Here is a 114,102-nt window from a genome sequence, read left to right on the forward strand (position 1 = left end):
TCAAAAGCCACTATGGGACGAGGTTTTCGCCGGGCTGCTCCGCACAGGCCATCCTTGGCCTGGCTGCGCACGGCCCGCCTCCCTGCGGGCCGCCCTCCGGGGCGTCAGGGCGTTCTCGCAAGTTCGATGCGGCGCCAAGCTATTCACGGCAACAGCAACAGCAACAGCAACAGCAACAGCAACAGCAACAGCAACGGCAACAGCAAAGGCAACAGCAGGCGCTGCATCGCGGCGGGTGGGGGAAGAGCGGCGCAAGCCGGGAACAACGCACAGGTGCGCGCGGGCGTCGCGACCGAAGCCCGGGCAACCGGTCGCTTCCGGCGGTGCCCGGATCGCCAGTCTGGCGGCCGGCGCGGCATTTCGCCTCTGCGGCAGCCGCGACTCGCGCCGCTCCTATCAAAGCCATCCCAGTCCGGTCGCGTCGCCACGGGTCCGACCGTCCGTCGGCTGGTCCTTGAAAACTAATTAATCACTGAATTAAATATGGCGCATGGACCCGTCAGCCCCCAAGCCGCGCGGACGACCGCGCAAGACCGCCGCCGTGCGCCGCGCCCCCGGGCGGCCGGCGGCGGCGGACAATCCCGACCTGCGCGAGCGCCTGCTCGACGCGGCGATCGCCTGTTACGCCCGCCAGGGCATCGCCGCGACCTCGTTGCGCGCGATCGCCGCCGAAGCCGGGGTCAACCCGGCGCTGCTGCATTACTACTTCGGCGACAAGGAGCAGCTGCAACAGGCGGTAGTCGGCGAGCGCCTGCTGCCGGTGTTCATGAGCCTGCGCGGAAGCGCGGCCGGCGAGGGCGACGTGTTCGACCTGATCGGCGGCTTCGTCGCCGGCATGGGCCGGATCGTCGCCGCGCATCCCTGGCTGCCGTCGCTGTGGGTGCGCGAAGTGCTGTGCGAGGGCGGGGCGCTGCGCGAAAGCGTGCTGTTCCAGCAAATCGCGCCGGCCTTGCCGAAGATGATGGCGGCGCGCTTCGCCCAGGCCCAGGCCGAGGGCAAGATCAACCCCGATCTCGACCCGCGCCTGCTGATGGTCAGCCTGATCGGCCTGACCCTGTTCCCGGCGGCGAGCGCGCCGATCTGGCGCCATCTGTTCGATGCCGACGATCTCGATCTGGACCGGCAACGCCGGCACGCATTGGCCCTGCTCGATCGCGGACTGCAACCATGACCACTCGCCCGATTTCCCGAACCGTCATGGCGCGCGTGTTGACCGCGTTGACCGTCTTGCTGATCGCCGGTTGCGGCGAGCGCGCGCCGCAGGCGCTGGGCACCCTGGAGTGGGACCGGGTCACGCTGCCGGCACCGGTCGCCGAGAAAGTGGTGCGGATCGATGTGCGCGAAGGCCAGCGCGTGCGCGCCGGCGCGCGCTTGCTGCAACTGGAAGCCGATCGCAGCCGGGCCCAGGCCGAGGCGGCGCAGGCGCAGGCGCAGCAATCGGCCGATGCGCTGGCCGAACTGGAGGCTGGCGCGCGCAGCGAAAGCATCGAACAAGCGCGCGCGAACGTCGCCGCGGCGCAGGCGCAGGCGCGCGACGCGGCAGCCTATTACGCGCGGGTGCAGCCGCTGGGCCGGCAGCGCCTGATCGCCGCGGCCGAGGTCGATCGTGCCCGCGCCGCCGCCGGCAATGCCCAGGCGCAGGTGCGCGTGGCGCAGGCGGCACTGCTCGAACTCGAGCACGGCACCCGCCGCGAACGCATCGCCCAGGGCCGCGCGGCGCTCGCCGCCGCGCAGGCCCAGGCCGCGACGCAGGCGATCAGCCTGACCAAGCTCGAGGTGCTGGCGCCGCGCGACGGCGTGGTCGACAGCCTGCCGTACAAGCTCGGCGATCAGGCCCCGGTCGGCGCGCCGCTGGCGGTGATGCTGGTCGGCGAGCGTCCTTATGCGCGGGTCTACGTGCCCGAGACGATCCGCGCCGATGTCCGCGTCGGCGGCAATGCGCGGATCCGCATCGAAGGCCGCGAGCGCGCCTGGACCGGCCGCGTGCGGATGATCCGCAGCGAGCCCAGTTTCACGCCGTACTACGCGCTCACCGGCGAGGACGCGGCGCGCCTGAGCTATCTGGCCGAAGTGGAGTTCACCGAGGCCGATGCGGTCGCGCTGCCGGCCGGGCTGCCGGTGCGGGTCGAGTTCGCGCGATGAGCGCGCTGCCCGAAAGCGCTGCGTGGGTCATCCGCGCACGCGGCATGAGCAAACAGTTCGGCACGCTGCGCGCGGTCGACCGGGTCGACCTGAGCGTGCCTCGCGCCTGCGTGTACGGCTTCCTGGGCCCGAACGGCTCCGGCAAGTCGACCACCATCCGCATGCTGTGCGGCCTGTTGACTCCCAGCGAAGGCGAGATCGAAGTGCTGGGGCTGAAGATCCCGGCCCAGGCCGAGGCGTTGCGCCGGCGGATCGGCTACATGACCCAGAAGTTCTCGCTGTTCGAAGACCTCAGCGTGCGCGAGAACCTGGAATTCCTGGCCGCGGTGCAGGAGTTGCCGCGCGAGCGCGCGCGCAAGCGCGTCGACGAGCTGATCGAGCAATACCACTTCGGCGACCGCCAGAAGCAACTCGCCGGCACCATGAGCGGGGGGCAGAAGCAACGCCTGGCCCTGGCCGGCGCCGTGATCCACGAGCCCGAGCTGCTGTTCCTCGACGAACCCACCAGCGCGGTCGATCCGGAATCGCGACGCGACTTCTGGGAGAAGCTGTTCGAGCTCGCCGACGCCGGCACCACCTTGCTGGTTTCGACCCATTACATGGACGAAGCCGAGCGCTGCCATCGCCTGGCCATTCTCGACCGCGGCGTGCTGGTCGCCGACGGCACCCCGGCCGAACTCGCCGGCCAGCTCGACGGCCGCGCGGTCGAAGTGCTGGCGGCGCAGCCGCGCAGGGCGCAGCGGGTGTTGGTCGATCTCGACGGCGTGCTCAGCGTGGCGCAGGTCGGCAATGCCCTGCGCGTGTTGCTGGCCGATGCGCGGGTCGGCGAACGCGTGCTGCGCGACGCCCTGCGCGCGGCCGGCCTGGAGGCCGAGGTCGGCCGGGCCAAACCCAATCTCGAAGACGTGTTCGTTTCGGCCACCCGCGGCCGCGAGCGGCGCGCGGCGGACGCGGAGAGCGGATCATGAATCTGCGGCGGCTGTGGGCGATCGTGCTCAAGGAGGTCCGGCAATTGCGCCGCGACCGCATCACCCTGGCGATGATCGTGATGATTCCGGTCGGGCAGCTGGTGTTGTTCGGCTACGCGATCAACCTCAATCCGCGCGGGCTCACCGCGGCGGTCGCCGATCAGTCGGGCACCGCCGGCTCGCGCGCGGTGGTCATGGACATGGTCGCGACCGGGGTCATCCGGCCGGTGGCGACGGCCGGCACTCCCGAGCAGCTCATGGCGATGCTGCGTCGCGGCGAGATCAGCGTCGGCGTCAGCGTGCCGGCGGATTTCGAGCGGCGGCGCATCGACGGCCGCGAAGCGGTGCAGGTGCTGGTCGACGGCAGCGACACGGTGGTGCAGAGCGCGGCGGTGCAACTGGCGCAATTGCCGATCGACGGCGTGGCCGCGCCACGCAAGGCCGCGCCGATCGGCGTGGTGTCGTTCTACAACCCGGAGCGGCGCTCGCCGGTCAACATCGTGCCGGGCCTGATCGGCGTGATCCTGACCATGACCATGGTCATGTTCACCTCGGTGGCGATCGTGCGCGAGCGCGAGCGCGGCAACATGGAACTGCTGATCACCACCCCGGTCAGCCGCACCGAACTGATGGTCGGCAAGGTGTTGCCGTACGCGTTGATCGGGCTGATCCAGACCACGGTGGTGATCCTGCTCGGGCTGTGGCTGTTCCAGGTGCCGATCCGCGGCAGCGTGCTCGACGTCTACCTGGCGGCGATCCTGCTGATCCTGGCCAATCTGACCCTGGGCCTGATGATCTCGACCAAGGCCGCTTCGCAGTTCCAGGCCATGCAGATGACGGTGTTCATCCTGTTGCCGTCGATCCTGCTGTCGGGCTTCATGTTTCCCTACGCGGGCATGCCGCGGGTCGCGCAGTGGTTGGCCGAAGTGCTGCCGATGACCCATTTCCTACGCTTGATCCGCGGGGTGATGCTGCGCGGCGCCAGCCTGTGGGAGCTGTGGCAGGACGTGCTCTACCTGGTCGGGTTCATCGCGACGATGATGAGCCTGGCGGTGGCGCGGTTCCGCAAGCGCCTGGACTGAGCGTCGTCGCCGCGACCGCCGCGCGTGCGTCGTCGCGCGCTCGCCGAAAGCCGAGGTGCGCTGCCGCCCGCGCGGCGGCAAGCGACGATCACGCGGCGCCGATGACGATTGTCACGGCCGCGTAATTCCGTGATTGTCAATCCGGATTTGGTTGTGTTTCCAATGGAAAACGCGTCGCCGATCAAATTCCGGCGCCGGCGTCGCCCCTAGCATCGCTGCCGAACAGCCAGCCTTGGGGGCCTGCAATGAAATCGACACTTCTGCGCGCGGCGCGGATGGGCGCATCGTCGCGCCTGTTGCTAGCGCTGGGCATCTTCATCGCCTTGCGCGGCGTCACGCCGATGCCCGACCACTACGGGCCGTACCCCGGCGCGCCGGATGCGCTGCAACTGCGCAGCGACCGCGACGCGATCGGCGCTGCGCCTGCGGCGCGGTTCGCCGACATTCCAGCGACCGACGGCGAAGCCGCGCGCTTCCTCGCCCAGGCCACGTTCGGACCGACCCGCGAGGACATCGACCGGCTCAAGCAGATCGGCTACACCGCCTGGATCAACGAGCAGATCGGCTTCCCGGTGTCTTCGCAATTGACGTTCCTCAAGAACGCCAGGGCGCGCCGACCCGACGACTACAGCCGCGATTGGCGGCTGGACGCGTGGTTCGTCAACGCCGTCGGCGGCAAAGACCCGATCAAGCCGACCCAGATCGTGCACCGCGATCAACTGCGCCAGCGGGTGGCGTTCGCGCTCAGCCAGATCATGGTGGTGTCCGATGCGACCTCCGATCCGCTGTATCACGCAACGTATGGGATGACCCATTACTACGACACCTTGGCCCGCGATGCGTTCGGCAACTACCGCACCTTGCTCGAGGACGTGACGCTGCATCCGGTGATGGGCATCTATCTGTCGATGCTGCAGAACCGGAAGCCCGATCCGGTCAACAACATCCGTCCCGACGAGAACTTCGCGCGCGAAGTGATGCAGTTGTTCAGCGTCGGCCTGGTCCAGCTCAATCAAGACGGAACGCCGCTGCTCGATGCGCAGCAGCAGCCCATCCCGACCTACGGCCAGGACACCGTCAGGGGGTTCGCCCACGTGTTCACCGGCTGGACCTTCAAGGGCTGCCAGGCCGAAGGCTCGTTCGACTGCTATTTCTACGACATCACCGCGCCGGCCTGGGTGTCGCCGATGGAGAACCATGCGGCGTACCACGCCTCGGCGCAGGAGAAGCAGTTGCTGCTGTATCCCGGCGTGAGCCTGCCGGCCGGCAAGCTCGCCGCCGGCGGCAGCGGCCGTAGCGACCTGAGCGCGGCGCTGGACAATATCTTCAATCATCCCAACGTGGGGCCGTTCATCGGCAAGCAGTTGATCCAGCGGCTGGTGACCAGCAATCCCAGCCCGGCCTACGTCGGCCGCGTCGCGGCGGCGTTCAACGACAACGGCCAGGGCGTGCGCGGCGACCTGCGCGCGGTGGTCAGCGCGATTTTGCTCGATCCCGAAGCGCGCGATCTGGCCGCGCAACCGGCGCATTTCGGCAAGGTGCGCGAGCCGATCCTGCGCCTGACCCATCTGTGGCGCGCGCTCAAGGGCAAGTCCAAGAGCGGGCACACCGAGGAGTTCTGGAGCGTCGACAACTACCTCGGCCAGGTGCCGATGTATGCGCCGTCGGTGTTCAACTTCTTCAGCCCGCGCTACAGCCCCAACGGCGAGCCGCAGAGTCTGGGGCTGGTGGCGCCGGAACTGCAGTTGGCGACCGATTACATGATGCCGGCCAACGAAAGCTATCTGATGAGGAAGATTTTCGACGCCTACGTCGGCAATCCGGAAGGCATCGGCAACGACGAGGTGGCGATCGACCTCAGCGCGGAGGTCGCGGTTGCGCACGACATTCCCGCGTTGATCGCGCGTTACGACGCGCTGTTCCTGTCGGGGCAGATGAGCGACCGGATGAAGCAAGTGCTGACCCAGCGGTTGACCGCCATGCCGGCCAATACCACCGCGGCCAAGCGCCTGCGGGTGCAGGAGGCGTTGTACCTGATCGTCAACTCGCCCGATTACATCGTGCAGAAGTAAGCCGGAATACGGAGATAGCACCCATGAAACGTCGGCAATTCCTGACCAACACGATCTGCGCCGCGCTCGGCGGCGCCGGCCTGTATTCCGCGCTCGGCAATCTGCGCTTGGCGCAGGCGGCCGCCAACGCTTACGGCCCGTCGCGCTTCGACGATTACAAGGCTCTGGTCTGCGTGTTCCTGTTCGGCGGAAACGATTCGTTGAACATGATCGTGCCGCGCGACGACGGCCACTATCAACAGTACCGCGCCGCGCGCGCTACCTTGGCGGTCGAACAGGACCGGCTGCTGCCCCTGGTCGCGCGCGCCGGCGGCGGCGCTTCGGACGGCGCGGAGTACGGCTTGCAGGCCTGCACCACCGAGGATGACCCGGTCGGCATGGGCGGCCTGCAAGGCTTGTTCAACAGCGGGCAAGCGGCGGTGCTGGGCAATGTCGGTACCCTGATCCGGCCGACCAGCAAGGCCGACTACCTCAATCAAAGGGTCGAATTGCCGCCGCAGCTGTTCTCGCACAACGATCAGCAACAGTATTGGCAGGGCTCGCGTACCGGCGAGGGCCGCGGTTTCGGTTGGGCCGGGCACATCGCCGACCTGCTGCGCGACGCCAATCCCGATGCCTTCATCCCGATGTCGGTGTCGTTGAACTTCGAAAGCATCCTGCAGCGCGCGAGCCAGTCCAGCCAGTACGTGATCGGCAACGACGGTCCGCGCCAGTTCAGCCGCTTCGAGTGGGACGACGACAGCCGCCGCGCTTTTCTGGAGCTGATGGCGCCCGGCGCGCAGCCGCACGTGTTCGGGCGCAGTTACGCCGGCGCGTTCCGGCGCGCGCGCGAGAACGCTTCGGCGGTGGCGATGGCGCTGGAGGCCTCCGCGCCGTTGCAGACCGCGTTTCCGGACACCGATCTGGGCAGCCAGTTGCGGATGGTGGCGCGGCTGATCAAGGTGCGCGAGGTGCTGGGCTTGAAGCGGCAGGTGTTTTTCGTGTCGATGGGCGGATTCGACCACCACGACAGTCTGCTCGGCGATCAGCCCGGCTTGCTGGCGCGGCTGTCGCAGGCGATGACCGCGTTCCACGCGGCCACCGGCGAGCTCGGCGTGGCCGACAAGGTCACCGCGTTCACCGCCTCGGATTTCGGCCGCACCTTGTCCTCCAACGGCGACGGCTCAGATCACGGCTGGGGCGGGCATCACTTCATCGTCGGCGGCGCGGTGCGCGGCGGGCGATTCTTCGGCACCATGCCGACCCTGATCAACGGCGGCGCCGACGACGCCGGCTGGGGCCAGATCATTCCGACCACCTCGGTAGACCAGTACGGGGCGACCTTGGCCCGGTGGTTCGGAGTGGGCGACAGTGAGCTGGATCTGATCTTCCCGAACTTGGGCAACTTCAACTCGCGCGATCTTGGATTCATGGCCTAGCCGGTCCGGCGCGCGCGCAGTCGCGCGCCGCGGATCTTTTCGGGTGCAAACGCTGGTAAGAGCGCGCTCCGCTTTGCTGCGGCGGAGCCGGGTATTCGCAGGCCAGGGCCGTCAGCGATTTCGTTGCGGTCCATCATCCCGACGAAAGAGGAAATCCGCCGACTTCAAGCGTTCTCGCGCGAACGGCCCTGGATTCCCGCTTTCGCGGGAATGACGGGCTGTAGGCAAGGGCGCGACGATGTTGGAGGCGGCCAGGATCGCGACGTGGCTGTCAGACGCGCGACGAAAAGGCGGCCAGGGTGCGATGAAGGCCGATGGCGAGATAAGGGGGTAAGAGCGAGGCAGGAGGGAGATAAGCGGGAGTTGTGCAGCCTTCGCGACGCGACCCTCCACCGCTTTCGCGATTCCCCATCACGCTTTCAACGAATCCCCAATCCCCAATCCCCGCCTCACAACGGCCGATACATCACGAACACATCCACCAGCCCCAGGCTGGCATGGCGGAACGCGCCGGGCACGCGGCCGACGATCTCGAAGCCGTGCTTGAGCCACAGATTGACCGCGGCGGCGTTGCTGCTGACCACGTAGTTGAACTGCATCGCGGCGAAGCCGGCCTGGCTGGCCTGGGCCAGCGAGTGCGCGCACAGGGCGGCGCCGATGCCCTGGCCCCAATAGCGTTCGGCGACCATGTAGCTGGCGTTGGCGATGTGGTCGCCGCGGCCGGCGTAGTTGGGGCCGAGCTTGTAGCAACCCAGCACCTCGCCGTCGTCGCCCTCGGCGACGAAGCTGCGGTAGGGCGGGCTGGTCCACATCTCCCGCGCCCGCTCCATCGACAGTTCGGCGGGGTAGTTGTAGCTCTCGCCGCGGGCCAGCACCTCGCGGAAGATCGGCCAGACGCGTTCGAATTCGTCCGGGCCGATTTCGCGGATGTTGAAGTCGCGATCCATGCGCAGGTCTCCGGATGCGGGTCAGGCGGCGCCGGCGTCCTGGTCGGTGACCACCCGGCCGCGCAGCGAGTTGGACATGGCCTCGGTGATCAGCACGTCGACGAACCGGCCGATCAGCCGCGGCGGGGCGGGGAAGTTCACCGAGCGCATGTTCTCGGTCTTGCCGGTGAGCTCGTTGGGGTTCTTGCGCGAGGGGCCTTCGACCAGCACCGTCTGCACGCTGCCGACCATGGCCTGGGAAATCTTCGCCGCATTGGCGTTGATCGCCGCCTGCAGGCGCGACAGGCGCGCGTGCTTCTCCTCGCTGGAGACGGTGTCTTCCAGGTCCGCGGCCGGGGTGCCCGGGCGGCGCGAATAGATGAACGAGAACGACTGGTCGAAGCCGACGTCCTCGATCAGCTTCATGGTCTTCTCGAAGTCGGCCTCGGTCTCGCCGGGGAAGCCGACGATGAAGTCCGAGGAGATCGAGATGTTCGGGCGCACCGCGCGCAGCTTGCGGATCTTCTGCTTGAACTCCAGCGCGGTGTAGCCGCGCTTCATCGCCGCCAGGATGCGGTCGCTGCCGGCCTGCACCGGCAGGTGCAGGTAGTCGGCCAGCTGCGGCACGTCGCGGTAGGCCTCGACCAGCGAGTCGCTGAACTCCAGCGGGTGCGAGGTGGTGAAGCGGATCCGGTCGATGCCGTCGATCTGGGCGATGGTGCGGATCAGCAGGCCGAGATCGGCGACCTCCGCCGAGGCGGCGCCGTCCTCGCCGGCCATCGGCCCGCGGTAGGCGTTGACGTTCTGGCCGAGCAGGTTGATCTCGCGCACGCCCTGGCCGGCGAGCTGGGCGACTTCGACCAGCACGTCCTCGAACGGCCGGCTGACTTCCTCGCCGCGGGTATAGGGCACCACGCAGAACGAGCAGTACTTGCTGCAGCCTTCCATGATCGAGACGAAGGCGCTGGGGCCTTCGGCGCGCGGCTCGGGCAGGCGGTCGAACTTCTCGATCTCCGGGAAGCTGATGTCGACCTGGGGCAGGCCGGTCTCGCGCTTGGCGCGGATCAGCTCGGGCAGGCGGTGCAGGGTCTGCGGGCCGAACACCAGATCCACGTGCGGAGCGCGCTTGACGATCGCCGCGCCCTCCTGCGAGGCGACGCAGCCGCCGACGCCGATGATGACCGGGCGCCCGCCCTGCTTGAGCTGCTTCCAGCGGCCGAGCTGGCTGAACACCTTCTCCTGGGCCTTCTCGCGGATCGAGCAGGTGTTGATCAGGATGACGTCGGCCTCGGCGGCGTCCTGGGTGAGCTCCAGGCCTTCGCTGGCGGCGAGCACGTCGGCCATCTTGGCCGAGTCGTACTCGTTCATCTGGCAGCCGTGGGTCTCGATGAACAGTTTCTTGGCGCCGGGCGTGGACGGCCGGGCGGCGCCCGCGGCGGGCGCCGTGGGCAGGGGGTGCAGGTCGGTCATGGTTCGGTCCGGGGAGGGCGGCGGTTAATCCGCGCCGGAAGGGGGCGACAGTGTAGCCGCAACCGGGGCCCGGCGGGCCCTGTCCGCGCCGCCGGTCACGTTTCAGTATCAAAGACTTGGCAGTGAGGGCGCGGCAGAGGACACTCGCCGCCATGAGGGGGAGCTCACTACTGTTGGGGATGGCTTGCCTGCTGGCCGTGGCGCCGGCCGTGGCCGGTACCGTCTGGCGCTGCGAGAACGCCGCCGGCGAGCGCAGCTACGTCAGCAAGAAGCCCAAGGGCCAGACCTGCGTGGTCGCCAGCCAATACACCAGCCGCGCCAGCCGGCCGCGCAACCCGGCCCCGGCGCCGTACGCGCCGCCGCCGGCCGCCAGCGTCGCTGCGCTCGGCGCGCCGGCCACGGTCAACAACAACCCGCCGGCGACCTACAGCGGGGCCGCGGCGATGATGACCGCGGCCGGGCTCAAGACCGCCGCGCCGGCCGCCGCCGCCGCGACCGCAGGCGCTGCCAACGCGATCGCGCCGGTGACGCCGCCGCCGGCGCCGGCCGCGCCGCAGGCGCCGCCGACCCGGTTGGTGCAAGGCCAGGTCTACTCCTATATCCAGGACGGCGTGCGCCACTACACCAGCAAGCGGCCGAAGGGGCTGGCCAGCGCCACCGCGGTGCGCACCATCCGCTATTCCTTCATCGAGACCTGCTTCGCCTGCGCGGCCCGGCCGGGGGTCAACTTCGGCACCCTGCGCCTGAACACCGAGGCCTACTCGAACGAGATCGCCGCCGCGGCGCGCCAGCACGGGGTCGAAGAGGCGATCGTGCGCGCCATCATCCACGCCGAGTCGGCCTATAACCCGAACGCGATGTCGCGGGTCGGCGCGCAGGGGCTGATGCAGTTGATGCCGGCCACCGCGCGCCGCTTCGGAGTCGCCAATGCCTTCGACGCCGGCCAGAACATCCAGGGCGGCGTGCAGTACCTGGCGTGGTTGCTGAAGCGCTTCAACGGCAACCTGACCCTGGCCGCGGCCGGCTACAACGCCGGCGAGGGCGCGGTCGACAAGTACAAGGGCGTGCCCCCGTACAGCGAGACCCAGCGCTACGTGCAGCGGGTCGGCGTGCTGGCCGAGCGTTATCGCGCCGCGGCGACCCTGGCGCGTTGAGCCCGTCCGGCGCCGGGGAGGCGCCGCGGCGGTAGCCTGGAAAGAGTCGTTTTTCGCTTGTTTTACCGCGTTTCCTGTCGCGGTCGCGGCGTCCGTCGGGCGTCGCCCAGGCAGGGCGCGGACGCGCGGGTGCGGGCGGTCCGGTTTTTTGCAATAGGGCCGATTGTCGCGCCCTTAACGGTTCCGCTACACTTCCCTGTCTTTTGAGCCGCCAGCCTTCCGCCAGTGGTACAAGTAGTCGCTCCTGGTGCAGGTCTTCGCGGCGTAACTTCGAACTGCAGCTTTGCGGAGTGCCGGATGGCCAACCAAGGGGTCCACGATCCTATCAACACGGGCCGCCGTCGGTTCCTGACGGCGACCACGGCAGTGGTCGGCGCGGTCGGGGCCGGCTTTGCGGCGGTGCCTTTCATCAAGTCCTGGAATCCGAGCGCGCGCGCCAAGCTCGCGGGCGCTCCGGTGACGGCCGACATCAGCGCCCTGGCCGAGGGCCAGCGGCTGATCCTTGAGTGGCGCGGCCAGCCGATCTGGATCGTCAAGCGCTCCAAGGCGATCCTCGACGCGTTGCCGACCCTGGATCCGCACCTGCGCGATCCCAAGTCGGACAACAAGGACCAGCAGCCCGACTACATCAAGGGCGAGCTGCGTTCGATCAAGCCGGACATCTCGGTCCTGGTCGGCCTGTGCACCCACCTGGGCTGTTCGCCGGAAATGAAGGCCGAGATCCGCCCCGAACCGTTCGATCCGGAATGGAAGGGCGGCTACTTCTGCCCCTGCCACAAGTCGCGCTTCGACATGGCCGGGCGCGTGTTCCAGGGCGTGCCGGCGCCGATCAACCTGCTGGTGCCGCCGCATCACTACGAGAACGACACCACGATCGTGATCGGCGTTGACCCGAAGGGAGCGGCGTAAGCCATGGCCAACATCCTCACCCGCACCGCCAACAACGTGTTCGACTGGGTCACCGCCCGCGCGCCCGGCATGATGCCGGTCTACCGCAAGCACATGACCGAGTACTACGCGCCGAAGAATTTCAATCTTTGGTACTACTTCGGCTCGCTCGCCCTGCTGGTGCTGGTCAACCAGATCGTCACCGGCATCTTCCTGACGATGCACTTCAAGCCGAGCGCGACCGAGGCCTTCGCTTCGGTCGAGTACATCATGCGCGACGTGGAATGGGGCTGGCTGATCCGGTACATGCATTCCACCGGCGCCTCGCTGTTCTTCATCGTCGTCTACCTGCACATGTTCCGCGGCCTGATGTACGGCTCGTACCAGAAGCCGCGCGAGCTGGTGTGGATCCTGGGCATGTTCATCTATCTGGTGCTGATGGCCGAAGCCTTCATGGGCTACGTGCTGCCGTGGGGCCAGATGTCGTTCTGGGGCGCCAAGGTCATCATCTCGCTGTTCGGCGCGATCCCGGTGATCGGCAACGGCCTGACCGAGTGGATCATGGGCGACTACCTGCCCGGCGACGCCACCCTCAACCGCTTCTTCGCCCTGCACGTGATCGCGCTGCCGCTGGTGCTGCTGCTGCTGGTCGTGCTGCACCTGGGCGCGCTGCACGAGGTCGGCTCCAACAATCCCGACGGCGTCGACATCAAGTACGGCCCGAAGGGCAACCGCTGGGACGCGAACAAGCCGGCCGACGGCATTCCGTTCCACCCGTACTACACGGTCAAGGACCTGGTCGGGGTCGGCTTCTTCCTGATCATCGCCGCCTTCATCATCTTCTTCGCCCCGGCCTTCGGCGGCTGGTTCCTCGAGCACGACAACTTCACCGAGGCCAACCGCCTGGTGACGCCGGAGCACATCAAGCCGGTGTGGTACTACACGCCGTACTACGCGATGCTGCGCGTGATCCCGGACAAGCTCGGCGGCGTGATCGTGATGTTCGCGGCGATCGCGATCCTGTTCCTGGTGCCGTGGCTGGACCGCAGCAAGGTCAAGTCGCACCGCTACCGCGGCTGGATCACCAAGCTGATGCTCGCCGTGCTGGCGGTGTGCTTCCTGTGGCTGGGCAAGATCGGCGCCGGCCCCGGCACCGATCCGGTCGAGACCATCATCGGCCGCGTGCTGACCTTCCTGTACTTCGTTTTCTTCATCACCATGCCGCTGTGGACCAAGCTGGACAAGACCAAGCCGGTGCCGGAACGGGTGACGATGCATGACTAACCACGCTATGCAGGTCCCTCTGCAAGAGCCCGCACGCCCGCGTGCGGACTTTCCGAATAGCCAGCCCTTCAAGAAGAACCGCATCGTGAAGAAGCTCGCCACCTTCGCCGCCGGCCTGCTCGTGTCGGCCACCGCCTTCGCCTCCGGCGGCGGCGACCTGATGCAGTCGGGCACCGACCTCAGCGACCGCGCCTCGCTGCAGCGCGGCGCCCAGCTGTACATGAACTACTGCTCCGGCTGCCATTCGCTGAAGTACCTGCGCTATTCGCGCATGGCCGAGGATCTGGGCCTGAGCGAAGAGGAGGTCATGAAGAACCTCAACTTCACCGGCGCCAAGTTCGGCGAGCACATCCAGGTCAACCTGACCGAGGCGCACGCCAACCAGTGGTTCGGCAAGATGCCGCCGGACCTGAGCCTGATCACCCGCGTGCGCGGCAGCGATTGGGTCTACACCTACCTGAATTCGTTCTACCTCGACGAGTCGCGGCCGCTGGGCTGGAACAACAAGCTGTTCCCGAACGCCTCGATGCCGAACCCGCTGTGGGAGCTGCAAGGGCTGCAGCACGCCGAGTTCGGCGAACCCGACAAGACCACCGGCGAACGTCCGGTGCATGCGCTCAAGGTCGTTCAGCCCGGCTCGCTCGACGAGCAGGGCTTCAAGACCGCGGTGCGCGACATCACCACATTCCTCGAGTACGCCGGCGAACCGGCCGCGCTCAAGCGCCAGAGCATCGGCGTTTGGGTGATCCTGTTCCTGGCGTTGTTCACCTTCATCGCGTATCTGTTGAAGACCGAGTACTGGCGCGACGTGGAACACTGATCCCAGTCCAGCGAGAAGCCCGGGCCGCAAGGCGCGGGCTTTTCCGTTTGCGGGGGGCGGCCGGGGAGCCGCCGGTCCGGAGGCGGACGAGGGCGGAACGAAGCGCGGACTCGAGGCCGTGACGACCTTCCACAGCGGGTGGAGGGCGTCTTGCGACTGGCGGATTCCGGTCGCTGGAGAGGTCGATGATGGCGGCGAGCCCCCGTATGCGTAATGCCCTGACTCTGTTTTCGTCCACCGATTGCGTCCTGTGCCATCGCGTCCGCCTGGTGCTGGCGGCCAAGGGCGTGAACTACGACCTGATACCGGTCGACCCGCAGAATCCGCCGGAAGACCTCGTCGACCTCAATCCCTATCACTCGGTGCCGACCCTGGTCGAGCGCGACCTGGTCCTGTACGCGGCCAGCGTGGTCAGCGAATACCTGGACGAGCGCTATCCGCACCCGCCGCTGATGCCGGTCGACCCGCTGTCCCGCGCCCGCCTGCGCCTGGCCATGCTGCGCCTGGAGCACGACTGGGTGCCGCAGGTGCAGGCGATTCAGATGGGCAACAAAGTCCAGGCCGAGGCCGCGCGCAAGCGGCTCAAGGAACTGCTGACCGCCTCGGTGCCGCTGTTCAAGGCCAGCAAGTTCTTCCTCAACCCCGAGATGAGCCTGGCCGATTGCGCCATGGCGCCGATCATCTGGCGCCTGCCTTCTCTGGACGTGGCCCTGCCGAAGGACGGCAAGGCGATCGAGGACTACGGCAACCGGATCTTCCGCAGCCCCGGGTTCAGCCGCAGTCTGACCGACCAGGAACGGCGCTTGCGCGATCTGCCGACCTGAGTTTCAGCGCCACGGCGTGGGCGCGCCGAGGTGCCGGATCCGGGGCTTCGGCGCGGACGCCTCGTCGCGCATGCCGGCATGGGGCTAAAATGCCGGCATGACCGAAAGCAGCTCGACGATGACCAGCCACCGCCCCTACCTGCTGCGGGCGCTGTACGAGTGGATCGCCGACAACGGCATGACCCCGCATCTGCTGGTCGATGCGACCCGCCCGGCGGTGCAGGTGCCCAGCCACGCGGTCAAGGACGGCAAGATCGTCCTCAACGTCGCCGCGCGCGCGGTCTCGCACCTGGAAATGGGCAACGACGTGATCCGTTTCAGCGCCCGCTTCGGCGGCGTCAGCCATCCGGTATCGGTACCGGTCGGCGCGGTGCTGGCGATCTACGCCCGCGAAACCGGGCAGGGCATGGCCCTGCCGGAAGACGTCGGCATGGAAGAGGCGGGCCTGGAGGACGAGGCCGGCGAAACCGCGACCCCGCCCCTGACCGCGGTCCCCAACGACCCCAACGACGGCGGCGACGACGACGGCCCGCAGACCCCCACGCCGCGCCGCGGCGGACACCTGCGCATCGTCAAGTAAGCGGCCGCGCACCTTGCGCATGGGGTAGGAGCGGCGCAAGCCGCGACCGCCATGCCCCCGTTCTCGCGTCGCCGTCTTCAGCCGCTGTCGTAGGAGCGGCGTGAGCCGCGACCACCGAAGCGCTGAACGATGCTCGCCTGCGTCAAGAATTGCGCCGATCGGCATGAGCGCGCACAGCCCTCGCATGGCCGGACTTCGGGCAACCGCGCTGGCGTACGTCGCTGCGGTTGTCGCGGCTCACGCCGCTCCTACAGGTGGCTGGCGCTCAGTGCAGCGACGCCGGTTCGCGCGCGACCGGTCCGCTGAACGCGACCAGGCGGCCGTCGCGCAGCACCAGGCGGCCGACGTGGCGGTCTTCGCCGTCGATCGAATAGTCGAAACGGAAGGTGCGCTCGAAGCCGAGCCAGCCGCTTTCGCGCCGGATCAGGCGCAGGCCGACGGCGTGCACGCTCTGGTCCAGCCATTGCACGCCAGCGGCGCGGCAGGCGTCGCGGCCGACCGCCTCGGCGCGCTCCGCGGCGGCGCGGCCGGCGCTCCAGAAAGCGAAGGCGGCGGCGCCGAAGATCATCAGCAGGATCAGGGTAGGCATGATGGCGCAGTGGTGGCGGCGGCGAAGGGCAAAGCCAAGGGGCTCAGGCCGGCGGCGGACCGAGTTTCAGCGAAAGGTCGATCGCGCGCACATGCTTGGTCAGGCCGCCGATCGAAATGCAGTCGACCCCGTCCTCGGCGATCGCGCGCAGGCCTTCCAGGTCCACGCCGCCGGAGACTTCCAGCGGGATCCGCCCGCCATAGGGCTCGGCGCGGGCGATGCGCACGGCTTCGCGCCGGGTCGCGGCGTCGAAGTCGTCGATCAAGATCCGGTCGCAGCCCTGGTCCAGGGCTTCGCGCAGCTGCGCCAGAGTCTCGACCTCGACGATCAGCGGCAGCTGCGGATAACGGTCGCGCGCGCCGTGGATCGCCGCGGTCAGCGAGCCGGCCGCGCGGACGTGGTTTTCCTTGAGCATGACGGCGTCGTACAGGCCGATGCGGTGGTTGACTCCGCCGCCGACCCGGACCGCGTACTTCTGCGCCAGGCGCAGGCCGGGCAGGGTTTTGCGGGTGTCGAGGATGCGAGTGCCGGTGCCGCGCACCGCCTCGACGTAGCGGGCGGTGACCGTGGCGGTGCCGGACAGGGTCTGGAGGAAGTTCAGCGAGGCGCGCTCGGCGCTGACCAGGGCGCGGGCGCGGCCCTGCAGGGTCGCCAGCACCGTGCCCTTGGCGACCCGGTCGCCCTCGGCCACGCGCCAGTCGATCACGACCTCGGGGTCGAGCGCGCGGTGGCAGGCGTCGAACCAGGGCCGGCCGCAGACCACCGCGTCTTCCTTGCACAGCAGGTAGGCGCTGTCGGCGGCGTCGGGCAGCAGCGAGGCGGTGACGTCGCCCGGGCCGAGGTCCTCGGCCAGGGCGTCGGCGACGTCGGCCTCGATCTCGCCCGCCGGCGGCGGGGTCAGGTCGCGCTCGGGCGCGTTCATGCGGCCGGCAGGCCGTCGATCTGGGCCGCGGCGATGGCGTTCTCCGCGTCCAGCAGCGGGATGCCGTCGTCGACGATGTAGACGATCTTGCGGTCGCGGGTGACCAGGGCCTCGCGCAGGGTCTGGGACTGGGCGTCGCCGCTGCCGCGGACCACCGCGCCGGCGGCGATCGCCGCGTTCAACGCCTGCAGGCCGCGGCTGTCCAGGGGCAGCAGGGGCTGGCGGGTGGTGGGGCAAACGAGCAGGTCGAGCAATTTGCGATCCATACGGTGCGATGCCGGTACGACGGGACAGGGCGTTAGAATACGTCTTTGCGCCAAGGCACGTCCCATGTCCCCAGCCCAGAGTTCCGCCCCCTCGTCCGCTCCGCCGCCGCTGGTCGGCATCGTCATGGGCTCGCGCTCGGACTGGGAGACCATGCAGCACGCCGCCGCCAAGCTGGAGGCGCTCGGCGTCCCGCACGAGGTCCGGGTGGTCTCGGCCCATCGCACTCCGGACGTGTTGTTCGACTACGCCGACACCGCCGCCGCGCGCGGCCTGCGCGCGATCATCGCCGGCGCTGGCGGCGCCGCCCACCTGCCGGGCATGCTCGCGGCCAAGACCGCGGTGCCGGTGCTCGGCGTGCCGGTGCAGTCCAAGGCGCTCAACGGCATGGACTCGCTGCTGTCGATCGTGCAGATGCCGGCCGGCATTCCGGTGGCGACCTTCGCCATCGGCAACGCCGGCGCGGCCAACGCCGGCCTGTTCGCGGCCGCCTTGCTGGCCGCCGAGTATCCGGCGATCGGCGCGGCGCTGAGCGCGTTCCGCGCTCGCCAGACCGACGACGTGCTGGCCAACGACGACCCGCGCCGATGACCACCGTCGGCATCCTCGGGGGCGGGCAACTGGCCCGCATGCTGGCCCTGTCGGGCGCGCCGCTGGGCCTGCGTTTCCTGGTCCTGGACAACACCGCCGACGCCTGCGCCGGCCAGTTCGCGCCGATGGTGGTGGGCGACTACACCGACCAGCCGGCGCTGGACGAGTTCGCGTCCAAGATCGATGTGGCGACCTTCGATTTCGAGAACGTCCCGGCCGAATCGGCGCATTGGCTGGCCGAGCGCCGGCCGGTGTTCCCGAGCCCGCGCGCGCTGGCCGTGGCCCAGGACCGCCTGGCCGAAAAAACCCTGTTCCGCGAACTCGGCATTCCGGTGCCGGACTTCGCCCCGATCGACACCCGCGAGCAGCTCGCCGCGGCGGTGGAGCGGATCGGCACGCCCTGCATCCTCAAGACCCGCCGCCTGGGCTACGACGGCAAGGGCCAGTTCCGGATCAAGGCTCCGGCCGACCTGGACGCCGCCTGGGACGCGTTGGGCGCGCAAGCCGACAAGGTCGGTTTGATACTGGAAGGCTTCGTGCGCTTCGAGCGCGAGCTGTCGGTGGTCGCGGTGCGCGGCCGCGACGGCGAATTCCGCGCCTGGCCGATCACCGAGAACTGGCACGTCGACGGCGTGCTGTCGGCCAGCCTGGCGCCGGCGCGGGTCGACGACGAACTGGCCGCGACCGCGATCGCCCACGCCCGCAAGCTGGCGCAGGCGCTGGACTACGTCGGCGTGTTCGCGTTGGAGCTGTTCTGCCGCGACGGCGTGCTGCTGGCCAACGAACTCGCCCCGCGCGTGCACAACTCCGGCCACTGGACCATCGAAGGCAGCGAGACCTCGCAGTTCCAGAACCATCTGCGCGCGGTGCTGGGGCTGCCGCTGGGCGACACCCGCATGCTCGGCCACGCCTGCATGCTCAACTGGATCGGCGCGATGCCCGAGGCCGCGCCGGTGCTGGCCGAAGCCGGCGGGCACTGGCACGACTACGGCAAGTCCGCGCGCGACGGGCGCAAGGTCGGCCACGCCACCTTGCGCGCCGACGACCCGGCCGAACTGGCCGCGGCGCTGCGCCGGGTCGGTGTCGCGCTCGGTCGCCAGGCGCAGGTCGAGCCGGTGATTCTTGCCTTGGCCTGAGGCCAAGGCGGGATTAGGGATTGGGGATTGGTCAGAGCGGTGCTGCGCACTCGTGCGCCAGGCACCGTTAAACGCGCTTTTGCTTCGACGATTTCCTAATCCCTAATCCCCATTCCCAGCCCCCCGCAACTTGGCCTCGAGCAGGGGCGTGGCGCGGATCGACTTGGCTTCGGAATAGGCGCGCGCTGCGCCGGCGGTGTCGCCTTGCGCCTTCAGCACATCGCCTTGCAGCGACAAGCCTTCGCGTCGGGTCGCCGGGATCGACTGCAGCTTGACCGACAACTCGCGCACTGCCGGCGTGGCGGCGACGGCGGGTGCGGTCACGGCCGGCGCGACGACCACCGGGTCGCGCCGCGATTCGGAAGGCGGAGCGGTGTCGGGCCGCGGCGCGGTGCCGGCCGGGCGTTCGCGCGGCTGCAGCTGCGGCTGTAGTTTCGGCGCCACCGGCACGTCGTCGCGGCCGGACTGGGCCGAGATCTGCGCGGCGACCTGCTTGACCGCGATCGACTTGGCCGTGCCCGGGTAGCGTTGCTCGACTGTGTGCAGGGCGGCCACCGAAGAATCCAGCATGCCCAGTTCGGACAGGGTGTCGGCGGCGGCGACCCAGCGCGCGCCGGCCGGCAGGTCCGGGCGTTCGGCGGCGATCGAGGCCTGCGCGGCCTCGGCCACGGCCTGCCACTTGGCCTGATCGGGCAGGTCCTGGAAGGCGACGCCGCCATCGGCCGATTCGATCCGGGCATTGATCGCCTCGGCGGTGGCTTCCAGCCGCTGCGTCTTGGCCGTCTGCGCCGCGGCCAGGTCCGGGATCCGCACCACCACCGTGCGTTCGGGCAGCGAAGCCAGCTGCAGGGTGAAGCGGTACTCCGCCTGCGGCACGCCGTAGACGAACAGGCGCAGGTCCTCGCGACCTCCGGCCGGAATCAATTTGGGCGTGGTTTCCGGCGAGATCCACAGCTTGGAATTCTGCGGCAGGGCGATGCGATAGCTTTGGCTGGTCGCGCTTTTGTTGATCAGGCCGGCGTGGTTGAGGTCGTCGGCGCGCTGCAGCACGTAGCTCCAGCCGTCGGCCTCGGGCACGAAATCGGGCGTGTCCCAGGCCGAGGCCTCCAGTCGCGGCAGCGCATAGCGGCGCAAGGCGTTCACCAGTTTGACCACCGACTCGTGCTCCTGTCGGTCGGGTTTGACGATGCTGATGTGGTCGGCGCCGGCGATGCCGGGTGGGGCTTCGTCGCAGAAGCGGGTGGCGCTGGTCCATTTCACGATCATCTGGCCGTGGGTGGTCACGGTTTCGTAGGCGCAGATCACTTTCGGCGCCCGGCCGGCGGCCTTCAGCCCGGTCCAGTCGTCGCTGAGCTGCTTGAGGTAGTCGTTGCCGTCGGCCGGCAGCATCTGCCGGATCGCGTTGTTCTGGACCACGTATTTGGCGATGCGGGTGATGTCCGAGCCTTCCTGGGGCGTGGCGTAGAACATCAGCAGCGGCACCTTGGCGCTGAGCTCCGGATGCGAGATCAGCTCGCGCATCGCCACCAGCCCGCCCATGCTGTGGGCGACGAACACCACCGTGTCGTAGTCGGTCACGCCGTGGTACTGCAGGTACTCGTGCAGCTTGAGCGAGGCCTCGCGGATGTCCTGCGAGCCCTGGCCGAACATGCGCGAGGTGAAACCGAACGCGTAGGTGTCGACTTTGTCGCCGACCCCGGGCGCGCTGCCGAGCAAGTCGAAGAAGCGCGCGCCGTTGGCGTGGGTCCAGGTGCCGAGGGTATCGCCGAAGATGCCGTGGACGAACACCACCGCGATCTTGGCGTGCGGTTGGGCTTGGCGGATCCAGCGCGGATCGGTGGTGTTGGCCGGCGCTTCGGCGGCCTGGGTCTGCCCGTCGGGGCCGGGCGCGGGTTCGGGGCCGGGGCAGCCGGCCAGTCCCAGGGCCAGCGCCGCGGCCGGGCCGGCGGCGAAGCCGTGGTGCGCCAGCGACAGCGCGGCGGTCCGGACCCTGCGGCCGATGCAGCTCGTGCGGCCGATGCTGTTCATACGTCCGGGCTCCTGCGGCGGCGATGCGTGCATATCCAGCAACGCAACGGCGGCGCGGAACCGGTCTGGCGGCGGGTGGGCGCTAAAAAAAAAGACGGCCGGGTCGCCCCGGCCGTCCCGATGCTGCGGACCGCGCGCGCTTACTTCAGGTTGGCGGCGACGAAGTCCCAGTTGACCAGGTTCCAGAACGCCTCGACGTACTTCGGGCGGGCGTTGCGGTAGTCGATGTAGTAGGCGTGTTCCCACACGTCGCAGGTCAGCAGGGCGGTGTCTTCGCCGGTCAGCGGGGTGGCCGCGTTCGGGGTGCTGACCAGGCCCAGCGAGCCGTCCGGACGCTGCACCAGCCAGGCCCAGCCGGAACCGAAGGTGCCGATGGCGGTCTTGGTGAATTCTTCCTTGAACTTGGCGAAATCGCCGAAGGCTTTGTTGATCAGCTCGGCCAGCTTGCCGGTCGGCTCGCCGCCGCCCTTGGGCGAGAGGCAGTTCCAGTAGAAGGTGTGGTTCCAGATCTGGGCGGCGTTGTTGAACATGCCGCCCTGCGACTTCTTGATGATCTCTTCCAGCGACAGCGAGGCGAACTCGGTGCCTTCGATCATCTTGTTGAGATTGTCGACGTAGGCCTTGTGGTGCTTGCCGTAGTGGAAGTCGATGGTCTCGGCCGAGATGGTGGGTTCCAGCGCGGTGCGGTCGTAGGGCAGGGCAGGCAATTCGATGGCCATTGGCGGGCTCCAAGAGTCGAGGGGGCTGGCTAGCGGGGGGCGCCGCGGCCGGCGTTCCGGTCCCGGGACAATGGAGTTCCCGGACGGCCGCCTGTGCGACGCCTTGAAGGCTTACAATTCATATTCTATCCCCACGCCGGGTTGCCGAACCGTCAAAGTCGGCAACCCGCCCTCGCAGGAGCAGTACCCATGTCCGTGATGGAACGGATCCAGGCCGAAGTCGAAGCCCATCCGATCGTGTTGTTCATGAAGGGCACCGCGCAGTTCCCGATGTGCGGCTTCTCCAGCCGCGCCGTGCAGGCGCTCAAGGCCGCGGGCGCGACCTCGCTGCACACGGTCAATGTGCTCGAGGATCCGGAGATCCGCGCCAATCTGCCGCGCTACTCCAACTGGCCGACCTTCCCGCAATTGTTCATCCACGGCGAACTGATCGGCGGTTGCGACATCACCCTGGAGCTGTACGAGTCGGGCGAACTGGCGCGAATGATCAGCGAGACCCAGTCGCAGTGAGTTCCAGCGCTGCCAGCTCCGCGCCGGCGCCGGCCCTCGCCGGGCGGGTCGTGCTCGTCACCGGGGCCGCCGGCGGTCTCGGCGCGGCCGCATCGGCCGCCTGCGCGCAGGCCGGCGCGACCGTGGTCCTGCTCGGCCGCAAGCCGGCCAAGTTGAACCGCGTCTACGACGCCCTGGCCAAGCTCGGCCCCGAGCCGCTGCTGTATCCGCTGGACCTGGAAGGCACGCAGCCGGACGACTATGCCGAGATGGCGGCGCGGATCGAAGCCGAACTCGGCCGGCTGGACGGCGTGCTGCACTGCGCCGCCGACTTCGCCGGCCTGACGCCCTTGATGCAGACCGACCCGGCCGCGTTCGCGCGCGCCGTACACGTGAACCTGACCGCGCCCTGGTGGCTGTCGCAGGCCTGCTTGCCGCTGCTGGCGCGGGCCGAGGATGCGGCGCTGGTGTTCGCCGTCGACGACCCGCAGCGGGTCGGCCAGGCCTATTGGGGCGGCTACGGCGCCGCCCAGCACGGATTGGCGGCGCTGGTCGGCATGCTCCATGCCGAACTCGGCAACTCCCCGGTGCGCGTGTCCGGCCTGCGTCCCGGGCCGATGCGCACGCCGTTGCGCGCCCGCGCCTACGTGGAAGAGAGCGACCGCGCCGCGCGCGAGCCGGCGGCCTACGCGGCCGCGGCGGTGACCCTGCTGTCGCCGGCCGGCGCCGCGCACCGCGGCCGGATCTGGACGCCGACGCCATGACCGTCGCCTCGGCCGCGCTGCTGCTTTTCATCATCCTCGACCCGCTGGGCAACATCCCGGTGTTCCTCAGCCTGCTGCGCGGGCTGCCGCCCAAGCGCCAGCGCATCGTCCTGGCGCGCGAGCTGCTGATCGCGCTGGCCGTGCTGATGATGTTCCTGTGGGGCGGCAAGTACGCGCTGGAGCTGATGCACCTGCGCCAGGAGTCGGTGTCGATCGCTGGCGGCATCGTCCTGTTCCTGATCGGCATCCGCATGATCTTCCCGCCGCCGGAAGGGCTGATGGGCGAACTGCCCGACGGCGAGCCCTTCATCGTGCCGATGGCGATTCCGCTGGTGGCCGGCCCCTCGGGCATGGCCGCGGTGATGCTGATGGGCAGCAACGACCCCTCGCGCCTGGGCGACTGGAGCCTGGCGCTGATGATCGCCTGGGGCGCGACCGCGGCGATCCTGTTCTCGGCCACCTTGCTGTACAAGCTGCTGGGCCGCCGCGCCCTGATCGCGATCGAACGCCTGATGGGCATGCTGCTGGTGGCGATCTCGGTGCAGATGTTCCTCGACGGGCTCGGCACCTATCTGCAGATCTCGCCGCCCTGAGGCGGCGGGGCGGATGCGCGGGCGAGGCCCGGCAGTGCGCGCGATTCGGTGGCTCTCTCGGCCCATTCCAACGTGGCGCGCTGACCGCTCCCGGCCGCTGGGCGGCTCCAGGGGGCGGTCCGCGGCGCGGTGCTAAGTCCCCGCCGCGACTGGTTTCTTTGCCCGGATTTGCGGTTTTTCCCCGAACTTTGCGGCACTTGCCGGTTCAGCTTTGACCGCGGTCACCGTGTGACAAGGCATGAACTGCGTCACGTCCCTGTCACACTCCCCTCCTAGCCTGTTAAACTGCTGTTAACCCGACGGCGACGTACTGTGCCGCCGCCCGGGTAGGGGCTAGCCAGAAGAACCTCAGGGCCCGGCCTGCGGCGCAAAGCCGCGCCGGCCCGAAACTCCGCCACGCATTCCACGTACCGAGGCCATAGTAATGACCCATCGCAACCGCGTCCGCACGTCCAAGCTCACGCTTGGTCTGCTCGCCGTCCTCGCCACTGCGCCGGTATTCGCGCAGAGCACCTCCGCCGGCATCGCCGGTCGCGTCCTCGGTGCCGACGGCCAGCCCGTCACCGGCGCCGAAGTGACCATCACCCACACCGAGTCGGGCACGGTCAGCCGCGCCGTCACCGGTGCCGACGGTCGCTACAACGCACGCGGTCTGCGCGTCGGCGGTCCGTACACGGTCGTCATCAACAAGGAAGGCGCGGGCACTGCGAGCCAGGACGGCGTCTACCTCAACCTCGACAAGGTCAACGAAGTCGACGTCGCGCTGAACAATTCGGTCACCACCCTCGACGCCGTGCAGGCGATCGCCGCGGGCGGTTCGGAAGTGTTCTCCTCGACCAAGATGGGCGCCGGTTCGACCATCACCCGCGAACAGCTGGAGTCGATGCCGACCATCAACCGCAACCTGCAGGACTTCGTCCGCCTCGACCCGCGCGTCGTGCTGACCGACAAGTCCCGCAACGAGATCTCGGTCGGCGGCCAGAACCCGCGCTACAACGTGATCCGCGTCGACGGCATCAGCACCAACGACTCGTTCGGCCTCGGCGGCAACGGCCTGCCGACGCCGCGCCAGCCGTTCTCGATGGACGTGGTCGACGAAGTCTCGGTCGACGTCGCCAACTACGACGTGACCATCTCCGGCGGCACCGGCGGCGTGATCAACGCCGTGACCAAGTCGGGCACCAACGAATTCCACGGCTCGCTGTACGGCGTGTACCGCGACAACGACTGGTCGGGCAAGAACCAGAACGACGTGCGTCCGCAGTTGTTCGACAGCGAGTCGACCTACGGCGGCACCTTCGGCGGCCCGCTGGTCAAGGACAAGCTGTTCTTCTTCGTCAACTACGAGAAGTACACCGGCAAGGAAGTCTTCACCGGCAACTCCAGCTTCGGTCCTCCGGGCTCGGGCGCCAACAACATCGTCAATATCACCCAGGCGCAGATCGACGACGTCATCAACACCTCGAAGAGCGTCTACGGCTTCGATCCGGGCGACCTGAGCCTGCCCTCGCTGGACACCAAGAGCGAGGAATACGGCATCAAGTTCGACTGGAACATCAACGACCAGCACCGCGCCAACTTCCGCTACGCCAAGAGCGAGCAGAGCACCGCGTTCCTGCAGGGCTTCGGCACCAACTCGCTGGCGTTGAACTCGTACCACTACATCAACGACTTCGAGTTCAAGACCTACACCGCGCAGCTGTTCAGCGACTGGACCGACGTGTTCTCGACCGAAGCCAAGGTCTCCTACCGCGACTACTCGGCCGTGCGCAGCCCGCGCTTCGACCTGCCGGCGATCGCGGTCCGCTTCGGCAGCAACACCCTGAACCTGGGCACCGAAGAGAACACCCACGCCAACGTCCTCGAGACCAAGACCTGGAACGCGTTCTTCGCCGGCAACCTGTTCCTGGGCGACCACACCGTCAAGTTCGGCGCCGACTACGAGTCGAACGAGGTCTACAACCTGTTCGGCCGCCGCGTCAACGGCGTCTACACCTTCAACAGCCCGGCCGACTACCGCGCCGGCCGTTCCAGCCGCTACCAGCTGTTCTACCCGGCCGGCGGCCAGCTCGACAACATGGCCGCCGAGTTCACCCAGAAGAACCTCGGCCTGTTCGTGCAGGACACCTGGGCGGTCAACGACAAGCTGAGCCTGACCTTCGGCATCCGCTACGACCGCGCCATGGTCGACGACAAGCCGACGTTCAACCCGGCCGCTTCGGCGCTGTTCGGCGTGCGCAACGACAACAACATCGACGGCACCGACATGTGGGCGCCGCGCTTCGGCTTCAATTACACCTTCGACAGCGAGCGCCCGACCCAGCTGCGCGGCGGCATCGGCCTGTTCCGCGGCGGCACTCCGACCGTGTGGCTGGCCAACCCGTACTCGAACAACGGCCTGTCCTACACCGACTACGTGTTCACCAACGGCATCAACGGCTTCAGCCCGAACCCGGATGCGCAGCTCGGCCTGGTCAACGCCGCCGGCGGCGCCGCCGGCGCGACCCAGTCGGTGGACTTCATCGAGAAGGACCTGAACCTGCCGTCGGTGTGGAAGGCCAACCTGGCGTTCGAAACCGAGCTGCCGTGGTACGGCATCGTCGCCAGCGCCGAAACCGTCGTGACCTCGGTCAACGACGCCCTGTACTACCAGCAGCTCAACCTCGGTGCGGCGACCAAGACCGGCCAGGACGGCCGCAACATCTACTGGGACGCCAACGGCCTGGCCGCGACCAGCTGGAACGCCGAAGGCGTGGCCTGCCTGCGCGAAACCGGCCTCAACGGTTCGTCGTGCACCAACAGCCGCACCAACGCCCGCGCCCGCCGCGCGACCGCCTATAACGACGCGATCATCGCCCGTCAGACCAGCAAGGGCGAAAGCCAGCAGTTCACCCTGTCGCTGAGCAAGCCGTTCAACAACAGCGACTGGTCGTGGAGCGTCGCCTACACCTACACCCACGCCGACGAAGTCAGCCCGCTGACCAGCTCGACCTCGAGCTCGCAGCTCGGCAACGTCGCCGTGTTCCAGGCCAACGAAGAAGTCGCCGCCCGCTCCAGCTACGAGATCCGCGACCGCTTCACCGCGGCGATCAACTGGAAGCACGCGTTCTTCGGCGACAACAAGACCACCGTGTCGCTGTTCTACGAAGGCCGCTCGGGCCGTCCGTACAGCTACGCCTTCGACAACGACGCCAACGGCGACGGCCGCTTCAACGACCTGCTGTACATCCCCAAGGGCCCGGGCGACGTGCTGTTCCGCAACGCGGCCGAAGAGGCGGCGTTCTGGGAGTTCTTCAACAACGACGAGTACATGCGCAGCCATGCCGGCCAGGTGGCCCAGCGCAATGCCGTCCGCGGCAAGTGGGTCAACCAGTTCGACCTGCACATCGCCCAGGAATTCCCGGGCTTCTGGGAAGGCCACAAGGCCGAGCTCGCGCTCGACATCCTCAACGTCGGCAACCTGCTGAACAAGGATTGGGGCCGGGTCGAAGAAGTCGCCTTCCCGGGCATGCGCGGCATCGTCGACTACGGCGGCGTGGACCCGGCGACCGGCAAGTACGTCTACCGCTTCACCAAGCCGGATCCGGAGCAGATCTACGACGAGAAGGGCATCTCGCGCTGGGCGGCTCAGCTGAGCTTCCACTACCGCTTCTGATTCTTGCGGTATCTGGCGAAAACCGAGAACGGCCGGGGCGATGCCCCGGCCGTTTTCTTTTTTATGGGGCCGCCGATTTCGCGGCCGGGCAGGGTGGGGCGGCACGGCCGCGGACCGGTCCGGCCGGGGGCGCGGCCTCCGCAGTCCCGCGGACAAGCTGCTAGAGTCCTTTCCCACTAATCGATGAAAACGCAGAGAAAAACGCAATGACCGCAACCCCCGCCACGGCCGTCCTGCCGACGGTCAACGCCCGCATCTACCCCAAGGGCGGACTCGACGTCCTGTCCCGCGACGAGGTCGCGCGCCTGCGCGACGCGTCCACCGGCATGCACGACCTGCTGCGCCGCTGCGCCCTGGCCGTGCTGACCAGCGGCAGCGCTTCCGACGACCCGCGCGCCGCGCGCGAGCTCTACCCCGACTTCGACATCGAGGTCCACCAGCAGGACCGCGGCGTGCGCATCGACCTGCGCCACGCCCCGGCCATGGCCTTCGTCGACGGCGAGATCATCCGCGGCGTCGCCGAGCTGCTGTTCGCGGTGGTCCGCGACCTGGCCTATACCGCGATCGAGCTCGGCAAGGGCGGCGGCCGCGACCTGGGCAGCAGCGACGGCCTCACCGACTCGGTGTTCGGCCTGCTGCGCAACGCCCGCATCCTGCACCCGGCCGACCCCAACCTGGTGGTCTGCTGGGGCGGCCACTCCATCTCGCGCGACGAGTACATCTACACCAAGCAGGTCGGCTACGAGCTGGGCCTGCGCGGCCTGGACATCTGCACCGGCTGCGGCCCGGGCGCGATGAAGGGGCCGATGAAGGGCGCGACGATCGCCCACGCCAAGCAGCGCCGCCGCAACATGCGTTACATCGGCATCACCGAGCCGGGCATCATCGCCGCCGAGTCGCCGAACCCGATCGTCAACCACCTGGTGATCATGCCGGACATCGAGAAGCGCCTGGAGGCCTTCGTCCGCATGGGCCACGGCATCATCGTGTTCCCGGGCGGCGTCGGCACCGCCGAGGAAATCCTGTACCTGCTCGGCATCCTGCTGCGCGAGGAGAACGCCGAACTGCCGTTCCCGTTGATCCTGACCGGCCCGACCGCGTCGGCGCCGTATTTCGAGCAGATCGACAAGTTCCTGCGCCTGACCCTGGGCGAGGCGGCGACCTCGCGCTACGAAATCATCGTCGGCGACCCGGAGCAGGTGGCCAAGCGCATGAGCAGCGGCATCCGCCGGGTGCGCGAGTACCGCATCGAGCAGAAGGACTCGTTCTTCTTCAACTGGTCGGTCGACATCCCGCTGGAGTTCCAGAAGCCGTTCGTGCCGACCCACGAGGCCATGGCCGCGCTGGACCTGCACCACGGCCGCAAGCCGCACGAGCTGGCCGCCGACCTGCGCCGGGCGTTTTCCGGCATCGTCGCCGGTAATGTCAAGGAAGACGGCATGCGCCGGATCGAGGAGTTCGGCCCGTTCGAAATCCACGGCGATCCGGACATGATGCAGTCGCTGGATGCGCTGCTGCGGGCCTTCGTCGAACAGCGGCGGATGAAGATCGCCGGCGAGTACCGCCCCTGCTATCGCGTGGTCACCTGAACGGGTATCATGCCGGGCTCCGGCGTCGGCGCTTCGTTTCTCACTCGAGTGTTGACGCCGGGCCGTTCAATAAGCATCATATGCAGCCCCGCCCGAATAGCTCAGCCGGTTAGAGCACTTGACTGTTAATCAGGGGGTCGTTGGTTCGAGTCCAACTTCGGGCGCCATATTCAAAAAAGCCTCGCAGCGATGCGGGGCTTTTTTCTTTTTGGGATTGGGGATTGGGGATTGGGGATTGGTTTGGTGGGAGGACGGTTTCGTTCGTGCCGGGCAGGCGATGACTAAGGCGGGGCCGTGCGGCAACCCGAATCCCCAATCCTCGATCCGCGCAATCGCCGCGTGCGGCGCAGCGGACGGTGCCGGTCGACCCTCCGGACGTGACGCTGGTCGGAATATTTTTCCCCCTCGGACCATTGGCCGACCCAGCCCGACCGCTCGTCGGTGTGGCGGGTTTTCCAAGTAATTCCGACTGTTAGCATCGTCGCTGTCCTCTGGGGAAGAGAACCGCACATGCGCCGTGCCGCCGGCTTCACGCTGATCGAGCTGATGGTGACGATCGGGATCGCCGCGATCCTGCTCGCCCTGGCTCTGCCGAGTTTTACCGAATCCATCCGGTCCAACCGGGTGTCGACCGCGACCAACCAAATGCTGGCGACGTTCAATCTCGCTCGCGCCGAGGCCTTGCGCAGCAAGAGCCAGGCCTGGGTTTGCCCGAGCAACCCGACTCGTGACGACTGCGGGGCGGAATGGAAGGACGGCATGCTCGTATGGACCGACGAGAACGGCGACGGCAATCGCAATAAGACGACCGAAGTCAAGCGAGTGATCGAGCCGCTGGACGGGGTCACCCTCAGCTTTCCGGACACGACGCCGATCGGTTTCGACGACCGCGGCCGCGCGATCCAGAAGTCGGGAAACACCGTCACGGTCAGAAGTTTCAACTTCTCCATGAAGGCGGATACCTGCAAGCCCGGCGCCTACAACGTGCGCTCGTTCGACATCAATCGCATCGGTCGCGTCAGCGTGACCAAGGGAGCCTGCCCATGAGCCGTCGACCTGCCCGTCGGCCTGTGTCCGCCCGAGCGCAGCGCGGCCTCAGCCTCATCGAAGTCCTGATCGCGGTGTTGGTCATGGGTCTGGGGCTGCTCGGCCTGGCGATGCTGCAGGCGACCAACCTGCGCCTGTCGCAGAGCGCCAACCAGCGCACCATCGCCACCAACCTGTCCAGCGACCTGCTCGACGACATTCGCTCCAACCGCCTGCTGGCGGCCAAGTACGGCGGCACCTACAACGCCTCGTCGGCGGCGGCGAACGCCAGCTGCGCGCGGATCAACAAGCTGACCCCGGACGATCGCAAGGCGGCGTTCACCTGCCGCATGCGTCAGGCATTGGGCGAGTCGGCGGTAGCGACGGTGGTCGTCAACGCCAATAAGACGGTCAGAATCGAGATCGTGTGGGACGACGATAAGCGCTGGAGCTCGCTTCCCGGCGCCGGCACCAAATTCGAAATGGAGAGCGCGCTGTGAGCCGACGACTGCAACAAGGCTTGTCACTGATCGAGTTGATGGTGGCATTGCTGTTGAGCGGCCTGCTGCTGTTGGGCTTGGTCGAGATCTTCAGCGCTTCGCGGGCGTCTTATCAGATGGCGCAGGGCTTGGCGCGTACGCAGGAAAGCTCGCGTTTCGCGATCGATGCGCTGCAGCGCGACGCGCGCATGAGCGGTCATTTCGGCTGTGTCTCCGATCAGGCCCACTTCTATGCCGGCAACGGCATGTTCGGCGAACTGTTCCTGTCTGATCGCAGCAACTACACGACCGTTCCAGCTGCACGCGAGGCGCTGCGGTTCGACTATTCGGTCCGCGGCTACGAGGCGCGCAACACCGGTCCCGCCGATACCGTAAGTTTGATCGCGGATCCCGTCGTAGGCAGCGCAGCGGACTGGGTGCCCGCGGTGCAGAATGATTTTTTCAATTCATTGGATCCAAGGCCGATCCGCGGCAGCGATCTCTTGGTGCTGCGTGTCCTTTCGCCGGAAAGCGCGGAAGTGATCGGCTTCACCACAGGCAACCCGGCGACGATCCGGGTCAATCCGGGCCAGACCCAGTGGGGCTCGTTGACGCGCGCAGTAGCCACGCCCGGTTTGTTCGGCATCGCCGACTGCCGCTCGGTCGTGCTGTTCCAGGCCAGCGCCGTCGCCGATGTCAGCGGCGCCAAGGTTCTCACCGTGCGGACCACGGGCGTCAACCAGATCGCCTTCGACGGATCCGACACCTTCGCATCGGGTCAGGCCCGTCTGTACCGCGCTGACAGCTACCTCTATTACATCGGTCTCAAGAAGAACGCCGTCGATTTCACCGGAAAGGCAATTCCTACGCTGTATCGGGCTCGGTTCGATGCCGCTCCGGGTACGGACACTATCGCGGTGGCGTCCGAGGAAATCGTCGAGGGTGTGGAAAATATGCAGCTGCTGTTCGCCCAGGACATGGTCACCGACCCGACCCAGCCGCCGACTGGCGTGATCGATGCGGTGCGCACGGCGGCCAATCTGCTGCCGGCCAGCGACAGCAGCGGCGGCTGGCAACGCGTCGGCGGCATGCAGGTCGGCTTGCTGATCCGCAGCACCGACCCGGCTTCGGCGCAGCAACGAACCGCGGCTACGCGTTCGCTCGGGACCCAGTTGACCTTGCCGGACGACCAGCGCTATCGCACTGTGTACGAAACCAGTATCGCTTTGCGCAACCGGCTGTACGGAAACTGAGGCCTGCCATGAATATCATCCGTACCCGTTCGTATCCCAAGTTCCAGCGCAGTCAGCGCGGAGTGGTGCTGTACGTCGCCTTGATCATGTTGATCTTGCTGGCGCTGCTGGGCATTACCGCGATGCAGGTCACCGGTCTGCAAGAGCGTATGACGGCCAGCTATCGCTCTACCAATATGGCATTCCAGAATGCCGAAGGCCGCGCCCGCGGTAAGGAAAGCGATTTGCAGCGCCAGGTCCAGAGCGGCGGCGCCGAGGCCATCGACCTGGATGAGTCGGTCTGCACCGCCGGCTTCGACCCGTCGGGTTGGGCGGAAAAGCTCAAGTACGCCAACCCGCTACCGGCCAAGCTCAGTTATACGCGCCGCATCGACGAGTGCGTCTCCGGCGGCAGCGGTATCGGCATGGGCACCGCACCGGTCAGCGAGAACACCAATCTGATCTTCCAGGTCACGGCCTACGCCGTGGACCGCGGCGCGAACCCGGGTTCGGACGCCGTCATCGACACCATTTTCGTGCCCTGAGGGTAACGTCATGACTTCCCCGCGCATCTATCTACTCGCGCCGTTGGCGCTGGCGGTCGCCGCCGGCGGCTATTGGCTGTACAACGCCAACGCGATCCAGGCCGGCGGCTCGCTGGCGCAGACGCCGTTGAACTCGAGCGTGACCGTGCCGCCCGCGTTCGTCATGGCGGTCGACAACTCCGGTTCGATGACCTTCCAGACCCTGTTCCCGGGCAAGGACGGCGCGGCATTCTGGGAAGAGGACGCCGCTTCCACCAACGGCTTCTTCATCGGCACTGGCGTCAACGCGCGGCCGCGCACCCAGAACGACAGCAAGGATCTAGAGAACTTCCACCACACCATTCCGTCGAACGACTATCGTATCGGCGACAATCGCTATGCGATTCCGCCGATCGATAATTTCGGCTTCGCGCGATCGCCCGACGTGAATCCGGCCTACTTCAATCCAAACATCACCTACTCACCCTGGAAACGGCCGAACGCATCCAACGAAATCGTCGATTATCCTCAGGCCAGCATCGCTGATACCCGAGTCGATCCGGACAAAGCGTCACCGACGATCAGCCTTGCGAGTAATTGGCGCATGAACGGGGGCGATAACCTGTTCATGGTGCCCAAGGGGGCGGTCCTGCCCAAGGATACGGTGTATTACTCCGACGGCAATTGCGGTGGGCTGCGCGGCGGCAGCTGGCGCACGCTCAACAGCGCGACCACAGTCAGCGACTATTGCGAGATCTCCATCGAGTACTATCCGGCGACGTTCTACCTCAAGTCCGCTACCGCCGGCTCCGCCTGGGGCTATACCGCGACGCCGACATTGGCCAAGAACGCGTGCGGCAATGGCTGCGACCTCTATAAATACGAGATCAAACCCGGCAATTATTCCACTGGGAAATACGCCGTTGCGATCCAGAATTTCGCCAACTGGTTCAGTTTCTACGGCAATCGCAACCGCGCGATGAAGGCGGCGCTGACCTTGTCGCTCGAGCGCACCGAGAAGATGCGCGTCGGCATGTTCACGATTAATCCGACCAGCTACGGCGACGTGACTATGCGGGATATGTCGGTGGCGGCCGAGAAAGCGGCGCTCTATAACGAAAAGCTGCTGACCTTGAACGCGAGCGGCGGCACGCCCAACCGCTTCGCTGTGGAGCATATCGGCAAGCAGTTCCTGCGCACCGACGCCGGCGCGCCGGTGAAGTACGCCTGTCAGATCAACGCCGGCATGCTGTTCACCGACGGCTACAGCAACGGCGGGGGACCCGCGGTCGGCTCGCAGGACGCCGACATGCCCGCGCCGCTCGCCGATGGGCACCCCAATACGCTCGCCGATACCGCTGCGCTGTACTACAAGACGACGCTGCGCAGCGACCTCGGCCTGGGCAAGGTGCCGGTTCCGGAGGCCTGCAATACCACCCCGAACGACCCCCGGCTGGACTGCCGCAAAGACCCGCACATGAACTTCTACGGGGTCACCCTCGGAGCTCGCGGCGACATTTACGGCGTGACCTACAATCCGGTCACCAACACCCCGGATCCTTACACCCCGGCGGGCTATCCGGCTTGGCGTGCTCTTCAGAACGATGCTCCCAGCACCGTCGACGAGATCTGGCACGCGACCATGAACGCGCGCGGCAAGTACATCAACGCCACGACCCCTTCGGACATCACTTCGGCGATGCGCGAGATCCTGGCCTCGGTCGGCGGCGGCGCCACTCCGTCGGGCACCATCGGCCTGGTCGGCGCGCGCGTGGGCTCCAACACCTTGTCGGTCGAGCCGATCTACGAGTCGGCCAACAACGGTACCGACTGGTTCAGCCGGCTGACTGCGTATACGGCGGTCAACGATCCGGTCGCCGGGACCATCACCTTTACCCAGAAGTGGGAGGCCGCTTCCCAAATCACGGATGCGGGCCGTACGGTCCGGTTCGGCAAGACCACGGCCGGCAGCGTCAAGCCGACCGTAGGCGATTTCACCGCCACTGCGCTCGGCGCCACCGACGCGGCAGTGCAGACGGCGTTGTGCAGCGACGCGCTGCAGAACTGCGCCGGCAAGTTCAACCGCATCGACGGCGGCGTGACCGGCGCCGAAGCGGTGGCCTATCTGCGCGGCAGCCGGGCCCACGACGGCGGCAAACTGCGCAAGCGCACCACGCTGCTCGGCGACATCGTCAATTCGACTCCGATCGTCTCCTCCAAGGGCGACGACTACGGCTATCGCGGCCTGCGCAGCGCCGACGGCCTGACTCCGGACGTGCTGAACTACGCCAACTATCTCAACACCAAGCGCACCAGTCGCAAGACCTTCGTCTATGTCGGCGCCAACGACGGCATGTTCCATGCCTTCGACGGCGACAGCGGCAAGGAGCAGTTCGCCTACATCCCGGCGACCTCGGTCGGGCACATGGGCAATCTGTTGTTCCCGTACCGCGCCGCCGATCGCAACGATCAGGTGTTCCAGCATCGCTACTTCGTCGATGGCCTGGTCACGGTCTCTGACGCCCACGACGGGAGCGCCTGGAAGACGGTGCTGGCCGCCAGCGTCGGCGCCGGTGGCAAGGGCGTGTTCGCGCTCGACGTGACCAGCCAGACCGCGCTGAACGTGCTGTGGGAAGTGAACGACATGTCCGGCGACGCCAACGGCGCCAAGGACATCGGCAGCGTGCTGGGCAAGATCGCCATCGTTCCGGTCAAGGAAGCCGGCGGCGCGATCAAGTGGAAGGCCATTTTCGGCAACGGCTACGACAGCGCGAACGGCAAGGCCGTGTTGTTCCTGGTCGATATCGCCGACGGCAAGGTCACTCGCATCACCGCTCAGGAAACCACCGGCACGCTGCCGACCCGGACCAAGAACGGCCTCGGTAACGTGGTGGTGATCGACCGCTACCAGGGCACCAGCGCCACTCAGGTCCGCGACGGCTTCGCCGACACGGTCTATGCCGGCGACCTCAACGGCGCGGTGTGGAAGTTCGACTTGCGCAACAACACGGTCGGCTTCGGCGGCCAGCCGCTGTTCATCGCCCGCTACAACGACAACTACAGCCTGCGTCAGCCGATTCTCGGCGGCCTGGAAGCGACCACGGTCGGCAACGACGTGATGGTGCTGTTCGGCACCGGCAGCTTCTCGTTCACCGAAGATCCCAGCGACAAGGCGATGCAGAGCGTGTACGGCATCATCGACAAGGGTGCGGTCATCGCCGGCCGCAACGAGCTGCAGGCCCAGTACATCAACCAGGAAGTCGACACTACGGGCGCCGTGCTGCGCTATGTCGACGGCGGACGCCTGGACGCGACCAAGAAGGGCTGGTTCATCAACCTCGGCGTCGACACGGCCAAGAACGGCAACCCGGTTGCGACCGGCGAGCGCTTCATCGGCAATCCGCGCCTGCAGAACGGCATCCTGTTCTTCCCGACCTACGACCCGAACAGCACCGACGGCTGCTCGACCGACGGCAACAACTGGCTGTACGGCCTGGACGCCTTGAGCGGTTCGGCCGGCCTGTCCAACGGGCGCATCGGCTCGGCCACCGGCAATCGCTTCGGCGACAAGGTCGGCGCGGTCAAGCTCAAGCGCCAGGGCAGCGGCACCGGTACGGCGCCGGTGAAGGACGTGGCCGTGGTGGCGACGCCGAAGACCGATATCCTGCCGGTTACGGCGACCGACGAAGAGATCGCCAAGGCGGTCGCGGCCAAGTGCTCGGTGATGGTGCAGACTTCGGGCTCGCAGCCGATCTATCTGCCGCGGCCGTGCGGACGCCAGTCCTGGCGCCAGATCCGATAACAGGGGACCGACATGACGTCTTACCGAAACCGTTCGATCGCGCGCCTGAGCCGGGGCTTCACCCTGATGGAGCTCATGGCGGTGGTGGCGATCGTGGCCATCCTGGTCGGCATCGCCGTGCCGACCTACCAAGACAGCGTGCGCAAGAGCCGGCGCGGCCAGGCCAAGTCGGACCTAGCCGAGGCGGCACAGGCGATGGAGCGTTACTACACCATCAACAACACCTACGTCGGCGCCAACCTGAGCGCGATCTACCACAATCCCCCGCAGTCGCCGAAGGACGGCACCGCGCAGTACACGATTTCCTTCGACGGCGCGGTCACCGCAAACCGCTTCGTGCTGCAGGCGGTGCCGAGCGCTTCGACCGGGCAGGACAAGGACAAGTGCGGGACCATGAATTTGTCCAATACCGGCGTGAAGGGACCGGCCTCGCTTCCGGCGGAGTGCTGGAACAAGTAACTCCTCGCGCTGCCTGCCAGGGGCGCCGCGGCCAGGCCCGCTCCGGATCGGAGCGGGCCTGGCCGTTTTGGGGCGGGAGGAGGGCGTCTGGCGACGCTGCCAGGCGCTCATCTCACCCGTTGAGACCGGGTTGGCTACACTGGTCGACTCCCCCGCGTTCGGATCGCACGATGGACGACACCGCCCAGTCCCCCGGCTTCCAGCTGGTCGCGCCGTATTCGCCGGCCGGCGACCAGCCGCAGGCGATCGAGCGCCTGGTCCAGGGCTTCGAGAACGGCCTGGCCCACCAGACCCTGCTGGGGGTGACCGGCTCGGGCAAGACCTACACCATCGCCAACGTGGTCCAGCAGGTGCAGAAGCCGACCATCGTGATGGCGCCGAACAAGACCCTGGCGGCGCAGCTGTACGGCGAGTTCAAGGCCTTCTTCCCGCACAACGCGGTCGAGTACTTCGTCAGCTACTACGACTACTACCAGCCCGAGGCCTACGTGCCGTCGAGCGACACCTTCATCGAGAAGGACAGCTCGGTCAACGAGCACATCGAGCAGATGCGCCTGTCGGCGACCAAGGCCCTGCTGGAGCGGCGCGACGCGATCATCGTCTGCACGGTCTCGGCGATCTACGGCCTGGGCGACCCGAACGAGTACTTCCGCATGGTCCTGCACATGGTGCGCGGCGAGCGCATCGACCAGCGCGAGCTGATCCGCCGCCTGACCGAGATGCAGTACACCCGCAACGACACCGAGCTGCGCCGTGCCACCTACCGGGTGCGCGGCGAGGTGATCGACGTGCACCCGGCCGAAAGCGACGCCGAGGCGCTGCGGATCGAGTTGTTCGACGGCGAGATCGAGCAGCTGACCCTGTTCGACCCGCTGACCGGCGAAACCCTCAACAAGGTGCCGCGCTACACGATCTACCCGGGCTCGCACTACGTCACTACCCGCCGCACCGTGCTCGACGCCATCGACACGATCAAGGAGGAATTGCGCGAGCGCCTGGAACAGCTGTACGCGCAGAACAAGCTGGTCGAGGCCCAGCGCCTGGCCCAGCGCACCCAGTTCGACCTGGAGATGCTGGCCGAGGTCGGCTACTGCAACGGCATCGAGAACTACTCGCGCCACCTGACCGGGCACATGCCCGGCGAGCCGCCGCCGTGCCTGTTCGACTACCTGCCGCCGGACGCGTTGCTGGTGGTCGACGAATCGCATGTCACCGTGCCGCAGATCGGCGCGATGTTCAAAGGCGACCGCTCGCGCAAGGAAACCCTGGTCGAGTTCGGCTTCCGCCTGCCGTCGGCGTTGGACAACCGGCCACTGCGGTTCGAGGAGTGGGAGGGGCGTTCGCCGCGCTCGATCTTCGTTTCGGCCACGCCGGGGCCGTACGAACTGCGCCATTCGGAAGGGCAGATCACCGAGCTGGTGGTGCGTCCGACCGGCCTGATCGACCCGCAGGTCGAGATCCGTCCGGTCGCGACCCAGGTCGACGACGTGCTCGGCGAAATCCGCGAGCGCGTGGCGATGGGCGACCGCGTACTGATCACCACCCTGACCAAGCGCATGGCCGAGAACCTGACCGAGTACCTCGGCGAGCACGGGGTCAAGGTGCGTTATCTGCACTCGGACGTGGATACGGTCGAGCGGGTGGAAATCATCCGCGACCTGCGCCTGGGCAAGTTCGACGTGCTGGTCGGCATCAACCTGCTGCGCGAGGGCCTGGACATGCCCGAGGTGTCCCTGGTGGCGATCCTCGACGCCGACAAGGAGGGCTTCCTGCGTTCGACCGGCTCGCTGATCCAGACCATCGGCCGCGCCGCGCGCAACTTGCGCGGCAAGGCGATCCTGTACGCCGACCGGATCACCAACTCGATGCAGAAGGCGATCGAGGAGACCGACCGCCGCCGCAGCAAGCAGGTCGAATACAACCAGGCTCACGGCATCACCCCGAAGTCGGTGACCAAGGCGGTGGTCGACATCATGGAAGGCGCCCGCGTCGACCCCGAAGCGCTCAAGGCCCGCGGCAAGGGGCGCAAGCTGGCCGAGGAAGCCGCCGACTACGCCGCGCTCAGTCCGGCCCAGTTCGCGGCCCGGATCAAGCAGTTGGAGCAGCAGATGTACCAACACGCGCGCGACCTGGAGTTCGAACAGGCGGCGGCGGTGCGCGACGAATTGCGCAAGCTCAAGGACGCCGGTTTCGCGGCCTGAGCGCCGCCGGGCGCCCACCGGAGCGGCGCGGAGCCGGTGGGAGCGGGGCGTTAAGAGGGCTTGTCGCCCGTTTTGGGCTGGGCTACACTACGCGCCCTCGCCGGGGTGTTGATCGAAAAATACGGCGACGGGCGGTTAGCTCAGCGGTAGAGCACTACCTTGACATGGTAGGGGTCACAGGTTCGAACCCTGTACCGCCCACCAATTTGTTACGGCAACGGCGGATCTCGCAAGAGGTGCGCCGTTTTCGTTTGTCCGCAACGCGCCGTTCGGGCGCAGGTTCTGCGTTGCCGTCGTTGAGGCGTTGGCGCCTTCGCGCGATGCGGCCGAGGGCGTATCCGGCATCGATAGGGTCGCGGCCGCGCGTCGTGCGTTCGTGTCGGGACGGCGGCGCAACCGATCGCCGCGATCGCTGCCGTGCGCATCGCCGATGCGCGCCGTGACCGCCGCGCGCAGGCCGTCCAGGCGGCGGCCGAAGCCGCTGTGGTCCGATGCGGGCCGACAGCCTGGGGCGCCGCCGCGGCCTGGCAGACCGTCCGGCGGCGCGATTGCGGGCGGCGTCGCGGCATTCGCGCAGAACCCGCACTCGGTCGCAGAACCAAGCGCGAAATGAACGTGCTTAACGCCGCACAAGTCGGTTTGATTGCCGATTTTGCCTTGCTGAATTTGCCGCTCCTGGCGAATTCAACTGCATGTCGCTGCGAAGAAAAATCCGCGCTCGGCGTCGCGCGGGCGCATCCGGGCGCGCAAATCGCCGCTTGCTGGCGCGGCCGCGCTTGCGGATGCTGGTTTTGCGGCGATCCGCCGCCTTGCTAAAGGAGTAGTGGGCAATGAGCGAACAAACCCGCCTGATCGGCCGCATGGTCGCGATCGAGTCCGAGCAGATGGAAGGCGCCGCGCAGGATGCGGCGTTCGTGGCGGCGACGACCTATCGCCGTACCAGCCCGTTCGGCGAGATCGATTCGGCCGACAACGGCGACCAGATCCCGTAATCCGGCAGCCCGGATTGCGCAGGGGAAAACGGGCCGGGAGGCACTGCCTCCCGGCCCGCTTGTTTTCGCCGGACGCTCGGCCCGCCGGCGCTCATTCGCGCATCTGGTAGGCCTGCGGCAGGGGCACGTGGCGCTGCGCGTCCGGCTCGGCCTCGCCGCGTTCGCCGCGCGATTCCCAGTAGTCGCGATAGCGGTAAGCCGGCTCGCGCCAGTCGTAGACGAAGGCCGTGTCGCGGCTGCGGATGAACCGGACCGCGCAATCCAGCAGCTGCAGGCCGGGGTTGATCGCCTCCAGCCACATGAACTGTCCCATCTCGTTGACTTCGAGAAAGACGTAGCGGCCGTCGCGGGTGACCACGATGTCGATGCAGCCGAACACCAGCCCCATCCGCGCCATCGCCTGCAGGCAGCGCGCTTCGACCGCTTCGGGCAGCGCGTAGCGCTCGCAGCCCATGTGCTCGTCGAAGTCGTTGGCGCGCCAGTCGGTGAGGTACTGGCCCTCGCGCTGGGAATGCAGGCGCGCGGCGATCACGGTGCGCCCCATCACCGTCACCCGCAGCTCGTAGGCCTTGTCCAGCAACGGCTGGTAGATGCCCGGCGCGTTCGACAGGGCCGCGTCCTGACGCAGCAATTCGTCGGTCAACGGAGTGGTGAACGTGCCCCAGACCTTGTCGTCGCTGATCCAGGAGGCGGCGGTGATCGGCTTGTAGATCGCGCGGCCGCCATGCTCGCGGTAAAAGGCGCGGATCGCCTCGGGATCGTTGGAGATCAGCGTCGGCGGGGTGTCCAGCCCGACCGCGGCGGCGTGGTGCAATTGCACCGCCTTGCGGTCGGCCAGCGACTTGGCCTGCACCGGATTGATCCAGAAGCGCTCGCGCTGCGCATCGAGCAGATTGATCGCCGCGCGCACGAACTCGGTGGATTCGCGCTGGGCGAACAGGACGTCGGCCGGATGCAACTGCGCCGAGGCCTCGGGTTGATACCAGCGGCGCAACCACACCGTATCGACGTCGGCGGTGTCGAAGTCGCAGCCGTGGCGCAGGCAGTGCAGGCAGATCGAGCCGGTGCCGCCGCCGGTGCGCAGGCTGACGCCGTGCTTCTGCGGATAGTCGTGGGTGTACCAGACGTGCACGCGTTCGCCTTCGTTCTCCAACGCCCAGGCCACCGAGCGGGCGTGGATGTCCCACGGATCGGAGACAATCAATGTCGTCATGTGCGCTTCCTTCAGTCGGTGAGGGCGGGAGTCGGGATCGGTTCGGGAGCGTCGGCATCCGCGGCGCTGGCGTCGTCCGCGTCGTGCGCGGGCGCGCCGCGCTGCTGCATCGCCCACAGCGCCGCGTAGCGGCCGCCGGCGGCGAGCAACCCGGCGTGGTCGCCGCGCTCGACGATGCGGCCGGCGTCCAGCACCACGATCTGGTCGGCATCGATCACGGTCGACAGGCGATGGGCGATCACCAGCGCGGTGCGGCCCTGCGCGGCCTGGCGCAATTCGCGCTGGATCTCGCTCTCGGTGTGCGCGTCCAGCGCCGAGGTGGCTTCGTCGAAGATCAGGATCGCCGGCCGCTTGAGCAGAGTGCGGGCGATGGCGATGCGCTGTTTCTCGCCGCCGGAGAGCTTCAGCCCGCGCTCGCCCACGCCGGTGTCGTAGCCTTGCGGCAGGGCCTGGATGAAGTCGTGGATGCGCGCGGCGCGCGCGGCCTCCAGGATCTCCTCGCGGCTGGCGTCGGGGCGGCCGTAGGCGATGTTGTAGTACAACGATTCGTTGAACAGCACGGTGTCCTGCGGCACCACGCCGATGCGCTGCCGCAGCGAATCGACGGCCACCTCGCGCAGATCCTGGCCGTCGACCAGCACCCGTCCGCCGTCCGGGTCGTAGTGGCGGTACAGCAGCCGCGCCAGGGTCGATTTGCCGGCGCCGGTGCTGCCCACCACCGCCAGAGTGCGGCCGCTGGGGATGGTCAGGTCGATGCCGGCGAGGATCTCGCGTTCGCCGTAGCGGAAACGCACGTCCTCGAACCGTACCTCGCCGCCGGCCACGCGCAGCGGCGGGGCGCCGGGCCGGTCGCGCACCTCCACCGGTTCGTCGAGCAGGGCGAACATCCGCTCCAGGTTGGCCAGCATTTGCTTGCCTTCGCGGTAGATCACGCCCAGGTAGCTCAGCGGCGCGGCCATCTGCAGCAGGTAGGCGTTGACCAGGACCAGGTCGCCCAGGCTCATGCGGCCGTCGGCCACGCCGGCGGCGGCGCGCCACAGCAGCGCGGTCAGGCCCACGGCGATGATCGCCGCCTGGCCGATGCCCATCAGCGACGCCGCCTTCAGGCTCTTGACCGCGGTGTCTTCCAGCTCGCGCAGGCGCTGGTCGAAGCGACGGGCTTCGAAGGCTTCGTTGTTGAAGTACTTGACGGTTTCGTAGTTGAGCAGCGAATCCACCGAGCCGGCGCTGGCCTCGGTATTGGCCTGGTTCATTTGCCGGTACCAGCGCAGCCGCCATTCGGTCATGCGGTAGGTGAAGGCCAGATACGTCGCCAGCGTTGCCAAGGTGATCGCGGCGAAGGACAAGTCGTAGCCGGCGACCAGGATGGCGACGATCAGCGCCAGCTCGACCAGGGTCGGCACCACCATGTAGAGCAGGGTGTCGAGCAGTTCGGAGATCGAGCCCATGCCGCGCTCCAGGTCGCGGCCGACCGCGCCGGTGCGGCGGTCGAGGTGGAAGCGCAGGCTCAGCGCGTGCAGGTGCGCGAACACGCGCAGGCCGACCTCGCGCGAACTGCGCGCCAGCACCCGCGCGAAGATGATCGTGCGCAGTTCCTGCAACAGCGAGGAGGCCAGCCGCAGCGCGCCGTAGGCCATCAGCAGCGCGGCCGGCACGGTCAACGCGGTCGGCTGCTGGCCGAGCGCGTCGATCAGTTGCTTGAGCAGCAGCGGCAGTCCTACCAGGGCCAGCTTGGTGCCCAGCACCAGCGCCAGGCCCAGCAGGACCCGGCCGCGGTAGTGCCACAGCGTCGGCAGCAGCCGCCGCAGCACGGCCAGGGCGGAGCCGCTGGCGGTCGGCGCGGCGGAGGAGGGGGCGGCGTCGCTCATCGGCCGCCGCGGTGCGAGCGCAGAGGGCGGGCATCGGCGCGGCGCGGAAGCCCCCGAGCCGCCCGATCGCGACGATCGCCGGTTCGGGGGGCGCCACGGCGGGCGGACCGCCCAAGGCTTCGGCCGCCGGCGGAAACCGGTGCCGAAGCTGCTCCGCAGCCGCGCGCAGCGCGGCCGGCTTCCCTGATTTCCATCACGTCCCCACGCAGATGGCGTCCTTGAAGCGCACACGGTACCGCAGCCGCGCGCGATTCCCATGTGCGCCCCGTCGCGGTCTCGCGGGCGACGGACGGTTGACTTGGCCCCGTCCCGTCCCCAACTATTACCGGCGACGACGCGGCATCCGGCCGCGTCCGCGACAGAAGGTGGCCCGCGCCAACCCGCCGGCCGAGCGTGCGACATGGACACTACCCGCGCCCATCGCTGACCCCGCGCAGGCCCCGCTCACGCAGGCGCCCTCGCGGCGCTTTTTTCTTGTCCGAAGCACCGGATTCCCCGATTTTCCCGCAGCGGCGGCGTCATCCGCGACCGCGCTCCCGCCCCGACTATCCGGCTGGGGCGCGATGCTCCACGCCGCCCCTGTGAGCCAGATTTCCAAGCCTACGAAGCCATGATCGCCATTACCCTTCCCGACGGCAGCCGCCGCGAATTCGACCACCCCGTTTCGGTCATGGAGGTCGCCGCCTCGATCGGCGCCGGCCTGGCCAAGGCCACCGTCGCCGGCGAAGTCGACGGCAAGCTGGTCGATGCCAGCGACCGCATCGACCACGACGCCAAGCTGCGCATCATCACCCCCAAGGACCCCGAGGGCGTCGAGATCATCCGCCACTCCTGCGCCCACCTGGTCGGCCACGCGGTCAAGCAGCTGTACCCGACCGCGAAGATGGTGATCGGCCCGGTGATCGACGAGGGCTTTTATTACGACATCTGGTACGAGCGCCCGTTCACTCCGGACGACCTGGCCGCGATCGAGAAGCGCATGGTCGAGCTGATCGACAAGGACTACGACGTGATCAAGAAGGTCACGCCGCGCGACGAGGTGATCGCGGTGTTCGCCTCGCGCGGCGAGGACTACAAGCTGCGCCTGGTCGAGGACATGCCCGACGAGAAGGCGATGGGCCTGTACTACCACGAGGAATACGTCGACATGTGCCGCGGCCCGCACGTGCCGAACACGCGTTTCCTCAAGGCCTTCAAGCTGACCCGCATCTCCGGCGCGTACTGGCGCGGCGACTCCAAGAACGAGCAGCTGCAGCGCGTCTACGGCACCGCCTGGGCCGACAAGAAGCAGCTGTCCGCCTACATCCAGCGCATCGAGGAAGCCGAGAAGCGCGACCACCGCAAGATCGGCAAGCAGCAGGACCTGTTCCACCTGCAGGAAGAGGCGCCGGGCCTGGTGTTCTGGCACCCCAAGGGCTGGTCGATCTGGCAGGTGGTCGAGCAGTACATGCGCCGGGTCTACCGCGACAGCGGCTATGGCGAAGTGCGTTGCCCGCAGATCCTGGACGTGTCGCTGTGGCAGAAGTCCGGCCACTGGGACAACTACAAGGAGAACATGTTCTTCACCGAGTCGGAGAAGCGCACCTACGCGGTCAAGCCGATGAACTGCCCGGGCCATGTGCAGGTGTTCAACCAGGGCCTGCACAGCTATCGCGACCTGCCGATCCGCTACGGCGAGTTCGGCTCCTGCCATCGCAACGAGCCTTCCGGCGCGTTGCACGGCATCTTGCGCGTGCGCGGTTTCACCCAGGACGACGGCCACATCTTCTGCCTGGAAGACCAGATCGAGTCCGAGGTCACCGCCTTCCACCGCCAGGCCCTGGCGGTCTACGCCGACTTCGGCTTCGAAGACATCCAGATCAAGATCGCCCTGCGCCCCGAGTCGCGCCTGGGCGACGACGCCACCTGGGACAAGGCCGAGGCCGCGCTGCGCAGCGCCCTGTCGGCCTGCGGGGTGGAGTGGCAGGAGCTGCCGGGCGAGGGCGCCTTCTACGGCCCCAAGATCGAGTACCACCTCAAAGACGCGATCGGCCGCACCTGGCAGTTGGGCACCATGCAGGTCGACTTCATGATGCCGGGCCGGCTCGGCGCCGAGTACGTGGACGAGAACAGCCAGCGCCGCACCCCGGTCATGCTGCACCGGGCCATCGTCGGCTCGATGGAGCGCTTCATCGGCATCCTGATCGAGCACCACGCCGGCCAGTTCCCGGCCTGGCTGGCCCCGGTCCAGGCGGTGGCGATGAACATCACCGACGCCCAGGGCGATTATGTGGAGGACGTCCGGAAACTCCTTGCAAATCAAGGGTTCCGGGTTGAGGCCGATTTGCGGAACGAAAAAATCGGCTATAAGATTCGCGAGCACACGCTGCAGCGCGTGCCGTACCTGCTCGTGGCCGGCGACCGCGAGAAGGAAAATGGCATGATCGCGGTGCGGACGCGGGGTGGGGAAGACCTGGGGACGATGACCGTCGCCGAGTTCGCCTCGCGTTTGAAGGCCGAGAAGGCCGGCTAAAGCCGCGCGCAGCCCGTATACCCCGTCCCGGCACGAGCCCGGGACGGCCTGAGCCACCTTGGAGATCCAACAATCAGTACCCCCGAGAAGCCGAATCGAAAGAACCAGGAAATCCGCGTACCGCGCGTGCGCGTGATCGGCAGCGATGGCGAGATGATCGGCGTGCTCACGCGCGACGAAGCCCTGCGCATGGCCGAAGAGGAAGACCTGGATCTGGTCGAAATCCAGCCGAATGCCGATCCGCCGGTCTGCAAGATCATGGATTTCGGCAAATTCCGCTTCGAGCAGCAGAAAAAGGCCAACGAGGCCAAGAAGAAGCAGAAGCAGGTCGAGATCAAGGAGCTCAAGTTCCGTCCCGTCACCGACGAGGGCGACTACCAGATCAAGCTGCGCAACATGCGCCGCTTCCTGGAAGAGGGCGACAAGGTCAAGGTCAACATCCGTTTCCGCGGCCGCGAAATGAGCCACCAGGAGCTCGGTCGCGAGATGGCGGCGCGGATCGAGGCCGACCTGGGCGAGGACATCGTGGTCGAATCGCGTCCGCGCCTGGAAGGGCGGCAGATGGTCATGATGATCGCCCCGAAGAAGAAGCAGTAAGCGCCCGGCCCCGGTGCGGGGCGGGCCCGCGCGCCGCCGGGGCGACCCGGCGGGCGGCGCCAATCGACTGATTTCCTTCGAAATATTTGCAAGCCCGGCGCCCAGGCCGCATACTATGCGGCCCGGTTCGCCGGGTTTGTTGTATGCAAGTTCACGGACCTGTCGTGGATTCGTTTCAGATCAACGACTTACAAGCCGGCAAGGGCAGGACGGAAAGAGTGGCCGGGCGCGTCAGCGCCGCAAGCCACCGCCCAGGCCAGTGACATAAACCTCCGAAAGGACATCGCAATGCCCAAGATCAAGACCAATCGGGCGGCGGCCAAGCGCTTCCGGAAGACCGCTTCCGGCAAGTACAAGTGCGGCCACGCCAACAAGAGCCACATCCTCACCAAGAAGGCGACCAAGCGGAAGCGCAACCTGCGGCAGACGAACCATGTTCGCGCCGAGGACGCCGGCCGTCTGGACCGCATGCTTCCGTATTTGTGAGGAGACTGAAAAATGGCACGAGTTAAGCGTGGTGTTACGGCGCGTCGCCGTCACAAGAAAATCCTGAAGCAGGCCAAGGGCTACTACAACGCCCGCCGCAAGGTCTTCCGCGTCGCCAAGCAGGCGGTGACGAAGGCCCTGCAGTACGCCTACATCGGTCGTAAGCAGAAGAAGCGCAATTTCCGTTCGCTGTGGATCACCCGCATCAACGCGGCGGCCCGCATCAACGGCCTGAGCTACAGCCGTTTCATCAACGGCCTGCTGAAGGCCGGCATCACCCTCGACCGTAAGGTGCTGGCGGACATCGCCGTGCACGACGCGAAGGGTTTTGCGGCGCTGGCGGAAAAGGCGAAGAGCGCGCTCGCGGCTTAAGGCGGATCCCTCCGCAAGAGCCCGCACCTGCGCGTGCGGACTTTTCACGGGGAACCTAAGGCATGGGGAAGGGCGCAAGTCCTTCCCCATTGTCGTTTCTGGGCCCGGCGAACCGGGCGGTTCGAGGAGCGGGCGATGAAGGGATGCGCAGGACGCGGTCTGCGGACGCTGGCGTTGCTGGGGTGGGCGTGGGGTGCGATGGCGGCGTCGGCGCGGGAGACCGGTGCGGGCGAGACCGCGACACTGGAGCGCTACGCCGCGGTGATGCTCGCCAGGGGCCGCAACGAGCAGTGCAAGGTGCTGGACGAATCGCGCACCGGCCAGTTCGACGACGACGTCATGGCGATCACCAAGCAGTTGCAGAAGCGGGTTCCGGCCCAGCGACTGCTCGGCGTGGTGCTCAACGCGACGGTCGCGACCGAAGCTCCGGAATCGGCGGCGGGCTGCGACGAGGCGACCAGACGATCGGTCGAAGCGGGCAGCGAAGAGGCGAGGGCCTGGGCGGAACAGCTTCGCCGGGGCCGATCGCGAGGCAATTCAACGCAAGGCAAGTGAAAGGAAACCTGAGCACATGGCGCAGATCGAGCAACTGACGCAGCACGCGCTGGCCGACATCGCGGCGGCCGATTCTCCCGACGCCATCGAAGCGCTGCGCGTGGCCCTGCTCGGCAAGTCCGGCAGCGTCACCGCCCAGCTCAAGCAGCTCGGCGCGCTGCCGGCCGAGGAGCGCAAGGCCGCCGGCGAGGCGATCAACAAGGCCCGCGACGCGCTGACCGAAGCGCTGGCTCAGCGCAAGAGCGCCCTCGACGCTGCCGCGCTGGACGCGCGCCTGGCCGCCGAAACCATCGACGTGACCCTGCCCGGCATCGACGCGGAGCGCGGCGGCCTGCACCCGGTCAGCCGGACCATGGAACGCATGGCCGACATCTTCGGCCGGCTCGGCTTCGAACTGGCCGACGGCCCGGAGATCGAGGACGACTGGCACAACTTCGAAGCGCTGAACTTCCCCCCGCACCACCCGGCGCGGGCGATGCACGACACCTTCTACTTCGCGCCCGACGGCGCCGGCGTGGCGCGCCTGCTGCGCACCCACACCTCGGGCATGCAAGTGCGCTACATGCTGCAGAACAAGCCGCCGCTGCGCATGATCGCGCTGGGCAAGGTGTACCGCAGCGACAGCGACCAGACCCACACGCCGATGTTCCACCAGTGCGAAGGCCTGCTGATCGACGAGCATTCCAGCTTCGCCGACCTCAAGGGCACCCTGGCCGAATTCGTGCGCGCCTTCTTCGAGCGCGATTTCGAGATGCGCTTCCGCCCCAGCTACTTCCCCTTCACCGAACCCTCGGCCGAAGTCGACATCGCCTGGCAGCAGGCCGACGGCAGCACCCGCTGGCTGGAAGTGCTGGGCTGCGGCATGGTCCATCCGAACGTGCTGCGCAATGTGGGCATCGATCCGGAGCGTTACACCGGCTATGCCTTCGGCATGGGCGTGGAGCGCCTGACCATGCTGCGCTACGGCGTCGACGACCTGCGCAGCTTCTTCGAGAACGACGTGCGGTTCCTCAGGCAGTTCGCCTGAGGCGGGGAGTCGGGATTGGGGATTCGGGATTCGCACAGCGGATCCGTCCCTTTCCCGAGTCCTGCTCTGCAAATCCCGAATCCCGAATCCCAAATCCCGGCTCCCCATGAAATTCAGCGAAAACTGGCTGCGCCAGCACGTCCCGACCTCCGTTTCGCGCGAGCAGCTCGCCGCGACGCTGACCGCGATCGGGCTGGAAGTCGAAGAAGTCGTCGCGCTCGGCGAGTCCCTGCAGGGCGTGGTCGTGGCGCGCATCGTTTCCGCCGAGCGGCACCCCGAGGCCGACCGCCTGCAGATCTGCCAGGTCGAGACCGGGCAAGGCACGGTGCAGATCGTCTGCGGCGCGCCGAACGCGCGCGCCGGGCTGATCGCGCCGCTGGCCACGGTCGGCGCGCAGTTGCCGGGCGGAATCGCGATCAAGGCGGCCAAGCTGCGCGGGGTCGAGTCCTTCGGCATGTTGTGTTCGGCCAAGGAACTGGGCGTCGACCCGGATGCCTCCGGCCTGCTCGAACTGCCGGCCGACGCGCCGGTCGGCACGCCGCTGGCGCAGTACCTGGGCCTGCCGGACGCCAGCATCGAAATCAAGCTGACCCCTAACCGCGCCGACTGCTTCAGCGTGCGCGGCATCGCCTACGACGTCGCCGCCGCCACCGGCGCCAGCGTCGCAGCGCTGGACATCGCCGCGGTGCCGGCCGTCAGCGCCGAGACCCTGGCGGTCGAGCTCGATGCCGGCGCCGATGCGCCGCGCTACTGCGGCCGGGTCATCGAAGGCGTCGACGCGAGCGCGCCGACTCCGGTATGGATGGCCGAACGCCTGCGCCGCAGCGGCGTGCGTCCGGTCTCGCTGCTGGTCGACGTCACCCAGTACGTGATGCTCGAGATCGGTCAGCCCATGCACGCCTTCGACCGCGACACCTTGCAGGGCCCGGTCGGCGTGCGCCGCGCCCGCGCCGGCGAGGCGACCAAGTTGCTCAACGGCCAGGACGTGACGCTGGACGAACAGTTCCTGGCGATCGTCGACGGCCGCGGCGCCGCGCAGCGGGTGGTCGCGCTCGGCGGCATCATGGGCGGCTACGACACCCGCGTCACCGACGCCACCCGCAACGTGTTCCTCGAGGCCGCGCACTTCGCCCCGGCGGCGATCATCGGCCGCGGCCGCAAGCTCGGCCTGCACACCGACGCCGGCCATCGCTTCGAGCGCGGCGTCGATCCGGAACTGCCGCGCACCGCGGTCGAGTACGCGACCCGGCTGATCCTCGACATCGCCGGCGGCGTGCCCGGCCCGGTGGTCGAATCGGCCCTGCCGGACCACCTGCCGCAGCCGCATCCGGTCGCGCTGCGCCGCGCCCGCCTGGCGCGAGTGCTGGGGCTGACCGTCGCCGACGCCGAGGTCGAACGCATCCTCGGCGCGCTCGGCCTCAAGCTCGAGCGCAGCGAGGACGGCTGGCGGGTGACTCCGCCGAGCCGCCGCTTCGACATCGCGATCGAAGAGGACCTGATCGAAGAGATCGCCCGCATCCACGGCTACGACAAGATCCCGACCACCTTGCCGGGCGGCGCCGCGCGCCTGATCGCGCCCAGCGAGGGCCGGGTCGACGCGGTCACCGTGCGCCGCCAACTGGCCGCGCGCGACTGCCTGGAGGCGATCAACTACGCCTTCGTCGACGCCGCCTGGCTGAGCCTGTGGCAGGCCGAGGCCGGCGCGGTGCCGCTGGCCAACCCGCTCAGCGCCGAGCTCGGGATCATGCGCACCTCGCTGCTGCCCGGCCTGGTCGCCGCGTTGGCACGCAATGCCGCGCGCCAGCAGGGGCGGGTGCGGCTGTTCGAACTCGGCAACGTGTTCCATGCCGGCGACGCTGCGGCGGCGCCGGTCGAGACCCAGCGCGTCGCCGTCGCGGTCTGCGGCACCGCCAGCGCCGAGCAATGGGCGGTGCCGGCGCGCGCGGTCGGTTTCCACGACCTGCGCGGCGACCTGGACAGCCTGGCTGCCTGCGCCGGCGCGAGCCTGGAGTACCGTCCGAGCCGGCCAGCCTGGGCCCACCCGGGCCGCTCGGCCGACGTGTGGCGGGTCGACGGCGGGCAAGAGCGCCGCCTGGGCTGGATCGGCCAGCTGCACCCGCGCCTGCAGCGTGCCCTGGACCTGGACCAGGACGTGATCGCGTTCGAGCTCGACCTGGCCCCGCTGAGCGAGCGCGCCCTGCCGCGCGCCGGCGGCCTGTCGCGCTTCCCCTCGGTGCGCCGCGACCGCGCGTTCATCGTCGCCGACAGCGTCTCCTGGGGCGCTGTTCAGGCGACCGTGCGGGCGGCCGCCGGCCCCAGCCTGCGGGAATTGGTCCTGTTCGACCGTTACCAGGGCAAGGGCGTGGAAACCGGATTCAAGAGTCTCGCTATGGGCTTGATTCTGCAGGATGAATCGCGCACCCTGACCGATCGGGAGGTCGATGCGGTGGTGGCCGAAGTCACCGCGGCGGTCGAGCGCGAACACGGCGCGAAACTGCGCGCCTGAGCGATTGGATCGGCGTCCCGCCCCGGGCGTTGCGCAGAGGACACAATGGCACTTACCAAAGCGGAAATGGCGGAGCGGTTGTTCGACGAAGTCGGACTGAACAAGCGCGAGGCCAAGGAATTCGTCGACGCGTTCTTCGACGCGTTGCGCGAAGCGCTGGAGCAGGGCCGCCAGGTCAAACTGTCGGGCTTCGGCAATTTCGATCTGCGTCGCAAAAACCAGCGGCCGGGGCGCAATCCGAAGACCGGCGAAGAGATCCCGATTTCGGCGCGGACGGTGGTGACCTTCCGTCCGGGCCAGAAGCTGAAGGAACGCGTCGAAGCGTACAGCGGAGGGGAGCATGCTTGATCCGGGCAGCAATCGCGAACTGCCGCCGATTCCGGCGAAGCGCTACTTCACCATCGGCGAGGTCAGCGAGCTGTGCGACGTCAAGCCGCATGTACTGCGTTACTGGGAAACCGAATTCCCCACCCTCAACCCGGTCAAGCGTCGCGGCAACCGCCGCTACTACCAGCGCCACGAAGTGCTGATGGTGCGGCAGATTCGCGGCCTGCTGTACGAACAGGGCTACACCATCGGCGGCGCGCGCCTGCGCCTGGAAGGCGAGGCGGCCAAGGACGAGTCGGCGCTGAGCTCGCAGATCGTCAAGCAGGTGCGGATGGAGCTGGAAGAGGTGCTGCAGCTGCTGCGGCGCTGAAGCGCCGGGAATCGGGATTTGGGATTTGGGATTGGCAGAGCGGGGCCGTGGCGCTTCGACTCATCCCGAATCCCCAATCCCACCGCTTTACGGCTATACTTGCCGCCCCGCTCGCCACGAGCGGTACATCGCAACACACGTCGGGGCGTAGCGCAGCCTGGTAGCGCATCTGCCTGGGGGGCAGAGGGTCGTCGGTTCGAATCCGGCCGTCCCGACCATTCGATGTTGCGGAACACAGGGGCCATGCCAGTCGCTCGAAAATGAGCCGGCTCGCGCAGGCGGGCCTGATCCCGAAGCGGCGGCATCGCGCCCCGGAGCCTCGCCATATCTTTCCTGTCTTGTTCGAACGGCCTCGCGCGTGCATCGCCGAAGCCTGGTTGCCGCGTGGCGCCCCGGGGAAATCAGAGCGGCCCCGCGCTCAGGCTCCGCACGATTCGCGCACGATCAGTTCGACCGGCAGGCGTTCGGAATGGGGCTTTTTGCCTTCATGCGCCAACAAGGCCTTCGCGACCAGCAATCGGCCCGCTTTGACCGGGTCCTGGCGGAGGGTGGTGAGCGAAGGGTGGGTATAGGCAGAAATTTCGATGTCGTCGTAGCCGACCACGGCGACGTCGTCCGGCACCCGCAGGCCGTGTTTGGCCAGTGAGCGCATGGCGCCGATGGCCAGCATGTCGCTGGCTGCCACGATCCCGTCCAGCGCAGTGCCGCGCTGGAGCAGGGTGTCGACGGCCTCGGCGGCGACATCGGGGCGCAGGCTGGAGCGCAGGTGCAGATCGGGAATCGGCTTGAGCGAAGCGCGCTCCAGGGCGGCCAGGTAGCCCTGGTGGCGTTGGCTCAGCTCCATGGTCTGCAGGCCGCCCAGGAAGGCGATGCGTCTTCTGCCCAGGCGCAACAAATGCTCGGTGGCGCGCTGGCCGCCTCTGAGGTTGTCCGAGCCGACGCAGCAATAGGACTGATCCTCCAGTTCGGCGCCCCAGACCACGAACGGGAATCCGTCGCGCGCCAACTGGTTCAGCATCGGGTGCAGTTGCTGCTGGCCAAGAACGATCATCACTTCCGAACCGTTGGACTCGAGCAGTTCGTTGAATGAGCGGGCATCGGCCGGCACGGAGTGACTGACCGAGAAGTCCAGGCCGCGTTCGCGCATCGCCTTGGCGATGCCGCCCAGCAGGCCGAGGCTGAAAGGATTGATCGGTTCGGTCGGCAGTTCGTTCGATGGCGCCATGACCACCTTGAGCGGGGCCGCGCCGGGGCGGGGCATCGCGCGCGACCGGCGTCGGCCCGGCGTGTTGTAGCGGGCGTTCTCGGCCAGGCCGAGGATCAACTGGCGGGTGTCGGCATTGACCCGCGCGCCGCCGTTTAGGGCCCGCGATACCGTGGAAATCGACACGCCCGCCTGCTTGGCGATGTCTTCGAGCCGAAGTTTCCTTTGCCGCTGCTTCGCGTCGTCTGGCTGGGTCAAGGCAGGGACCTCCGAAGCGAGGGCGCCGGTGCGGGGCGATGACGAGCGTTCGGCGGCGTTGCCCGCCACCGCCGGCCGATGCGCCCGAAATCCCAGGCGCAGGCGTCACCGGCCGGCCGAATGTGTGCGTTTTCCCTAGCCGCTTCGCCGTTGCCGAAGCGCCGGCACCGCCGGTTCGCGCAAGTTCGTTGTGCGGATGCAGCAATACCCGTCGGTACCACCGGGCATCGAACAGGGCCTGCCGTCCGCGCGGGCGAGGGCATCGTCCTCGACCGCCGGGGCGACTGTCGGTGCGGGTCGGGCGCTGCCCGGCGATGCCATCGGACGGGTGTGCAGTGTTCGCCGGGGCCTGCGAAACGGGCGCCGCCTCGCTCCAAGCGATTGATCGGGCTGGGGAAGCGCTGATGCACGCCGAGGCTCCTGCAACGTCTGGTCGGGGCGAAGTGCGAGGGATGCCGGGTCGAGTCTGGACTGTTTCCGATGCAATTGCATGGAGTTTGCAGGGCACGACGGCCGTTGCAACAAATGTGACAACAGTTTGAGCAAACTATCATGCAAAAACACATTAATTTGCAGCAATTGCAAGTCACAAATCAGCTGGCCTAGTGTCCGCCGCCGGGAGCGCTGCCCTGTCGGCAGCAGGAGGCAACACCGATGAGCGAGACACCGAAGCGGGCGCCACTGACGTCCGCCTGCCTGTTGGTCATCGCATTGATGAGCCAACGGGCCAATGCCCAAGCGCCGTCCGCCGACTCCGTCGCGCCGCAGGCGCCCGAGCCGGCTCCGACTCAGGCAGTGACCGATCTCGATCGGATCCAGGTAGTCGGCATCCGCGGCAGTCTGGAGCGCTCTTCGGACCGCAAGCGCGACGAAAAATCGATCACCGACACCATCAGCGCCGAGGATGTCGGCAAATTTCCCGACGCCAACATCGCAGACGCGCTGCAGCGCGTCACCGGCGTGCAGATCGGGCGAACCACCGGTGGCGAAGGGCGCTTTGTCTCGATTCGCGGTCTGAACAGCCAGTTCAATCTGACGACGTTCAACGGCCGCGTGCTCGCTACCGACAACGCCGGGCGGGATTTCAGCTTCGACGTGATGCCCGCGGAAGTCCTGAATCGGGTCACGGTGTACAAGTCGCCCACCGCATCGCAACCGGACGGCAGCATCGGCGGCCTGGTCGAATTGTCGACCTTCGATCCCTTGTCGCGGCCCGGCCGGCACTTCAGCGGCTCGGTCAGCGCCCTCCACGACGATGCTTCGTCGTCGACCACGCCGCGGCTGGGCTTCATCGGCAGCGATACCTTCCGGGACAACACCGTCGGCGTGTTCGGCGGGTTGTACTACTACAAGCGCAAGTGGCGTTCCGATACGTTCGAAAGCTTCGCGCGCAGCACCGAGACCACCGACGCCAACGGCGACGGCGTCCGCAGCGATCAGGCCGACGGTCGCGGCGCCTTCCCCGGCATCATCTCCTATCAGGTCAAGACCGGCGACCGCGAGCGGCTGAGCTGGGTGGGCGGATTGACCTGGCGGCCGAACGACCGCCTGAAGACCACGCTGGACGCGTTTTATTCGCGCTACGAGACGCCCGAGACCAACTACTCGTACAACGTCAACTTCTACAGCAACGACGGCTGGGGGCGCTTCGCCAACGCGACCCTGGCGCCGTGGAACGGCGGGGGCGTCAACCGCCACTTGATCACGTCCTTCGATCTGGACGATACGCCGCTCGAAATCGGTACCGACAGCAAAGAGCGCAGCGTCGATCTGTACCAGGTCGGCTGGAACACCCGGTTCCAAGCGACCGACAAGCTCGCGGCCACGTTCGACCTCGCCTACTCGGTCGCGGACCGGCCGAACTCAGGCAAGGACTACTTCACGGTCGCCGGGGTCAATGGCGGCCGTTATCGCTACCAGGCGGCCAGCCCGGTGCCGAGCGTCACCTGCGTCTTGCCGGACGGCCGCAGCTGCCTGGACGTGAGCAACGACGAAATCGGCCTGCATTTCATGGAGCAGAAGGGCGAGTCGACTCGCGACGAAGCCATTTCGGCGCGCGCGGACTTCGACTACGTGACCTACCTGGGCGACGTCATGGCGACGCTGGAGGGCGGGTTGTTCTACGCCAATCGGGAAAAGGACAAGAAATTCTTCGCGTCCCCCAGCGGTTGCGGCTACTGCGGCTTCGGCGACACGCTGGGAGAGGCCGGCGTGCGCGCGACGACGGCCTTTCCCGACGGCGGATATCGCGCGGGCCTGGTCGGCGGCCGCAATCGCTGGCCGGCGCTGGACGCCGCGGCCCTGTTCCAGGCGGCGGTCAAGCTGCGCGGGCAGGAATACTTCGATTCGACTATCGCCGCCAAGCTGCGCGAACGCGCTTCGTCGTCGATCGAGGAGGATCAGTACGGCGGCTATGTGCAGGCGAACTTCAGCGGCGACCGCTGGGACGGCAATGTCGGCTTGCGCTACGTCCGCACCGACATGACCTCCAAGGGGCACAGCCAGGAGCTGTTGGCCCTGGAACCGATTCCGAACAGCACCAACTACCGGCCGACCTTCTCCGACGTGCATCCGGTCAGCGTCGATCACAACTACGACGATTGGCTGCCGTCGGCCAATTTCACTTATCGCTTCAACGACAACCTGCAACTGCGCGCAGCCGCGTCGCGGGCGATTACCCGGCCGACGTTCACCCAACTCGGCGTGGATGTGAACTACGAGATCAACAGCTATCCGCCCCGGGTCACCCGGAACGGCAACCCGGAGTTGGAGGCGATCCGTTCCGATGCGTTCGATCTGTCGCTGGAGTGGTATGGCGACGAGGGCGCGGCCGCGTCGGTGGCCCTGTTCCACAAGCGGATCGACGGCTTCGTCACCATGGGGCTGTTCCCGGAAACGATCCTGGGCCAGACTTTCCAGGTGACCGCGCCGCTGAACGGAGATACCGCCCAGTTGACCGGGCTGGAGGCGGCCTACCAGTACATGCACCCCAGCGGCTTTGGCGGTCAGATCAATTACACCTATGTGGACAGCACCGCCGACGTCACCGTCAACGGCGTGCGCAAAACCACGACGCTGGACGGCGTGTCCAGGAATACGCTCAACCTGCAGGCGATCTACGAAAAAGGGCCGATCGCCGCGCGCCTGTCCTATTCGTATCGGGACAAGTACGTTTCCTGCGCGGTCTGCGGCCCCGTCAACACGCCGGCCACCACGGCCGCTTCGGGATTCCTGGACCTCAGCGCAAGCTACGCCTTCAACGACAAGGTCACCGGCTTCTTGCAGGTCTACAACTTGACCGAGGAAGTGCAGCATACCTACGCCTTGGACGAACGTTTCACCACCTTCTACGAACCGTTCGCCCGCCGTTTCGAACTCGGGGTTCGGGTGAGCTTCTGATCGATTCACGGAGCCGACATCAGATGAAATTCCTGTCTTGCAAGTGCGTGCATGGCCGAACGGCGGGGAACTCGCTGTTTTTGTTGCTGTTCGCGATGGCGGCGCAACCGGCGAGCGCGCGCGCGGAAGCGGCGGCGAAGATCGAATCGCCCGACGGCAGCCTGCAGGTGAGCGTGACGGTCGACGAGGATCGGCTGCACTACCGCGTCGATCGCCGCGGAAAACCGATCCTGGACGAATCGCGTTTGGGCATGCTGCTGGGCAGCGGTCGCCTGGAGCGGAACCTGGCGCTGGTGTCGAAGAGCACCCGCCGGCACGACGATACCTGGGAGCAGCCGTGGGGCGAACGACAGTTCGTCCGCGACCGGTACAACGAGCTGAGGCTGACGATCGGCGAGACGATCGGAGCGAAGCGCCGGTTCGACGTGGTGTTCCGGGTATATGAGGACGGACTCGGGTTCCGCTACGAGTTTCCGGAATCCGCACAGGCGCCGGTCGTGATCGATGAGGAGCTCACCGAGTTCAATCTCGCCGCCGATGCGACGGCCTGGTGGATACCGGCCGGAGAATGGAATCGCGAGGAGTACCTCTACCATCGCACGCCCATCGAGCAGGTCGGCTTCGCGCAAACGCCGATCACCATGAAACTGGCCGACGGTACCCATGTCTCGATTCACGAGGCGGCCCTGGTCGACTATTCGGGCATGAATCTGGTTCGCGTCGATGGGCGAAAATTGCGCAGCGCGCTGACGCCGGGCTCGGGCCAGGCCGGAAAGGTCGTGCGGCAAGCTCCGTTCCATACGCCGTGGCGGACGCTGCAAGTGGCCGACGACGCCGGCGGCCTGGTCGATTCCAGCCTGATCCTCAATCTCAACGAGCCCAACCGGATCGGCGATGTGTCGTGGTTCAAGCCGATGAAGTACGCAGGCGTCTGGTGGGAAATGCACCTGGACACCAAGACCTGGGGATCGGGTCCTCGCCACGGAGCGAACAACGAGAACGTGATGCGCCATATCGATTTCGCGGCGCGCAACGGCTTCGGCGGCGTGCTCGTGGAGGGGTGGAACGTCGGCTGGGACGGGCATTGGTTCGGCGACGGAGGCGAGTTCGATTTCACCCGTTCCTATCCCGACTTCGATCTGGACAAGCTGGCCGGCTATGCCCAGGCCAAGGGAGTGCAGTTGATCGGCCATCACGAAACGGCCGGCAACGCCGCGCGTTACGAATCCCAGTTGGACGCGGCGATGGACCTGTACCGACGCGTGGGGGTGCATGCGGTCAAGACCGGCTACGTAGCGGATGCGGGAGGCGCTAGGGTGCGCGGCGACGACGGTCGGGTTCGTTTCGCCTGGCACGAAAGCCAGGCGATGGCGCGCCACCATCTGAAGGTGGTGGCCGCGGCGGCCGAGCGCGGCATCGCCATCAATGCGCATGAGCCGATCAAGAGCACCGGCCTGCGGCGCACCTATCCGAACTGGATATCCAACGAAGGCGCGCGCGGCATGGAATACAACGCTTGGGGGCGTCCGCCCAATCCGCCCGAGCACGAGGCCAATCTGGTGTTTACCCGTCTGCTGGCCGGGCCGATGGACTTCACGCCGGGTATCTTGAGCCTGACCGGCGCCAAAGGCAGGCCGATCCAAAGCACCCTGGCCAAGCAGCTTGCCTTGTATGTGGTGATCTACAGCCCGATTCAGATGGTGCCCGACCTGCCGGAGAACTACGAGCGCTATCCGGAAGCGTTCCAGTTCATCAAGGACGTGGCGGTGGATTGGTCCGACAGCAAGGTGGTCAACGGCGAGGTCGGCGATTACGTCACCGTCGTCCGCAAGGCGCGCGGCGGCGAGGACTGGTTCCTCGGCAGCGTTTCCGACGAGCACGCGCGCAATCTGGCCGTGCCATTGGGCTTTCTCGACCCGGACCGGACCTATCGCGCGGAAATCTACCGCGACGGCGAGGGCGCCGACTGGCAGGGCGATCGCTTCGCCTTCGCCCGCGATACCCGCGAGGTGCGACGCGGCGACGTGTTGACGCTGCGGCTCGCGCCGGGCGGCGGGCAGGCGATCCGCTTCGTCCCGGTCGGGCGCCGATGACGTCGGCGAGCCTGCTTTTGGCGGATATCGGCGGCACGAATGCGCGATTCGCCTTGTCCGCTCCGGAGTCGGTGCAGGCCTATCGGGACGACAGCGTGCGCGAGTACGCCGTGGCCGACTTTCCCTCGCTGGAGCATGCGGCCCGGCATTTTCTCGCGCAGGCGGGCGCGCACGCCGGCGCGGGCGTGTTCGCCGTGGCGGGGCGGGTGGATCGGGATGAAGCGCGGATCACCAATCACCCCTGGGTGATCTCGGCGGAACGGGCCCGCGCCGTGCTGGGGCTCGAACGCCTGGAACTGATCAACGACTTCACCGCGCAGGCGATGGCGATCCGGCTGTACGGCGCGGAGGATGTCAGCGCGATCGGTGCGGCGGGGTGGAGCGCCGTCCATTCGCGTCAGAGCGGGGACTACGCCGTCATCGGGCCGGGCACGGGCCTGGGCGTCGGCGGTCTGAGCATGCGCGACGGACAATGCCGCGCCTTGCAGAGCGAGGGCGGTCACGCAGGATTCGCCCCGTGCAATGCCGAGGAAGCGCGCATTCTCGAACAGTTGTCGGTCGAATTCGGCCGGGTGTCGAACGAGCGCCTGTTGTCGGGGCCGGGACTGGTCAATATCCATCGTGCGTTGAGTCGGATGGAGCGGGCAGATCCGGAACCGTTGCGACCGTCCGACATCACGGCGATGGCGGCGGACGGCGACCCTCGCTGCCGACGGGCGATCGAGGTGTTCTGTGCGGTTTTCGGTGCGGTCGCCGGCGACCTGGTGCTGACCTTGGGAGCCTGGGACGGCGTCTTCCTCGCCGGGGGCTTGGTGCCGAGATTGCTGCCGGCCTTCCGCAGCTCCGGCTTTCGGCAGCGCTTCGAGCACAAGGGGCGGTTTTCCGCGGCAATGGCGAACGTGCCCGTCCTGGCGGTCATGCATCCGCACGCCGGTCTGCTCGGCGCCGCGAGCTATGCGCGCCATGAGGCGTAGCCGGAGGCCGCGGCCGCGACGATGCAGGGATCGGCGCCAGCGGGGGAGCGGCTTACGTTTTGTCGGTTCGGCGCGATAATCGATCGCGTCGCGATTGGCCGACGCTGTCCGGTTAGAGGGACGCCATGCCTGTGGCTTATCTCCGCAGTCTCACCGGGCGCGCGCGCCACCCCGGTGCCGACCGTCAACTGGCGGGTTATCTGGCCTTCGTTGCCGGTGCGGTGAATGCGGGAGGATTTCTGGCCGTCCAGCAATACACCTCGCACATGACCGGGATCGTGTCGGGCATGGCCGATAATCTCGCCTTGGGCCGGTTGGCGTTGGTGGCGAGCGGCTTGGCCGCGGTGCTGGCCTTTCTCGCCGGGGCCGCCTGCTCGGCGATGTTGATCCACTGGGGACGCCGACGCGGCCTGCATAGCGAGTACGCCTTGCCGTTGATGGGCGAGGCGGGGCTGTTGCTGGCCTTCGGCGTGGCCGGCAGCCGCTTGCACGCCACGCAATGGGTGTTCGTTTCGGCGACCGCGACCCTGCTGTGTTTCGTGATGGGGCTGCAGAACGCGATGATCACCAAGCTATCGCGCGCGGAAATCCGCACCACCCACGTCACCGGTCTCATCACCGATCTGGGCATCGAGTTGGGCAAATCCGCCTACTGGAACCGGCGCGAAGCGACGCCGCCGGTGCGCGCCGACCGGCGCCGCTTGTGGCTGCTGGCGCGGTTGGTCGGATTGTTCTTCGCAGGCGGCGTGCTGGGTGCGCTGGGCTTCGCCCACCTCGGGTTCGCCGCGACCGTGCCGCTGGCGGCGCTGCTGTGTCTGCTGGCGTTGGTGCCGGTGCTGGACGACCTGCGCGCGCGTTTCTGAGCCGGCGAGCCGGCGAGCCGGGGCCGGGTCCCGGGGCCGGCCCCGGCTCGCGCGCCGAGTCCGGCACGGCCTTCGGCCTCCCATCGCTGCCCATCGGCGCGCCGTAGAGCCGCGCCGAGCGGTGGCTCGTGCTTGAGAAAGGGCGGGTGCCGACCGCATCCAGGGTCGCAGGGCCGGCACTTGCCAAATATTGAACGTCGTACAAATATATTCGAAGTTCAATATTTGGCCGATCCATGAACGCCTCTCTCCCAGCGCCCGATCCGGGCCGACGCGAACGCAAGCGCCAGCAGACCCTCGACCACCTGGCCGCCACTGCGTTCGGCCTGTTCGAACGCGAGGGCTATGAGGCGGTGACGATGGAGCAGATCGCCGTCGCGGCCGACGTGGCCAAGGGCACGCTCTACAACCATTTCCCGGTCAAGGAGGCGCTGCTGGCGCATCAGTTCCATGGCGAACTGGCGCAGGCCATGGAGGGGCTGGCGGCGAGCCTGGCCGAGCCGGACGACTTCGCCCGCCGGCTGGCGCGCTGGCTGCAGGCTTCGGTGCCTTGGTACGAGCGCCGCCGGGCGTATCTGTCGCCGTACCTGCGTTACCGCTTCCTGGCCGTCGAGGCCGCCTCGCGGCGGCGCGATGGCGAAGAGCGCAGCGGTCTGGAGCGGTTGTTCCGCGCCCTGATCCTGGCAGGACAGGCGAGCGGCGAGTTGCGCCGCGACCTGCCCGCCGAGCATTTCGCCGACCTGCTCCAGCACTTGTACCTCGGCGCGCTGATGCGCTGGCTGGCGGCGCCGGCCGACGGCGCGGCGCCACCCGCCTTGCAGGACGAATTCGGCGCGATCGTCGAGCTGTTCGTGGATGGCGCGGCGCAGCCTGTGCAGACGCGCGCATGAACGCGCCTGCCGCCGTGCTGGACTGGAGCGAGGCGGCCGCGGCCGGAGCGGCCGTGGCCGGCGGCAAGGGCTGGCAGCTCGGGCGCATGGCCCGGCTGGGCATCGCGGTGCCCTCCGGCTTCGTGATCGCCGCCGCGGCCAGCCGCGATCGTGCGCCGGGCGATCCCGTCGATGCGGCGTTGCGCGCGCGGCTGGCCGAGGAACTGGCCCGGCGCGGCTGGCTCGAGCGCGCGCTGGCGGTGCGCTCCTCGGCGCCCCAGGAGGATTCGACGCAGGCTTCGTTTGCCGGTATCCACCGATCCTGCCTCAACGTGCTTGGCCTGGACGCGTTGGCGCGGGCCGTGGCCGAGGTCTGGGATTCGGCTCGCACGCCGGCCGCGCGCGCTTACCGCGAGCGTTTCGGCCTCGACGGCGAAGACACGGCGATGGCGGTGGTGGTCATGCCGCTGCTGCCGGCGCTGGCCTCGGGCGTGGTCTTCACCCGCGACCCGCGTTCGGGGCGCGAGGACCGCGTTGCGGTCAACGCGCATTGGGGCCTGGGCGAGGCCCTGGTCGGCGGCCAGGCCGACGTCGACGAGTACCTGCTGCACTACGATCGCATCGAGCAACGTGTCTCGCCGCTGCAGCGGCGGATCGGCGCCAAGCGCCACTACACCCGCGCCCGCGCCGAAGGCGGCACCGAACTGGCCGACACGCCCGCCGAGCAGGGCGCGCAGGCGGTGCTGACGCCCGAGCAGTCGCAACAGGTCGCGTCCCTGGCCATGGACGCGGCGCGCGCGCTCGACTTCGCCCGGCCGCACTACGATGTGGAGTGGGTCTGGGACGGCGCGCGGGTGTGGATCGTGCAGGCGCGGCCGATCACCGCCGGCGCGCGCCACACCTATCCCGCGTTGCGCACGCAAGCGGCGCTGTGGACTCGCGGCAACACCCGCGAAATCCTGCCCGAGCCGCTGTCGGCGATGGACTGGTCGATCTATGCCGTGGCCGCCGACCGCATGCTCACCGCCGGCTACGAACTCGGCGGTTACCCCGTGCTGGATGGCGTGCCGCATGCGGGGCTGCATCACGGGCGGGTCTATCTGGAGGCCTCGCTGATCCAGTGGGAAGGCTACGACGCTTACGGCATCGCCCCGGCGGCGATCAACGCCTTGATCGGCGGCCGCCTGCCCGAGATCGCCGTGCCGGCGCCGGGCTGGCGCGACCGTCTGCGCCGGGGCGCTCGCCTGTTGAGATATCTGCGCCGTTCCGCGGCGCGCCGCCGCCGCGCCGGGCGCGATGTCGCCGCCGCGCTGGCCTGCGCGAAACGGTGGCGCGAGCAAGACCTGAGCCAGGGCGATCGCGCCTTGGCCCTGCGTCTGCGCGAGCACACCGAGCAGGTGCGCCGGGCCGACGAATTGTTCTTCCTGCAGGGCTCGGCCGGCGGCAGCCTCGCCGGTCTGGTCGACTTGATCGAGAAGTACTGCCCGGGCGAAGGGCAGGCCTTGGCGGCGGCCTTGCTGGCCGGCGGCGAGCCGAGCACGACCGCGCGCCAGGGCTACGAGTTGATGGCGCTGGCGGCGACCGCCGCGGCCGAGCCGACCGTTCTGGCCTGGCTGCGCAACGGCGGGCGGGACGATGCGGCCTGGCGCGAAGCCTTGCCGCAGGACAGCGCGTTCCGCAGCGAATTCGCGGCGTTTCTCGATCGCTACGGCCATCGCGCGGTCGCCGAGAGTTATCTGCGTCGTGCGCGTTGGCGTGAGCAGCCGCGGTATCTGTTCGAACAGATCCTGGCCCTGCTCGGCAGCGATGCCGAAGCGCTGCGCCGGCGCCAGCGCGAGGCCGGCGCGTCGGCGCGGCAACGCCTGCGCGGGCGCTTGCCGGCCTGGCAACGGCCGGCGCTGAACTATCTTTTGCGTAGCGCCGCGCGCGACAGCAACCAGCGCGAGGCCGCGCGCAGCGCGTTGATGGCGTATTTCGAAGCGTTGCGCCGGTTGGCGCTGAAGTTGGGCGAGCGCGCCTGCGAGCGCGGCGCGCTGGAGCGGGCCGAGGACGCGTTCGAACTCGACGCCGAGGAATGGTGCGCGCTCGCCGATGGCCGGCTCGCACCGGCGCACGCGCGGATGCGGGCGCTGAGCCGGCGCGAGCTGCGTGGGCGGCAGGCGCGGCAGGCCGAACTCGAACTGGTGGTCGAACACGGCAGCGCGCCCGAGCTGTCGCACGAGCCGGCGCGCGTTGCGGCGGGCGAGGGCGATTGGAGCGGAACGCCGATCGGCGCCGGCCGCGCGCGCGGCCGCGCGCGGATCGTGCGCGACCCGCGCGAAGGCGCGGCGCTGGCGGCGGGCGAGATCCTGGTGGCGCCGAGCACCGACCCGGCGTGGACGCCGCTGTTCCTGCGCGCGGCGGCGTTGGTCATGGAGACCGGCGGCTATCTTTCGCACGGCGCGATCGTCGCGCGCGAATTCGGCATTCCGGCGGTGGCCAACCTGCCCGGCGTGTTGGCGGGCCTGGTCGACGGCGAGGAAATCGAGGTCGACGGCGACCGTGGCCTGGTGCGTCGGCTGCGCGCCTGAGCGCGCAGCCGCTCACGCGTGGGCGTCGTCGTTCAAGGGTCCTCGACCGTGTAGCCCTGGGCGCGCAGCTTGTCGAGCAGGCCGCCGCTTTCCAGCAGATCCGACACCGGCAGGGTGGCGAAGGTGCTGCGGTTCTCGGCCAGCGAATCCAATGCGCGTTCCAGCCAGGTCGCGGCGACGCGTTCGCGCAGGTCGGCGAAGCCCAGGCGATGGGCGACGCCGGTCGCGGCCAGTGCTTCCATGCAGGTGCGGTACTGGTCGCCCTGCGGCAGGCTGCGCAACGCGGCGATGTCGCCGATCGCCCAGGCGTTGCCGCGCGCGCGCATCGATTCCAGGTCGCCCTCGATCCGGCTCAGGGTCTTGGCGAAACACTCGCGATCGTCCAGCGCGCTGGCGCCGAATTCCTTCAGCGCCGCCTTGGGGTCGGCGATCTTGAGCGCGACCCGTGCCTCCAGCACCGGCACGCCGTGGCGCTTGGCGGCCTGGTCGACCACCGGCTTGACCACGCCCTTCAGGCTCATGCCCGAGCGCTCGATCGCCGCTTCGTAGAGTTCCTGCGCGGCGAAGATCGGCCGCCACTTCTCCACCCCGCCGTCGCGGCCGATGTAGCGCGCCTTCAGCGCCGACCAGCGTGCGTACAGGTCGGCCGGGACGACGTCCTGCAGGGTCTTGCCGTCGGGATTCTTGCGCGCCTTCAGCGCGGTCGGAATCAACATCATCGTGCGCAGCATGCCCAGGTCGGTATCGAAATTGACCGAGGGCGGAGCGATCACCGCCTGCGACTCGGCGATCGCCGCCTCGACGTCGCGCGACAGCCAGGTCATGTTCTTGGGCAACGGGCTGACCGTGCCGAGGATCCACAGCACGTGGCCGCCGCGCACCACTTTCCACATGCCGGGCCCGGGCTGTTCGCCGGTGACGACCAGGGTGTCCAGGTCGCGGATTGTGTCGGCCGCCGGCGCGGCCGTCTGCGCCGGGACGACGCTCGGGGCCAGGGCCAACAGCAGCAGGGCGAACAGGGAACGGCGCATGCGAAGCGCTCCGGGGGATGAGGGACGCGGCGAAAGCGGATCGTAGCCGGTCGTGGGCGCGACCGGTGTGGCGATCTGTAACCGGACCGGGCCGGCAAGATCGACTGCGTCCAGGAACGCACATCCGGGTCTCGCCGCCGCTGCCGCGGTTTGCAAATGAGAACTATTGCCAATTAGACTGAAGCCTCGCCCGCTCCGCATCGCCCAAACGTCACCCCGCCGCGATCGCCGTTATGGGCGCGGGTGGACGCCCTGCCCAGCGCCATGACCGACACCCTAGCCAATCCGGCCCCGCCGCGCGCGCGCAAGCCGCGCCCGGCCTTGTCCTGGCGCTACCGCGGCGCGGTCGCGGCGCGCGCTTTCGCGGCGATCGTCATCGGCTATTTTTTCGCTTACGCCAGCACCGCCTTGCTCAGCGTGGCCCTGCCGTTTCCGCGCGTCGACCGGGTGGTCGCGGCCAGCCTGCTGAGTTTCTTCGTCTGGTGCGGCGTGGCGATGTACGCCTTCGCCGCGCGCAGCGCCTGGCGCGCCTGCTGGGCGCCGGCGCTGGCGACGGCCGTGCTGTTGTGGGCGGCCAAGCTGTGCGGCGCCGCGGCCCTGTTCCCCGGCTCCGCCGTGCCGCCCACGTGAGGCCACCGAGATGAAAAACAGCTTCTCCCAGGCCATGGCCTGGCTGCACACCTGGGCCGGACTGCTGATCGGCTGGCTGTTGTTCGTGATCTTCGTCGGCGGCACCATCGCCTGTTTCGACAAGGAACTGACCTACTGGATGCAGCCTTCGCTGCACGGCCAGGAGCGCGCGCCGACCGCGCCGGCGCCCAGCCTGCAGGGCGCGGTCGAGCGATTGCAGAAGATCGCCAAGCCGCATCCGCACGCCTACTACGTGACCTTGCCCGGCGAGCGCAGCAAGACTCTGGACGCCGGCGTGTACTACGACGCCGGCGATCCGGACCTGATCAGCCTGGATCCGGTCACCGGCAAGAAAGTGCCGGAAACCGCCGGCGGCGAATTCTTCTTCACCCTGCACTTCAACCTGCATTCGCCGACCTGGGGCATGTACATCGTCGGCCTGGCCGGCATGTTCATGCTGATCGCGATCCTGACCGGCATCGTGATCCACAAACGCATCTTCAAGGATTTCTTCACCTTCCGGCCCCGGGCCGGCGGCCAGCGCGCCTGGCTCGACGGGCACAACCTTACCGGCGTGCTCGGCCTGCCGTTCCACCTGATGATCGCCTACACCGGCGTGGCGATCTTCGTCGCCAATTACATGCCGGCCGGGCTGTTCGCCGCCTACGAAGGCAACGCCGAGACGTTCTACGCCGAAGCCGCCGACAGCTACGAGCGCGCGGAAACCGGCAAGCCGCTGACGGCGATCTACCCGATCGACCGCCTGGTCGACGACGCGCGCCGGCGCCTGGGCCAGCCGCTGACCTGGGTCAGCGTGCATCATCCCGACGACACCAGCGCGACCATCTCCTTCGGCGGCGACCACAGCCGCGACGTGGCCTGGAATTTCGACCAGGTGTTCTACGACGCCAACGACGGCAAGCTGCTGCACGAGACCGGCGCCTTCGGGCCCGGCTACAAGGCCTACACCTTCCTCGGCGGCATGCACATGGCGCAGTGGGGCGGCAGTGCGTTGCGCTGGCTGTACTTCGTCATGGGTCTCGCCGGTTGCGTGATGATCGCCAGCGGCATGCAGGTCTGGGTCGGCAAGCGGGCGAAGAAGATCGCCGAGGCCGGTCGCTTGTCGGGCTATGGTCTGGTGCAGGCGTTGAACCTCGGCGTGGTCGGCGGCATGCCCTTGGCCAGCGCGGCGATGGTGATCGCCAACCGGATGATTCCGGCCGATGCGCTGGCGCGTTCGAAGGCCGAGATCAGCGTGTTCTGCGCGGTGTGGATCGCGGCGACGCTGTACGCGGCGATTCCGGCGGTGCACAAGCGCGGCTGGACGCAATTCTTCGCGCTCAACGCGGTCGCGTTCGCGCTGATTCCGCTGGTCAACTTCGCCACCGCGCCGCGCAGTCACCTGCTGGCGACGATCGGCCGCGGCGAATGGACGCTGGCGGCGGTCGACCTGACCGCGGTGGCGCTGGCGGCCGGGTTCGCGTTGCTGGCGCGCCACGGTCTGCTCAAGGCGCGCCGTCCGGCGCAGGCGGCGTCGCGGCGCGAACGCGTCGCCGAGCCGGCGTTGGCGGATCGCTGAGGAGCGCGCGCATGCTGTGGCTGGGATTGAGTCTGGGCGTGGCCGCGTGGTGCCTGCTGAGCCGGGGGCTGGAAAAACACCATCGTCAGGTATCGAGCGCGGCGTTCGTGCCCGCGCGTGCCCGCGTCCTGCGCGCGTCGGGTTGGGCGCTGCTGGCGCTGATGTTCGCCGTGCTGGTCTACGAGCGCGGCTGGGCGCAGGGGCCGATCTTCTGGTTCGCTGCGATGATCGTGTCGGCGCTGGCGTGGACGTTGCTGATGACGATGGCGCCGAAGGCGAGCGCGAAGATCGCGGTGGCCGCGCTGTTGAGCGCGTTCGCGGCCATGCCGTTCTGGGCCGGGTGAGCGGGGCGGCGTTGTAGCCGCAGTGCCGCGGTCGCGGTTCGCGCCGTTCCCGCCCAGGAGAAACGTTGCGGCCGAAGCTTCCGCCGCAGCGATACTGGCAATAACCGAGCGCTGCCTGCGCTCCCGAAACGAAAACGCCCGGCGCGAGCCGGGCGTTTTGCATCGAAGCCGGCGCGGGACTCAGCCCGCCGCCGACTGCGCCGGCACCGCGGCCAGCAGCGGCCAACGCTTGAGCACGCTGGCGCGGATCGAGCTCGCGTCGAGGCCGGCCTCGGCGAGCAACTGTTCGCGGCTGGCGTGATGCTGGAACTCGTCCGGCAGGCCCAGGTGCAGCACCGGCAGCACGATGCCTTCGGCGGACAACAGCTCGGCCACGCCGCTGCCGGCGCCGCCGGCGACGACGTTGTCTTCCAGGGTGACGAAGCCGTCGTGGGTCTTGGCCAGTTCCAGAATCAGTTCGCGGTCCAGCGGCTTGACGAAACGCATGTTGACCACGGTCAGGCCGAGTTCGGCGCCGACCTGTTCGGCTGCCGGCACGATCGCGCCGAAGGCGAGCAGGGCGATGCGCGCGCCCTGGCGGCGCAGTTCGGCCTTGCCGATCGGCAGCACGTCCAGGTTCGGCTGGATCGCCGCGCCGGGGCCGGTGCCGCGCGGATAACGCACCGCGGCCGGGCCCTCGTAGCGATGGCCGGTGCTGAGCATCTTGCGGCACTCGTCCTCGTCGGCCGGCGCCATCACCACCATGTTCGGCACGCAACGCAGGTAGGACAGGTCCAGGTTGCCGGCGTGGGTGGCGCCGTCGGGGCCGACCACGCCGCCGCGGTCGATCGCGAACAGCACGTCGAGATTCTGGATCGCGACGTCGTGCACCAGTTGGTCGTAGCCGCGCTGCAGGAAGGTCGAGTAGATCGCGACCACCGGCTTGGCGCCTTCGCAGGCCATGCCCGCGGCCAGGGTCACCGCGTGCTGCTCGGCGATGGCGACGTCGAAGTAGCGCTGCGGGTACTCCTTGCTGAAACGCACCAGGCCCGAGCCTTCGCGCATCGCCGGGGTGATCCCGAGCAGACGCTCGTCGGCGGCGGCCATGTCGCACAGCCACTCGCTGAAAACATCGGTATAGGTCGGCTTCTTGGCGCCGGCCTTGGCGACCAGGCCCTTCTCCGGGTCGAACGGTCCGACCGCGTGGTAGCCGATCTGGTCGTCTTCGGCCAGTTCGTAGCCTTTGCCCTTGGTGGTGATGATGTGCAGCAGCTGCGGGCCCTTGAGGCCCTTCAGCGTTTTCATCGCATGCAGCAGCGCGGGCAGGTCGTGGCCGTCGATCGGGCCGGTGTAGTGGAAGCCGACTTCCTCGAAGAAGGTCGAGGGCACGAACATGCCCTTCCAATGCTCTTCCCAGCGGCGCACGAACTTCGCCGCCGGCTTGCGCTTGTCGCCGAGCAGCTTCTTGCCGCCCTCGCGGATCGCGTTGAGCGTACGGCTGCTGGTCAGGCGGCCGAGCATCTTGGTCACGCCGCCGACGTTCTCGGAGATCGACATCTGGTTGTCGTTGAGGATCACCAGAACGTTGGGCTCCGGGTCCAGGCCGCCGGCATGCGCCAGCGCTTCGAACGCCATGCCGGCGGTCATCGCGCCGTCGCCGATCACCGCCACCACCTTGCGCTCGTCGCCGAGGCGGTCGAGCGCGATCGCCATGCCCAGCGCAGCCGAGATCGAGGTCGAGCTGTGGCCGACGCCGAAGGTGTCGTACTCGGATTCGTCGCGCTTGGGGAACGGCGCGACGCCGTCCTTCTGCTTGACCGTGTGGATGCTGTCGCGGCGGCCGGTGAGGATCTTGTGCGGATAACTTTGGTGACCCACGTCCCAGACCAGTCGGTCGCGCGGCGTTTCGTACAGCCAGTGCAGGGCGACGGTGAGTTCGATCACGCCCAGACCGGCGCCGAAATGGCCGCCGACCAGGGCGACCTGCTCGATCAGGTAGGCACGCAGTTCCTGCGCGATGGCCGGCAATTCCTCTTCGGGAAAGCGGCGCAGGTCGGCGGGAACCTGGATGCGGGAAAGACGCGGGTAGCGCTGCGAATCGATCATCACGACCATCTGGCGTTCAGCTAGTCGGTCATTGTCCCGCCCCCGTGTGAGGCGAGCAAGAAGCGTGACTCCCCGCATTCAGGCGGGATCGCCCGAATACGTGCGTATACGCCGCGTTTTGCGTTGCCGATCGCGGCGAACGGAACTGCGACCCCGTGCCGCAGCGGTTCAGCGGCCGCGCAGGCGGCCGAACAGGCCGCCGGACTTGGCGCCTTCGGCCGGCGCCGGATCGCCTTCGGCCTCGGCGAAACCGGTGGCCAGGTTGGCGTTGATGAAATCGGCCACTTCGGCTTCGCTGACGCCGCTGGCTTCGGCGATCTCGGCCAGGTGCGCCGGCGCCTTCATCATCACCGTGGCGATGCGGAAGTGCTTGGGGTACTCGCGTTCGGTCTGCGGCCACTTGGTCATGCGATAGCGGCGCTGCGGATCGTAGCCGGGCGCGAGGCGGCCGCGGCCGGCAAGCAGGTTGCCGAACCAGACCAGGCGCGACAGCGGCATCGCCGCGCCGGCCTGGGTCGCGGCCGCCTGCCATTGCGCGGCGGGCACGGTCTCGAAATCGGTTGCGGCGAAGCCGCGTTCGAACAGCTCGACGAGCGGCTTGAGCGCCGCCGGACCGTGATACTTGCGTTCGTCGGCGTCGATCAACAGCGCTTGGCCGCCGCGGTTCAGGCGCACCAGGCCGCGCAGGCGGCCCGGCATCAGCCAATCGAGCAGGCCGTCGCCGCTGGCGGTGATGCTGGGCACCGCGGAGGGAACCGCCGGCGGAACCACGGGCGCGGCCGCGATCGGCGCCGGCGCGGCATCGGCCGCCGGTGCGGTGGGCGCGGAAGCCGCGGCAGCGACCGGCTCCGCGGGCGCCGGGACGACCGTTGTCGGTGCAGCGCTCGCCGCTGCGGTCGGCGCGGACGCCGCCGGTGCTTGCGCGGCGCGGATCTGGGCGCGGTCGGCTTCGAGCAGTTCGACCACCGCCTCGGGCAGGGCGGCGGTGGGATCGGTGCGCGGCTGGTGCGGAATGTCGACCGGGGCGGGCGTCGGGGCGGCCGCGGGCAGGGACTGGCCGCTCTGCACCGCGATCTCGCCGAGCAGCAGCCGTACCGAATCGGTGTTCACCGGATGGGAGAGCAGGAAGTCGGCCTGGGTGCGCTGTGCGGCGGTCAGCGCGATCACCGACTTGCCCGAGGCATGCAGGCGCAGCCAGCTCATCGGCCCGTACATGCTGTCCATGTCGACCACGACGAAATCGGCCTGCTGCTCGGGCACCAGCGACCAGTGCCCGCCCAGTTGGGCGTTGGCGACCTTGAACGCGGTCTGCAACGCAGACTCCGTCGCCGGGTCCATTCCGGTCAGGCCGAGGGTCAAAGGCATGGTCGTTTCCGCATCAGAATCAAGCGAGAAGTGTTGCGGACTGCACGAGTCACCGTCAACGCGACGTGATGCGTCGATAAGGCGCCTTTTTGGGCAGAAAGACGGGGTTTTCAGCGCGATACTGCGAACTTCGTCACGAAGATCGGGGTGTGGCGTTCGCCCTGGCTCGCGACGCCGACGGCGAAAGCGGGTACACGCGCACGAGCCGGGGGCAAAAGGTGCTGCGGCATCGGGCCCCGGGGCGTGCCGCGACCGTCGGGCCAGGGGGTTGCGGTGCGGGGGCTCCGATCGCGGCGTCGCAAGCGCGGCGTCGAACGGGCGGCGTCGAACGGGCGGACGGCGGAGCGGCCCGAACCTTTCGTCCGTCCCCCACGCCGGCCTGCCACTGCAGGACGAGGCCGGACCGCGACGCGCGTTCGCCCCGCGTTCGCGTGCGTCGCTGTCCGCTGTCCGCGGACCGGGCGACGGATGCTGGGCGTTCGTCTTCGCGCCGCTGCGAGGCCACGTCCGCGCCTGCTATCGGGCGCGCGCGGTGCCGGTCGCGCCGATGCTTCAGTTCGCCAGGTGCGAACGCTTGGGCAACTGGTTTTTCAGGAACGCCATCTGGTCGGCGAGGATGTTGCGGTTCGACAGGATCAGATGCTCGACCCAGCTCGGCCGGTACGGCACCGCCAGCAGCGGCATGCCGGCCTGTTGCGGCGTGCGGTTGCCCTTGCGCGAGTTGCAGCCGAAGCACGCGGCGACCACGTTCTCCCAAAGGTCGCGGCCGCCCTTGGACACCGGCACGACGTGATCGCGGGTCAGGTGCGGTCGATGGAAATCCTGGCCGCAGTACATGCACAGATGGCCGTCGCGGGCGAACAGGGCGGCGTTGGTCAGCGCCGGCGTCGGATCCAGCGCGCCAGGACGGGCGTGGCCGCGCGCGGCGACGATCGGATGCAGGGCCAGCACGCTGCGCTCGCCGGTCAGGCGGTTGATGCCGCCGTGCACTTCCAGGCAGGGATCGCCGAGGGTCCAGGCGACGGCGCCGCGGGCGTAGAGGCAACTGGCGGTCTGCCAGTTCATCCAGTCCAGCACCCGGCCGTGCGCGTCGAGCGACAGCAGTCGCACCGAGCTCAGACGTTCGAGGGCGTTGCGTGGGACGGCGCGGGGGCCGGGCCACGGCGAGTATTGGTCGGCGACACCGGAGGCATCCGGCTCACGCTGCAGCATGTCAGCGTGGGTTCCGGTTCGGACCAGGCGGATCTTCGCTCTATCGGTCTCCATCGGGAAACCAGCTTATACCCGTTTGATGACGAATTTGGTAGCGGCGCGCGAAATCGCGCGCCGCCGACCGCTCGCGACCGCCCGAGCGCCGGCGGTCGGATCGTCGCCGCCGGCGCCGGCGCGCGATGCGCGACCGGCGCGGACCGGCGGGGGCGGCTCAGGCGTCGAACGCCTCCGCGTCGAGCGCGGTCAGGGTCTCGACGCTGGCGCCGATCGCCGCGGCGTGGCCTTCGCAACGCGGCAGCAGGCGGGCGAAGAAGAAGCGCGCGGTTTCGCGTTTGCCGGCCTTGAAGCGTTCCGACTGCGCCGAAGCTTCGCTGGCGGCGACGCTGCGCGCCCACCAATAGGCCAGCGACACGTAGCCGGAGTACATCAGGTAGTCGTAGGCGGCGGCGCCGACCTCGTCCGGATTGGCCATCGCGCGCTTGCCGACCGACATCGTCAGCTGCTGCCACTGCGCCGCCTTGGCGCGCAGCGGGGCGACGAACTCGGCCACTGCGGCGTTGCCTTCGTGCTCGGCGCAGAAGCGTTCGATCCGCTCCAGCATCAGCTTCAGTCCCGCGCCCTGCAACTGCATGACCTTGCGCCCGAGCAGGTCCAGCGCCTGGATGCCGGTGGTGCCTTCGTACAAGGTGGTAATGCGTGCGTCGCGGGCGAGCTGCTCCATGCCGTGCTCGGCGATATAGCCGTGGCCGCCGAAGCACTGCAGCGCGTGGTAGGTGCATTCCACGCCCCACTCCGTCAGGCAGGCCTTGACGATCGGGGTCATGAAGCCGATCAGCGCATCGGCGTCGGCGCGTTCTTTTTCGTCGCCGCTGGCATGGGCGAGGTCGACCAGCAGGGCGGCGTCGTAACCCATTACCCGGCCGCCTTCGACCAGCGCCTTGCAGGTCAGCAGCATGCGCCGCACGTCCGGGTGGACGATGATCGGGTCGGCGGCGAGTTCGGGGAACTTGGCGCCCGACAGCGCGCGCATCTGCAGGCGTTCGCGCGCATAGCGCAGCGCGTTCTGCAGTGCGCGGTCGGACAGGCCCAGGCCCTGCAGGCCGACCGCGAGGCGGGCGGTGTTCATCATGGTGAACATCGCCATCAGGCCCTTGTGCGGCTGGCCGATCAGATAGCCCTGGGCGCCGTCGAAATTCATCACGCAGGTGGCCGAGGCATGGATGCCCATCTTGTGTTCGAGGCTGCCGCAGCGCACTGCGTTGGCCTCGCCCAGGCGGCCGTCGCGCGCGACCTTGACCTTGGGCACGATGAACAAGGAAATGCCCTTGCTGCCGGCCGGCGCGTCCGGCAGGCGCGCCAACACCAGGTGGATGATGTTGTCGGTGAAGTCGTGTTCGCCGGCGGTGATGAAGATCTTGGTGCCGGTGATCGCATAGCTGCCGTCGGCCTGCGGCTCGGCGCGGGTCTTGAGCAGGCCCAGGTCGGTGCCGCAGTGCGGCTCGGTCAGGCACATGGTGCCGGTCCAGCGGCCTTCGACCAGCGGCTTGAGGAACACCTCCTGCTGCCATTCCTCGCCGTGGTGCAGCAAGGCCTCGGTGGCGCCGTGCGAGAGCAGCGGAAAATTGCCCCAGGCCAGGTTGGCGGCGTCGATCATTTCCTTCAGCGGCACGCCGGCCGCGTGCGGCAGGCCCTGGCCGCCGAAGCGGGTGTCGGCGGTGAGGCCGGACCAACCGCCTTCGACGTACTGCGCGTAGGCCTGCTTGAAGCCCGGCGGAGTGGTCACCGCGCCGCTGGCCTTGTCGTGGCTGCAGCCGATCTGGTCGCCGACGCTGTTGAGCGGCGCGAGTACGGTCTCGGTGAAACGCGCGCCTTCTTCGAGCACGGCGTCGAGCACGTCGCGGCTGGCGTCGGTGTAGCCGAGGCGCTGGAACGCGGCTTCGGCACCGAGCACGTCGAACAGGGCGAAACGCATGTCGGCGAGGGGGGCTTTGTAGGTGCTCATGGGCGGGGATTCGGGATTGGGGATTAGGGATTCGCAGCGGCGGAGCGGGGCGGGATCGAAGGCGGGACGCAGCGGCGCCGTGCGCCTCTACGAATCCCCAATCCCGAATCCCGGCTGTCAGCGCATCACGCCGGGCAAGCCCGGCGCGGGGCTCAACGCGCTGCTGCGTTCGATGGCGAAGGTGCGCTGCTTGGTCTCGTCGGGCGTGGCCACGACGTCGCCCTTGAGGCTGTAGGCGAGGCTGCGGCCGCCGGCGAGGGCGTCGGCGACGGCGATCTTGGCGGTGCCGGACGGGGTCAGGTCGACTTTGACGACGTCGGCCGATTCGGGCCCGATCGACAGGGCGGGCTGGGCCTGCAGTTGGCCGGCGCTTTCTTCGCCGAGCTTGAGCTGCAGGTCGAAACGGTCGAAGCGCATGGGGATGCTGCTGAAGTTCTCCAGCCGCACTTCGACCGTCCAACTGCCGTTGGCGCGTACGGTCAGCTGCTGAATGCGCGCGGCGGGCTCGGAGACGCGCCGCACCGGGCCGGTCGAGCAGCTGGCCAGCAACGCGGCGGCCAGGGTCAGGCCGATCGTAAGGCCGATCGTACGCATCCGGGGCCGTGCTTTCATTCCGCCGCTCCACAGGGTTGGGACCGCGAGGATACTACGGCGAATGGTGGCCCCGGCAGGGGCGCGCCGGGTGAGGTTCGCGCGGACAGGCGCGGCTCAGGCCGGTTCGCCGGGAGCATGGCGGCGGCCGGCCGGGCAAGCGCGCCGATCCCGGGGCGGGGCGGTCCGGAGGCGTTCGACCGGGCGGATCGGCCGCGACGGATCGGCTTGAGCGCGCAGGGGCGAGCGGGCATCGCTGTGCGGGCGATTCCGGCCTGATCACCGCGCGATCATCAAGGGCCGCGCACGGACCGGCCGCCGAAGGCCGATGCAGTGCGCGTCGCGAACGCGGTTCAGTGCGATGCGGCGGTCGCGGAGTCGAGCGCAACGGTGTGCGTCGCGGAAGAGTCCGCAGGCGGTGCGGGGCGTGACGATGGGCGTGCGGGTGCGGCGACGCGTACGGCCGTGCCGCGCGTCGCCGCATCGGCCGTGCCGGCGGGGTGCGCAGGAGTCGGGAACGCCAGCGAGGAGGCGGTGGGCGCAGAAGGGCGCGCAGAAGAAGGCGCCACCGTCTGCGCCAGGCATGCCAGCGCGGAGACGGTGGCCAGCACCAGGAGGTAGCGCGGCAGCGCGCGGAGCGAATCCTGCATCCACGTCGCCGCCCTCATGCGCGGACCCCGCACGTCCTGTGCGGCGTCGGCCGACCGGCCGTCCTGGCCATCGGCGCGAAATCCGTTTCGCCGTGCATGCACGCTTCCTCGGCACTTGCAATGAAGACACCCCGGCTCCGCTGGCTCACCTGCTCGAGGGTGACGGCCTTTTTCCTTTGCAGAGCGGCATCCGTGTCATCGCATCGACCGTGCTGCCGGGGCCTGCATAGATTGCCGCCGCGGCCGGGGCCAAACAGTCGGCCGAAGGCGCGGCCGGCTGTAGGAATTTTCTGACCCCCGGTCACGCTTCGCGGCTCGACCCGGTCGCATCGCGCGGCTGCGCGCGTACTCGCACTCGCCGTTGCGGCGGCGACACGATGTGTTCGCGCGGGCTCATTGCGCGGCGTCGTCGCGCGGCACCGCGCCGGCGTTGCGCAACTCCTGTTGCGCCTGCTTGATTGCCTTGACGTCGAGCGGAAGGATGCGGCCGATGAAGCAGGGCATCTTGATCGACGGCGTGCCGAGCGCGGTGACCTTGTCGAAGCGCGCGTGCACGCGGCCCATCTGATTGCTGACGCTGATCGCCGAGGCGAACGCGAGGTCGCTGCAAGGCCCGCGCAGCTCCAGCAGGTAGGCCTGGTTGGGACGCGTCCACACCGCCAGCGCACTGTCGCCGAGCGGCGTCCAACCGTTGAGCGTGCCGAAGTACTGGAAGCTGTCGACCGGCGCGCCGGCGTGGGCGCGGTACAGCGCCAGGCGCTGCGCGTCGTCCAGTTTCGGGGTGGAGGCGCAGCCGGCCAGTGCCGCGGCGACAAGGACGGCGGTGAGCAGGGTTTTCATGAGCACTCCTCGACGGCGCGGGCCGTTCTGGCGGGACTGCGCGCATCATGCGCCCGCGGACAGGCGCGCAGTGCGAACCGGTGCCGATATCGTTCAGCGCGGGGGAGACTTGCCAGATCCGATTTGCGTCCGTATCATGCCGCCTCTCTCGCGGGACACCGCGAACGGCCGGGTAGCTCAGTTGGTAGAGCAGGGGATTGAAAATCCCCGTGTCGGGGGTTCGATTCCCTCCCCGGCCACCATTTGTAAACGAAGGGCCCGACCGCAAGGTCGGGCCCTTCGTTTTTGCGCAGGCCGATTCGCGCATGTCGAGTTATTGCCGCGACGACAGGCGCAGGTAGGAGAAATCCGACCCTCCGGCGGGGTGCCGGCCGACTGCGTCGGCTCCGGCGCTGGGGCAGCCTGGATGGGCTGGCAGCGTGCGTCCCTCCCCAGTTACGCGCACGCCACGGGTTTTCAGGGACCGAAGGCCCGCCAGCATCTTTGCCGATATTGCCGTTTGGCGGCTGGCCGGGCGCGAAGGTGCGCAACTCTGTGATTCTGCGGATTGGCGCAAAGACGCGCGGCGGGGGCGCTCTATGCTCGGCGCATCTTCAAAGGAGTGCAGGCCATGACCCGTACGATCGCTTCGCTGCTGCTGTTGGTCCTCAGCTCGGCCGCGATGGCGCAAACCGTCGCTTTCGGCAACAAGGTGATCGTGGTCGGCGACAGTGTCGGCCGCCTGGAGCAGGTGGCGGGCAAGCCGGCCAAGATCGTGCCGATCCAGAACAAGTTCGGCGCCAACGTCGCCGAGCGCTACGAGTACTACGTCGGCAGCAAGACCGTGCTGGTCACCGTCCGCGATGGCCGGGTGATCGACGTGATGGAATTGTTCTAAGCCGGCGCAACGCCCGCTGCCGCAACTGCCAGCGGCGGCGGGCCACGGTGTTCGAGCCCGTCGCCCGAGCCACCGCTTTTCCCCATCCCCGATCTCTAATCCCCAATCCCGGCGCACCGCACGGCGTTGCGCCTACTGCACCGTGCAGGTCATCTGGACGGTCACCGTGGCGCCGTTGGCGAGCGCGCCGAGGGCAACGCCGCTTTCCAACTGCGCCAGGCTCAGCCCGGCCGGGCAGGCCGCACCGGTGCAGCTCGGCGCTGCGGTGCAGCTCAGGCCCTGGCGGCTGGCCGCCGGGTCGCGCAGGATCGCGCCGGCGACCGCGTCCGGGCCGTTGTTGGTGACGACGATGGTGTAGATGGTCGACGCGCCGCGGGAAACGGTGTTGACGCCATTGGTCTTGGTGATGGCCAAGTCCGCCAGCGGCGCGCGAGTGTTGCTGAAGGTGCAGGTCAGATCGTCGCCGGCGGCCGCGGTGAGGCTGAAGCTGGTGCCGGCGCCGCTCGGCGTCTGGCCCCCGGCCAGCGCGTTGCTGCAGCTGTAGGCGCTGGCGTAGTTGTTGAGGTTGGCGCCGGCCGCGCCGGTTTCGGACAGGGTGTAGGCCGCGCCGACGCTGCCGTTGAGCAAGGCCTCGCCGGTCGCGATGGTGCCGCTGCCGGTGGTGGTGACGCCGACCGGCCCGCCGGTGCCGGCGATGTTCAAGTCGAATTGGTCGGCGGCGACGAAACGCCCCAGCGGCAGCGCCTTGCGCAGGCGCAGGATCGGCTGTTTCTGGAACACCAGCGGCCCGCTGGCGGTGTCGTTGGCGGTATTGAAGTCGTTGTTGGTCGCGTCCGCGTCGCCGTCGGGCACGCTGCGGCCCAGTGCGGCCCAGTGCGGCATTGGCGGTGTACGTGCCGCTGAGCGTGGGCGAATTGACCGTGACCGGAATGGTGAAGCTGACCGTGCCGCCGTTGCTGCCGGGCGCGCTAGATCCGGCCAGAGGAGTCGGATTCAGTGCGCAGGTGACGACGCTATTGCCGGCGCTGGCGACGCAGTTGGCCGGCAGGGTGCCGGCGGTCCAGCCCGCCGGAAGGGTCGCGACCACGGTGAAGCCGTCGTCGCCGTCGGTGGCGCCGGGGCCGACATTGGTCGCGGTCAGGACGATGTTCTGCAACTGGCCGTAGTTGCTGTAGGCCGGCGTCGGCGTGCTCAGCGTCACCGCGATGTCGGGCAGGCCGGTGACGGCCAGCGTGCACGAGGCGTCTTGTTCGTTGCTCAGCGTGGTGCCGGTGAGGCAGGTGCCGGTGGTGACGTAGGTATTGGCGGCGATGCCGGCCGGACGTTGGCTGATCGCGGCGCGGTAGTTGCCGCCGGGCAGCACGTAGATCTCGCTCGCGGTTTGTACGGTCGAGGTGTTGGACGCGGCGCTGGCATGCGGGGTGCGGCCGGCGCCGGTGGTGCCGGCGCCGTTGTCGAGCAGGGTGCTGCCCTGGGTCAGGTTGACCTGCCAGCCCGTGCCGCCGAGGGTCTTGTTCCAGGCGAAATCGGCGAAGCTCAGGATCGCCGAATGGCGCGCTTGCAACAGGGTGCCGCAATAGACGTTGATGCCGTCGTAGCCTTCGCCGCCGGCCTGCATGAACAAGCCCGAGACCAGGGTCGTGGCGGTGTTGGCGCAGAACGGACCGCGCGAGACGTGGGCCGGTTGCCCGGACATGGTTTCGCGTACGCCGACCTCGATGCTGGTCGAGGTGCCGGTGGTCATCCGCACCCACGAGTTCGCGTCCAGGGTCAGCGGCCGGCAGACCAGGTTCAGCGACGAGGACCACGGCGGGTACTGGCCGTTGGACCATTCGCGGTCCCAGCCGCCAAATTGGTGCACCAGCTGGTTGGAGGGACAGTAATTGGTGACTTCGGTGCCCGGCAGAGCGTAGGTGCCCGACAGCACGTCCGGGCTGCCGTTGGCGTTGCGGTTGACCACGTTGACGGTGCTGCCGTCGGTGGTGATGCCGCCGCAGTACAGGCCGACCCGGTTGGTCATGCCGCGGGTCGAGGTGAGCCCCGCGCTCATCGATTTGTCGCGATGGTAGGCGCCGCGAACGATGGTGCCGGCGGGGCATTGCAGCGCTCCGGAGCCGGGATCGCCTTTGTTGGTGCCGATGGTGCCGGTCGGGGTGGCGCCGGCCTGCACGCCGATGCCGGCCTGCGCATGGACGGGACGGGGAACGCTGGCGAACAGGGCGAGCAGGCAGAGGGCGGGGGCGAGGTGTTTGGCCGTCATGAAGTCCGGGGTTCCATCCGACGGGAGCGGAAGCCGCTCGGCAGGGTGAAAAAGCGTGAGCTGAATCGTGCAAAAAATGTGCCAAAATTCACAATTTTCGAAGAGTGTGCCCCGATGAGCGTTGATCCCAGGCGCTGAGCCCGGCCGGCCACGACTGGGACAGACAAAAAAGGTCAGTTTTTGCCCCTGGCGCTGTAATCGGTTCCCGATCGCGGCCACTCGGCGCCGATTGGCGCAGGTCCCCTTAGACGGGCAGATTTGCCTAAACAGGACGAGCCCGGTGCATCGGGCGAGGTCATGGCGTCGCCCGGCGGCGAAAGTTGACAGCCGCGCGCAAGGCGCACTACGGTGCCCGTCCCCGTATTCCGCCGACCGGCGGTCCAGAGGGAACCATGTCTGAGCGTGTAGCCATCCGCTGATCCCTTCGCCCGGCGAAGGTGGGTCGACGCGTCGAAAGCGGTTCGTCGTTCGCGCCTTGCGAACGCGCGCGGTCGCGTCCGTTCCGGCGACTACCGACAGACGTCCATGCTCTTATCGATTCGACGGCGATGCGCGCGATGCGCAGCCGTCCGCGGCGCGTGCCGCCATTGCCGTCGCCGCATCCGGCGCGCGCCGTTCGCGCCGCGATCGGCGTTTGCGTTGCCGATGCCGCGACGCGCATTCCTCGCGCTCCCGCGCTGGCCGTCCGGGCGCGCCGCCTGGTGGCCGCGCGTATCCGCGTCCGGTTCCGGCATCAGGCCGGACCTTGTCTTGCCTCGCATCCCACGGAGGCCTTCATGCTCAGTTTGATGATGTTTTCCCGTGTGCCGCCGTACGCCCCGCCATCGCAGACGCCCATGCGCATCCAGCCGCAAACCCGCGAACACGAAGCGCAGATCGACGCATTGACCCGGGCCGCGTTCGGCGGCGCTGGCGAGGCCGCGCTGATCGGGCGCCTGCACGCCGACGGTCTGGTGCGGCTGTCGCTGGTCGCGCTCGACGACAGGGCGCGGGTGATCGGCCACGCGCTGTTCACCGCGCTCGCGGTGCGGGTCGATGGGCGCCCGGTCGACGCGCTGTGCCTGGCGCCGGTGTCGGTGCTGCCGGCGTGGCAGCGGCGCGGCGTCGGCGGGCGGCTGATCCGCGCCGGCCTGGCGCAGCTGGCCGAAGCCGGTTTCGAAGCGGTGGTGGTGCTCGGTCACGCCGACTACTACCCGCGCTTCGGCTTCGACGCCGCGCTGGCCGCGAAACTGGCCGCGCCGTTCTCGGGCGAATGCTTCATGGCCCTGGAACTGCGCCCCGGCGCCCTGGCCGGCGAGCGCGGCTCGGTGACCTACCCGCCGGCGTTCGGGCTGTGAAGCAGGAACGAGTGCGGAGGAGTAAGTAATGAGTTGTGAGCAAATCGGGCGCGACGCCGCTTTCGCTCGCTACGGGCTCCTCTTCGCCCGCTCCTGAGCCGAGCGTGGAGAGGTGCGGAGCGAGCAACGCCCGCGATGCCGCTTTGGCTGGCCGCTCGCTGCACTCGGCTATTCCTAGCCTTCAGGCACGAACCCTGCGGGCTTCTCCGCGCCGCCGCCGAACAGGAACTTTTCCATCTCGCCCTCGAGGAAGGCGCGATGCTTGGGGTCCAGCGGCGACAGCCGGTTCTCGTTGATCAGCATGGTCTGGTGGGCCAGCCAGGCGGCCCAGCCGGCCTTGCCGATATGGGCGAACACGCGCTTGCCCAGTTCGCCGGGCCAGGGCACGAAGTCCAGGCCTTCGGTGTCGCGGCGTTCGTATTCGCAGAAAACGGTGCGGCTCATGTCGTTGGGTCCCGGGAGAAAGCGGTGCGGCGCTCAGGCCGCTTCGATCAGTTTGCGGATCGGCGCGGGAATGCCGAGTGCGGCCAATTCGGCGCGCGCGAACCAGCGCAGATCGTCATTGTCGCCGACCCGGCCGCGCAGGGCGATGCCGCGCCAGCGCCGCGGCCACAGGTCGAGTTTGTAGTGGCTGAAAGCGTGCGCGACCGCCGGCAAGGCCTCGCCGGCGGCGAAATCGCCGCGTACATGGGCCTCGAACCACTGCTGCGCGCCGGCGGTTTCCTCACTTTGCGGCAGCGTCCACAGTCCGGCCCAGATGCCGCTCGGCGGACGCCGCTGCAGCAGCACCCGGCCGTCCGCGTCGAGCAACCACAACACCTGCGCTTGGCGTTGCGGTACCGCCTTGCCGGGCTTGGGCGTCGGCAGTTCGGCGACCCGGCCTTCGATGCGGGCGACGCAGTCGTGCTGCAGCGGGCACAGGATGCAAGATGGGTCGGCGCGCGTGCACAAGGTCGCGCCGAGATCCATCTGCGCCTGGGTGTAGTCGACCATGCGCGTCTGCGGCAGGTGCGATTCGGCCAGCGTCCACAACTGCCGCTCGATCGCCGGCAGGCCCGGATAACCGTCGATGCCGTGGTAGCGGCTGAGCACGCGTTTGACGTTGCCGTCGAGGATCGCGTGGCGATCGTCCCAGGCCTGGGCCAGGATCGCCGCGGCGGTGCTGCGGCCGATGCCGGGCAGGGCGGTCAGCGCGTCGATATCGCGCGGCAGTTCGCCGCCGTGGCGTTCGACGCAGAGCTTGGCCGCCGCGTGCAGATTGCGCGCGCGGGCGTAGTAGCCCAGGCCTGACCACAGGCCGAGCACGGTGTCGAGTTCGGCTGCGGCCAGGTCGGGCAGGCTCGGCAGCGCGGAGACGAAGCGTTCGAAATACGGCGCCGCGGTCTTGACCTGGGTCTGTTGCAGCATGATTTCCGACAGCCACACGCGGTACGGCGTGCGCGGGTGCTGCCAGGGCAGGTCGTGGCGGCCGCTGACGTCGAACCACGCCAGCAGGCGGGCGGCGAAGGCGTCGGCGGTGGCTGGGTCGGGCGGTGCGGTCATCGGTTCGGCGGGGCGGCGTTGGCGGTCGGTTCGCGGGTTGGGGCGGGGGCTGAGTCGGTGGGCGGCGGATCGTCCTCGATCTCGATCCGCACGCCTTCGAGCACCGCGCCGGAGACTTCGACCCGCGGCGTGTGCAGTCGCCCTTGCAGCGGCGGCAGCAGCGAGCCTTGCGCGCCGGCATCGACCCACTCCAGCACTTCGGGCAAGCGGAAGCGGCCGTCGAACACGGTCGCGTCGCGTTGCAGGCGCAGCGCGGCGGTCGCGGAGAAATCGGCCGGGCCGGCGTAATCGAGCGCGAACGGCAGCGGCGAGCGCGACTGCCCCAGCGGCGGCGGCAGCGTCGGCCAGGCCTGCGGCCATTCGGCCAGGCGGCCTTGCAACTGCAGTTCCAACTGCTGCGCATAGGCGAAGCGGCCGGTGCCGTCGAGGTGGGGCACCGCGTCGCGGCCGCGCAGCGCGGCGCCCAGCGGCGCCAGACTCAGGCGGCCGTCGCGGTAACGCAGCGGGCCGGCCAGGCCGAACACGAACGGCAGATCGGTGGCGCCGGCGCGATAGCGCGCCTGCGCGCCCAGGCGCAGCCGGTCCAGGCCGAGGCCGTCGTCGCCGGCGTGCAGGCGACCGCCGGCGACGGTGCGCATCGGCAGGCGCCAGTCGTGCGCGACCACGTCGACCCGGCCGGCCAGACCGAGCCCGCGCCCGGCGGCCGGACGCTGCAGGGTCGCCGCAAGCGAGAACGGAATCCGCAGCGGCGCGGCGACGACTTCGCCGTCGAGCCGGCCGCGCAGCGGTCGTGCGGGGTGCAAGACCGGCAGATCGATCGCGATGCGTTCCACCGACCAGCCGGCGCCGATCACCCGGCCGCGCTCGACCCGCGCGCCGCGGCTCAGGCTCGGCAGCCGCAGTGGGCCGGGCGAGGGCGGCCGCGACTCCAGCCAGCGTTGCAGCGCGGCCAGGTCGAATTGCGGCGCATCGAGTTCGACCCGTTCGACGTCGAGCACCGCGCCGGCGGCGCGGATCGTGCTCCAGGGCAGCGACAGGTAGACGCGCTCGGCGCGCAGCAGCGGCGTCGCCGCGCCGGGTTGGCGCGCGACCAGGCCGCGCACCTCCAGCATCGGCGTGCCGCGCAACCGGTATTCGCTGGCGCCGGAGGCGCTGAGCTCCAGGCCGAGCGATTGGCCGACGCGATCGAGCAGGATCGCGCTGACCTGGCTGGGCTGCGACACCCAGCTCAGCGCCAGCACCATGACCAGCACCGCGCCGGCGGCGACGAGCACGCGCCTGCGCCAGCGTCGTCGTTCGGGGACGGCGGTCTCCGGCGGCGCGGACATGGGCGCGGCCGCGCCTCAGCCGCCGAGCGTTTCGGGCAGCAGGGCGTCGACGAAGGCTTCGGCGTCGAACACGCGCAGATCTTCCGGGCGCTCGCCGATGCCGGCGAAGCGGATCGGAATGCCGAATTCGCGCGCCAGGGCGAACACCACGCCGCCCTTGGCGGTGCCGTCCAGCTTGGTCACCACCAGGCCGGTGACGCCGACCGCGGCGTGGAACTGGCGCAGCTGCGACAGCGCGTTCTGGCCGGTGGTGCCGTCGATCACCATCAGCACTTCGTGCGGCGCGGTCGGGTCGACCTTGCCGAGCACGCGGCGGATTTTGCCCAGCTCGGCCATCAGCCCTTGCTGGGTGTGCAGGCGTCCGGCGGTGTCGGCGATCAGCACCTGGGTGCCGCGCGCCTTGGCCGCCTGCAAGGCGTCGAAGGCGACCGAAGCGGCGTCGGCGTTCTGGCCCTGGGCCACCACCGGCACGCCGTTGCGTTCGCCCCAGGCTTGCAGTTGGGCGACCGCGGCGGCGCGGAAGGTGTCGCCGGCGGCCAGCATCAGCGACCGGTTTTCGTCGCGGAAGCGCTTGGCCAGCTTGCCGATGGTGGTGGTCTTGCCGACGCCGTTGACGCCGACGGTCAGCAGCACGAAGGGCTTGGCCTGGGAGTCGATCTGCAGCGGCTTGGCGACCGGCTGCAGCAGCGCGATGAGTTCTGTGCGCAGCGCCGCGAGCAGGGCGTTGGCGTCGGCGAACTCGCGCGACTTCATCCGCTTGCGCAGACCTTCGACCAACTGGGTGGTGGCGGTTACGCCGACGTCGGCGGTGATCAGCGCGGTCTCGATCTCGTCGAGCAGGTCGTCGTCCAGGCGCGGATTGCGCGAGAACAGACCGCCGAAGCTGCGCGCGAACACGCTGCCGCGCAGGCGTTCGCGCCAGCCGGGCTTGCCGGGTGCGGCGGCGGGCTTGTCGACGTAGTCCAGCGCGGCGGGCGCGCTCGGCGCCGGTGCGGCCGGCAGCGGCACCTCGTCGTCGCGGAGCGGCGGCTCGACCTCCAGGGCCGCGGCGACGACTTCGGCCGGGATGGGCGGTTCGGCGGCGCGAGCCGCCGGTGCGGTGGGCGAACCGATCGCCGGCGTTGCTAGCGGGGTCGCCTGGATGGCGGCTTGCTCGGCCGGGGCCGGGCCGGCCGGCGGCGCTTCGGCGGCCGGCGTTACCGCCGCCGGCGCGGGTTCGGCCGCGACCGGTTCGGTCGCGCGCGGCTGGGCGCCCGGGAACGCGGCGGCCAGTTCCTCGGTGCTGTAGCGGCGCTCGGACGCGGCGGTGTCGGGCTTCTTGCGGCGGAAAAAACTGACCATGAGACGGAAAGTGGGGGCATGCGCGAGAATTGCCACATGCTAGCACCGGCCCGCAAACCCTCCCGATGAAGAATTCCCGCCGCGGCCCGCGCGTTCCGCCTCCGTCCGCCGTCGCCGGCGCGGCCCCGCCCGGTCGTCCCGTCGGCGCCAAGGCCACAACCGGCAAAGTCCGGATCATCGGCGGACGCTGGCGCGGCACCCGCCTGGCGGTGGCCGATTCGCCCGGCCTGCGCCCGACCTCGGACCGGGTCCGCGAGACGCTGTTCAACTGGCTGATGCCGATGCTGCCGGGCGCGCGCGTGCTCGACCTGTTCGCCGGCAGCGGCGCGCTCGGCCTGGAAGCGCTGTCGCGCGGCGCCGCCGCGGCGGTGCTGGTCGAGCGCGACCCGGCCCTGGCCGCGCAACTGCGCGCGCTGAGCGAGCGCCTGCCGGGAGGCGAGGCGGCCCACGTGGTCCAGGCCGACGCCTTGGCCTGGCTGGCGTCGCAGCCGGTCGCGTCTGCGGGCGCGCCGGGCTTCGATCTGGCCTTCGTCGATCCGCCGTTCGCGGCCGGCTTGTGGGATCGGGTCTGGCCGGCATTGTTGCCGGTCCTGGCGCCGTCGGCCTGGCTGTACGCCGAGGCGCCGCCGGACGCGCCGATCCGCCTGCCGGCCGACTGGGACCTGCATCGCGAAGGCGGCACCCGCGAGGTGCGCTACGCCTTGTACCGCCGCCGCCCGGCCTGACCCCGTCGCGCGGCCGGCTGCTACACTGCGCCGCAACCGGCGGGGCGGCTTCCCGCTTTCCCTCATTCCTGCAGCGAACGACCAACGAATGAGCTCCGCCCGCAACCGCGTCGCCGTCTATCCCGGCACCTTCGATCCGATCACCAACGGCCACGTCGACCTGGTCGACCGCGCCGCGCCGCTGTTCGAACGCTTGGTCATCGGCGTGGCCGAGAGCCCGGGCAAGGGCCCGGCGCTGCCGCTGGACGTGCGCGTCGAACTGGCCCGCCAGGCGGTGTCGCACCACTCGCACGTCGAGGTGCGCGGCTTCAATTCGCTGCTGGCCCATTTCGTCGCCGAGGTCGGCGGCGGGGTGCTGCTGCGCGGCCTGCGCGCGGTGTCCGACTTCGAATACGAATTCCAGCTGGCGAGCATGAACCGTCACCTGATCCCCGAGGTCGAGACCCTGTTCCTGACCCCGGCCGAGCAGTACGGCTTCATTTCCTCCTCGCTGGTGCGCGAAATCGCCCGCCTCGGCGGCGACGTTTCCGGCTTCGTGCCGCCGGCGGTGGACGCGGCGCTGCGGGCCGAGTGGCAACGCAAGCACCATTGACCTCCCAACACGTCACACCAAAGCCAATACCTAAGGGGCATACGATGAAGACTTCCTCCCGCCTGCTGCTGATCGCCTGCCTGGCGCTGCCGTTCGTGGCCGCGTGCCAGAAAGAGGAGAAGAAGGAGGTCGCCGCCGAGGCCGCGCCGCTGCCGGCGCCGAAGACCAACGACGAGAACGCCTGGAACGCGTATCTGACCGACGTGGTCAAGCGCAACCTGGACGGCATCAGCGGCAGCACCTACGTCTACGTCCTGCCGGCGCCGGATTCGCCGACCTTCCAGCGCGACTACGACCTGATGCTGGAAAAGGCCCAGGTCGACATGTCGCGCGGCATCCTCGAGGGCAACCTGGTCGCGTTCGGCTCGCCGAGCTCGGCCAAGACCGCCGACCTGGCCGTGGCCTCGTTCGCCAAGGTCGACCCGGCGACGATGAAGGGCGTGAAGTTCATCTTCATCGGCGACGCCGTCGACAACGAGCGCGTCAAGGCCGCCGTGACCCCGGCCGGCGTCAACTACGTCTTCGCCGAAGTGAAGTAAGCCGCAGCGTCCGCGCGCTGCCGCAGCATCGGTTCGGGCCGCGTTCGCGGCCCGAATCGTTTGCGCACCGCATCGCGGCCAATGCGCCGAGGCCGGCGCGGGCCGGCGCCGATCTACAGCGTCCCGGCCGCCGGCTATGCCGGGCCCGCGCCGGGGCCTACACTGGGCTCCCGACCGGCACAGGCAATCGCGCCCTCCGCCGGACTTTCCCGCCATGTCGCTCAAGATCAACGAACTCTGCGTCAACTGCGACGTCTGCGAGCCGGCCTGCCCGAACCAGGCCATCGCCCAGGGCGAGACCATCTATGTGATCGATCCGGCGCGCTGCACCGAGTGCGTCGGCCACTACGACGAGCCGCAATGCGTGGTCGTCTGTCCGGTCGAGTGCATCGACAAGGACCCGGAACACCCCGAATCCGAGCTGCAGTTGCTAGAGAAACTGCGGCGTCTACAACAGGAGTAAACCCGATGCGCAAGGCGATGCGGCCGCGAGCCGGTTCGACGTTCCCCTGGTTGCTGGCCTCGCTGCTGCTGCTCGCCGCGCCCGCCTTCGCGCAGGACGCCGCGCCGGCGCCCGCATCGGCCGCCGCGCCGGCCGACAGCGCGCGCCGCTTCGCCCATCCGCCCGGCACCGCGATCGCCAGCGCGCATTCGCTGTCGACCCAGGCCGGGCTGGAGATCGTGCGCGCCGGCGGCAACGCCTTCGACGCGGCGATCGCCGTGTCGGCGGCGTTGTCGGTGGTCGAACCGATCAGCTCCGGCATCGGCGGCGGCGGTTTCTTCCTGCTGCACGAAGCCAAGAGCGGCCGCGACATCTTCGTCGACGCGCGCGAGACCGCGCCGGCCGCGGCGACGCCGGCCGCGTACCTGGACGCCAAAGGCGAGCTCAATCGCGACCGCGCCACCAACGGCCCGTGGTCGGCCGGCATTCCCGGCTTGCCGGCGGCGCTGGTCCACCTGGCGCAGAAGTACGGCAAGTTGCCGCTGAAGACTTCGCTGGCGCCGGCGATCCGCATCGCCCGCGAAGGCTTCCCGGTGTATGCGCGGCTGGAGAAGGGCTATGCCGGCCGGCGCGAGGTGATGGAGCGCTACCGCGGCACCCGCGCAGTGTTCCTCGCCGACGGCACGCCGCCGAAGGAAGGCGAGGTCCTCAAGCAGCCGGACCTGGCGCATACGCTGGAACTGCTGGCGGCCAAGGGCTTCGACGGCTTCTACCGCGGCGAAGTCGGCGCCAAGCTGCTCAAGGCGGTGAAGGAAGAGGGCGGCCAATGGCGCGCCGACGAGCTGTCCGGCTACAAGGTGGTCGAACGCGAACCGCTGCGGCTGAAGTACCGCGGCTGGGACATCGTCACCGCACCGCCGCCGTCCTCCGGCGGAGTGGCGATGGCCGAAATCCTGCAGATGCTGCAGGGCTGGGATCTGGCCAAGCTCGATCCGGCCCATCGCACCCACCTCATCGTCGAGGCCATGCGCCGCGCGTATCGCGACCGCACCATCTACCTGGGCGATCCGGATTTCGTGAAGGTGCCGCTGGCGCGGCTGACCAGCGCCGATTACGCCGCCGGCCTGCGCGCCACCATCCATCCCGAAAAGGCCACTCCCAGCGACCTGTTGTCGGGCCAGCCGGCGCCGCTGGAAGACGAGGAAACCACTCACTTCTCGATCATCGACGGCGAGGGCAACCGGGTCTCGGCGACCCAGACCGTGAACCTGCTGTACGGCTCGGGCATGGTCGCGCCGGGCACCGGCGTGCTGCTCAACAACGAGATGGACGATTTCGCCCTGCGCCCGGGTACGCCCAACGCCTTCGGCGTGATGGGCTTCGCCGCCAACGCGCCGGAACCGGGCAAGCGCATGCTCAGCTCGATGACTCCGAGCTTCCTGGAGTCGGCGGAGAAGGTGATCGCGGTCGGCGCCCCGGGCGGCAGCCGGATCATCACCCAGGTGCTGCTGGCGGTGCTGGCCTACGACGCCGGGCTGGCGCCGCAGCAGGTCGCGGCGCAACCGCGCATCCACCACCAGTGGTTCCCCGACGCGATCTCGGCCGAGGCCGGCGCGCTCGACGCCGCCACCGTGGCCAAGCTGCAGGCGATGGGGCACAAGGTCAACGCCGGCGAGTCCCACTGGGGCAATCTGCAGACGGTGATGTGGGACCGGCGCGACAACACCCTGTCCGGCGGCACCGATCCGCGCAATCCGGTCGGCCAGGCCGATGTGCTGCTGAGCGATCGCTGAGCGGCTTGCCGCCGCCGCGATGGCGCGGCGGCCGGGCGGCGCGGTAGATTGCCGCGCAACGGCGACGGCCATCACATAGTCAGGAGCGCAAGGTGAGCGGGGACAGGGACGAGGACAAGCGTTGGTATACCCGGGTGCCGGCGATCTCGATCGCCCTGGTCGCATTCCTCGTCGCTCTCACCACCTTGATCAACAACGTCCGCGAGATCGGCGGCTTCAAGGAAAAGCTGGCCGCTGCGCCGACGCCCGCGGCCCAGCCGGCGGTAACGGCGACGCCCGCGCCCGCCAAGCCGCAGGCGCCTTCGCGCTACACCGTGCTGCTGACCCTGCAACGGATCGAAGTCGTCAACGACGGCACCAACGGCAGCACCGCCTGGACCTTCGACGTCAGCGCCGGCGGCGAGGATCTATTCGAACTGCCGGCACGCGACTACAGCGACGCCGACGACGCCCGCATCGTCAGCCCGCGCACCAGCGATCCGTCGATGGGCCAGGTGGTGCTGGTGCCGGGCCAGGAAATGCCGGTCAAGATCAGCGGCCGCTCCGCCGGCCTGATCCTCAAGGCCCACGCCAGCGGCAGCGCGACCTTGCGCGCCGGCCAGAACCTGCCGCCGGTGCGCGTGCTGGCCGGCGACAACGGCCGCGACGGCGAGTTCATCTTCCATTTCGCGACGACTACGACGCCGCAGTAAAGCCGGGATTGGGGATTGGGGATTGGGGATTGGGGATTGGCAAAGCTGCGGCATTCCGCTTTTGCGAATCCCCAATCCCCAATCCCCAATCTCCGCTGCACCGGCTCCATTCCCGATTCACGCATTGAAGCCTAGAATCTAGCTTTCTCAGCCGACGCCCGAACGGGCGGTGCAGCCATGAAACTCTGGTCGATCCTGGGCAATTCGCAGAAGCTCGACGGCGGTGCGATGTTCGGCAACGCGCCGCGCGCGATGTGGGCGAAGTGGTCGCCGCCCGACGAGGCCAACCGCATCGAACTGGCGTGCCGGGCGCTGCTGGCGACGCCGCTGGCCGGCAAGACGGTGTTGTTCGAGGCCGGCATCGGCGCCTTTTTCGAGCCCAAGCTGCGCGAGCGATACGGCGTGGTCGAAGAGCGCCACGTGCTGATCGATTCGTTGGCCGCGGCCGGTTTCGCGCCGGAAGACATCGACGTGGTGGTGCTGTCGCATCTGCACTTCGACCACGCCGGCGGCCTGCTGGCGCCGTGGGCCGAAGGCCAGGCGCCGCGGCTGCTGTTCCCGAACGCGCATTACCTGGTCGGCCGCGAGCATTACCGGCGCGCGCTGCAACCGCATCCGCGCGACCGCGCCAGCTTCATTCCGGAATTGCCGGGCCTGCTGGAAGCCACCGGCCGATTGGAGTTGGTCGAGGGCGCGCATTCCAAGCTGCTCGGCGACCGCGTGCGTTTCCACTACAGCGACGGCCACACACCGGGGCTGATGCTGGCCGAGATCGTCGGCCCGGAACTCGTCGACGGCCAGCCGCACGGCGGCGTGGTGTTCTGCGCCGACCTGATCCCCGGCCGGCCCTGGGTGCACGTGCCGATCACGATGGGCTACGACCGCAACGCCGAGCTGTTGATCGACGAGAAGAAGGCCTTTCTGAGCGACAAGCTGGCGCGCAACGTGCATCTGTTCTTCACCCACGATCCGGGGTGCGCCCTGGCCCAGGTGGTGCGCGACGACAAGGGCAAGTTCGGCACCGCGCACGAAGTCGCCGAATTGCAGGCGAGGGCGCTGGCGGCATGACGCTGGCGCGCGCGCGCAGCCGAGGATGGGCCATCGCGCTGTTCGCGCTGGCCGGCCTCGCCTTCGCCGCGCAGGCCCGGGCGCAACCGGCCGAAGACGCCGAGCCCTTGGGCGAGCCGGTCGCCGGCAAGCGCGTGGTCGATCGCGATTTCGGCGTCGAGACGCGTCAGTTCGGCCTGGATCGCCGGGTCGAGATGTATCAGTGGCGATTCACCGGCAAGGGCTACGAACGAGTCTGGAACGCCGCGCCGATCGATTCGGCCGGATTCGCTCCGGGCCACGTCAATCCGGCGCGCATGCCGCTGGAAAACAAGCGTTGGTGGGCGCAGGACGCGACCCTGGACGGCAGGCCGATCCAGGTCGACGTGCTGCGCACGATCGGCGAGTGGCGGGTGTTCCGGCCCAATTTCAGCCGTTTGCCGGCCAATCTGGCGGCGACCTTCCAGCCCGAGGGCGACGGCCTGGGCAGTGCGGAGAATCCGCTGGACCCGCAGATCGGCGATTTGCGGGTGAGTTGGCGCGAACTGCGTCTGCCGGCGCTGGAAGGCAAGCTGGAGCTGCGCGACGGCCGCTGGCGGCTGTTGCCGGAAGCCGCCGCCGCCGCTTTGGCGGCCGCGCCGGCACGCACGGCGCCGGCGGCGAACGCGAACGCGGCGCCGGGCGGATGGTCGCCGGGCTGGTTCGCGGTCGCGGTCGGCTTCGCGCTATTGCTGTTGTATCGCCTGCGGCAACGGCGCCGGCGCAAAGCGCGGTAGGCCGGCGGCCATCGCGCGCCGCGAGCGCTTGCCCGCGGCGCGGCCGGTTCAGGCGTAGTGCTTGGTGCCGAATATCTTGTCGCCGGCGTCGCCCAGGCCGGGCAGGATGTAGCCGACTTCGTTGAGGCGCTCGTCGACCGAGGCGGTGTAGACCTCCACGTCCGGGTGGCGCGCTTCCAGCGCCTTCAAGCCTTCCGGCGCGGCGACCAGGAACAGGCCCTTGATGCGCTTGCAGCCGGCGGCCTTGAGCAGGTCGACGGTGGCGATCAGGCTGCCGCCGGTGGCGAGCATCGGATCGAGGATCAGCGCGGTGCGTTCTTCCATGCGGCCGGTGAGCTTCTCGTAATAGCCGACCGGTTGCAGCGTCTCTTCGTCGCGCTGCAGGCCGACCACGCCGACCTTGGCCGCCGGGATCAGTTCCAGCACGCCCGGCAGCATGCCCAGGCCGGCGCGCAGGATCGGCACCAGGGTGACCTTGGCGCCCTTGATTCGGCGCGTGGCGACGGGGCCGGCCCAGCCTTCGACGACCGCCTCTTCGGTTTCCAGATCGGCGGTGGCTTCGTAAGTGAGCAGGGTCGCGACTTCCGAGGCGAGCTCGCGGAACGACTTGGTGCTGTTGTCGGCGCGGCGCATCAGGCCGAGTTTGTGCTGGACCAGGGGATGGCGGACTTCGACGATTTTCATGGCGGCCTCAAACGGTGGCGGGCGGCGATTGTCGCCGCACAGGATTGATGGTTGCGGGGCGGGGCGCAAGCGCGGCGCGGGCCGCCGCAAGCGTGCGCGCTCGCTGCGATGGAAAAGAGCGGCGTCGCGAGGCGCCGCAGCGGCCTGGCGTTCGCTTTCGCTGGTGCGGGCGAAGAGCGGTTCCGCGCCGTTGCCGAAGCCGGCCTCCGGCGTCGGTTCGTGGGGCGCGGCGGGTTCAGTCCGCGATGGCGTAGAGGTTGTCGCCGTCGGCGAGGGCCTGGGCGACGAACAACGATAGCCGGCGGATGTCGGCGGGATCGGTGAACCGGGCCTGCAGCCGCGTCAGTTCCGCCTGCAGAACCGGCAGTTCGGCGGACGACCATGCCGCGTCGGCCCCGTAGTCGCGCAGCCGGAGCAGCAGCGGATAGGCTTCGTGCGGCAACGCCCGGGCCATCAGCTGCCTGTGGAACAGCAGCTCGATGGCGAACGATTTGCGCGAGGTGAGCGCCTCGCGCTCGTGCCGGGCCTGGACCAGATCGAGCGTCATGGAGAGCGGGCCGGACCGCGGCGTCGCCGCAGCCGAAGCGCGTCCGGCCTCACGCCGTGCGGACGTAGCGGATCTCGATCCCGTCGCTGTCGCCGATCGCCGCGCGCAGCACGGTAATCAGCGAGCCGGCGTTGAGGTGGTCGATCTCGATCATGTCGACCACGGCATGATCGATCCAGTAGTCCTGGTCGCGCCGGTTTTCCTCTTCCAGCGCCGCGACCAGGATCTGCAGCTCTTCCTCGCTGATCTCGCCGATGTCGGCGCCGGTTTCCTTGTTGGACAAACGGATCATTTCCATTCCTTAGCGGGCAGATGAGCAGATGGGCGCCGAAGGCCGGAAACCAGCGAAATACAGCCTTCGCTGGCTTCCGCCTTTTCTGCGCCGGTTCCCGGCCGTCAGGCCGCCGCCTGCTGCTGCAGGCGCGGACCCTCGCGCAGGGCGCGGCCGACCATCGACACCAGCAGCTCCAGTTCGTCGCTGCCGATGGTGAAGTTCGGGGTGAAGCGCAGCGAGTTGACGCCGCCGTGGATCACGCCGATGCCGCGCTCGCGCAGCCACTCTTCGATCGAGCCGGCGCCGTAGCACTTGAACTGCGGCGACAGCTCGCAGGAGAACAGCAGGCCGGTGCCCTGGACCTTGGTGATCAGGCCGCCGAGCTCGCTCTTGAGCTTTTCCAGCTTCTCGATCGCCTCGGCGCCGCGGGCGCGGATGTTGGCGCGCAGCTGCGGGGTGACCTGCTCGAGCACGGCGACGGCGACGTCGAGCGCGCGCGGGTTGCTGGTCATGGTGTTGCCGTACAGGCCCTTGCGGTACAGCGAGGCGGCGCGTTCGCCGACGGCGAGCACCGACAGCGGGTACTGGCCGGCGTTGAGCGCCTTGGAGTAGGTCTCCATGTCCGGCGCGTCCAGGCCTTCGAAGCCCGGGTAGTCGACGATCGACAGCACGCCGTGGGCGCGCAGGCCGGCCTGGATCGAGTCGACCAGCAGCAGCGAACCGTGGTTGCGGGTCAGTTCGCGCGCGGCGGCATAGAACGCCGGCGGCACGCCGCGGCCCGGGTCGCCTTCGCCCATCACCGGCTCCAGGAACATCGCCTCGATGAACCAGCCGTTGGCGTCGGCGTCGGCGAACACCTGCTTGAGCGCGTCGACGTCGTAGGGCTCGATCGCGATCACCGAGTCTTCGCCGCGGAAGCTGGCCAGGTGCTGGATATAGGTCTTGCGCGAGGAATCCGAGTACAGCGCCGGGCGCTCGGTGCGGCCGTGGAAGCTGCCCTTGACCACCACGCGCTTGATCGCGCGCCCGGCGTGGGCGGCGCCCGGATCGGTCATCAGCTTGCTGTTGACGTCGGCGATGCGCGAGGCCAGCGAGACCGACTCGGAACCGGAGTTCAGGCAGAAGAAGCGCTCGTACGGGCAGCCGCCGCGGGCAGTGCCGATGGCCCCGCGCAGGGCGCGCTCGAAGCGCAGCTGCGACAGCGACGGGGTCATGATGTTGGCCATCACCTGCGGCTTGGCCATCGCCGCGATCACCGCCGAGGGGGTGTGGCCGAAGCCGAGCATGCCGTAGCCGCCGGAGTCGTGCAGCACCGCGCCCTTGAGGGTCACGATCCAGGGGCCGCGCGCGGTCAGGGCGACATACGGGTTGACGCCGTCGTCCGGGTAAAAGTTGACGTAGCCGGCCTGGACCGCGTGGATCTGCGCGTCCTCGTCGAGGTCCAGCAGGTCGGCGTGCAAGTCGCGGATCAGGGCGTATTCGGCGGCGGCGGCGGCCACGGCTTCGCCCAGTTCGGGATGGGTGACGGCGAAACGGACGAGGGTGTCGTCGTCCAGGCCGACGGTGCGGCGTTTGCCGGCGTGGGCGCGCAGCGGCGCGAGTTGGTCGAGCAGGTTGGTCATTTCAATCTCCAAAGATCATCGGCGTCCCGCCGAGGCTTGACTACGTGGGAGACCGGTCCGGCGCCGTGGCGCGGACCTTCGCAGTTGCAGCAGCCCCCGGCTGCCAAGCGCCATCTCGCACACCCTATTGCGGATCGAAACGAAGAAAAATCGCGCAAAAATTTTGCGTGAAGGCCGCCCTATTTGACGATTTTTCGTTTCATTTCAATGATTTATCGAGTCTAGCATGTCCGCGCGGCGGCGATAACCCCCATCGGGGCGAAGGTATTCAGGCGGGCCCAACGGCGACCGGTTGACGCTTGTCACCGGCGATCGATGCTTTCGCCCACTGCCGGCTGCGGGGGCCCGCGCCGAGAGTAGGCGCATCTTCCACGCACCCATCGGACCGCCGCCATGGCCACGCTCGCCCGGACGAATCCCGCTCTGCGCCGACTCAAGACCCCGGTGCTGTGCGCCGCGCTGTTCGCCGCCGCGCCGCTGTCGGCGGCCGAGACCGCCGCGGCGCCGACCGGTGCCGCGCCGGCGAGCTTCGCGATCGCCGGCGCGCGCGTGTTCGACGGCGACACGTTGCTGCCGTCGGCGACGGTGCTGGTGCGCGACGGCCTGATCGCCGAGGTCGGCGCCAAAGTGCGGGTGCCGGCCGGGACCGCGGTGATCGACGGCCAGGGCGCGACCCTGCTGCCCGGGCTGATCGACGCCCATACCCACAGCTTCGGCATGGCGCGCAGCGACGCCCTGCGTTTCGGCGTGACCACCGAGCTGGACATGTTCAACGCCAGCGGCCAACTGACGGCGGCGAAGACCGAACGCAGCGGCCGCGCGCGCACCGACCGCGCCGACCTGTGGTCGGCCGGCACCCTGGTCACCGCCAAGGGCGGCCACGGCACCCAGTACGGCGTGCCGATCCCGACCCTGGACGACCCGGCCCAGGCCCGGGCTTTCGTCGATGCGCGCATCGACGAGGGCTCGGACTACATCAAGCTGGTGCTGGAAGAACTGCGCGACGCGCAGGGCAAGCCGCGCCTGAACACCTTGTCCGAGGTCTCGCTGCGCGCGGCGATCCAGGCCGCGCACGCCCGCAAGAAACTGGCCGTCGTCCACGTCTCGCGCGCCGAGGAGGCGAAGCTGGCGATCGACGCCGGCGCCGACGGCCTGGTGCATATCAATGCCGATCGCCTCGACGACCCGCAACTGATCGAAGCGATCAAGCGCCGCGGCGCGTTCGTGGTGCCGACCCTGACCGTCGAGCACTCGGCCTACGGCGCCGGCAACGGCAAACAGCTGATCGCCGACCCGCGCCTGGCGCCGTTCCTGAGTTCGGCGCAGAAGGACGAGCTGGGGCGCGGCTTCGGTTGGCGGGTGGAACCGGACAAGGCCAAGAACGCGACCGAGAACGTGCGCCTGCTGCATCGCGCCGGCGTCGCCGTGCTCGCCGGCACCGACGCCGGCAACCCCGGCACCAGCCACGGCGCCAGCCAGCACGGCGAGCTGGAGCTGCTGGTCGCCGCCGGGATGAGCCCGGTCGAAGCATTGCGCGCCGCGACCTCGGCGCCGGCGCGCAGCTTCGGCCTGAGCGACCGCGGCCGCATCGCCCCGGGCCTGCGCGCCGACCTGGTTTTGGTGGACGGCGACCCGACCGCCGACATCGCCGCGACCCGCGCGATCCGCACGGTGTGGAAGAACGGTTATCCGGTCGACCGCGCCGTTTCGATGCCGACCCTGCAGCCCGGCGCGGTGGCGACCTGGAACGCCGGCCAACCGGGCCCGCGCTGGGTCGCGTCCTTCGACGCCTACATGGGCGGCAAGTCCAAGTCGCAGCTGCAGGCGGGGCAGGGCGGCGGTACGGCGCTGGCGGCTAAGGGCGACCTCGTCGCCGGCCTGCCGCAGCCCTGGGCCGGGCTGATGCTGATGCCCGGCCCGACGCCGATGGCCGCCGCCGACGCCCGTTCGGTGCGCGAGCTGAGCCTGCGCCTGCGCGGCGACGGCCGCCCAGTGTCGGTGCTGGTGTTCTCCGGCAAGGAACTGCCCGGCACGCCGGGCTTGCAGCTGGTGCCGACCCAGGCCGGGCAATGGCAGCAGGTCAGCGTGCCCCTGGCCGGCATGGCCAATGTCGATCTGAGCCTGCTGCGTGGCATCGCCTTCGCTGCGGGCGGGGCGCCGGGCGCATTCGAATTCGAGATCGACACGGTCGAACTCCGTTAAAGTCCGCCGGCATGCGGTGGCGGATGCGATCCCGCAGCGTCGGTCACGGCCGTGCCCCGACGCTTGTAGCATCCCGCCGCCATCGCGCCGAGCCCATGCCTGTCCTGCCGCCGCGCGGCCGGACGCAGACTTCACCGTAGGACACGACCATGCGCTTGCCCGGACCGCCGCTGGACACACAGGAACACCTGCTGGGCTGGCACCTGGCGTCCTTGCTCTATCTGAGCTTCGTCTTCGTGCCGCTGTTCTTCTGGCCGGTGCTGCCGTGGTGGGTGGTGGCGGTCGCGGTCGGCTCGGTGGCGGTGTTCCTGCCGCTGTACTGGGCGTTCTACCGCGCCGGGGTCAAGGCGCGTTTGTGGCTGGTGCTGGGCGTGGCGGCGATCGGCTACACGGTGTTGCCGTTCGGCGTCGGCGGCGGCACCTACCTGATCTTCGCCGCCGGCATGCTCGCCAGTTTCCTGCCGCTGTGGCGCGGGGTCAGCCTGACGGTGCTGCTGTTCGCCGCGCTCGGCGTGGAGATGATCTGGACCCTGCCGGCAGTGGCGATGCCGCTGTCGGGGTTCCTGATCCATGTATTGGTCGGTTCGATCGTCTACGCCGGCGTGCTCGCCGCGCGCTCGCGCGAGCTGCGCAACGCCGAGTTGCGCCTGACCCAGGAAGAAGTGCGGCGCCTGGCCAGCCTGGCCGAGCGCGAGCGCATCGGCCGCGACCTGCACGACCTGCTCGGCCACACCTTGTCGGTGGTGGTGCTGAAATCGCAATTGGCCGCGCGCCTGATCGAACACGACACCCGCGCCGCGCAGGATCAGATCGGCGAGGTCGAGCGGGTCGCGCGCGAGGCCCTGACCCAGGTCCGCGAAGCGGTCGCCGGCATCCGCGCCAACGGCCTGCAGGCCGAACTCGCGGCGGCGCGGCTGGCCCTGCTCGGCGGCGAGATCAGCCTCGATCATCGCCTGGCGCCGCTGGAAATTCCCGGCAATATCGAAACCACCCTGGCCCTGGCCCTGCGCGAATCGGTCACCAACGTGCTGCGCCATGCGCGCGCGCGGCGGGTCGAAGTCGAACTGACCGAGGACCCGCGCGGCGGCATCGTGCTGCGCATCGCCGACGACGGCCGCGGCGGCGTGGCCGCCGAAGGCCACGGCCTGACCGGCATGCGCGAGCGCCTGCGCGCGATCGGCGGAGCGGTCGAAATCGACAGTCCCAACGGCGGCGGCACCCGGCTCAGCCTGCTGGTGCCGCGCGAGGCGCTGAGCGCGGCGCGGCGCTTGCCGCCGACGACGCCGGCGTCGTCGCAGGACAAGGGGCCGGCTTTGCTCGAACGAGGTATCGCATGATCCGATTGTTGCTGGCCGAAGATCAGGCCCTGGTGCGCGGCGCATTGGCCGCGTTGTTGAACCTGGAGCCGGATATCGAAGTCGTGGCCGAAGCCGGCGACGGCGCCACGGCGTGGGAAGCGGTGCGGCGGGTGCAGCCGGACCTGCTGGTCACCGACATTGAGATGCCCGGCATGACCGGCATCGATCTGGCTTTGAAGGTGCGCGATTCCGGGTTGCCGACGCGGGTGGTGATCGTCACCACCTTCGGCCGCGCCGGCTACCTGCGCCGGGCGATGGACGCCGGCGTGCGCGGCTACCTGTTGAAGGACGCGCCCGCCGGCCAACTCGCCGATGCCTTGCGCCAGGTCCACCGCGGCGGCCGCGCCATCGACCCCCAGCTCGCGGTCGCCGCCTGGAGCGACGAGGACCCGTTGACCGAGCGCGAGCGCCAGGTGCTGCGGTTAGCCGGCGAGGGCTTGTCCACCGCCGAAATCGGCGAGCGGCTGCACCTGAGCCAGGGCACGGTGCGCAACTACCTGTCCGAAGCGATCGGCAAGCTCGACAGCAACAACCGCATCGAGGCCTACCGGCGCGCACGGCAGAACGGTTGGTTGTAGCCGCGGCGCTGCGGCCGGGCCGGGGGCGCGCGAGGCGGGGCGAAGCTTGGCAAGAGCCGGGCAACCGGCCCCCAGCAAATCCTCCGCGCTCCGGGCGACGCCCAGCAGCCCACCGGCATCGGGCGCCGCGCGCCTCGGTCGAAGGGGGCAACGGCTCGCGGCCGTTCCCCGGGGGCCGCACCCGCCCCTGCGTCGTCCCCCTGTTGCCCCCCTGTGAAAAGGGAGGGAAGGGGGATTGGCCTTTTGCCGACGCCGGTCTCCGCGCTCGCCTGCATCCGTTTTTTTGGCGATCCCGCCCTTACCCGGGATAATGCCCCGTTCTCCGCCCGGTTCCGCCCCCGGCCGCCTTCCGCCCGGCACCGACCGGTCGGCCGGGCTTCGGCTGCGGCGGCGCCGCGCGCTCAATCTCTTCGGTTCCCTTTGAAAAAGTCCGACTTCCACTACGAACTCCCGCCCGAGCTGATCGCCCAGGCCCCGTTGCCCGAACGCTCGGCCAGCCGGCTGCTGGTCGTGCCGCCGGCGCCGGCGCCGCTGCAGGACCGCAGCTTTCGCGACCTGACCGAGCTGCTGCAGCCCGGCGACCTGCTGGTGTTCAACGACACTCGGGTGATCCCGGCGCGCCTGTTCGGGCAGAAGAGCACCGGCGGCCGGGTCGAGATCCTGATCGAACGCCTGCTCGGCGGCTCCGAAGCGCGCGCCCAGTTGGGCGTCAGCAAATCGCCCAAGCCCGGCGCGCGCATCGCCCTGGACGCCGGCGGCGAGGCCGAGGTGCTCGGCCGCGACGGCGAGTTCTACCGTCTGCGCTTCCACGTGCCCGAATCGCTGGAGCACTGGCTGCTGCACGCCGGCCGCCTGCCGCTGCCGCCGTACATCCAGCGCGAGCCCGGCCACGACGACGACGAGCGCTACCAGACCGTGTTCGCGCGCGAAGTCGGCGCCGTCGCCGCGCCGACCGCCGGCCTGCATTTCGACGAAGCTTTGCTGGAACGGTTGCGCGGGCGCGGCATCGAGTTCGGCCACGTCACCCTGCACGTCGGCGCCGGCACCTTCCAGCCGGTGCGCGCCGAGCACCTCGACCAGCACGTGATGCACAGCGAATGGCTCAACGTCGGTGCCGGCCTGATCGAGCAGATCCGCCGCACCCGCGCCGCCGGCGGCCGGGTGATCGCGGTCGGCACGACCGTGGTGCGCGCGCTGGAAAGCGCGACCCGGCACGAGGGCGGGCAGAGCGGCGAGGGCGAGTTGCAGCCCTTCGCCGGCGAGACCCGCTTGTTCATCCTGCCGGGCTACCGGATCCGCTCGGTCGACGGCCTGATCACCAATTTCCACCTGCCCGAGAGCACGCTGCTGATGCTGGTCTCGGCCTTCGCCGGCAAGGAGCGCATGTTCGCCGCGTATGCGCATGCGATCGCCGAGCGCTACCGCTTCTTCTCCTACGGCGACGCCATGCTGCTGTGGCCGACCGCCGCGACGTAGCCCCGCCGCCACAACCCGAAGCCGACAGGCCGCAGCATGGCCGTTGCGCTTGATCGGCAACGACCTGCGACAGCCCCCTTTCCGATGACCCGATTCCCCCAGCGCGTCGCCCCATGCGCCGCAACCTTCCATCAAGGAGCCCGCGCATGAGCCGCATGTCCTTCCAACTGCTCGGCCAGGACGGCGCTGCGCGCCGCGGCCGCCTGACCTTCCCGCGCGGCGTCGTCGAAACCCCGGCGTTCATGCCGGTCGGCACCTACGGCTCGGTCAAGGGCATCATGCCCGAGCAGGTGCGCGAGCTCGGCGCGCAGATCATCCTCGGCAACACCTTCCATCTGTACCTGCGCCCGGGCCTGGAGGTGATCGGCGACCACGGCGGCCTGCACGGTTTCGCGCGCTGGAACGGGCCGATCCTGACCGACTCCGGCGGCTTCCAGGTGTTCTCGCTCGCCCACCGGCGCAAGATCACCGAGCAGGGCGTGACCTTCGCCTCGCCGGTCGACGGCAGCAAGGTCTTCCTCGGCCCGGAAGAAAGCATGCATATCCAGCGCGTGCTGGATTCGGACATCGTGATGATCTTCGACGAATGCACCCCGTACCCGGCCACCGAGGAGGTCGCGCGCAAGTCGATGGAACTGAGCCTGCGTTGGGCCGAGCGCTCCAAGCGCGCCCACGAGGGCAACGACGCGGCCTTGTTCGGCATCGTCCAGGGCGGCGTCCACCACGGCCTGCGCACGCGCTCGGCGCAGGGCCTGCAGGCGCTGGGCTTCGACGGCTATGCGATCGGCGGCCTGGCCGTGGGCGAGCCGGAGGCCGAGCGCAACGAGATGCTCGAGCACACCTGCCCGCAGTTGCCGGCCGACCGGCCGCGCTACCTGATGGGCGTGGGCCGGCCCGAGGACCTGGTCGAATCGGTCGCGCGCGGCGTGGACATGTTCGATTGCGTGATGCCGACCCGCAATGCCCGCAACGGCCATTACTTCACCTCCACCGGTACGGTGCGGGTGCGCAACGCCAAGTACGAGCGCGACCTGCGTCCGATCGAAGAGGGCTGCGACTGCTACGCCTGCGCCAACGGCTTCAGCCGCGCCTACCTGCGCCACCTGGACCGCTGCAACGAGATGCTCGGGCCGATGCTCGGCACCCTGCACAACCTGCGCTACTACCAGCGCCTGATGGCACAAATGCGCCAGGCCATCGAGCAGGGAACCTTTGCCGCCTTCCGCGAGTCCTTCTACGCCGCCCGCAGCTGACCGGCCGCGGGCGGCCCGCCGGCGGCAGGGGCGGTCGCGCGGGCCCGTCCGGGGCCGGCGACGGCTCCGAACGCCGGCGAATGCGTGGTCAAAAACGTGCCACGGGCCCCATTCCGGGGCCGCCGTCGGCCCCGGTCCGGCCGTGGCATAATCCCCGACTATTTTCGTTCCAGGACTTCAAGATGAACCTGCTCGACCTCCTGATCGCCCCCGCCTACGCCCAGGCCGCGCCGGCCGGCGCGCCGCAGGGCGGCCTGTTCGGCGGCGGCCTCGGCGGCCTCGTCCTGCCGCTGGTGCTGATCGCCGTCATGTACTTCCTGATCTTCCGCCCGCAGATGAAGCGCGCCAAGGAACACCGGGCGATGCTGGACAAGCTGTCCAAGGGCGACGAAGTGCTGACCAACGGCGGCATCGCCGGCACCGTGACCGACATCGGCGAGAACTTCATCACCGTGGAAATCGCCGCCAACGTGCGCATCCGCGTGCAGAAGGGCGCGATCGCCAACGTGCTGCCCAAGGGCACCTTGAAGTCGGCCTGATCCGACGCCGCCACGCCATCTTCAATCGCGGCGGCCGGGGAGGCCGCCGCAGGGGTTTTCGATGCTGACCTTCGCGCGCTGGAAATACTTCGCCATCCTGGTCGTCCTGGTCGTCAGCGTGCTGTACGCGCTGCCGAACGCTTATCCGCAGGATCCGTCCGTACAGATCTCCGCCGCGCGGTCGGGCAGCACCCAGATCGACGCCGCGCTGGCCAAGCGCGCCGCCGACCTGCTGGCCCAGGCCAAGATCCCGACCAAGTCGGTGCAGGTCGAGGACCAGGGCAACCTGATGGTGCGCCTGAGCGACACCGAGCAGCAGACCCGCGCCGCCGACCTGCTGCGTCCGCAGCTGGGCAGCGACTACGTGGTCGCGCTGAGCCTGGCGCCGACCGTGCCGGGCTGGCTGGAAGCGCTGGGCGCCAAGCCGATGCCGCGCGGCCTGGACTTGCAGGGCGGCGTGCACTTCGTGATGCAGGTCGACCAGGCCGCGGCGCTGAACAAGCGTCTGGAGGCCTACGTCGAAGACGTCCGTGCGACCCTGCGCGACAGCGCCGTGCCTTACACCTCGGTGGTGCGCCGCGGCAACGAGGCCATCGTCGCCACCCTGGCCGGCAACGCCGACGCCGACAAGGCGCAGAAGCAGCTGCGCACCGCTTTCCCGACCCTGACCCAGGACCTGGAAGGCCGCACCCTGACCCTGAACATTCCGCAGTCGGAACTGCAGCGCATCTCGCTCGACGCGATCGAGCAGAACCTGACCACCCTGCGCAACCGCATCAACGCCTTCGGCGTGGCCGAGCCGGTGATCCAGCGCCAGGGCACCGACCGGGTGGTGATCCAGCTGCCGGGCCTGCAGGACACCGCCGAAGCCAAGCGCCAGATCGGCGCCACCGCGACCCTGGAATTCCGCGCCGTGGTCGGCGACGAAGCCGCCGCCGCGGCCGCCGTGCGCGACCGCAACGTGCCGCCGGAAGCGCGCGTGTACTACAACGAGGCCAAGCAGCCGCTGCTGCTGTCCAAGCGCCTGCTGGTGTCCGGCGACCAGTTGGTCAACGCCATCCCCGGCAACGACCAGCAGGGCCAGCCCAGCGTGAGCATCACCCTGAACGCCATCGGCGGTCAGCGCATGCTCAACCACACCCTGGAAAACGTCGGCAAGCGCCTGGGCATCGTCTACGTCGAGCAGATCCCGGTCACCGAGATCGTGGACGGCAAGGAAGTGCGCACCACCCGCACCGAAGAGCGCGTGATCAGCTCCTCGCGCATCCAGGGCGTGTTCGGCAAGGACTTCCAGACCACCGGCCTGAGCCGCGACGAAGCCAACAGCCTGGCCAAGCAGCTCAAGTCCGGCGCCCTGGCCGCGCCGATGACCTTCGTCGAAGAGCGCGTGGTCGGCCCCAGCCTGGGCGCCGACAACGTCAAGCGCGGCACCACCGCGGTGCTGTACTCGTTCGTGTTCGCGCTGACCTTCTTCCTGATCTACTACCGTATGTTCGGCCTGATCACCTGCCTGGCCCTGCTGCTGAACCTGCTGATGGTGGTGGCGCTGATGTCGATGATCGGCGCGACCATGAGCCTGCCGGGCTTCGCCGGCCTGGCCTTGTCGGTGGGCATGTCGGTCGACGCCAACGTGCTGATCAACGAACGCATACGCGAGGAGCTGCGCGCCGGGGTGCCGCCGCAGGCGGCGATCGCCAGCGGCTACGACAAGGCCTCCGGCACGATCTTCGACTCCAACATGACCGCGCTGCTGGCCGGCCTGGCGCTGCTGGCGTTCGGCACCGGCCCGCTGCAGGGCTTCGCGATGACCATGATCATCGGCATCCTGACTTCGGTCTTCACCGCCGTGACCGTCTCGCGCGGCATCGCCACGTTGATCTACGGCAACCGCCGCAAGCTCAAGTCCATCGCGATCTGACGGGAGAACCCAGACATGAAGATTTTCCCGCTGACCCTGCTGCCCAACGACGCCAACGTCAACTTCATGAAGTTGCGTTGGGTCTCGATCGCGGTGGCCGCGCTGATCATGTTCGTCGCCATCGGCGCCATGGTCACCCGCAACTTCAACTACGCCCTGGACTTCACCGGCGGCAACCTGGTCGAAGTGCACCTGGCCAAGCCGGTGGGGCTGGACACGGTGCGCGAGCGCCTGGCCGCCGACGGCTACGACAGCGCCCAGGTGCAGACCTACGGTTCGGGCAACGAACTGTTGATCCGCCTGCAGCCGCGCGAAGGCGACTCCGGTTCGGCCGCCACCGCCCACGCCGCCGAGGCGGTGATGAAGGCGGTGTCGGGCGCCGACAACCAGGCCAAGATCCTGCGCAACGAGTTCGTCGGCCCGCAGGTCGGCCGCGAATTGGCGCTCAACGGTCTGTACGCGCTGCTGTTCGTGGTGGTGGGCTTCCTGATCTACATCGCCTTCCGCTTCGAATGGAAGTTCGCGGTCGCCGCGATCATCACCACCCTGCACGACGTGATCGTGGTCGCCGGCTGGTTCGCGATCTCCGGCCACGAGTTCGACCTGACCGTGCTGGCCGGCATCCTGTCGGTGATGGGCTACTCGATCAACGACACCATCGTGGTGTTCGACCGCGTGCGCGAGAACTTCCGCTCGATGCGCGCCGATCCGGAAACCGTGCTGAACAAGTCGATCAACCAGACCCTGTCGCGTACGGTGATCACCTCGTTCGTCGCCTTCCTGACCGTGTTCGCGCTGTACCTGTACGGCGGCGGTTCGCTGCGCGGCATGGCCGAGTCGCAGATGATCGGCATCATCATCGGCACCCTGTCGTCGATCTTCGTCGCCTGCCCGCTGCTGACCCTGGGCCTGCTCAAGGTCAGCAAGCAGGACCTGTTGCCGAAGGCCAAGGACGAGGCGGCGCTGGCGCGTCGTCCGTAACCGCCGCCGCTGGGGCGCCTGCGGCATCGGCGCCGGAACCGCTGCGAAGAAAAGGCCGCGCGTACGCGCGGCCTTTTTCTTTGCCCGCGGGCCCCGGTGGGGCGGCCTGCGAGCGCGTGGCCGCAACGCCGTATCCCCGGGGGAGCGGTCGATGGGGGGCTGGGTCGATGCGGCCCATCCTGGCCCCCGGGGCCATGCGGGCGGGCAGAAGCATCGTTTATTGCACTCTACAAGGATGATTGTAGAATGTGCTCATAAACGACGATTCCGCCGTTTCGGCCCTTTCCGCCCTCGCGCACACCGATCGCCTGGCGGCCTTCCGCCTGCTGGTCCGCAAAGGGCCCGACGGCATGCCGTCGGGCGAGATCGCAGATGCGCTTTCGATTCCGCCGACGCGGATGAGCTTCCATCTCGCCGCGCTGGAGCGCGCGGGCCTGCTGAGGTCCTGGCGAGACGGGCGACGAGTCCTGTACGCCGCGAGCTATGACGACATGCGCCGGCTGCTTGCCTTCCTGACCGAGGACTGCTGTTCCGGAAATCCGGAAATCTGCGGCTCCCTCATCGATCCCGTCGCTGCCTGCGCTGCGGAGACCTGCCCATGAGCACCGGCCAGCCGTTCAACGTCCTGTTCCTGTGCACCGGCAATTCGGCGCGCTCCATCCTGGCCGAAGGGGTCCTGCGCCAAGTCGGTGCCGGTCGCTTCACTGCCTTCTCCGCGGGGAGCCATCCCCGGCGCGAGGTGAATCCCTTGGCATTGGAGGTTCTGCGCGAGTCCGGTTATCCCGTCGACGCAATGCGATCGAAGTCGTGGGACGAGTTCGCCGTTCCCGGCGCGCCGCGCATGGACTTCGTCTTCACCGTCTGCGACCGGGCCGCCGGCGAAGCGTGCCCGGTCTGGCCGGGGCAACCGGTGACCGGGCACTGGGGGATCGAAGACCCAAGCCACGAGGACGGGGGCGAGATGTGGAGACGGGCAGCGTTCCGAAAGGCGCTGGGCTATATGGAGAACCGCATCAACGCCTTCGTGGCCCTGCCGTTGGCCTCGCTGGAGCGATCGAGCCTGGCGGCCAGGGTGCATGAAATCGGACAGTTCGAGGGCGCGTCCATGCGGCGCCCGGACCCCACCTGAGGCCTTTTGCATGACCGTTACGATCTATCACAATCCCGATTGCGGTACGTCCCGCAATACGCTGGAAATGATTCGCCGATCCGGGGAACAGCCGGTGGTGATCGAGTACCTGAAGACGCCGCCGTCGCGCGAAGCGTTGGCCGAATTGATCCGGGCGATGGGCCTGACGGCGCGAGATTTGCTGCGCCGGAAGGGAACGCCTTACGCCGAGCTGGGGTTGGACGATCCCGCACTCTCCGACGAGAAGTTGCTGGACGCGATGATGTCGCATCCGATCCTCATCAACCGCCCGATCGTCGTATCCGAGAAAGGCGCCGCTCTGTGTCGGCCGTCCGAACGAGTGCTGAGTCTGCTGGCCCACCCGGTGGCCTCTTACACGAAAGAGGACGGCGAAGTGGTGGTCTGGGCAGGAGCCCGGACGTGACTCAGCCCGTCTCGATGGAGTTGCCGAACATCGATCTGACCCAGCTCAATGCGATCGATGTCGAGTCGCTCGCGGCTCCGGGCGACCCTCGGCACCCGCCACGCATCCTCATCCTTTACGGCTCGCTGCGCGAACGCTCCTACTCGCGCTTGCTGGCCGAGGAGGCCGGCCGGCTTCTGCGTTGGTTCGGCTGCCAGGTGCGCACTTTCGATCCCCGCGACCTGCCGCTTCCCGACGCGGTGAGCCCGGATCACCCGAAAGTGACCGAACTGCGAGAGCTCGCCGACTGGTCGGAGGGCATGGTCTGGGTGAGCCCGGAACGCCACGGCGCGATGACGGGAATCATGAAGGCGCAGATCGACTGGATTCCCTTGGCGTTGGGCGCCAGGCGGCCGACGCAGGGCAAGACCCTGGCCGTCATGCAGGTCTGCGGCGGCTCGCAGAGCTTCAACTCCGTCAATCAGATGCGCACGCTCGGCCGTTGGATGCGGATGGTCACGATCCCGAACCAGTCTTCGGTCGCCAAGGCGCACCTGGAGTTCGACGACGCCGGCCGGATGAAGCCCTCCGCTTACTACATGCGGGTGGTCGACGTGTGCGAGGAATTGGCCAAGTTCACTTGGCTGGTCCGCGGACGCTCCGGCTACCTGACGGACCGCTACTCCGAGCGTGTCGAGGATGCCGAAGCGCTTTCGAAACGCGTGAACCAGCGTTCCCTGTGACCGGCTGGCGGGTTCGCGATCGCCCGATTGCGGGCGCGTCGGAGCCTTGCGCTAAGACGCCGGCGCCGCCGGCCGGGTAACGCCGATTCTGCTTTCTCCCTGCCGCCGCGCGACATGGCCGTTCCGCTTTGTTCGGCCGTTGCGCCATCATGGCGTTGCCGCGTTGCCGCGTTGCCGCGTTGCGGCGGACGATCGGTTTCCGGCGACCGGGTTCTTGCAACCCGCGCGTACCTGCCCGGGTGCGGCGGTCGCCCCGAACAGAGGATGCGATGGCGTGGCAAATCGGCAGCAGATCGAAGACTGGAACGGCGCCGTCGGCGAACGCTGGCTGACCTATAACGACTGGCTCGACCGGCGCACCGCCGCCTACGGCCGCGACGCGCTCGATGCGGCCGCGGCGCAGCCGGGCGAAGCGGTGCTCGACATCGGCTGCGGCGCCGGCGCGACCGTGTTCGAACTGGCGCGTGCGGTCGGCGAGGGCGGCTCGGTGACCGGCGTGGACGTGTCCGAGCCCTTGCTGAGCCGCGCCCGCGAACGCGCCGCGGCCTTGGCGCTGCCGGTCGAGTTCCGCCTGGCCGACGCCAGCCGCCCGCTGTTCGCGCCGGCGCGGTTCGACCTGCTGTTCTCGCGCTTCGGGGTGATGTTCTTCGACGATCCCGTCGCGGCTTTCGCCGAATTGCGCAAGACGCTCAAGCCCGGCGGCCGGCTCGCCTTCGCCTGTTGGCAAGGGCCGGACCGGAACGATTGGTATCGCTGGCCGCTGCGCGCGATCGCCGAGGCGATCGCGCTGCCGCCGTCCGATCCCGACGCGCCCGGCCCGTTCGCGTTCGGCAAGCCCGAGCGGGTGCGCCAGGTCCTGGGCGAGGCCGGTTTCGACGCGGTCGAGCTGCGCGCCTTCGAAGCGCCGTTCTACCTCGGCGAAGGCGACGATCCGGATGCGGCCGCCGCCGACGCCTACGACCAGGTGATGCGGGTCGGCCCGGTCGCGCGCTTGCTCGCTGCGCAGGAGCCGGCGGTGCGCGTGCGCGCCGAGGCGCGTCTGCGCGCGGCCTTGCGCGAACTCGCGCGCGAGCGCGGCATCGCGATGATGGGCGCGACCTGGACGGTGACGGCGCGGGCCGCGTGATCCGGCGGGGTGCCAGCGGCTGAGGGGCGGAGCGCGGCGGCTGCGCTCAACCCGTTGCCTCCCTGCGCGAGGCGGCGAGCAGGTTGCAGAACAGCGCGCCTTGCTCGATGGCATCGTCGAGCGCGACGTGGGTATGCGGCAGCCGGTCGAACCAGGCCTTGGGCATGCGCCGCTTGGTCGATTCGCGGTAATCGGTCTTGAGCACGGCCATCGCATAGGACTTGATGTCCAGCGCCGAATGCGAGAACGGGCTGCGGCCGGCGAAGCGGATCAGGTACCAGTACACGAACAGGAAGTCGTAGGCGGCCGGATAGCCGACGAACACCGGCTTTCCGGGCAGCGCGTCCAGCCACTCGACGTAGGCGCGCATCGCCGCTTCGGGCGCCTGCGGGTCGCGCCGGCAGGCGTCCCAGGCGGCGCGGTTGTCGGCCCACCAGCGCATCGTGTCGGGGTGTCCGTGCGCCCCAGGCAGAGTGTCCAGATTGGCCGAGAACGTGGCGACCAGGGTCTTGTCGGCCAGGTACGCCGCCGAGGCGAAGCTCAGCATCGAATGCGGGCCCGGAATCGGGCCGTCGGCCTCGACGTCGGTGCTGACGTAGATTTCGGGTTTGCTCATGGGGTCCGTCCGTTGACGTGGCTGCGCCGCCCGCCGGCGCGGCAGCGCAACGGCACGGTTGCGGCGATTGTGCGGCAAGCCCGCGCCCCGTGCAGCCGCGGCGCAGCCCCGTCGCAGCGCTTGCGGCGCATCCGCGCAAACGAAAACGCCGCGACCGGTCGCGGCGTTCTGCGTGTCCGGCTGGGGTCGGAACTCAGTCGAACGCGTTGGCGTAGCCGGTGTTGACGATGCGCTGCTGCAGCGCGTCGGCCACGCGCAGGTTGCCGGCGACGATCTGCCGCGGCGGCAGGCCGCGGTTGTCCATCGGGCCGCTCGGGCGGCCGCGGAAATCGACCACCTTGCCGCCGGCTTCGCGCACCATCAGCACGCCCGCCGCGACGTCCCAGGGCTTGAGCCCGGCTTCGAAGTAACCGTCGGCGCGGCCGCAGGCGACGTAGGCCAGGTCGAGCGCGGCCGAACCGGTGCGGCGCACGTCCTCGACGTCGATCAGCAGATTGTCCAGGCACTTGAGGTGGGCGCTGGCGTTGGCGCGCTCGCGCGGCGGGAAGCCGGTGATCAGCATGGCGCCGTTCAATTCCTTGCGCTCGGCGATGCGCACGCGCTTTTCGTTGAGCTGGGTGCCGCTGCCGCGGCTGGCGGTGAACAGGTCATTGCGCAGCGGGTCGAAGATCACGCCGTGGATCGGCTCGCCGTTCTCGCACAGGGCGATGGACACGCAGAAATGCGGGATGCCGTGCAGGTAGTTGCTGGTGCCGTCGAGCGGGTCGATGACCCAGGTGAAGCGGGCCTGGCCGAGCGGACCGTGTTCTTCGCCGAGGATGGCGTAGTCCGGGGTGGCGCGGCGGAATTCCTTGATGATCTCGGCCTCGGCGAGGCGGTCGACCTCGCTGGCGTAGTCCATGCGGCCCTTCTCGACGATGTTCAGCGCGTCCACGCGGTGCATGTGGCGGAGCAGGACGTTGCCGGCGGCGCGTGCGGCTTTGACCATGAGGGTGACGGCGGGTTTCTGCATGGCTTACGGCCTCGAGCGTGTGAGGAGGGGCGGGACTGGCGGGGAGAAAGAGCGCAACCGGCGCGGGGCCGGGGCGGGGAGTTTACCATCTGCGCATGAACGCCGATCCCCGCAACCCCCCGGCGCCGCTCCAGGCGCCCGAAAATGCCAACTCACTTGAGGCTGCGTCCGCCGCGACCGACCCCGCCGCCGCCCGCATCCGCATCGTCCTGGTCGGCACCCAGCACCCCGGCAACATGGGCTCGGCGGCGCGGGCGATGAAGACCATGGGCCTGTCGCGGCTGGTCCTGGTCGCCCCGGAAAAGCCGATCGACCGCGACGCCTACGCGATGGCCGCCGGCGCCGACGACGTGCTCGAGGCCGCCGCGGTGCTGCCCGACCTGGCCGCGGCGGTGGCCGACTGCCATCTGGTGCTGGGCTGCACCGCGCGCAGCCGGCGCATCGCCCTGGAAGAACTGGCGCCGCGCGAGGCGGCCGCGCGCATCGACGGCCGCGCCCGCGGCGGCGGCGAAGTCGCGTTGGTGTTCGGGCGCGAGCGCACCGGCCTGGACAACGAGGAGCTGCAACTGTGCCATGCGGCGGTGCACATTCCGGCCAACCCGGCGTACAGCTCGCTGAACCTCGGTGCCGCGGTGCAGGTGCTGAGCTACGAGCTGCGCATGGCCTCGTTGGCCGCGACCGCCGCCGGCGGCGCCTACGAGCGCCGCGATCCGCCGGCTTCGCATGCGCAGTTGGAAGGCTTTTTCGGCCAGCTCGGCGACGCCCTGGACGCGATCGATTTCCACAAGGGCCGCACGCCGGATGCGGCGATGCGCAAGCTGCGCCGTCTGTTCCTGCGCGCCGACCTGGACGAGCGCGAGGTGCGGTTGTTGCGCGGCGTGCTGGCCGACGTTGAACGCACGGCGATGTTGGCGGGGCAGCGGCGCTGAGGTCGCGACTGCGCCTTCGCTGCGGCGAAAGCGAGCGGCCGCTCCCGGGGTCGGCGGTGCGAACGAGCGCGGCAGAGCCGGCCCGGAGAGTGCGATGCCTTGGGCCGGGCGGCCCATCGGGCGGCTGAGGCGGGGGCGCGGGCCGATGGACGGCGGGGCGGCCCCGGTTCCGGTCCGGGCTCGGTTTCGATTACGCTCGCTAGGCAATCCGACCAGGTGACGACTGTTGAGCGTTAGCGCGCGGAATTCCGGTTCGCGGTGGGGGCGGGGCCTGGTCCAGGCATTGCTCCTGTGGGGCGCGTTCGCCGCGTTCGCCGCGACGGCGGCGTCGCACGAGCTGCGCGGCAGCCACAAGGAGGGCTCGGATGCGCACGTGCTGGTGCTGGGGCGTATCAGCGACGATCCCAAGACGCACTACGAGCAGCTCAAGCCGCTGCTCGATTACGTGGTGCCGCGCATGGCCGACGTCGGCATCCGCGAAGGCCGGATCCTGATGGCCAAGGACGCGCAGCAGATGGCCAGCTATCTGCGCCGCGGCCGGGTCGACTGGGTCAGCGAGACCGCCGGCACGGCGATGCTGCTGCGGCAGCGCGCGCAGGCGCGGCCGCTGCTGCTGACCGAGCGCGACGGGGTCAGCCACTATCACTCGGTGTTTTTCGCGCGCCGCGACAGCGGCCTGCGCACGCTCAAGGACCTCAGCGGCCACAACGTGGCCTTCCAGCGCCCGTCCTCGACCAGCGCCTACTTCGTTCCCGCCGCGACCTTGCTCGAACAGGGCCTGGCGCTGGAGATCCTGTTGTCGCCGACCGATCGCATCAACCGCGGCGCGGTGGGCTATCTGTTCGCGCGTTCGGAGCTGAACATCTCGACCTGGGTGCACAAGCGCCTGGTCGATGCCGGGGTGATGAGCAACCTGGACTGGGACAACCCGCGCCGGGTGCCGGATGCGTTCCGCCGCGACTTGGTGGTGATCGGCCGCAGCGAGGACTATCCGCGCGCGCTGGAACTGGTCCGCGGCGATCTGGATCCCAAGGTCGCCGCGCGGCTGCGCGAAGTGCTGATCGACGCCGCCGGCGACCCGGAGGCGGGCGAGGCCCTGCTGCGTTTCTTCAAGACCACCCGCTTCCTGCCGATCGACGCCGCCTCGCAGCGCACGCTCGACCACATCGGCGACGGCGTCGCGCGGGTCCGCGCGGAGGTCGAATGAAGCTGCGCGCCGGCTTGCAGGCCAAGTTCCTGGCGATGATGGCGGTGGCCTGCCTGGTCGTGACGGTGCTGATCGCGATGCTGCTCGGCCGGCAGGAGCGGATGCAGACCGAGGTGGTCGGAATCAGCCGCGAGGCGATGCGCGACACCATGGCCGAAAGCCTGCGCCGGCACGGCGAGGGCGAGGTGGCGCAGTTGGCCGGTTCGCTGACCAACCCGCTGTACTACTTCGACCTGGACGCGATCGGCGAACTCGGCCGCGCGGCGATGAACAACCCCGGCGTGCGCTACGTGCTGGTCTACGACAGCGACGGCAACATCGTCCACGACGGCAGCGAGGAAATCCCCAGCTACGGCAAGCGCATGGACGATGCGATGGCGGCGCAGGTGGTGCGCGCGCAACGGCTGCATGCGCAATGGACCGAGACCACGCTCGACGTGTCGGCGCCGATCAAGATCGGCCAGCAGCGCCTGGGCGGGGTGCGGGTGGGCTACGACCTCAAGGCCATGCGCGCCTACCAGGACGGCGCCCTGGACAAACTGCGCAAGCGCCTGGACGAACTCGGCCGGCGCCAGCTGCTGTGGGTCGGGGTGCTGAGCCTGGGCCTGCTCGCGCTGGGCGGGCTGATGCTGTGGCTGATCCAGCGCTGGCTGGTCAATCCGATCCGGCAACTGGCCGACGCCGCGCAGGCGATCGAGAACGGCCAGTTCGACAGCGCGCCCGCGGGCGGGCAGGGCAACGACGAGGTCGGCGATCTGATGCGCGCGTTCGGGCGCATGAGCCAGAGCCTGGCCCGGCACGATCGCGACATCCGCCGCATGGCCTACACCGATGCTCTCACCGGGCTGGCCAACCGGCTGGCGTTCCGCGAAGCGCTGGACCAGCGCCTGCTGCACTTGCGCAACGGCGGCGGCCAACTGGCGCTGCTGTTCGCCGACATCGACGATTTCAAGCGGGTCAACGACACCCTCGGCCACGATGCCGGCGACGAGGTGCTGCTGCAGTTCGCCCAGCGCATCCAGCAGACCGTGGCCCGGATCGGCGGCGAGCATGCCTTGCTGGCGCGCTTCGGCGGCGACGAGTTCGTGATCTTGGTCGAGGGCGAAGGCGGCCGCGACGGCGAGGCCCGCGGCATCGCCAGTCACTTGGCCGAAGTGCTGGTCGGCGAGCTCGGCCAACCGATCGTGGTCCACGACCGGCAGGTGTTCCTGGGCACCTCGGTCGGCGTGACCTTGTACCCCGAAGACGCTTCGGGGGCGACCGGGTTGATGAAGAACGGCGACATCGCGATGTACCAGGCCAAGGTCGCCGGCAAGAACTGCTACCGCTTCTACAGCCGGGCGATGGACCAGGCGGTGGAGCGCCGCGTGCATCTGGAGCACGAGCTGCGCGGCGCCTGGGACCGCGGCGAACTGAGCCTGGTGTACCAGCCGGTGTATCGCCTCGCCGACGGCGCGATGGTCGGCGCCGAAGCGCTGCTGCGCTGGAAGCATCCGGAGCAGGGCCTGATCGCGCCGTCGGTGTTCATCGACGTAGCCGAGCAGAGCGGCCTGATCGAGACCCTGGGCCCGCAGGTGCTGCGTGCGGCCTGCGAGGACGCGATGGCCTGGCAAAAGGCGCGCCCGGACGCCGAGCCCTTGTTCGTTTCGGTCAACGTGTCGCCGCGCCAGCTGCGCAGCGGCGACCTGCCAAAGACCGTGGCCGACTGCCTGCACGACACCGGGCTGGCGCCGCACTACTTGCACCTGGAACTGACCGAAACCGCGGTGATCGGCGACGAAATCCACGCCAGCAACTTGTTGACGCGGTTGCGCGCCAGCGGGGTCAAGGTGTGGCTGGACGACTTCGGCACCGGCTTTTCCGGCCTGAGCCATCTGCGCCGGGTGCCGGTGGACGGGGTCAAGATCGACCGCAGCTTCATCGCCGACGTGCTGCGCGACCCGGACGACCTGGCCCTGACCACGGCGATCATCGCCATGGCGCATTCGCTGGGCATCACCGTGGTCGCCGAGGGCGTGGAGAAGGAGGGCCAGTACGCGGTGTTGCGCGAGCGCGGCTGCGACCTGGCGCAGGGATACTGGCTCGGCCATCCGGTCAACGCCCAGGAATTCCGCGCCTTGCTGATCTCGTAAGCGGCCAC

General features: G+C 68.8%; 101 protein-coding genes, 4 tRNA genes and 2 pseudogenes. 78 read left to right on the forward strand and 29 right to left on the reverse strand.

Features of this window, described 5'->3' with window-relative positions:
• Positions 1-143: 143 nt before the first annotated feature.
• Positions 144-266 carry a hypothetical protein gene (locus TX83_RS23905; RefSeq protein ID WP_261370126.1) on the reverse strand — a complete coding sequence of 41 codons (123 nt, stop codon included), beginning with the start codon at positions 264-266 and terminating at the stop codon, positions 144-146.
• 224 nt (positions 267-490) lie between these two features.
• Between TX83_RS23905 and TX83_RS12795 the strand changes: the two genes are divergently transcribed.
• The 6 genes from TX83_RS12795 to TX83_RS12820 all read left to right on the forward strand — a co-directional run bounded on the left by TX83_RS12795 (position 491) and on the right by TX83_RS12820 (position 7,682).
• Complete coding sequence (locus TX83_RS12795; protein ID WP_064748345.1) at positions 491-1,171, forward strand: TetR/AcrR family transcriptional regulator; 681 nt, start codon at positions 491-493, stop codon at positions 1,169-1,171.
• 26 nt (positions 1,172-1,197) lie between these two features.
• The gene (locus TX83_RS12800; protein WP_087960726.1) at positions 1,198-2,142 is read left to right on the forward strand and encodes an HlyD family efflux transporter periplasmic adaptor subunit; all 945 of its coding nucleotides are present in this window, start codon (positions 1,198-1,200) and stop codon (positions 2,140-2,142) included.
• Between the two features lie 44 nt (positions 2,143-2,186).
• Entirely contained in the window at positions 2,187-3,110 is a 924-nt protein-coding gene (locus TX83_RS12805) for an ABC transporter ATP-binding protein (RefSeq protein WP_428992566.1), read from the forward strand.
• Positions 3,107-4,192, forward strand: coding sequence for an ABC transporter permease (locus TX83_RS12810; protein ID WP_064748347.1), 1,086 nt, complete (start codon positions 3,107-3,109; stop codon positions 4,190-4,192). The genes TX83_RS12805 and TX83_RS12810 overlap by 4 nt, the downstream gene beginning before the upstream one ends.
• A 245-nt stretch (positions 4,193-4,437) precedes the next feature.
• Positions 4,438-6,264 (forward strand): DUF1800 domain-containing protein, encoded by a 1,827-nt coding sequence (locus TX83_RS12815; protein ID WP_079248212.1) that lies wholly within the window; start codon positions 4,438-4,440, stop codon positions 6,262-6,264.
• 23 nt (positions 6,265-6,287) lie between these two features.
• Positions 6,288-7,682: a DUF1501 domain-containing protein gene (locus TX83_RS12820; protein WP_064748349.1), complete on the forward strand. Its 1,395-nt coding sequence runs from the start codon at positions 6,288-6,290 to the stop codon at positions 7,680-7,682.
• 449 nt (positions 7,683-8,131) lie between these two features.
• On the opposite strand, the gene TX83_RS12825 is transcribed toward TX83_RS12820, so the two are convergent.
• Both TX83_RS12825 and miaB read right to left on the reverse strand, forming a co-directional pair.
• Entirely contained in the window at positions 8,132-8,629 is a 498-nt protein-coding gene (locus TX83_RS12825; protein WP_064748350.1) for a GNAT family N-acetyltransferase, read from the reverse strand.
• A 21-nt stretch (positions 8,630-8,650) separates the two neighbouring features.
• Complete coding sequence (gene miaB / locus TX83_RS12830; protein WP_064748351.1) at positions 8,651-10,078, reverse strand: tRNA (N6-isopentenyl adenosine(37)-C2)-methylthiotransferase MiaB; 1,428 nt, start codon at positions 10,076-10,078, stop codon at positions 8,651-8,653.
• A 152-nt stretch (positions 10,079-10,230) separates the two neighbouring features.
• Here miaB and TX83_RS12835 point away from each other — a divergent pair, with 152 nt between their 5' ends.
• From TX83_RS12835 to TX83_RS12860, 6 genes are all read left to right on the forward strand, one after another.
• A complete protein-coding gene (locus tag TX83_RS12835) occupies positions 10,231-11,232 on the forward strand; it encodes a lytic transglycosylase domain-containing protein (RefSeq protein WP_064748352.1) in 1,002 nt (333 codons plus the stop codon).
• A 297-nt stretch (positions 11,233-11,529) separates the two neighbouring features.
• Positions 11,530-12,141 (forward strand): ubiquinol-cytochrome c reductase iron-sulfur subunit, encoded by a 612-nt coding sequence (gene petA, locus TX83_RS12840; protein ID WP_064748353.1) that lies wholly within the window; start codon positions 11,530-11,532, stop codon positions 12,139-12,141.
• A 3-nt stretch (positions 12,142-12,144) separates the two neighbouring features.
• The gene (locus TX83_RS12845; protein ID WP_064748354.1) at positions 12,145-13,404 is read left to right on the forward strand and encodes a cytochrome b; all 1,260 of its coding nucleotides are present in this window, start codon (positions 12,145-12,147) and stop codon (positions 13,402-13,404) included.
• A gap of 160 nt (positions 13,405-13,564) precedes the next feature.
• Positions 13,565-14,224 carry a cytochrome c1 gene (locus tag TX83_RS12850; protein WP_261370127.1) on the forward strand — a complete coding sequence of 220 codons (660 nt, stop codon included), beginning with the start codon at positions 13,565-13,567 and terminating at the stop codon, positions 14,222-14,224.
• A gap of 188 nt (positions 14,225-14,412) precedes the next feature.
• Positions 14,413-15,048, forward strand: coding sequence for a glutathione S-transferase N-terminal domain-containing protein (locus TX83_RS12855; protein ID WP_064748441.1), 636 nt, complete (start codon positions 14,413-14,415; stop codon positions 15,046-15,048).
• Between the two features lie 97 nt (positions 15,049-15,145).
• Positions 15,146-15,628, forward strand: coding sequence for a ClpXP protease specificity-enhancing factor (locus tag TX83_RS12860; RefSeq protein ID WP_064748355.1), 483 nt, complete (start codon positions 15,146-15,148; stop codon positions 15,626-15,628).
• A 265-nt stretch (positions 15,629-15,893) separates the two neighbouring features.
• Here TX83_RS12860 and TX83_RS12865 read toward each other — a convergent pair whose 3' ends face one another.
• Genes TX83_RS12865 through TX83_RS12875 form a run of 3 tightly spaced genes read right to left on the reverse strand, consistent with a single transcriptional unit; the run spans position 15,894 to position 17,405 of the window.
• Positions 15,894-16,217, reverse strand: a complete 324-nt coding sequence (locus TX83_RS12865; RefSeq protein ID WP_064748356.1) for a DUF3301 domain-containing protein — start codon at positions 16,215-16,217, stop codon at positions 15,894-15,896.
• 43 nt (positions 16,218-16,260) lie between these two features.
• Positions 16,261-17,139 (reverse strand): carboxylating nicotinate-nucleotide diphosphorylase, encoded by an 879-nt coding sequence (gene nadC / locus TX83_RS12870; protein ID WP_064748357.1) that lies wholly within the window; start codon positions 17,137-17,139, stop codon positions 16,261-16,263.
• Positions 17,136-17,405, reverse strand: a complete 270-nt coding sequence (locus tag TX83_RS12875) for a Trm112 family protein (protein WP_064748358.1) — start codon at positions 17,403-17,405, stop codon at positions 17,136-17,138. Before TX83_RS12875 ends, nadC begins: the two co-directional genes overlap by 4 nt.
• A 64-nt stretch (positions 17,406-17,469) precedes the next feature.
• Here TX83_RS12875 and purE point away from each other — a divergent pair, with 64 nt between their 5' ends.
• Both purE and TX83_RS12885 read left to right on the forward strand, forming a co-directional pair.
• A complete protein-coding gene (purE, locus tag TX83_RS12880; protein ID WP_064748359.1) occupies positions 17,470-17,994 on the forward strand; it encodes a 5-(carboxyamino)imidazole ribonucleotide mutase in 525 nt (174 codons plus the stop codon).
• Positions 17,991-19,130 (forward strand): 5-(carboxyamino)imidazole ribonucleotide synthase, encoded by a 1,140-nt coding sequence (locus tag TX83_RS12885; protein ID WP_064748360.1) that lies wholly within the window; start codon positions 17,991-17,993, stop codon positions 19,128-19,130. The genes purE and TX83_RS12885 overlap by 4 nt, the downstream gene beginning before the upstream one ends.
• 102 nt (positions 19,131-19,232) lie before the next feature.
• On the opposite strand, the gene TX83_RS12890 is transcribed toward TX83_RS12885, so the two are convergent.
• Both TX83_RS12890 and TX83_RS12895 read right to left on the reverse strand, forming a co-directional pair.
• Positions 19,233-21,158 (reverse strand): esterase/lipase family protein, encoded by a 1,926-nt coding sequence (locus TX83_RS12890; protein ID WP_064748361.1) that lies wholly within the window; start codon positions 21,156-21,158, stop codon positions 19,233-19,235.
• A gap of 140 nt (positions 21,159-21,298) precedes the next feature.
• The gene (locus TX83_RS12895; protein ID WP_064748362.1) at positions 21,299-21,877 is read right to left on the reverse strand and encodes a superoxide dismutase; all 579 of its coding nucleotides are present in this window, start codon (positions 21,875-21,877) and stop codon (positions 21,299-21,301) included.
• A 189-nt stretch (positions 21,878-22,066) separates the two neighbouring features.
• On the opposite strand from TX83_RS12895, the gene grxD reads away from it, so the two are divergent.
• The 16 genes from grxD (at position 22,067) to TX83_RS23360 (ending at position 39,682) form a co-directional block, all read left to right on the forward strand.
• Positions 22,067-22,387 carry a Grx4 family monothiol glutaredoxin gene (gene grxD / locus TX83_RS12900; RefSeq protein WP_064748363.1) on the forward strand — a complete coding sequence of 107 codons (321 nt, stop codon included), beginning with the start codon at positions 22,067-22,069 and terminating at the stop codon, positions 22,385-22,387.
• Entirely contained in the window at positions 22,384-23,130 is a 747-nt protein-coding gene (locus TX83_RS12905) for an SDR family NAD(P)-dependent oxidoreductase (protein WP_064748364.1), read from the forward strand. Before grxD ends, TX83_RS12905 begins: the two co-directional genes overlap by 4 nt.
• Positions 23,127-23,723: a YhgN family NAAT transporter gene (locus TX83_RS12910; RefSeq protein ID WP_064748365.1), complete on the forward strand. Its 597-nt coding sequence runs from the start codon at positions 23,127-23,129 to the stop codon at positions 23,721-23,723. Before TX83_RS12905 ends, TX83_RS12910 begins: the two co-directional genes overlap by 4 nt.
• A gap of 424 nt (positions 23,724-24,147) precedes the next feature.
• A complete protein-coding gene (locus tag TX83_RS12915; protein ID WP_064748366.1) occupies positions 24,148-27,378 on the forward strand; it encodes a TonB-dependent receptor in 3,231 nt (1,076 codons plus the stop codon).
• Positions 27,379-27,584: 206 nt separating this feature from the next.
• Entirely contained in the window at positions 27,585-28,967 is a 1,383-nt protein-coding gene (ppnN, locus tag TX83_RS12920) for a nucleotide 5'-monophosphate nucleosidase PpnN (protein WP_064748367.1), read from the forward strand.
• Between the two features lie 90 nt (positions 28,968-29,057).
• Positions 29,058-29,134 (forward strand) — tRNA-Asn (locus TX83_RS12925).
• Between the two features lie 343 nt (positions 29,135-29,477).
• Positions 29,478-30,014: a GspH/FimT family pseudopilin gene (locus tag TX83_RS12930; RefSeq protein WP_064748368.1), complete on the forward strand. Its 537-nt coding sequence runs from the start codon at positions 29,478-29,480 to the stop codon at positions 30,012-30,014.
• The gene (pilV, locus tag TX83_RS12935; protein WP_075575148.1) at positions 30,011-30,493 is read left to right on the forward strand and encodes a type IV pilus modification protein PilV; all 483 of its coding nucleotides are present in this window, start codon (positions 30,011-30,013) and stop codon (positions 30,491-30,493) included. The genes TX83_RS12930 and pilV overlap by 4 nt, the downstream gene beginning before the upstream one ends.
• Positions 30,490-31,725 carry a PilW family protein gene (locus TX83_RS12940; RefSeq protein WP_064748370.1) on the forward strand — a complete coding sequence of 412 codons (1,236 nt, stop codon included), beginning with the start codon at positions 30,490-30,492 and terminating at the stop codon, positions 31,723-31,725. Before pilV ends, TX83_RS12940 begins: the two co-directional genes overlap by 4 nt.
• Positions 31,726-31,733: 8 nt before the next feature.
• A complete protein-coding gene (locus TX83_RS12945) occupies positions 31,734-32,249 on the forward strand; it encodes a pilus assembly PilX family protein (RefSeq protein WP_064748371.1) in 516 nt (171 codons plus the stop codon).
• 10 nt (positions 32,250-32,259) lie between these two features.
• Positions 32,260-36,030, forward strand: a complete 3,771-nt coding sequence (locus TX83_RS12950; protein ID WP_064748372.1) for a pilus assembly protein — start codon at positions 32,260-32,262, stop codon at positions 36,028-36,030.
• Between the two features lie 12 nt (positions 36,031-36,042).
• The gene (locus TX83_RS12955) at positions 36,043-36,489 is read left to right on the forward strand and encodes a type IV pilin protein (protein WP_064748373.1); all 447 of its coding nucleotides are present in this window, start codon (positions 36,043-36,045) and stop codon (positions 36,487-36,489) included.
• 170 nt (positions 36,490-36,659) lie between these two features.
• The gene (uvrB, locus tag TX83_RS12960; protein ID WP_064748374.1) at positions 36,660-38,690 is read left to right on the forward strand and encodes an excinuclease ABC subunit UvrB; all 2,031 of its coding nucleotides are present in this window, start codon (positions 36,660-36,662) and stop codon (positions 38,688-38,690) included.
• A 129-nt stretch (positions 38,691-38,819) separates the two neighbouring features.
• Positions 38,820-38,894 (forward strand) — tRNA-Val (locus tag TX83_RS12965).
• Positions 38,895-39,107: 213 nt separating this feature from the next.
• Positions 39,108-39,506, forward strand: a complete 399-nt coding sequence (locus TX83_RS22820; RefSeq protein ID WP_141233496.1) for a hypothetical protein — start codon at positions 39,108-39,110, stop codon at positions 39,504-39,506.
• Positions 39,507-39,520: 14 nt separating this feature from the next.
• Complete coding sequence (locus TX83_RS23360) at positions 39,521-39,682, forward strand: hypothetical protein (protein WP_186442592.1); 162 nt, start codon at positions 39,521-39,523, stop codon at positions 39,680-39,682.
• Between the two features lie 91 nt (positions 39,683-39,773).
• On the opposite strand, the gene TX83_RS12970 is transcribed toward TX83_RS23360, so the two are convergent.
• On the reverse strand, positions 39,774-40,895 hold the full coding sequence (locus TX83_RS12970; protein ID WP_064748375.1) for an MvdC/MvdD family ATP grasp protein: 1,122 nt from the start codon (positions 40,893-40,895) through the stop codon (positions 39,774-39,776).
• A gap of 11 nt (positions 40,896-40,906) precedes the next feature.
• Positions 40,907-42,763 carry an ABCB family ABC transporter ATP-binding protein/permease gene (locus tag TX83_RS12975; RefSeq protein ID WP_075575149.1) on the reverse strand — a complete coding sequence of 619 codons (1,857 nt, stop codon included), beginning with the start codon at positions 42,761-42,763 and terminating at the stop codon, positions 40,907-40,909.
• A gap of 610 nt (positions 42,764-43,373) precedes the next feature.
• Here TX83_RS12975 and thrS point away from each other — a divergent pair.
• The 10 genes from thrS (at position 43,374) to TX83_RS13025 (ending at position 51,733) form a co-directional block, all read left to right on the forward strand.
• Positions 43,374-45,275 (forward strand): threonine--tRNA ligase, encoded by a 1,902-nt coding sequence (gene thrS, locus TX83_RS12980; protein WP_064748376.1) that lies wholly within the window; start codon positions 43,374-43,376, stop codon positions 45,273-45,275.
• Between the two features lie 72 nt (positions 45,276-45,347).
• Positions 45,348-45,872 (forward strand): translation initiation factor IF-3, encoded by a 525-nt coding sequence (gene infC / locus TX83_RS12985; protein ID WP_075575150.1) that lies wholly within the window; start codon positions 45,348-45,350, stop codon positions 45,870-45,872.
• Between the two features lie 288 nt (positions 45,873-46,160).
• Positions 46,161-46,358 (forward strand): 50S ribosomal protein L35, encoded by a 198-nt coding sequence (rpmI, locus tag TX83_RS12990; protein ID WP_027083463.1) that lies wholly within the window; start codon positions 46,161-46,163, stop codon positions 46,356-46,358.
• 12 nt (positions 46,359-46,370) lie between these two features.
• Entirely contained in the window at positions 46,371-46,730 is a 360-nt protein-coding gene (gene rplT / locus TX83_RS12995) for a 50S ribosomal protein L20 (RefSeq protein WP_064748377.1), read from the forward strand.
• 135 nt (positions 46,731-46,865) lie between these two features.
• Complete coding sequence (locus tag TX83_RS13000) at positions 46,866-47,285, forward strand: hypothetical protein (RefSeq protein WP_141233497.1); 420 nt, start codon at positions 46,866-46,868, stop codon at positions 47,283-47,285.
• 16 nt (positions 47,286-47,301) lie between these two features.
• On the forward strand, positions 47,302-48,312 hold the full coding sequence (pheS, locus tag TX83_RS13005; protein WP_064748379.1) for a phenylalanine--tRNA ligase subunit alpha: 1,011 nt from the start codon (positions 47,302-47,304) through the stop codon (positions 48,310-48,312).
• A gap of 106 nt (positions 48,313-48,418) precedes the next feature.
• Positions 48,419-50,818 carry a phenylalanine--tRNA ligase subunit beta gene (gene pheT, locus TX83_RS13010; protein WP_064748380.1) on the forward strand — a complete coding sequence of 800 codons (2,400 nt, stop codon included), beginning with the start codon at positions 48,419-48,421 and terminating at the stop codon, positions 50,816-50,818.
• A gap of 45 nt (positions 50,819-50,863) precedes the next feature.
• Positions 50,864-51,166 (forward strand): integration host factor subunit alpha, encoded by a 303-nt coding sequence (locus tag TX83_RS13015; protein ID WP_031370383.1) that lies wholly within the window; start codon positions 50,864-50,866, stop codon positions 51,164-51,166.
• A complete protein-coding gene (locus TX83_RS13020; protein WP_057948383.1) occupies positions 51,159-51,515 on the forward strand; it encodes a MerR family transcriptional regulator in 357 nt (118 codons plus the stop codon). The genes TX83_RS13015 and TX83_RS13020 overlap by 8 nt, the downstream gene beginning before the upstream one ends.
• A 141-nt stretch (positions 51,516-51,656) precedes the next feature.
• Positions 51,657-51,733, forward strand: a tRNA-Pro gene (locus tag TX83_RS13025).
• Positions 51,734-51,933: 200 nt separating this feature from the next.
• Here TX83_RS13025 and TX83_RS13030 read toward each other — a convergent pair.
• Positions 51,934-53,046 carry a LacI family DNA-binding transcriptional regulator gene (locus tag TX83_RS13030; RefSeq protein ID WP_064748381.1) on the reverse strand — a complete coding sequence of 371 codons (1,113 nt, stop codon included), beginning with the start codon at positions 53,044-53,046 and terminating at the stop codon, positions 51,934-51,936.
• 726 nt (positions 53,047-53,772) lie between these two features.
• Here TX83_RS13030 and TX83_RS13035 point away from each other — a divergent pair.
• The 6 genes and pseudogenes from TX83_RS13035 (at position 53,773) to TX83_RS13060 (ending at position 63,745) form a co-directional block, all read left to right on the forward strand.
• The gene (locus TX83_RS13035; RefSeq protein WP_186442593.1) at positions 53,773-56,376 is read left to right on the forward strand and encodes a TonB-dependent receptor; all 2,604 of its coding nucleotides are present in this window, start codon (positions 53,773-53,775) and stop codon (positions 56,374-56,376) included.
• Positions 56,377-56,399: 23 nt separating this feature from the next.
• On the forward strand, positions 56,400-58,469 hold the full coding sequence (locus TX83_RS13040) for a glycoside hydrolase family 97 protein (protein ID WP_064748383.1): 2,070 nt from the start codon (positions 56,400-56,402) through the stop codon (positions 58,467-58,469).
• Complete coding sequence (gene glk / locus TX83_RS13045; RefSeq protein ID WP_064748384.1) at positions 58,466-59,443, forward strand: glucokinase; 978 nt, start codon at positions 58,466-58,468, stop codon at positions 59,441-59,443. The genes TX83_RS13040 and glk overlap by 4 nt, the downstream gene beginning before the upstream one ends.
• A 125-nt stretch (positions 59,444-59,568) precedes the next feature.
• Positions 59,569-60,300: pseudogene (locus TX83_RS13050) on the forward strand (YoaK family protein); the annotation flags it as partial.
• A gap of 242 nt (positions 60,301-60,542) precedes the next feature.
• Positions 60,543-61,196, forward strand: coding sequence for a TetR/AcrR family transcriptional regulator (locus TX83_RS13055; RefSeq protein ID WP_064748386.1), 654 nt, complete (start codon positions 60,543-60,545; stop codon positions 61,194-61,196).
• Positions 61,193-63,745 carry a PEP/pyruvate-binding domain-containing protein gene (locus TX83_RS13060; protein WP_064748387.1) on the forward strand — a complete coding sequence of 851 codons (2,553 nt, stop codon included), beginning with the start codon at positions 61,193-61,195 and terminating at the stop codon, positions 63,743-63,745. The genes TX83_RS13055 and TX83_RS13060 overlap by 4 nt, the downstream gene beginning before the upstream one ends.
• A gap of 32 nt (positions 63,746-63,777) precedes the next feature.
• Here the strand turns inward: TX83_RS13060 and TX83_RS13065 are convergent, their stop codons facing one another.
• Entirely contained in the window at positions 63,778-64,776 is a 999-nt protein-coding gene (locus TX83_RS13065) for a TraB/GumN family protein (protein ID WP_064748388.1), read from the reverse strand.
• A gap of 264 nt (positions 64,777-65,040) precedes the next feature.
• Between TX83_RS13065 and TX83_RS13070 the strand changes: the two genes are divergently transcribed.
• From TX83_RS13070 to TX83_RS13080, 3 genes are read left to right on the forward strand one after another with little or no spacing between them, the layout of a single operon-like run.
• Positions 65,041-65,406 carry a hypothetical protein gene (locus TX83_RS13070; RefSeq protein WP_222423764.1) on the forward strand — a complete coding sequence of 122 codons (366 nt, stop codon included), beginning with the start codon at positions 65,041-65,043 and terminating at the stop codon, positions 65,404-65,406.
• A gap of 10 nt (positions 65,407-65,416) precedes the next feature.
• A complete protein-coding gene (locus tag TX83_RS13075) occupies positions 65,417-66,985 on the forward strand; it encodes a PepSY-associated TM helix domain-containing protein (protein ID WP_064748389.1) in 1,569 nt (522 codons plus the stop codon).
• Positions 66,986-66,996: 11 nt separating this feature from the next.
• On the forward strand, positions 66,997-67,329 hold the full coding sequence (locus tag TX83_RS13080) for a DUF3325 domain-containing protein (protein ID WP_064748390.1): 333 nt from the start codon (positions 66,997-66,999) through the stop codon (positions 67,327-67,329).
• 180 nt (positions 67,330-67,509) lie between these two features.
• On the opposite strand, the gene dxs is transcribed toward TX83_RS13080, so the two are convergent.
• From dxs to TX83_RS13110, 6 genes and pseudogenes are all read right to left on the reverse strand, one after another.
• Positions 67,510-69,414: a 1-deoxy-D-xylulose-5-phosphate synthase gene (gene dxs / locus TX83_RS13085; RefSeq protein WP_064748444.1), complete on the reverse strand. Its 1,905-nt coding sequence runs from the start codon at positions 69,412-69,414 to the stop codon at positions 67,510-67,512.
• A 168-nt stretch (positions 69,415-69,582) separates the two neighbouring features.
• Positions 69,583-70,779 carry a hypothetical protein gene (locus tag TX83_RS13090; RefSeq protein WP_064748391.1) on the reverse strand — a complete coding sequence of 399 codons (1,197 nt, stop codon included), beginning with the start codon at positions 70,777-70,779 and terminating at the stop codon, positions 69,583-69,585.
• A gap of 552 nt (positions 70,780-71,331) precedes the next feature.
• Positions 71,332-71,892: pseudogene (locus TX83_RS13095) on the reverse strand (HNH endonuclease); the annotation flags it as partial.
• A gap of 310 nt (positions 71,893-72,202) precedes the next feature.
• Positions 72,203-73,993, reverse strand: coding sequence for an acyl-CoA dehydrogenase C-terminal domain-containing protein (locus tag TX83_RS13100; RefSeq protein ID WP_064748393.1), 1,791 nt, complete (start codon positions 73,991-73,993; stop codon positions 72,203-72,205).
• A 117-nt stretch (positions 73,994-74,110) separates the two neighbouring features.
• Complete coding sequence (locus TX83_RS13105) at positions 74,111-74,587, reverse strand: LEA type 2 family protein (protein ID WP_064748394.1); 477 nt, start codon at positions 74,585-74,587, stop codon at positions 74,111-74,113.
• A 1,040-nt stretch (positions 74,588-75,627) separates the two neighbouring features.
• Positions 75,628-76,074, reverse strand: coding sequence for a DUF6491 family protein (locus TX83_RS13110; protein WP_064748395.1), 447 nt, complete (start codon positions 76,072-76,074; stop codon positions 75,628-75,630).
• Between the two features lie 166 nt (positions 76,075-76,240).
• On the opposite strand from TX83_RS13110, the gene TX83_RS13115 reads away from it, so the two are divergent.
• Together TX83_RS13115 and TX83_RS13120 are read left to right on the forward strand one after the other, a co-directional pair.
• Positions 76,241-76,316 (forward strand) — tRNA-Phe (locus TX83_RS13115).
• Between the two features lie 368 nt (positions 76,317-76,684).
• Positions 76,685-76,951, forward strand: coding sequence for a hypothetical protein (locus TX83_RS13120; RefSeq protein WP_064748396.1), 267 nt, complete (start codon positions 76,685-76,687; stop codon positions 76,949-76,951).
• 132 nt (positions 76,952-77,083) lie between these two features.
• Here TX83_RS13120 and TX83_RS13125 read toward each other — a convergent pair whose 3' ends face one another.
• Positions 77,084-77,833, reverse strand: a complete 750-nt coding sequence (locus tag TX83_RS13125) for a prealbumin-like fold domain-containing protein (RefSeq protein ID WP_064748397.1) — start codon at positions 77,831-77,833, stop codon at positions 77,084-77,086.
• Between the two features lie 5 nt (positions 77,834-77,838).
• On the opposite strand from TX83_RS13125, the gene TX83_RS13130 reads away from it, so the two are divergent.
• The 3 genes from TX83_RS13130 (at position 77,839) to TX83_RS13140 (ending at position 80,548) form a co-directional block, all read left to right on the forward strand.
• On the forward strand, positions 77,839-78,117 hold the full coding sequence (locus TX83_RS13130; RefSeq protein ID WP_064748398.1) for a hypothetical protein: 279 nt from the start codon (positions 77,839-77,841) through the stop codon (positions 78,115-78,117).
• A gap of 528 nt (positions 78,118-78,645) precedes the next feature.
• Positions 78,646-78,834 (forward strand): hypothetical protein, encoded by a 189-nt coding sequence (locus tag TX83_RS13135; RefSeq protein ID WP_141233498.1) that lies wholly within the window; start codon positions 78,646-78,648, stop codon positions 78,832-78,834.
• Positions 78,835-79,987: 1,153 nt separating this feature from the next.
• Entirely contained in the window at positions 79,988-80,548 is a 561-nt protein-coding gene (locus tag TX83_RS13140) for a GNAT family N-acetyltransferase (RefSeq protein ID WP_222423765.1), read from the forward strand.
• Positions 80,549-80,722: 174 nt separating this feature from the next.
• Here TX83_RS13140 and TX83_RS13145 read toward each other — a convergent pair whose 3' ends face one another.
• The 4 genes from TX83_RS13145 to ftsY form a co-directional block, all read right to left on the reverse strand.
• Positions 80,723-80,992: an oxidative damage protection protein gene (locus TX83_RS13145; protein ID WP_064748403.1), complete on the reverse strand. Its 270-nt coding sequence runs from the start codon at positions 80,990-80,992 to the stop codon at positions 80,723-80,725.
• A 33-nt stretch (positions 80,993-81,025) separates the two neighbouring features.
• Positions 81,026-82,090, reverse strand: a complete 1,065-nt coding sequence (gene mutY / locus TX83_RS13150) for an A/G-specific adenine glycosylase (protein ID WP_064748405.1) — start codon at positions 82,088-82,090, stop codon at positions 81,026-81,028.
• A complete protein-coding gene (locus tag TX83_RS13155) occupies positions 82,087-83,364 on the reverse strand; it encodes a hypothetical protein (protein ID WP_141233499.1) in 1,278 nt (425 codons plus the stop codon). The genes mutY and TX83_RS13155 overlap by 4 nt, the downstream gene beginning before the upstream one ends.
• Before the next feature lie 69 nt (positions 83,365-83,433).
• Positions 83,434-84,759: a signal recognition particle-docking protein FtsY gene (ftsY, locus tag TX83_RS13160; protein ID WP_064748407.1), complete on the reverse strand. Its 1,326-nt coding sequence runs from the start codon at positions 84,757-84,759 to the stop codon at positions 83,434-83,436.
• Between the two features lie 65 nt (positions 84,760-84,824).
• Between ftsY and rsmD the strand changes: the two genes are divergently transcribed.
• The 8 genes from rsmD (at position 84,825) to TX83_RS13200 (ending at position 91,365) form a co-directional block, all read left to right on the forward strand.
• Positions 84,825-85,484 carry a 16S rRNA (guanine(966)-N(2))-methyltransferase RsmD gene (gene rsmD, locus TX83_RS13165; protein ID WP_075575151.1) on the forward strand — a complete coding sequence of 220 codons (660 nt, stop codon included), beginning with the start codon at positions 84,825-84,827 and terminating at the stop codon, positions 85,482-85,484.
• Positions 85,485-85,572: 88 nt separating this feature from the next.
• On the forward strand, positions 85,573-86,076 hold the full coding sequence (gene coaD / locus TX83_RS13170) for a pantetheine-phosphate adenylyltransferase (RefSeq protein ID WP_064748408.1): 504 nt from the start codon (positions 85,573-85,575) through the stop codon (positions 86,074-86,076).
• Between the two features lie 44 nt (positions 86,077-86,120).
• A complete protein-coding gene (locus TX83_RS13175; RefSeq protein WP_064748409.1) occupies positions 86,121-86,615 on the forward strand; it encodes a hypothetical protein in 495 nt (164 codons plus the stop codon).
• 214 nt (positions 86,616-86,829) lie between these two features.
• A complete protein-coding gene (locus tag TX83_RS13180) occupies positions 86,830-87,078 on the forward strand; it encodes a YfhL family 4Fe-4S dicluster ferredoxin (protein WP_064748410.1) in 249 nt (82 codons plus the stop codon).
• 17 nt (positions 87,079-87,095) lie between these two features.
• On the forward strand, positions 87,096-88,850 hold the full coding sequence (gene ggt / locus TX83_RS13185) for a gamma-glutamyltransferase (RefSeq protein ID WP_064748446.1): 1,755 nt from the start codon (positions 87,096-87,098) through the stop codon (positions 88,848-88,850).
• A gap of 92 nt (positions 88,851-88,942) precedes the next feature.
• Complete coding sequence (locus tag TX83_RS13190; protein WP_141233500.1) at positions 88,943-89,542, forward strand: hypothetical protein; 600 nt, start codon at positions 88,943-88,945, stop codon at positions 89,540-89,542.
• A 177-nt stretch (positions 89,543-89,719) separates the two neighbouring features.
• Positions 89,720-90,610 (forward strand): MBL fold metallo-hydrolase, encoded by an 891-nt coding sequence (locus TX83_RS13195; protein WP_064748412.1) that lies wholly within the window; start codon positions 89,720-89,722, stop codon positions 90,608-90,610.
• Positions 90,607-91,365: a TMEM43 family protein gene (locus TX83_RS13200; protein WP_064748413.1), complete on the forward strand. Its 759-nt coding sequence runs from the start codon at positions 90,607-90,609 to the stop codon at positions 91,363-91,365. Before TX83_RS13195 ends, TX83_RS13200 begins: the two co-directional genes overlap by 4 nt.
• A 48-nt stretch (positions 91,366-91,413) precedes the next feature.
• Here the strand turns inward: TX83_RS13200 and upp are convergent, their stop codons facing one another.
• From upp to TX83_RS13220, 4 genes are all read right to left on the reverse strand, one after another.
• A complete protein-coding gene (upp, locus tag TX83_RS13205; protein WP_064748414.1) occupies positions 91,414-92,049 on the reverse strand; it encodes a uracil phosphoribosyltransferase in 636 nt (211 codons plus the stop codon).
• A 235-nt stretch (positions 92,050-92,284) separates the two neighbouring features.
• Positions 92,285-92,596, reverse strand: coding sequence for a hypothetical protein (locus TX83_RS13210; RefSeq protein ID WP_064748415.1), 312 nt, complete (start codon positions 92,594-92,596; stop codon positions 92,285-92,287).
• A gap of 49 nt (positions 92,597-92,645) precedes the next feature.
• Positions 92,646-92,888 (reverse strand): hypothetical protein, encoded by a 243-nt coding sequence (locus TX83_RS13215; protein WP_075575157.1) that lies wholly within the window; start codon positions 92,886-92,888, stop codon positions 92,646-92,648.
• A 104-nt stretch (positions 92,889-92,992) separates the two neighbouring features.
• Positions 92,993-94,492, reverse strand: a complete 1,500-nt coding sequence (locus TX83_RS13220) for an aminotransferase class III-fold pyridoxal phosphate-dependent enzyme (RefSeq protein WP_064748417.1) — start codon at positions 94,490-94,492, stop codon at positions 92,993-92,995.
• Positions 94,493-94,885: 393 nt separating this feature from the next.
• On the opposite strand from TX83_RS13220, the gene TX83_RS13225 reads away from it, so the two are divergent.
• The 13 genes from TX83_RS13225 (at position 94,886) to TX83_RS13285 (ending at position 108,198) form a co-directional block, all read left to right on the forward strand.
• On the forward strand, positions 94,886-96,694 hold the full coding sequence (locus TX83_RS13225) for a CIA30 family protein (RefSeq protein WP_064748418.1): 1,809 nt from the start codon (positions 94,886-94,888) through the stop codon (positions 96,692-96,694).
• A gap of 149 nt (positions 96,695-96,843) precedes the next feature.
• On the forward strand, positions 96,844-98,031 hold the full coding sequence (locus TX83_RS13230; protein ID WP_064748419.1) for a sensor histidine kinase: 1,188 nt from the start codon (positions 96,844-96,846) through the stop codon (positions 98,029-98,031).
• Positions 98,028-98,630: a response regulator transcription factor gene (locus tag TX83_RS13235; RefSeq protein WP_064748420.1), complete on the forward strand. Its 603-nt coding sequence runs from the start codon at positions 98,028-98,030 to the stop codon at positions 98,628-98,630. Before TX83_RS13230 ends, TX83_RS13235 begins: the two co-directional genes overlap by 4 nt.
• Positions 98,631-99,050: 420 nt before the next feature.
• Entirely contained in the window at positions 99,051-100,106 is a 1,056-nt protein-coding gene (gene queA, locus TX83_RS13240; RefSeq protein ID WP_064748421.1) for a tRNA preQ1(34) S-adenosylmethionine ribosyltransferase-isomerase QueA, read from the forward strand.
• A 146-nt stretch (positions 100,107-100,252) separates the two neighbouring features.
• On the forward strand, positions 100,253-101,359 hold the full coding sequence (tgt, locus tag TX83_RS13245) for a tRNA guanosine(34) transglycosylase Tgt (RefSeq protein WP_064748422.1): 1,107 nt from the start codon (positions 100,253-100,255) through the stop codon (positions 101,357-101,359).
• A gap of 182 nt (positions 101,360-101,541) precedes the next feature.
• Entirely contained in the window at positions 101,542-101,898 is a 357-nt protein-coding gene (gene yajC, locus TX83_RS13250) for a preprotein translocase subunit YajC (RefSeq protein ID WP_064748423.1), read from the forward strand.
• A 61-nt stretch (positions 101,899-101,959) separates the two neighbouring features.
• Positions 101,960-103,816, forward strand: a complete 1,857-nt coding sequence (gene secD / locus TX83_RS13255; RefSeq protein WP_064748424.1) for a protein translocase subunit SecD — start codon at positions 101,960-101,962, stop codon at positions 103,814-103,816.
• Between the two features lie 15 nt (positions 103,817-103,831).
• The gene (gene secF / locus TX83_RS13260; RefSeq protein WP_064748425.1) at positions 103,832-104,797 is read left to right on the forward strand and encodes a protein translocase subunit SecF; all 966 of its coding nucleotides are present in this window, start codon (positions 103,832-103,834) and stop codon (positions 104,795-104,797) included.
• Positions 104,798-105,045: 248 nt separating this feature from the next.
• Complete coding sequence (locus TX83_RS13265; protein ID WP_428992564.1) at positions 105,046-105,399, forward strand: ArsR/SmtB family transcription factor; 354 nt, start codon at positions 105,046-105,048, stop codon at positions 105,397-105,399.
• Positions 105,396-105,926, forward strand: a complete 531-nt coding sequence (locus TX83_RS13270) for an arsenate reductase ArsC (RefSeq protein ID WP_064748426.1) — start codon at positions 105,396-105,398, stop codon at positions 105,924-105,926. The genes TX83_RS13265 and TX83_RS13270 overlap by 4 nt, the downstream gene beginning before the upstream one ends.
• Before the next feature lie 10 nt (positions 105,927-105,936).
• Positions 105,937-106,350, forward strand: coding sequence for an arsenate reductase (glutaredoxin) (gene arsC, locus TX83_RS13275; RefSeq protein ID WP_075575152.1), 414 nt, complete (start codon positions 105,937-105,939; stop codon positions 106,348-106,350).
• Positions 106,351-106,364: 14 nt separating this feature from the next.
• Positions 106,365-107,072, forward strand: a complete 708-nt coding sequence (arsH, locus tag TX83_RS13280; protein ID WP_064748428.1) for an arsenical resistance protein ArsH — start codon at positions 106,365-106,367, stop codon at positions 107,070-107,072.
• A gap of 274 nt (positions 107,073-107,346) precedes the next feature.
• Positions 107,347-108,198, forward strand: coding sequence for a class I SAM-dependent methyltransferase (locus TX83_RS13285; protein WP_064748429.1), 852 nt, complete (start codon positions 107,347-107,349; stop codon positions 108,196-108,198).
• Between the two features lie 46 nt (positions 108,199-108,244).
• Here the strand turns inward: TX83_RS13285 and TX83_RS13290 are convergent, their stop codons facing one another.
• Together TX83_RS13290 and TX83_RS13295 are read right to left on the reverse strand one after the other, a co-directional pair.
• Complete coding sequence (locus TX83_RS13290) at positions 108,245-108,814, reverse strand: hypothetical protein (protein ID WP_064748430.1); 570 nt, start codon at positions 108,812-108,814, stop codon at positions 108,245-108,247.
• A gap of 193 nt (positions 108,815-109,007) precedes the next feature.
• Positions 109,008-109,826 (reverse strand): inositol monophosphatase family protein, encoded by an 819-nt coding sequence (locus TX83_RS13295; RefSeq protein WP_064748431.1) that lies wholly within the window; start codon positions 109,824-109,826, stop codon positions 109,008-109,010.
• 95 nt (positions 109,827-109,921) lie between these two features.
• Between TX83_RS13295 and TX83_RS13300 the strand changes: the two genes are divergently transcribed.
• The 3 genes from TX83_RS13300 (at position 109,922) to TX83_RS13310 (ending at position 114,094) form a co-directional block, all read left to right on the forward strand.
• Positions 109,922-110,755 (forward strand): RNA methyltransferase, encoded by an 834-nt coding sequence (locus TX83_RS13300; RefSeq protein ID WP_079248217.1) that lies wholly within the window; start codon positions 109,922-109,924, stop codon positions 110,753-110,755.
• A gap of 226 nt (positions 110,756-110,981) precedes the next feature.
• Positions 110,982-111,962: a phosphate/phosphite/phosphonate ABC transporter substrate-binding protein gene (locus TX83_RS13305; RefSeq protein WP_428992565.1), complete on the forward strand. Its 981-nt coding sequence runs from the start codon at positions 110,982-110,984 to the stop codon at positions 111,960-111,962.
• On the forward strand, positions 111,959-114,094 hold the full coding sequence (locus TX83_RS13310; protein ID WP_064748432.1) for a putative bifunctional diguanylate cyclase/phosphodiesterase: 2,136 nt from the start codon (positions 111,959-111,961) through the stop codon (positions 114,092-114,094). The genes TX83_RS13305 and TX83_RS13310 overlap by 4 nt, the downstream gene beginning before the upstream one ends.
• Positions 114,095-114,102: the final 8 nt, after the last annotated feature.

Origin of the sequence: Lysobacter antibioticus HS124 (genome assembly GCF_000336385.2) — a bacterium.
Lineage (GTDB): Bacteria > Pseudomonadota > Gammaproteobacteria > Xanthomonadales > Xanthomonadaceae > Lysobacter > Lysobacter firmicutimachus.

Bases quoted from the DNA above. Each gene is read 5' to 3' on its own strand.
- TX83_RS12855 (WP_064748441.1), top strand. From the start codon at position 14,413: ATGGCGGCGAGCCCCCGTATGCGTAATGCCCTGACTCTGTTTTCGTCC.
- TX83_RS13230 (WP_064748419.1), top strand. From the start codon at position 96,844: ATGCGCTTGCCCGGACCGCCGCTGGACACACAGGAACACCTGCTGGGC.
- ftsY (WP_064748407.1), bottom strand. From the start codon at position 84,759: ATGGTCAGTTTTTTCCGCCGCAAGAAGCCCGACACCGCCGCGTCCGAG.
- TX83_RS13060 (WP_064748387.1), top strand. From the start codon at position 61,193: ATGAACGCGCCTGCCGCCGTGCTGGACTGGAGCGAGGCGGCCGCGGCC.
- arsH (WP_064748428.1), top strand. From the start codon at position 106,365: ATGGAGTTGCCGAACATCGATCTGACCCAGCTCAATGCGATCGATGTC.
- ppnN (WP_064748367.1), top strand. From the start codon at position 27,585: ATGACCGCAACCCCCGCCACGGCCGTCCTGCCGACGGTCAACGCCCGC.
- TX83_RS13180 (WP_064748410.1), top strand. From the start codon at position 86,830: ATGTCGCTCAAGATCAACGAACTCTGCGTCAACTGCGACGTCTGCGAG.
- TX83_RS12955 (WP_064748373.1), top strand. From the start codon at position 36,043: ATGACGTCTTACCGAAACCGTTCGATCGCGCGCCTGAGCCGGGGCTTC.
- yajC (WP_064748423.1), top strand. From the start codon at position 101,542: ATGAACCTGCTCGACCTCCTGATCGCCCCCGCCTACGCCCAGGCCGCG.
- TX83_RS12885 (WP_064748360.1), top strand. From the start codon at position 17,991: ATGACCACCGTCGGCATCCTCGGGGGCGGGCAACTGGCCCGCATGCTG.
- TX83_RS13145 (WP_064748403.1), bottom strand. From the start codon at position 80,992: ATGAGCCGCACCGTTTTCTGCGAATACGAACGCCGCGACACCGAAGGC.
- TX83_RS13295 (WP_064748431.1), bottom strand. From the start codon at position 109,826: ATGCAGAAACCCGCCGTCACCCTCATGGTCAAAGCCGCACGCGCCGCC.
- TX83_RS13175 (WP_064748409.1), top strand. From the start codon at position 86,121: ATGAAGACTTCCTCCCGCCTGCTGCTGATCGCCTGCCTGGCGCTGCCG.
- TX83_RS13075 (WP_064748389.1), top strand. From the start codon at position 65,417: ATGAAAAACAGCTTCTCCCAGGCCATGGCCTGGCTGCACACCTGGGCC.
- TX83_RS12875 (WP_064748358.1), bottom strand. From the start codon at position 17,405: ATGGATCGCAAATTGCTCGACCTGCTCGTTTGCCCCACCACCCGCCAG.
- TX83_RS12805 (WP_428992566.1), top strand. From the start codon at position 2,187: ATGAGCAAACAGTTCGGCACGCTGCGCGCGGTCGACCGGGTCGACCTG.
- uvrB (WP_064748374.1), top strand. From the start codon at position 36,660: ATGGACGACACCGCCCAGTCCCCCGGCTTCCAGCTGGTCGCGCCGTAT.
- thrS (WP_064748376.1), top strand. From the start codon at position 43,374: ATGATCGCCATTACCCTTCCCGACGGCAGCCGCCGCGAATTCGACCAC.
- TX83_RS12835 (WP_064748352.1), top strand. From the start codon at position 10,231: ATGAGGGGGAGCTCACTACTGTTGGGGATGGCTTGCCTGCTGGCCGTG.
- TX83_RS12850 (WP_261370127.1), top strand. From the start codon at position 13,565: ATGCAGTCGGGCACCGACCTCAGCGACCGCGCCTCGCTGCAGCGCGGC.
- ggt (WP_064748446.1), top strand. From the start codon at position 87,096: ATGCGGCCGCGAGCCGGTTCGACGTTCCCCTGGTTGCTGGCCTCGCTG.
- TX83_RS13100 (WP_064748393.1), bottom strand. From the start codon at position 73,993: ATGAGCACCTACAAAGCCCCCCTCGCCGACATGCGTTTCGCCCTGTTC.
- purE (WP_064748359.1), top strand. From the start codon at position 17,470: ATGTCCCCAGCCCAGAGTTCCGCCCCCTCGTCCGCTCCGCCGCCGCTG.
- TX83_RS23360 (WP_186442592.1), top strand. From the start codon at position 39,521: ATGAGCGAACAAACCCGCCTGATCGGCCGCATGGTCGCGATCGAGTCC.
- pheS (WP_064748379.1), top strand. From the start codon at position 47,302: ATGGCGCAGATCGAGCAACTGACGCAGCACGCGCTGGCCGACATCGCG.
- grxD (WP_064748363.1), top strand. From the start codon at position 22,067: ATGTCCGTGATGGAACGGATCCAGGCCGAAGTCGAAGCCCATCCGATC.
- TX83_RS12975 (WP_075575149.1), bottom strand. From the start codon at position 42,763: ATGAGCGACGCCGCCCCCTCCTCCGCCGCGCCGACCGCCAGCGGCTCC.
- pheT (WP_064748380.1), top strand. From the start codon at position 48,419: ATGAAATTCAGCGAAAACTGGCTGCGCCAGCACGTCCCGACCTCCGTT.
- secD (WP_064748424.1), top strand. From the start codon at position 101,960: ATGCTGACCTTCGCGCGCTGGAAATACTTCGCCATCCTGGTCGTCCTG.
- coaD (WP_064748408.1), top strand. From the start codon at position 85,573: ATGAGCTCCGCCCGCAACCGCGTCGCCGTCTATCCCGGCACCTTCGAT.
- TX83_RS13015 (WP_031370383.1), top strand. From the start codon at position 50,864: ATGGCACTTACCAAAGCGGAAATGGCGGAGCGGTTGTTCGACGAAGTC.
- rpmI (WP_027083463.1), top strand. From the start codon at position 46,161: ATGCCCAAGATCAAGACCAATCGGGCGGCGGCCAAGCGCTTCCGGAAG.
- TX83_RS12945 (WP_064748371.1), top strand. From the start codon at position 31,734: ATGAATATCATCCGTACCCGTTCGTATCCCAAGTTCCAGCGCAGTCAG.
- TX83_RS13040 (WP_064748383.1), top strand. From the start codon at position 56,400: ATGAAATTCCTGTCTTGCAAGTGCGTGCATGGCCGAACGGCGGGGAAC.
- TX83_RS12800 (WP_087960726.1), top strand. From the start codon at position 1,198: ATGGCGCGCGTGTTGACCGCGTTGACCGTCTTGCTGATCGCCGGTTGC.
- TX83_RS13210 (WP_064748415.1), bottom strand. From the start codon at position 92,596: ATGACGCTCGATCTGGTCCAGGCCCGGCACGAGCGCGAGGCGCTCACC.
- secF (WP_064748425.1), top strand. From the start codon at position 103,832: ATGAAGATTTTCCCGCTGACCCTGCTGCCCAACGACGCCAACGTCAAC.
- TX83_RS13135 (WP_141233498.1), top strand. From the start codon at position 78,646: ATGGTTTCGCGTACGCCGACCTCGATGCTGGTCGAGGTGCCGGTGGTC.
- TX83_RS12930 (WP_064748368.1), top strand. From the start codon at position 29,478: ATGCGCCGTGCCGCCGGCTTCACGCTGATCGAGCTGATGGTGACGATC.
- TX83_RS12970 (WP_064748375.1), bottom strand. From the start codon at position 40,895: ATGACGACATTGATTGTCTCCGATCCGTGGGACATCCACGCCCGCTCG.
- nadC (WP_064748357.1), bottom strand. From the start codon at position 17,139: ATGAACGCGCCCGAGCGCGACCTGACCCCGCCGCCGGCGGGCGAGATC.
- arsC (WP_075575152.1), top strand. From the start codon at position 105,937: ATGACCGTTACGATCTATCACAATCCCGATTGCGGTACGTCCCGCAAT.
- TX83_RS12915 (WP_064748366.1), top strand. From the start codon at position 24,148: ATGACCCATCGCAACCGCGTCCGCACGTCCAAGCTCACGCTTGGTCTG.
- rsmD (WP_075575151.1), top strand. From the start codon at position 84,825: ATGAAGAATTCCCGCCGCGGCCCGCGCGTTCCGCCTCCGTCCGCCGTC.
- TX83_RS13080 (WP_064748390.1), top strand. From the start codon at position 66,997: ATGCTGTGGCTGGGATTGAGTCTGGGCGTGGCCGCGTGGTGCCTGCTG.
- TX83_RS13200 (WP_064748413.1), top strand. From the start codon at position 90,607: ATGACGCTGGCGCGCGCGCGCAGCCGAGGATGGGCCATCGCGCTGTTC.
- petA (WP_064748353.1), top strand. From the start codon at position 11,530: ATGGCCAACCAAGGGGTCCACGATCCTATCAACACGGGCCGCCGTCGG.
- rplT (WP_064748377.1), top strand. From the start codon at position 46,371: ATGGCACGAGTTAAGCGTGGTGTTACGGCGCGTCGCCGTCACAAGAAA.
- TX83_RS13310 (WP_064748432.1), top strand. From the start codon at position 111,959: ATGAAGCTGCGCGCCGGCTTGCAGGCCAAGTTCCTGGCGATGATGGCG.
- TX83_RS13120 (WP_064748396.1), top strand. From the start codon at position 76,685: ATGACCCGTACGATCGCTTCGCTGCTGCTGTTGGTCCTCAGCTCGGCC.
- TX83_RS12890 (WP_064748361.1), bottom strand. From the start codon at position 21,158: ATGAACAGCATCGGCCGCACGAGCTGCATCGGCCGCAGGGTCCGGACC.
- TX83_RS13270 (WP_064748426.1), top strand. From the start codon at position 105,396: ATGAGCACCGGCCAGCCGTTCAACGTCCTGTTCCTGTGCACCGGCAAT.
- dxs (WP_064748444.1), bottom strand. From the start codon at position 69,414: ATGATCGATTCGCAGCGCTACCCGCGTCTTTCCCGCATCCAGGTTCCC.
- TX83_RS13290 (WP_064748430.1), bottom strand. From the start codon at position 108,814: ATGAGCAAACCCGAAATCTACGTCAGCACCGACGTCGAGGCCGACGGC.
- TX83_RS12795 (WP_064748345.1), top strand. From the start codon at position 491: ATGGACCCGTCAGCCCCCAAGCCGCGCGGACGACCGCGCAAGACCGCC.
- TX83_RS13110 (WP_064748395.1), bottom strand. From the start codon at position 76,074: ATGAAAACCCTGCTCACCGCCGTCCTTGTCGCCGCGGCACTGGCCGGC.
- TX83_RS13055 (WP_064748386.1), top strand. From the start codon at position 60,543: ATGAACGCCTCTCTCCCAGCGCCCGATCCGGGCCGACGCGAACGCAAG.
- TX83_RS13195 (WP_064748412.1), top strand. From the start codon at position 89,720: ATGAAACTCTGGTCGATCCTGGGCAATTCGCAGAAGCTCGACGGCGGT.
- miaB (WP_064748351.1), bottom strand. From the start codon at position 10,078: ATGACCGACCTGCACCCCCTGCCCACGGCGCCCGCCGCGGGCGCCGCC.
- TX83_RS13070 (WP_222423764.1), top strand. From the start codon at position 65,041: ATGACCGACACCCTAGCCAATCCGGCCCCGCCGCGCGCGCGCAAGCCG.
- tgt (WP_064748422.1), top strand. From the start codon at position 100,253: ATGAGCCGCATGTCCTTCCAACTGCTCGGCCAGGACGGCGCTGCGCGC.
- TX83_RS13220 (WP_064748417.1), bottom strand. From the start codon at position 94,492: ATGACCAACCTGCTCGACCAACTCGCGCCGCTGCGCGCCCACGCCGGC.
- TX83_RS12860 (WP_064748355.1), top strand. From the start codon at position 15,146: ATGACCGAAAGCAGCTCGACGATGACCAGCCACCGCCCCTACCTGCTG.
- TX83_RS12895 (WP_064748362.1), bottom strand. From the start codon at position 21,877: ATGGCCATCGAATTGCCTGCCCTGCCCTACGACCGCACCGCGCTGGAA.
- TX83_RS12950 (WP_064748372.1), top strand. From the start codon at position 32,260: ATGACTTCCCCGCGCATCTATCTACTCGCGCCGTTGGCGCTGGCGGTC.
- TX83_RS13235 (WP_064748420.1), top strand. From the start codon at position 98,028: ATGATCCGATTGTTGCTGGCCGAAGATCAGGCCCTGGTGCGCGGCGCA.
- pilV (WP_075575148.1), top strand. From the start codon at position 30,011: ATGAGCCGTCGACCTGCCCGTCGGCCTGTGTCCGCCCGAGCGCAGCGC.
- TX83_RS13215 (WP_075575157.1), bottom strand. From the start codon at position 92,888: ATGATCCGTTTGTCCAACAAGGAAACCGGCGCCGACATCGGCGAGATC.
- TX83_RS12825 (WP_064748350.1), bottom strand. From the start codon at position 8,629: ATGGATCGCGACTTCAACATCCGCGAAATCGGCCCGGACGAATTCGAA.
- mutY (WP_064748405.1), bottom strand. From the start codon at position 82,090: ATGACCGCACCGCCCGACCCAGCCACCGCCGACGCCTTCGCCGCCCGC.
- TX83_RS13140 (WP_222423765.1), top strand. From the start codon at position 79,988: ATGCTCAGTTTGATGATGTTTTCCCGTGTGCCGCCGTACGCCCCGCCA.
- upp (WP_064748414.1), bottom strand. From the start codon at position 92,049: ATGAAAATCGTCGAAGTCCGCCATCCCCTGGTCCAGCACAAACTCGGC.
- TX83_RS13300 (WP_079248217.1), top strand. From the start codon at position 109,922: ATGAACGCCGATCCCCGCAACCCCCCGGCGCCGCTCCAGGCGCCCGAA.
- TX83_RS13065 (WP_064748388.1), bottom strand. From the start codon at position 64,776: ATGCGCCGTTCCCTGTTCGCCCTGCTGCTGTTGGCCCTGGCCCCGAGC.
- TX83_RS13020 (WP_057948383.1), top strand. From the start codon at position 51,159: ATGCTTGATCCGGGCAGCAATCGCGAACTGCCGCCGATTCCGGCGAAG.
- TX83_RS12820 (WP_064748349.1), top strand. From the start codon at position 6,288: ATGAAACGTCGGCAATTCCTGACCAACACGATCTGCGCCGCGCTCGGC.
- TX83_RS13225 (WP_064748418.1), top strand. From the start codon at position 94,886: ATGGCCACGCTCGCCCGGACGAATCCCGCTCTGCGCCGACTCAAGACC.
- TX83_RS12810 (WP_064748347.1), top strand. From the start codon at position 3,107: ATGAATCTGCGGCGGCTGTGGGCGATCGTGCTCAAGGAGGTCCGGCAA.
- TX83_RS12865 (WP_064748356.1), bottom strand. From the start codon at position 16,217: ATGCCTACCCTGATCCTGCTGATGATCTTCGGCGCCGCCGCCTTCGCT.
- TX83_RS13105 (WP_064748394.1), bottom strand. From the start codon at position 74,587: ATGCGTACGATCGGCCTTACGATCGGCCTGACCCTGGCCGCCGCGTTG.
- TX83_RS13000 (WP_141233497.1), top strand. From the start codon at position 46,866: ATGAAGGGATGCGCAGGACGCGGTCTGCGGACGCTGGCGTTGCTGGGG.
- TX83_RS12815 (WP_079248212.1), top strand. From the start codon at position 4,438: ATGAAATCGACACTTCTGCGCGCGGCGCGGATGGGCGCATCGTCGCGC.
- TX83_RS13090 (WP_064748391.1), bottom strand. From the start codon at position 70,779: ATGCCTTTGACCCTCGGCCTGACCGGAATGGACCCGGCGACGGAGTCT.
- glk (WP_064748384.1), top strand. From the start codon at position 58,466: ATGACGTCGGCGAGCCTGCTTTTGGCGGATATCGGCGGCACGAATGCG.
- TX83_RS12910 (WP_064748365.1), top strand. From the start codon at position 23,127: ATGACCGTCGCCTCGGCCGCGCTGCTGCTTTTCATCATCCTCGACCCG.
- TX83_RS13125 (WP_064748397.1), bottom strand. From the start codon at position 77,833: ATGCCGCACTGGGCCGCACTGGGCCGCAGCGTGCCCGACGGCGACGCG.
- TX83_RS12845 (WP_064748354.1), top strand. From the start codon at position 12,145: ATGGCCAACATCCTCACCCGCACCGCCAACAACGTGTTCGACTGGGTC.